This is a genomic window from Kitasatospora sp. NPDC028055, assembly GCF_040637885.1.
Taxonomy (GTDB): domain Bacteria; phylum Actinomycetota; class Actinomycetes; order Streptomycetales; family Streptomycetaceae; genus Kitasatospora.
This window is the reverse complement of the sequence record NZ_JBEZXE010000037.1, coordinates 1-91,005: the sequence shown is the minus strand read 5'-3', so window position 1 is coordinate 91,005 and position 91,005 is coordinate 1. Positions and strand designations below refer to the sequence as shown.

Annotated in this window: 79 protein-coding genes and 4 pseudogenes; 37 read left to right on the top strand and 46 right to left on the bottom strand. The window is 74.3% G+C overall.

The window, feature by feature from the left end; genetic code table 11:
- The 3 genes and pseudogenes from AB0F71_RS29440 to AB0F71_RS29430 all read left to right on the top strand — a co-directional run.
- Nucleotides 1–286: pseudogene (locus tag AB0F71_RS29440) on the top strand (hypothetical protein); the annotation flags it as partial.
- Between the two features lie 157 nt (nucleotides 287–443).
- A pseudogene (locus tag AB0F71_RS29435) lies at nucleotides 444–593 on the top strand (hypothetical protein); the annotation flags it as partial.
- Nucleotides 594–874: 281 nt separating this feature from the next.
- Nucleotides 875–1,666, top strand: coding sequence for an enoyl-CoA hydratase (locus tag AB0F71_RS29430; protein WP_360240361.1), 792 nt, complete (start codon nucleotides 875–877; stop codon nucleotides 1,664–1,666).
- A 149-nt stretch (nucleotides 1,667–1,815) separates the two neighbouring features.
- On the opposite strand, the gene AB0F71_RS29425 is transcribed toward AB0F71_RS29430, so the two are convergent.
- Nucleotides 1,816–3,732, bottom strand: coding sequence for an NAD-binding protein (locus tag AB0F71_RS29425; protein WP_360240358.1), 1,917 nt, complete (start codon nucleotides 3,730–3,732; stop codon nucleotides 1,816–1,818).
- 149 nt (nucleotides 3,733–3,881) lie between these two features.
- Here AB0F71_RS29425 and AB0F71_RS29420 point away from each other — a divergent pair, with 149 nt between their 5' ends.
- The gene (locus tag AB0F71_RS29420) at nucleotides 3,882–4,481 is read left to right on the top strand and encodes a DUF308 domain-containing protein (RefSeq protein WP_360240382.1); all 600 of its coding nucleotides are present in this window, start codon (nucleotides 3,882–3,884) and stop codon (nucleotides 4,479–4,481) included.
- A 32-nt stretch (nucleotides 4,482–4,513) separates the two neighbouring features.
- Here AB0F71_RS29420 and AB0F71_RS29415 read toward each other — a convergent pair whose 3' ends face one another.
- Both AB0F71_RS29415 and AB0F71_RS29410 read right to left on the bottom strand, forming a co-directional pair.
- The gene (locus AB0F71_RS29415; protein ID WP_360240355.1) at nucleotides 4,514–5,152 is read right to left on the bottom strand and encodes a DUF6461 domain-containing protein; all 639 of its coding nucleotides are present in this window, start codon (nucleotides 5,150–5,152) and stop codon (nucleotides 4,514–4,516) included.
- A 129-nt stretch (nucleotides 5,153–5,281) separates the two neighbouring features.
- Nucleotides 5,282–6,604, bottom strand: a complete 1,323-nt coding sequence (locus AB0F71_RS29410; protein WP_360240379.1) for a CoA transferase — start codon at nucleotides 6,602–6,604, stop codon at nucleotides 5,282–5,284.
- A gap of 535 nt (nucleotides 6,605–7,139) precedes the next feature.
- Here AB0F71_RS29410 and AB0F71_RS29405 point away from each other — a divergent pair.
- Nucleotides 7,140–7,835, top strand: a complete 696-nt coding sequence (locus AB0F71_RS29405; protein ID WP_360240352.1) for an N-acyl homoserine lactonase family protein — start codon at nucleotides 7,140–7,142, stop codon at nucleotides 7,833–7,835.
- Between the two features lie 66 nt (nucleotides 7,836–7,901).
- Here the strand turns inward: AB0F71_RS29405 and AB0F71_RS29400 are convergent, their stop codons facing one another.
- Complete coding sequence (locus AB0F71_RS29400; protein ID WP_360240349.1) at nucleotides 7,902–9,161, bottom strand: cytochrome P450; 1,260 nt, start codon at nucleotides 9,159–9,161, stop codon at nucleotides 7,902–7,904.
- Nucleotides 9,162–9,418: 257 nt separating this feature from the next.
- Here AB0F71_RS29400 and AB0F71_RS29395 point away from each other — a divergent pair, with 257 nt between their 5' ends.
- A complete protein-coding gene (locus tag AB0F71_RS29395) occupies nucleotides 9,419–10,390 on the top strand; it encodes a hypothetical protein (protein ID WP_360240346.1) in 972 nt (323 codons plus the stop codon).
- A gap of 308 nt (nucleotides 10,391–10,698) precedes the next feature.
- On the opposite strand, the gene AB0F71_RS29390 is transcribed toward AB0F71_RS29395, so the two are convergent.
- A complete protein-coding gene (locus AB0F71_RS29390) occupies nucleotides 10,699–10,965 on the bottom strand; it encodes a zf-HC2 domain-containing protein (RefSeq protein WP_360240343.1) in 267 nt (88 codons plus the stop codon).
- A gap of 97 nt (nucleotides 10,966–11,062) precedes the next feature.
- On the opposite strand from AB0F71_RS29390, the gene AB0F71_RS29385 reads away from it, so the two are divergent.
- From AB0F71_RS29385 to AB0F71_RS29370, 4 genes are all read left to right on the top strand, one after another.
- Nucleotides 11,063–11,626 (top strand): sigma-70 family RNA polymerase sigma factor, encoded by a 564-nt coding sequence (locus AB0F71_RS29385; protein WP_360240340.1) that lies wholly within the window; start codon nucleotides 11,063–11,065, stop codon nucleotides 11,624–11,626.
- Between the two features lie 316 nt (nucleotides 11,627–11,942).
- The gene (locus AB0F71_RS29380; protein WP_360240337.1) at nucleotides 11,943–13,262 is read left to right on the top strand and encodes an MFS transporter; all 1,320 of its coding nucleotides are present in this window, start codon (nucleotides 11,943–11,945) and stop codon (nucleotides 13,260–13,262) included.
- A 123-nt stretch (nucleotides 13,263–13,385) separates the two neighbouring features.
- Nucleotides 13,386–14,738, top strand: coding sequence for a cytochrome P450 (locus AB0F71_RS29375; RefSeq protein WP_360240334.1), 1,353 nt, complete (start codon nucleotides 13,386–13,388; stop codon nucleotides 14,736–14,738).
- A 94-nt stretch (nucleotides 14,739–14,832) separates the two neighbouring features.
- Nucleotides 14,833–15,804 carry an isocyanide synthase family protein gene (locus AB0F71_RS29370; protein WP_360240331.1) on the top strand — a complete coding sequence of 324 codons (972 nt, stop codon included), beginning with the start codon at nucleotides 14,833–14,835 and terminating at the stop codon, nucleotides 15,802–15,804.
- Here AB0F71_RS29370 and AB0F71_RS29365 read toward each other — a convergent pair.
- The 3 genes from AB0F71_RS29365 to AB0F71_RS29355 are packed head-to-tail and all read right to left on the bottom strand — an operon-like array spanning nucleotide 15,786 to nucleotide 18,818.
- Nucleotides 15,786–16,634: an ABC transporter ATP-binding protein gene (locus tag AB0F71_RS29365; protein ID WP_360240328.1), complete on the bottom strand. Its 849-nt coding sequence runs from the start codon at nucleotides 16,632–16,634 to the stop codon at nucleotides 15,786–15,788. The genes AB0F71_RS29370 and AB0F71_RS29365 overlap by 19 nt on opposite strands.
- Nucleotides 16,631–17,719, bottom strand: coding sequence for an iron ABC transporter permease (locus AB0F71_RS29360; RefSeq protein ID WP_360240325.1), 1,089 nt, complete (start codon nucleotides 17,717–17,719; stop codon nucleotides 16,631–16,633). The genes AB0F71_RS29365 and AB0F71_RS29360 overlap by 4 nt, the downstream gene beginning before the upstream one ends.
- 4 nt (nucleotides 17,720–17,723) lie before the next feature.
- Entirely contained in the window at nucleotides 17,724–18,818 is a 1,095-nt protein-coding gene (locus tag AB0F71_RS29355; RefSeq protein WP_360240322.1) for an ABC transporter substrate-binding protein, read from the bottom strand.
- Nucleotides 18,819–19,092: 274 nt separating this feature from the next.
- Here AB0F71_RS29355 and AB0F71_RS29350 point away from each other — a divergent pair, with 274 nt between their 5' ends.
- A complete protein-coding gene (locus tag AB0F71_RS29350; RefSeq protein WP_360240376.1) occupies nucleotides 19,093–19,845 on the top strand; it encodes a helical backbone metal receptor in 753 nt (250 codons plus the stop codon).
- A gap of 58 nt (nucleotides 19,846–19,903) precedes the next feature.
- Entirely contained in the window at nucleotides 19,904–20,932 is a 1,029-nt protein-coding gene (locus AB0F71_RS29345; protein ID WP_360240319.1) for a transglycosylase SLT domain-containing protein, read from the top strand.
- Between the two features lie 91 nt (nucleotides 20,933–21,023).
- Here AB0F71_RS29345 and AB0F71_RS29340 read toward each other — a convergent pair whose 3' ends face one another.
- The 3 genes from AB0F71_RS29340 to AB0F71_RS29330 all read right to left on the bottom strand — a co-directional run bounded on the left by AB0F71_RS29340 (nucleotide 21,024) and on the right by AB0F71_RS29330 (nucleotide 26,281).
- A complete protein-coding gene (locus tag AB0F71_RS29340) occupies nucleotides 21,024–23,111 on the bottom strand; it encodes a hypothetical protein (RefSeq protein ID WP_360240316.1) in 2,088 nt (695 codons plus the stop codon).
- A gap of 204 nt (nucleotides 23,112–23,315) precedes the next feature.
- Entirely contained in the window at nucleotides 23,316–24,890 is a 1,575-nt protein-coding gene (locus AB0F71_RS29335) for a lipase maturation factor family protein (RefSeq protein WP_360240373.1), read from the bottom strand.
- A gap of 314 nt (nucleotides 24,891–25,204) precedes the next feature.
- Nucleotides 25,205–26,281 carry a GAF domain-containing protein gene (locus AB0F71_RS29330; RefSeq protein ID WP_360240313.1) on the bottom strand — a complete coding sequence of 359 codons (1,077 nt, stop codon included), beginning with the start codon at nucleotides 26,279–26,281 and terminating at the stop codon, nucleotides 25,205–25,207.
- 449 nt (nucleotides 26,282–26,730) lie between these two features.
- Here AB0F71_RS29330 and AB0F71_RS29325 point away from each other — a divergent pair, with 449 nt between their 5' ends.
- From AB0F71_RS29325 to AB0F71_RS29305, 5 genes are all read left to right on the top strand, one after another.
- A complete protein-coding gene (locus AB0F71_RS29325; protein ID WP_360240370.1) occupies nucleotides 26,731–28,062 on the top strand; it encodes an acyl-CoA dehydrogenase family protein in 1,332 nt (443 codons plus the stop codon).
- A 454-nt stretch (nucleotides 28,063–28,516) separates the two neighbouring features.
- Nucleotides 28,517–30,682: an ATP-binding protein gene (locus AB0F71_RS29320; RefSeq protein WP_360240310.1), complete on the top strand. Its 2,166-nt coding sequence runs from the start codon at nucleotides 28,517–28,519 to the stop codon at nucleotides 30,680–30,682.
- Entirely contained in the window at nucleotides 30,682–31,113 is a 432-nt protein-coding gene (locus tag AB0F71_RS29315; RefSeq protein ID WP_360240307.1) for a roadblock/LC7 domain-containing protein, read from the top strand. Before AB0F71_RS29320 ends, AB0F71_RS29315 begins: the two co-directional genes overlap by 1 nt.
- On the top strand, nucleotides 31,110–31,493 hold the full coding sequence (locus AB0F71_RS29310; protein WP_207813170.1) for a DUF742 domain-containing protein: 384 nt from the start codon (nucleotides 31,110–31,112) through the stop codon (nucleotides 31,491–31,493). The genes AB0F71_RS29315 and AB0F71_RS29310 overlap by 4 nt, the downstream gene beginning before the upstream one ends.
- Nucleotides 31,494–31,544: 51 nt before the next feature.
- The gene (locus tag AB0F71_RS29305; protein ID WP_360240302.1) at nucleotides 31,545–32,120 is read left to right on the top strand and encodes an ATP/GTP-binding protein; all 576 of its coding nucleotides are present in this window, start codon (nucleotides 31,545–31,547) and stop codon (nucleotides 32,118–32,120) included.
- A 97-nt stretch (nucleotides 32,121–32,217) separates the two neighbouring features.
- Here the strand turns inward: AB0F71_RS29305 and AB0F71_RS29300 are convergent, their stop codons facing one another.
- From AB0F71_RS29300 to AB0F71_RS29290, 3 genes are all read right to left on the bottom strand, one after another.
- Entirely contained in the window at nucleotides 32,218–32,670 is a 453-nt protein-coding gene (locus AB0F71_RS29300; protein ID WP_360240299.1) for a MarR family transcriptional regulator, read from the bottom strand.
- Nucleotides 32,671–32,817: 147 nt separating this feature from the next.
- Nucleotides 32,818–33,600 carry an ABC transporter ATP-binding protein gene (locus AB0F71_RS29295; RefSeq protein WP_360240296.1) on the bottom strand — a complete coding sequence of 261 codons (783 nt, stop codon included), beginning with the start codon at nucleotides 33,598–33,600 and terminating at the stop codon, nucleotides 32,818–32,820.
- Between the two features lie 27 nt (nucleotides 33,601–33,627).
- Entirely contained in the window at nucleotides 33,628–34,656 is a 1,029-nt protein-coding gene (locus AB0F71_RS29290) for an iron-siderophore ABC transporter substrate-binding protein (protein ID WP_360240293.1), read from the bottom strand.
- A gap of 105 nt (nucleotides 34,657–34,761) precedes the next feature.
- Between AB0F71_RS29290 and fhuB the strand changes: the two genes are divergently transcribed.
- On the top strand, nucleotides 34,762–36,927 hold the full coding sequence (gene fhuB, locus AB0F71_RS29285) for a Fe(3+)-hydroxamate ABC transporter permease FhuB (RefSeq protein WP_360240291.1): 2,166 nt from the start codon (nucleotides 34,762–34,764) through the stop codon (nucleotides 36,925–36,927).
- Nucleotides 36,928–36,949: 22 nt separating this feature from the next.
- Nucleotides 36,950–38,116: an enterochelin esterase gene (gene fes, locus AB0F71_RS29280; RefSeq protein WP_360240288.1), complete on the top strand. Its 1,167-nt coding sequence runs from the start codon at nucleotides 36,950–36,952 to the stop codon at nucleotides 38,114–38,116.
- 80 nt (nucleotides 38,117–38,196) lie between these two features.
- Here fes and AB0F71_RS29275 read toward each other — a convergent pair whose 3' ends face one another.
- From AB0F71_RS29275 to AB0F71_RS29255, 5 genes are all read right to left on the bottom strand, one after another.
- Nucleotides 38,197–38,748: a YceI family protein gene (locus AB0F71_RS29275; RefSeq protein ID WP_360240285.1), complete on the bottom strand. Its 552-nt coding sequence runs from the start codon at nucleotides 38,746–38,748 to the stop codon at nucleotides 38,197–38,199.
- Between the two features lie 123 nt (nucleotides 38,749–38,871).
- The gene (locus AB0F71_RS29270) at nucleotides 38,872–39,333 is read right to left on the bottom strand and encodes a Uma2 family endonuclease (protein WP_360240282.1); all 462 of its coding nucleotides are present in this window, start codon (nucleotides 39,331–39,333) and stop codon (nucleotides 38,872–38,874) included.
- A gap of 179 nt (nucleotides 39,334–39,512) precedes the next feature.
- Nucleotides 39,513–40,850, bottom strand: coding sequence for a DHA2 family efflux MFS transporter permease subunit (locus tag AB0F71_RS29265; protein WP_360240279.1), 1,338 nt, complete (start codon nucleotides 40,848–40,850; stop codon nucleotides 39,513–39,515).
- 53 nt (nucleotides 40,851–40,903) lie between these two features.
- The gene (locus tag AB0F71_RS29260) at nucleotides 40,904–41,089 is read right to left on the bottom strand and encodes an MbtH family protein (RefSeq protein ID WP_360240276.1); all 186 of its coding nucleotides are present in this window, start codon (nucleotides 41,087–41,089) and stop codon (nucleotides 40,904–40,906) included.
- Nucleotides 41,082–48,401 (bottom strand): amino acid adenylation domain-containing protein, encoded by a 7,320-nt coding sequence (locus AB0F71_RS29255; protein WP_360240273.1) that lies wholly within the window; start codon nucleotides 48,399–48,401, stop codon nucleotides 41,082–41,084. Before AB0F71_RS29255 ends, AB0F71_RS29260 begins: the two co-directional genes overlap by 8 nt.
- 117 nt (nucleotides 48,402–48,518) lie before the next feature.
- On the opposite strand from AB0F71_RS29255, the gene AB0F71_RS29250 reads away from it, so the two are divergent.
- The gene (locus tag AB0F71_RS29250) at nucleotides 48,519–49,769 is read left to right on the top strand and encodes an amidohydrolase (protein ID WP_360240270.1); all 1,251 of its coding nucleotides are present in this window, start codon (nucleotides 48,519–48,521) and stop codon (nucleotides 49,767–49,769) included.
- Between the two features lie 86 nt (nucleotides 49,770–49,855).
- On the opposite strand, the gene AB0F71_RS29245 is transcribed toward AB0F71_RS29250, so the two are convergent.
- The 7 genes from AB0F71_RS29245 to AB0F71_RS29215 form a co-directional block, all read right to left on the bottom strand.
- Nucleotides 49,856–50,623 carry an AMP-binding protein gene (locus AB0F71_RS29245; protein WP_360240267.1) on the bottom strand — a complete coding sequence of 256 codons (768 nt, stop codon included), beginning with the start codon at nucleotides 50,621–50,623 and terminating at the stop codon, nucleotides 49,856–49,858.
- Nucleotides 50,623–50,871: a phosphopantetheine-binding protein gene (locus tag AB0F71_RS29240; protein WP_360240264.1), complete on the bottom strand. Its 249-nt coding sequence runs from the start codon at nucleotides 50,869–50,871 to the stop codon at nucleotides 50,623–50,625. Before AB0F71_RS29240 ends, AB0F71_RS29245 begins: the two co-directional genes overlap by 1 nt.
- 5 nt (nucleotides 50,872–50,876) lie before the next feature.
- Nucleotides 50,877–51,527 carry an isochorismatase family protein gene (locus AB0F71_RS29235; RefSeq protein ID WP_360240261.1) on the bottom strand — a complete coding sequence of 217 codons (651 nt, stop codon included), beginning with the start codon at nucleotides 51,525–51,527 and terminating at the stop codon, nucleotides 50,877–50,879.
- A 50-nt stretch (nucleotides 51,528–51,577) separates the two neighbouring features.
- A complete protein-coding gene (locus tag AB0F71_RS29230) occupies nucleotides 51,578–53,248 on the bottom strand; it encodes a (2,3-dihydroxybenzoyl)adenylate synthase (RefSeq protein ID WP_360240259.1) in 1,671 nt (556 codons plus the stop codon).
- Entirely contained in the window at nucleotides 53,245–54,396 is a 1,152-nt protein-coding gene (gene dhbC / locus AB0F71_RS29225) for an isochorismate synthase DhbC (protein WP_360240367.1), read from the bottom strand. Before dhbC ends, AB0F71_RS29230 begins: the two co-directional genes overlap by 4 nt.
- A gap of 122 nt (nucleotides 54,397–54,518) precedes the next feature.
- Nucleotides 54,519–55,298, bottom strand: a complete 780-nt coding sequence (locus tag AB0F71_RS29220; RefSeq protein ID WP_360240256.1) for a 2,3-dihydro-2,3-dihydroxybenzoate dehydrogenase — start codon at nucleotides 55,296–55,298, stop codon at nucleotides 54,519–54,521.
- 259 nt (nucleotides 55,299–55,557) lie between these two features.
- Complete coding sequence (locus tag AB0F71_RS29215; RefSeq protein ID WP_360240253.1) at nucleotides 55,558–56,697, bottom strand: CapA family protein; 1,140 nt, start codon at nucleotides 56,695–56,697, stop codon at nucleotides 55,558–55,560.
- 276 nt (nucleotides 56,698–56,973) lie between these two features.
- Between AB0F71_RS29215 and AB0F71_RS29210 the strand changes: the two genes are divergently transcribed.
- The 4 genes from AB0F71_RS29210 (at nucleotide 56,974) to AB0F71_RS29195 (ending at nucleotide 60,935) form a co-directional block, all read left to right on the top strand.
- On the top strand, nucleotides 56,974–57,789 hold the full coding sequence (locus tag AB0F71_RS29210; RefSeq protein ID WP_360240250.1) for a universal stress protein: 816 nt from the start codon (nucleotides 56,974–56,976) through the stop codon (nucleotides 57,787–57,789).
- Between the two features lie 104 nt (nucleotides 57,790–57,893).
- Nucleotides 57,894–59,180 (top strand): M48 family metalloprotease, encoded by a 1,287-nt coding sequence (locus tag AB0F71_RS29205; RefSeq protein ID WP_360240246.1) that lies wholly within the window; start codon nucleotides 57,894–57,896, stop codon nucleotides 59,178–59,180.
- A 43-nt stretch (nucleotides 59,181–59,223) separates the two neighbouring features.
- Nucleotides 59,224–59,646, top strand: coding sequence for a MarR family transcriptional regulator (locus AB0F71_RS29200; RefSeq protein ID WP_360240243.1), 423 nt, complete (start codon nucleotides 59,224–59,226; stop codon nucleotides 59,644–59,646).
- 191 nt (nucleotides 59,647–59,837) lie between these two features.
- Nucleotides 59,838–60,935, top strand: coding sequence for a PP2C family protein-serine/threonine phosphatase (locus AB0F71_RS29195; RefSeq protein WP_360240240.1), 1,098 nt, complete (start codon nucleotides 59,838–59,840; stop codon nucleotides 60,933–60,935).
- Between the two features lie 72 nt (nucleotides 60,936–61,007).
- On the opposite strand, the gene AB0F71_RS29190 is transcribed toward AB0F71_RS29195, so the two are convergent.
- The 3 genes from AB0F71_RS29190 to AB0F71_RS29180 all read right to left on the bottom strand — a co-directional run bounded on the left by AB0F71_RS29190 (nucleotide 61,008) and on the right by AB0F71_RS29180 (nucleotide 63,816).
- Nucleotides 61,008–61,784 (bottom strand): GNAT family N-acetyltransferase, encoded by a 777-nt coding sequence (locus AB0F71_RS29190; protein WP_360240237.1) that lies wholly within the window; start codon nucleotides 61,782–61,784, stop codon nucleotides 61,008–61,010.
- A gap of 165 nt (nucleotides 61,785–61,949) precedes the next feature.
- A complete protein-coding gene (locus AB0F71_RS29185; RefSeq protein ID WP_360240234.1) occupies nucleotides 61,950–62,726 on the bottom strand; it encodes an SDR family oxidoreductase in 777 nt (258 codons plus the stop codon).
- Nucleotides 62,727–62,889: 163 nt separating this feature from the next.
- Nucleotides 62,890–63,816 carry an NADP-dependent oxidoreductase gene (locus tag AB0F71_RS29180; protein ID WP_360240231.1) on the bottom strand — a complete coding sequence of 309 codons (927 nt, stop codon included), beginning with the start codon at nucleotides 63,814–63,816 and terminating at the stop codon, nucleotides 62,890–62,892.
- A gap of 217 nt (nucleotides 63,817–64,033) precedes the next feature.
- Here AB0F71_RS29180 and AB0F71_RS29175 point away from each other — a divergent pair, with 217 nt between their 5' ends.
- From AB0F71_RS29175 to AB0F71_RS29165, 3 genes are read left to right on the top strand one after another with little or no spacing between them, the layout of a single operon-like run.
- The gene (locus AB0F71_RS29175) at nucleotides 64,034–65,398 is read left to right on the top strand and encodes a LuxR C-terminal-related transcriptional regulator (protein WP_360240228.1); all 1,365 of its coding nucleotides are present in this window, start codon (nucleotides 64,034–64,036) and stop codon (nucleotides 65,396–65,398) included.
- Between the two features lie 37 nt (nucleotides 65,399–65,435).
- Complete coding sequence (locus AB0F71_RS29170) at nucleotides 65,436–66,275, top strand: SDR family NAD(P)-dependent oxidoreductase (protein ID WP_360240225.1); 840 nt, start codon at nucleotides 65,436–65,438, stop codon at nucleotides 66,273–66,275.
- Nucleotides 66,276–66,317: 42 nt separating this feature from the next.
- The gene (locus AB0F71_RS29165; RefSeq protein ID WP_360240222.1) at nucleotides 66,318–66,764 is read left to right on the top strand and encodes a protein phosphatase; all 447 of its coding nucleotides are present in this window, start codon (nucleotides 66,318–66,320) and stop codon (nucleotides 66,762–66,764) included.
- Between the two features lie 63 nt (nucleotides 66,765–66,827).
- Here the strand turns inward: AB0F71_RS29165 and AB0F71_RS29160 are convergent, their stop codons facing one another.
- The 10 genes from AB0F71_RS29160 to AB0F71_RS29115 form a co-directional block, all read right to left on the bottom strand.
- Entirely contained in the window at nucleotides 66,828–67,793 is a 966-nt protein-coding gene (locus tag AB0F71_RS29160; RefSeq protein ID WP_360240220.1) for an urease accessory protein UreD, read from the bottom strand.
- Nucleotides 67,790–68,410: an urease accessory protein UreG gene (gene ureG / locus AB0F71_RS29155; RefSeq protein WP_360240217.1), complete on the bottom strand. Its 621-nt coding sequence runs from the start codon at nucleotides 68,408–68,410 to the stop codon at nucleotides 67,790–67,792. Before ureG ends, AB0F71_RS29160 begins: the two co-directional genes overlap by 4 nt.
- Nucleotides 68,411–68,435: 25 nt before the next feature.
- Nucleotides 68,436–69,167: an urease accessory UreF family protein gene (locus AB0F71_RS29150; protein ID WP_360240214.1), complete on the bottom strand. Its 732-nt coding sequence runs from the start codon at nucleotides 69,165–69,167 to the stop codon at nucleotides 68,436–68,438.
- The gene (gene ureC, locus AB0F71_RS29145; protein WP_360240211.1) at nucleotides 69,164–70,888 is read right to left on the bottom strand and encodes an urease subunit alpha; all 1,725 of its coding nucleotides are present in this window, start codon (nucleotides 70,886–70,888) and stop codon (nucleotides 69,164–69,166) included. The genes AB0F71_RS29150 and ureC overlap by 4 nt, the downstream gene beginning before the upstream one ends.
- Nucleotides 70,888–71,331, bottom strand: coding sequence for an urease subunit beta (locus AB0F71_RS29140; RefSeq protein WP_360240208.1), 444 nt, complete (start codon nucleotides 71,329–71,331; stop codon nucleotides 70,888–70,890). Before AB0F71_RS29140 ends, ureC begins: the two co-directional genes overlap by 1 nt.
- Nucleotides 71,332–71,354: 23 nt before the next feature.
- A complete protein-coding gene (locus AB0F71_RS29135) occupies nucleotides 71,355–72,257 on the bottom strand; it encodes a cobalamin biosynthesis protein CbiX (protein WP_360240205.1) in 903 nt (300 codons plus the stop codon).
- Nucleotides 72,258–72,260: 3 nt separating this feature from the next.
- Nucleotides 72,261–72,566 carry an urease subunit gamma gene (locus tag AB0F71_RS29130; RefSeq protein ID WP_188310190.1) on the bottom strand — a complete coding sequence of 102 codons (306 nt, stop codon included), beginning with the start codon at nucleotides 72,564–72,566 and terminating at the stop codon, nucleotides 72,261–72,263.
- A gap of 98 nt (nucleotides 72,567–72,664) precedes the next feature.
- Nucleotides 72,665–73,561 (bottom strand): urea transporter, encoded by an 897-nt coding sequence (locus AB0F71_RS29125; RefSeq protein ID WP_360240364.1) that lies wholly within the window; start codon nucleotides 73,559–73,561, stop codon nucleotides 72,665–72,667.
- A gap of 477 nt (nucleotides 73,562–74,038) precedes the next feature.
- On the bottom strand, nucleotides 74,039–74,851 hold the full coding sequence (locus tag AB0F71_RS29120) for an alpha/beta hydrolase (protein ID WP_360240202.1): 813 nt from the start codon (nucleotides 74,849–74,851) through the stop codon (nucleotides 74,039–74,041).
- 109 nt (nucleotides 74,852–74,960) lie between these two features.
- Nucleotides 74,961–75,728, bottom strand: a complete 768-nt coding sequence (locus AB0F71_RS29115; protein ID WP_360240199.1) for an alpha/beta hydrolase — start codon at nucleotides 75,726–75,728, stop codon at nucleotides 74,961–74,963.
- A gap of 149 nt (nucleotides 75,729–75,877) precedes the next feature.
- On the opposite strand from AB0F71_RS29115, the pseudogene AB0F71_RS29110 reads away from it, so the two are divergent.
- Nucleotides 75,878–76,410 (top strand): annotated as a pseudogene (locus tag AB0F71_RS29110) (SigE family RNA polymerase sigma factor).
- Nucleotides 76,407–77,321 carry a hypothetical protein gene (locus tag AB0F71_RS29105; protein WP_360240196.1) on the top strand — a complete coding sequence of 305 codons (915 nt, stop codon included), beginning with the start codon at nucleotides 76,407–76,409 and terminating at the stop codon, nucleotides 77,319–77,321. The pseudogene AB0F71_RS29110 and the gene AB0F71_RS29105 overlap by 4 nt, the downstream one beginning before the upstream one ends.
- An 86-nt stretch (nucleotides 77,322–77,407) precedes the next feature.
- Here AB0F71_RS29105 and AB0F71_RS29100 read toward each other — a convergent pair whose 3' ends face one another.
- From AB0F71_RS29100 to AB0F71_RS29090, 3 genes are all read right to left on the bottom strand, one after another.
- Nucleotides 77,408–78,625: a glycosyltransferase gene (locus AB0F71_RS29100; RefSeq protein WP_360240193.1), complete on the bottom strand. Its 1,218-nt coding sequence runs from the start codon at nucleotides 78,623–78,625 to the stop codon at nucleotides 77,408–77,410.
- Between the two features lie 125 nt (nucleotides 78,626–78,750).
- Nucleotides 78,751–79,563, bottom strand: a complete 813-nt coding sequence (locus AB0F71_RS29095; protein ID WP_360240190.1) for a nucleotidyltransferase domain-containing protein — start codon at nucleotides 79,561–79,563, stop codon at nucleotides 78,751–78,753.
- Nucleotides 79,564–79,639: 76 nt separating this feature from the next.
- Nucleotides 79,640–80,359: an NAD(P)H-binding protein gene (locus AB0F71_RS29090; protein ID WP_360240187.1), complete on the bottom strand. Its 720-nt coding sequence runs from the start codon at nucleotides 80,357–80,359 to the stop codon at nucleotides 79,640–79,642.
- Between the two features lie 131 nt (nucleotides 80,360–80,490).
- On the opposite strand from AB0F71_RS29090, the gene AB0F71_RS29085 reads away from it, so the two are divergent.
- Together AB0F71_RS29085 and AB0F71_RS29080 are read left to right on the top strand one after the other, a co-directional pair.
- Nucleotides 80,491–81,201 carry a TetR/AcrR family transcriptional regulator gene (locus AB0F71_RS29085; RefSeq protein ID WP_360240184.1) on the top strand — a complete coding sequence of 237 codons (711 nt, stop codon included), beginning with the start codon at nucleotides 80,491–80,493 and terminating at the stop codon, nucleotides 81,199–81,201.
- Between the two features lie 3 nt (nucleotides 81,202–81,204).
- Nucleotides 81,205–81,800: pseudogene (locus tag AB0F71_RS29080) on the top strand (transposase); the annotation flags it as partial.
- A gap of 27 nt (nucleotides 81,801–81,827) precedes the next feature.
- Here the strand turns inward: AB0F71_RS29080 and AB0F71_RS29075 are convergent.
- Nucleotides 81,828–82,799 (bottom strand): LysR family transcriptional regulator, encoded by a 972-nt coding sequence (locus tag AB0F71_RS29075; protein WP_360240181.1) that lies wholly within the window; start codon nucleotides 82,797–82,799, stop codon nucleotides 81,828–81,830.
- A 164-nt stretch (nucleotides 82,800–82,963) separates the two neighbouring features.
- On the opposite strand from AB0F71_RS29075, the gene AB0F71_RS29070 reads away from it, so the two are divergent.
- From AB0F71_RS29070 to AB0F71_RS29060, 3 genes are all read left to right on the top strand, one after another.
- The gene (locus AB0F71_RS29070) at nucleotides 82,964–83,857 is read left to right on the top strand and encodes an NAD-dependent epimerase/dehydratase family protein (RefSeq protein ID WP_360240178.1); all 894 of its coding nucleotides are present in this window, start codon (nucleotides 82,964–82,966) and stop codon (nucleotides 83,855–83,857) included.
- Entirely contained in the window at nucleotides 83,854–84,750 is an 897-nt protein-coding gene (locus AB0F71_RS29065; RefSeq protein WP_360240174.1) for an aldo/keto reductase, read from the top strand. Before AB0F71_RS29070 ends, AB0F71_RS29065 begins: the two co-directional genes overlap by 4 nt.
- A gap of 95 nt (nucleotides 84,751–84,845) precedes the next feature.
- A complete protein-coding gene (locus tag AB0F71_RS29060; RefSeq protein WP_360240171.1) occupies nucleotides 84,846–85,409 on the top strand; it encodes a hypothetical protein in 564 nt (187 codons plus the stop codon).
- A gap of 35 nt (nucleotides 85,410–85,444) precedes the next feature.
- On the opposite strand, the gene AB0F71_RS29055 is transcribed toward AB0F71_RS29060, so the two are convergent.
- Nucleotides 85,445–85,846: a VOC family protein gene (locus tag AB0F71_RS29055; RefSeq protein WP_360240168.1), complete on the bottom strand. Its 402-nt coding sequence runs from the start codon at nucleotides 85,844–85,846 to the stop codon at nucleotides 85,445–85,447.
- Nucleotides 85,847–85,992: 146 nt separating this feature from the next.
- On the opposite strand from AB0F71_RS29055, the gene AB0F71_RS29050 reads away from it, so the two are divergent.
- Entirely contained in the window at nucleotides 85,993–87,198 is a 1,206-nt protein-coding gene (locus AB0F71_RS29050) for a PQQ-binding-like beta-propeller repeat protein (protein ID WP_360240165.1), read from the top strand.
- A gap of 107 nt (nucleotides 87,199–87,305) precedes the next feature.
- Here AB0F71_RS29050 and AB0F71_RS29045 read toward each other — a convergent pair whose 3' ends face one another.
- Nucleotides 87,306–88,496 carry a S8 family peptidase gene (locus tag AB0F71_RS29045; protein ID WP_360240162.1) on the bottom strand — a complete coding sequence of 397 codons (1,191 nt, stop codon included), beginning with the start codon at nucleotides 88,494–88,496 and terminating at the stop codon, nucleotides 87,306–87,308.
- An 878-nt stretch (nucleotides 88,497–89,374) separates the two neighbouring features.
- On the opposite strand from AB0F71_RS29045, the gene AB0F71_RS29040 reads away from it, so the two are divergent.
- Nucleotides 89,375–89,554 (top strand): DUF1918 domain-containing protein, encoded by a 180-nt coding sequence (locus tag AB0F71_RS29040; protein WP_360240159.1) that lies wholly within the window; start codon nucleotides 89,375–89,377, stop codon nucleotides 89,552–89,554.
- 404 nt (nucleotides 89,555–89,958) lie between these two features.
- A complete protein-coding gene (locus AB0F71_RS29035) occupies nucleotides 89,959–90,648 on the top strand; it encodes an alpha/beta hydrolase (protein ID WP_360240156.1) in 690 nt (229 codons plus the stop codon).
- A 100-nt stretch (nucleotides 90,649–90,748) separates the two neighbouring features.
- Here AB0F71_RS29035 and AB0F71_RS29030 read toward each other — a convergent pair.
- Nucleotides 90,749–91,005 (bottom strand): ATP-binding protein (locus AB0F71_RS29030; RefSeq protein WP_360240153.1); only part of this gene is annotated, 257 nt, incomplete at its 5' end.

Below are 91,005 nucleotides of genomic sequence, written 5' to 3'. Positions count from 1 at the left end.
CCCGGAGAACCGGGCGGCCATTCTCCAGGAGCCATCGAGGGCAACCACGCCATCAGCCACACCCGGTCCTCCCGGACCGACCAACATTCTTAAGGAACGCCATGACGCATCCGCTGCCGACGCGGGCGGCCACGGAGGTCTACCTGGTACGGGCGGCGCTGGGCCCGAGCTGCACGAGAACGCCGCCGACCACCTCCCGCTGATCGAGGCCTTCCGGCGGCAGGACCCGGAGGTCGGGCGGCTGCTCGCGGAGCACCTCCTGGAGTACGCCGACCGCTCCGGCTGAGCAGTTCCGGCCCTGCGCCGCCTCCGACGCCCGCTACATCCGCGAGCACCTCTTCCACGCCGACCCCCAACTTCCCTCCCTCCCCAATTACTTGGACGACTGGCGACTCTCCGAGCTCGTCGCCACCTCCCGCAGCGGCCACGAACCCCCGCAAGGTGTGACCGGCGAATGCCTGCAACACGCCGACGGACACTCCCCGCTGATCGCCTCCGCCAACCCGGCCGCACTCTCCTTCGACCCGGCCCTCGGCTACGAGGTCGCCGTGATCGTCCGCGAGGGACTGCGCCGGATGTACGGTCGCAGCGCAGGACTGGCCCTCTGTGTGCGCCGACGGCTTGGCCTCGGGGTGGACGCCGAGTCGGTCGCGGTGGCCGCGTCGGCCCGCCGGGGCGAGGTCAAGGCCGAGGCCGTACGGCCGGCCGCGGAACGGTACGGCGTCCGGCTCCGAACCCCGCCGCCCTGGTGACCGGCGTCTCGCATGTCAAGACTGGCGCGGGACGGGGCGCGTCGTAGATCGTTGGGTGGTCAGGGCGCGCCCCTACTGCGGCGAGCAGTGGAATGGCCGAGCAGCGGATTGGAAGTACGGCGATGACCGAGAGCGAGACCGAGACCTACGAGACGATCCTGGTCGAGCGCAAGGGCCGGGTCGGGCTGATCACGCTCAACCGGCCGAAGGCGCTGAACGCGCTGAACACCCAGCTGATGAACGAGGTCGTGGCCGCGGCCACCGCGTTCGACCGGGACCCGGAGATCGGCTGTCTGGTGATCACCGGCTCGGAGAAGGCCTTCGCGGCCGGCGCCGACATCAAGGAGATGCAGGGCAACCGGTTCCCGGACGTCTACCTCGACGACTGGCTGGGCCCGTGGGACCGCCTCGGCGCGCTGCGCAAGCCCGTGGTCGCGGCGGTCGCCGGGTTCGCACTGGGCGGCGGCTGCGAGCTGGCGATGATGTGCGACATCCTGCTGGCCGCGGACACCGCGAAGTTCGGCCAGCCGGAGATCAAGCTCGGCGTCCTCCCGGGCATCGGCGGCTCGCAGCGCCTCACCCGCGCCATCGGCAAGGCCAAGGCGATGGACCTCTGCCTCACCGGCCGGATGATGGGCGCCGAGGAGGCCGAGCGGGCCGGCCTGGTCGCCCGGATCGTCCCGGCCGACCAGCTGCTCACCGAGGCGCTGGCCACCGCCGAGACCGTCGCGGCGATGTCCACCCCGGCGGCGGTCATGCTCAAGGAGAGCGTCAACCGCTCCTTCGAGACGACGCTCGCCGAGGGCGTCCGCTTCGAGCGCCGACTGTTCCACTCGGTGTTCGCCACGGCGGACCAGAAGGAGGGCATGGCCGCCTTCGCCGAGAAGCGGGCGCCGAAGTTCGAGAACCGCTGACGACCGGCAGGCGGTCGACGACCGGCCACAGCTGACGGGTGACAGCGAGCGGATGACAGATGACAGATTTCAGCGAACAGATTTCATCATCTGAAATCTGTTCGCTGAAATCTGTTTGTTGTCAGCTGTTCGCTGTCACCTGTTCGCCGTCAGCCCTCCTCCACCAGCACGGTGTTCAGCCGCGCCAGCCCGCTGCGGGTGGCGGCGACCACGATGCGGTCGCCCGGGGTCAGTCGCCGGGTGCGGTCGGCGAAGCCCCAGTGCAGCTGGTTACTGCGGGTGAAGCGGACCGCGATGACCCGGACGCCGCCCGGGTCCTCCAGGTCGTGCCGGTTCAGGCCGATCAGCCCGCTGCCGTCCTCCACCGTCAGCTCGGCGATCAGCAGCGCGTGCCGGAACACCGAGAGCGTCCCGCGCACCTCACTGCCCATCAGCGCGGCGGCGAAGGCGGGCGCAGCCAGGTAGGAGACCGATCGGGAGGCCGCGTTGTCCAGCGTCTTGTAGAAGTGGCCGGCGAAGTTGTCGTCGAACAGCCGGACCACCACCCGGACCTCGGGGTTGCCGTGGCGCGCCTCCAGCGCTGCCTCCAGGTTGGTGGCGTCGTCCCCGCTGACCGCGACCACCGCCCGGCTGTGCTTCAACCGGGCCCGGCGCAGCTGCTCCTCGAACGGCCCGTCCCCCAGGACGACCGGAATGCCGAGCGCCCGGGCGGCGGCGATGCCTCGGGCCTGCGGGTCCCGCTCCAGGCAGACCACCGGCACCCCCATCTCGTGCAGCTGGGTCGCGACCCGGGTGCCGACGTTGCCGAGCCCGACGACGATCACATGGTCCCGGGTGCCGGCGCTCGGGTTGCGCGGCAGTCCGCGCCGTCCGGAGCCGAGCACCTCGACCACGATGGCGGTGGCGACCGGCGCGAAGGTGATCCCGCAGAGGGTGATCACCACCTGGGCAACTCGCTGCCAGGCCCCGCCCGTACCCGTCCCGGCGGCGATGTCGGCCTGCTGGTCGGGCTGGGCGGCGCCGGCCAGGTCGAGCAGGGAGATGTAGACCGTCCAGCCGAAGTCCCGGCTGAGGTACCAGAGCACGCTGAACGCCAGCAGCACGGCGGCGAGCGCGGTGAGCAGCACCAGCCGCATCCGGGCGCTGGTGAAGAAGCGCATGGTGTCGAGCACCCGCCAGCGCAGCCGCCGCGCCCAGCTGATCGGCTCCCCGGGCTCCATCCGCAGCGCCTGCAGGGCGGCGATCCCGCCCGGCGACTCCTCGGACGCGGACTCGGGCTCGGAGCCGGACTCGGGCTCGGGCTCGGAGCCGGACTCGCGCTCGGACTCGGGTTCAAGGCCACGGACCGGTCCCGGCTCAGGCGCCGGCTCAGGCCCCGGCGCCGCCTCTCGGCGGACCCCGCCGGGCCGGACCGGTCCGTCGTCACCGAACTCGGTGGCGAGCCGGACGAACTCGGCCGAGTCGCCCTCCTGTTCCGGTAGCAGTCGGATCTTGCTGAGGTCCTGCCGGTCGATGTGGTCAGCGACCACGCAGATCCGGTCCGAGGTGATGGCGTCGTCGAACGCGATGTGCAGGTAACGTCCGCCGATCTCCACCGAGTTGGGCCGGCCGAGCGCCGCGGCGGCGAAGGCCGGGGCGGCGGTGGCGGAGCCGGAGAGCGCGGCACCGTTCCTGAGCAGCCGTTCGATGTTCTCGCCGAGGCGCTGGTTGAACATCCGGAAGACGATCCGGATGTTCGGGTTGTGGCCCTGGGCGCTGAGCGCGGCGTGGATGTTCTCCTGGTCGCTCCCCTCGACCAGGGCCAGGCCGCGGGCGGTGTCGACGGAGACCGCACGCAGTGCTTCCTCGGTGATGTTCGGGTATTCGACGACGGCGGCGACGCCGGCGATCTCCTCGATCCGCGGTGCGTGGTCACGGGTGCGGTCGGTGACCAGGACGACGACCGGGACTTCGTAGTGCTCGACGAGTTCCAGGACCAGCCGGTGGGCCAGGGCGTTGCCCCCGCACACGATGTAGTGCTGGCTGATCGGCTCGACCGGAGGGGTCCCCCACCCTTCAGAAGTCATACCGCCGGATGGTATCGACGGCAGGTGACCGGCGGATGTCAATTCGGAGACTGCGGTGACTCGAACGGACGTACCCGGCGGGCGGTCCGGTGACGGCGCACGGAGGCTGGGGTTCGTTCTCCACCCCCGACCACGAGGAGTTCGCCGCCGTGGCCCCTCCGATCATCACCCCCGACGGAACCCCGGTCCAGGGCCCGCTCGGCCTGCTCGCCAAGGCCGCCTGGCAGGTGCTGCTGGCCGCGGGGGTGGCCTCGCTCGGACTGGGGATCGTCGTCTTCGTCTGGCCACGGGAGACGCTGCTGGTGGTGGGCGTGCTGTTCGGCCTCTACCTGCTGGTCCTCGGAGTCGTGCAACTGGTCGCCGCGTTCGGCACCCACGCCACCACCGCCCTGCGGGTGCTGGCCTTCATCAGCGGCGCGATCAGCGTGCTGCTCGGGCTGCTCTGCTTCCGCAGCGCGGTGCAGTCGCTGCTGCTGCTCGCCCTCTGGATCGGGATCGGCTGGCTGTTCCGCGGCATCACCCAGCTCGCCGCCGCGATCTCCGACCCGCTGATGCCCGCCCGCGGCTGGCAGGCCTTCGCGGGCGTGGCCAACACCCTGGCCGGCGTGCTGCTGATGGTCTGGCCGGTCGGCTCGATCGCCGCGCTGACCGTGCTGGCCGGGTGCTGGCTGGTGATCCTGGGCGTGGTCGAGATCGCGACCGCCGTCCAGGTGCGCGGCCGGGCCAAGCAGATCCCTTCCGGAGTCTGACCCGCCACCACCGCCGGGGGGAGGCCGCGGTCTTACGGTCGGCGTGCGTAGCCGAGCCGGAAGGTGGCGGCCTCCAGCCGTTCCGGGGTGAGCCGCACGTCGGTGAGCCGCTCGGCGAGCGCGAACGCGGCCTCGGTCTGCAGTTCGCCGCGCTCGCCGTCCAGCCGGAAGCCGCAGGCCGTCAGCAGTTCGGGGATGCCGGGGCCGTCGGCGTCGTTGCCGTGCCGCTGGTCCGGGAAGAGCGGCTCGAACTGCAGGCGGCAGTCGGCGCGTTCCCACCAGTTGAAGTGGTCCACCGCGTTGGCGTTGCGGAAGTGCGAGACCAGCCGGGTGCCCTCGGTGAGCCGGGAGATGACCTCGGGCAGGCTGCCGAGGTACCCGTACGGTTCGATCGCGAGGGCCCAGCCGTCGAGCTCGGTGACGGCGACGAGCAGCCGGTCCTCGTCCAGGTCGAAGAGTTGCTCGGCTTCCTCGTCCTCGCCGTCGTCGAAGGTCTCCCAGGCGGCGACGACCGCGTTCAGCCCGGTCACCTCCCGGCCGGTCAGGGCGTCGAAGCGGGGCAGCAGTTCCTCACCGGTCATCGCCTGGACGTGGGTGAGGCAGTAGGCCTCGCCCAGGACGGGGTAGCGCTGGTCGAACCAGGTGAAGTCGGTGGCGTGCGGAGCGGTCATGCGGTGATGCTGCCAGACCTCACCGACACCGCCCGACCCGCCCCTCCCCGCTCCGCCCCCTCCGCCCCAGCCGCCCCAGCCGGCTCCGCCGTTCCCGCTCCGCGCCACCCCGTCACCCGAGGGCCCCGCTCAGCGCCAGACCGGCGCGTCCGTCCCCCAACGCCCGGGCGGGACGGCCCAGTCCCTCGGAGCGCCGTCGTAGCCGATCGGCGGCAGGGCGTACCGCAGCCGCCCGTACGCCGAGTCGGTCTCGGTGAGCCAGCGCGCCGGGTCGTACGGCTCGGCGCCCGGGAGCCCCGGTTCGGTCGGGCCGGTCAGGCCGGCCGGTCCGGTCCGTTCGGCCGGGATGCCGTGCATCAGCCAGGAGGCCGAGCCGACGAAGGAAAAGCGCAGGTGGCGGCCGCCGGGGCGGTGGGTGCGCTGCTCGGTGAGGGAACGCAGGACGGCGGCGGCGAGGAGGTAGCCGGTGCCGTGGTCGAGTGCCTGGGCGGGCAGCACGCCGGGCCGGCCGTCGGGTCCTGCCTCGTGGGCGGCGATCCCGACACCGGCCTGGACCAGGCTGTCGAAGCCGCGCCGTCCGGCCCACGGGCCGGTCCAGCCCCAGGCGCTGATCTGGGCGAGGATCAGGTCGGGCCGGCGGGCGAACAGCGCCTCGGGGGCGAGGCCGTAGGCGTCGAGGGAGCCGGGCCGGTAGGCGTTGACGACGACGTCGGCGGTGTCGAGCAGGCCCTCGAACGTGGCGCGGTCGGCCGGGTCGGCGAGGTCGAGGCGGGTGGAGCGCTTGCCGAAGCCGGTGTCGGCGTGGGCGTCCTCGGCCTCGGGCAGCCGGGGCGAGTCGATCCGCAGCACATCGGCGCCGAGCAGGGCGAGGGTGCGGGTGGCGACCGGTCCGGAGATCACCCGGCTGAGGTCGAGGACGCGGATCCCGGCGGCGGGCCGGTCCACCGGGGCCGCGGCGAGCGGGCGCACGGGCGCGGCGCCGATCGCCCGGCACTCCACCAAGGGGTGCGCGGCCGTGCCCACCGGCGCGACCGCAACGGCGAGCGCCCCAGCCGCGTAGGCGCGCTCCTGCACCTGCTCGCCCGGCAGCTTGCCGAGCGTCTCGGCGAGCTGCTCGGGCCCGGCGTCCGGGGCGAGTCCCAGGACGGCGAGCAGCCGGTCCCGGTGGTGCGGGTAGTTGGCATGGGTGCGGATCCAGCCGTCGGCGGTGCGCCAGAAACCGGAGAGCGGGGCGAAGCCGACCGGCTTGCGGCCGTCGATCTCCAGGTGCCGCTCACTGACGAAGGAGGTGGCGACCGCCCCCTCGTCCACCCGGACCGCGGGGACGGGCCCACCGCTGCGGATCGCGGCGAGTTCGGCGGCGGCCAGCGAGCAGGCGGCCACCGTGGCCCGGGCGAACCGGCTCACCGGCAGGCCCGACGGCAGGCCGCCCTGCGGGCCGTGGAAGGCCACCCGGTCGAGGAGCTCGGCCGGCCCGCCGAGGGCGGCCCAGACCTCTGCGGTGGGGCGGTCGGCGGCGGGGCTGCCCGCGGGCCGGGGCTCGGGCCGGGCCCCGGGCTGCTGGGACCCGCGCCCGGGGGCCGACGCAAACTCGGGCGCAGACGCGGTCTCGGGCGTGGACGCGGGCTCGGGCGTGGACGCGGTCTCGGTCTCGGGCTCGGGCGTGGACGCAGACGCGGACTCGGACTCGGACTCGGACTCGGACTCGGACTCGGACTCAGGCGGTGTCGGACGATCGGTCATGCCGCGCATTGTGCTCCGTATCCGGATCGCCCGCCGTGACGCACGCCATCGCACCCACCGGCCACCGGGCCGGGTAACACCCCGGCGCCCACCCGGCCGTCCGCGCCGCCCCGCATTCCCGCTGGCCGGAGCAGGCCTGACGGACCAGCAGGCAGAGTCTGGCCAGCGGCGTCCGGACGCCGGGTAGGGTGCGAACAGCGGCCGCCACGGCCGACACACGGGGGCTGAGCGACAAGGGGGACGCATGCACACGATCCGCCGTCTGGACCTGGGCCACATCGTCCGGCCGGCCGCCGAGGTGGGCGGCCCCGAGCCGCGGGTGGAGCCGGTGCTCGCGTACCTGGTCCGCGGCCCGGGGTCGCTACTGCTGTTCGACACCGGGATCGGCGCGGGCTCGCCGGAGACCGAGGCGCACTACCGCCCGTCCCGCCGCCCGCTGCCGGAGGCGCTCGCGGCGGCCGGCGTCGCGGTCTCGGACATCGACCTGGTGGTCAACTGCCACCTGCACTTCGACCACTGCGGCGGCAATCCGCTGTTCGCCGGAACGCCGGTGCTCGTCCAGGCCGAGGAACTGGCCACCGCCCGGCGCGGCGACTACACCATCGACGCCCTGGTCGACTTCCCCGGCGCCGTCTATCACGAGCTCGACGGCGAGACCGAACTCTGGCCCGGCGTCCGGGTGCTGCCCACGCCCGGCCACACCGCGGGGCACCAGTCGCTGCTGGTCGAGCGCATGGACGGTTCCCGGGTGCTGCTGGCCGGGCAGGCGTACGACTTCGCCTCCGAGTACGGACAGGCGGTGCTGGCCCGGCAGGCCGCGCGCGACGGGGTGGCGGCGCCACTGCCCGGCTACCGGTCCTGGCTGGACGAGGTCGCGGAGCACCGGCCGTGCCACGCGATGTTCGCGCACGACCACGCGGTGTGGGCGTCGTCCGTCTGAGCGACGTGAAGCGGTGCGGGTTCAGGGGGTTCAGCAGGTTCAGGGGGTTAAGAGGGGTTAGAGGGTTCAGAAGGTGAAGCCCAGCGAGCGGACCCGGTGGTCGAAGCTGGACGGGACGAGCACCGGTTCGCCGACCGACCGCGCCCCGGGCAGCCGGGTGAACAGCTCGCGGAACAGTGCCGTCATCTCCTGCCGGGCCAGGTGCGCGCCCAGGCAGTAGTGCGGCCCGCCGCCGCCGTAGCCGAGGTGGGGGTTGGGGGTGCGGGTGATGTCGAAGGCCTCCGGATCGGGGAAGACCGTCTCGTCCCGGTTCGCCGAGCCGTAGTACAGCGTGACCTTCTCCCCCGCCCGCAGCAGCGGGCCGCCGGGGCCGCCGAGCTCGTGGTCGACCGCGACGGTCCGGCGGAACTGGACGATCGGAGTGGCGTGGCGGACCACCTCGTCCACCGCCCCGGGGAGCCGGCTGTCCAGGTCGGCGAGCAGCAGCGCGCGCTGTTCGGGGTGGACGGTGAGCAGGTGCAGTCCGTGGGCGAGCGCGTTGCGGGTGGTCTCGACCCCGGCGACCAGCAGCAGCGAGAAGAAGGCGCCCAGCTCGCGACCGGTGAGCCGGCGGCCGTCCACGTCGGCGGTGACCAGCGCGGAGATCAGGTCCTCGGCGGGACGGCGCCGGCGCTCGCGGCCGATCGCGGCCACGAGGCCCTGCATCCGGGCGAGCGCCGCCAGGCCGCGCCCGGGCACCCGGAGCCGTCGGCGCAGCGGCCGGGCCACGCCGACGTCCGCGGAGTTGCGGTCGACCAGGTCGAGGATGGTGCGGCGGGGCTGCTCGGGGATGCCCATCATGGTGCAGATCACCTGGAACGGGAGCTGGGCGGCGACCGGGCGGACGAAGTCCTCGGGCCGGTCGCGCTCGACCGCGTCCACCAGGGCGGTGGAGACGCGCCGGACGTCCTCCTCGACCCGGCCGAGCAGTCGCGGGGTGAAGGCCTGGGAGACGATCCGGCGCAGCTGGGCGTGCCGGGGGTCGTCGAGGTTGACCATCGAGTCGCCGAACAGCAGCCGGACCCAGCGGGCCGGTTCGGGGGTGGTCACGCCGGGGGCGGAGCGGAAGACGGCGGGGTTGCGGCTCGCCTCGACCACGTCGGCGTGCCGGACCAGGGCGTGGAAGCCCCGGCCGGTGGCGCGGTCGCCGAAGTAGACGGGGGCGGGGCGGCGGCGCAGCTCGGCGAAGGCTGCGGCGCGGGCGGGGGCGGGTAGCTGCCAGAAGCGGGGGTCGGTGAGGTCGGGGGTGTCTGCCGCCGGGGCGGGGACCTCCGTCGGGGTGTCCATGGCCGTGCCTCCTGCTTCCGGTCGGGTTCGCTCCGACTCGTGCCGCTCGGTCAGGGGTCATTCCGACACGCACGTTCCGTACCGGAGTGTGCACATTTAGTGAGCAGGGAGTGCGCGTGTCAAGCCGGTTGGACCGTGGCGTGAAACGGTGCTACAAGCGGGTGATCGGTCGACCTGACGGGCCGGGCATGGTCTCACGGGCCGGGAGCGGCCATCACCGGAGGGTGCGGTACGGGCGGGGCGGGGTGGGTGCGACGATGAGTGCCATCGTGATGACCGACCGGATCCGCCTGCTGCGCGCCGCGGTCTTCGCCGCGCTGTGCGTGGCGATGGCCGCCGCGGCGCACGTCGCCATGGCCGGGGCCGGGGTCTCGGCGCCGGTCCTGCTCGGCGCGTTCGGGGCGGTCCTCGGACTGACCTGGCTGCTGGCCGGGAAGCGGCGCGGGATCGGGGTCATCAGCGCCTGGATGCTCTCGGCGCAGGCCGCCCTGCACCTGTTCTTCGAACACGCCGCGACGCTCGGACGCGGGGGCGGCGGTCTGGGCCGGCTCGCCGGCACGGACTGGGCCGCCCTGCTGCTCTGCAACCCGGACCGGGCGGCCGACGGGCTCTCGCCCGCCGAGCTGGCCCGGATGGCGGGCATCGACCCGGACGTCCCCCCGACCGCGGGCAGCCTGCGGCCGATGGCGGGCATGCACCACGTGGCGATGACGGGGACCGGGGTCGGGCCCGGGGTCGGGCCCGCGAGCGGGGTCGGGACCGGGACGGCCGACGGGGCGGCCATGGACATGGGGATGCCGGGGATGCCCGGGATGACGGGCTCGCCGGGGACGGCGGGCATGCCCGGGACCGCGGACATGCCGGGGATGTCGCACGCGCTGCCGACTGGCCCGGCCCACGGGATGGCCCATGGGATGGCCCACGACATGGCGCACGGCATGTCTCCCGGGATGACCCTCGCCCACGTCCTGGCGGCGCTGGCCTGCGCCCTGCTGCTCTGGCGCGGTGACGCCGCGCTGGTCCGGGTGTTCGAGCTGCTCGCCGCCCTCGGGGCGGTCGTCGCCGGGGCGCTGCTGCTCCCGCTGCTGACGCTGCTCGCCCGCCCCTTCGGCTACCGGCCGCCGGTCGTCGCCCGGCCCGCCGACCGGCCGGACGGCCTGCCCCGGTCGGTGCTGCTCACGCATGCCGTCGTCCGGCGCGGTCCACCGGCGTTCGCCCTCGCCTGCTGACGCGCCCGACGCGCTCCTCCCCATCCGGCCGATGACCGGCCGGTGACCGGCCTGCTGCCGGAACCTCCGGGGCCTCGACGTCGGGCAGGTCGCCCCGCCGCTCCGCCGCGCCCCTGCGCGGTGCGTGCCGTCGGGGCCCGGGCCCGGATCCGCGACCGCCGACGCCTCCACGGGAGGTGCGGAGCGCCGCGCGGTCGGCCCATGGACGCCTGCGGCGCCGCTGTGCGCGGTGCCGCTCCCTGCCTTCCCCTCGGGACCTTCCCATGCCTCACTTCGACGGCGCTCCGGTTCGCACCGGCGCCACCGTCCTACCGTTCCGTGGCCTTCGGCGCCTCCGCCGCGGGGCCGACCGGGCCCTCCAGCCCCAGCCGGGCGGACAGTCCGGCCGCCCACTCCGGCGCCGGCCCGTCGGCGGCGGCCGCCCGCACCTGGGCGCGCAGTCGCTCGGCCCGGTCCAGCCAGTCCCGGCAGCCGGCGCAGCGCGCCAGGTGCTTGTCCAGCCGGGTGCCGGGCAGGCCGCTCGGTTCGCCGTCGAGCCGGGCGGACAGAGCGGTACGGAACTGCGCGCATCTCATATGACCATCGTCCCGCACGGCGCCCAGGGCGGTGCCAGCCGGGGCATCGCGGGCCGGGGCATCACGCGGGACATCGCGGGCCGGATCGGGGGCCGCCGTGGATGACGATCAGCTCACCGCACTCGCACTGGCCGCCCGCTCGGGCCGGGCGGCGGACGTCGAGGCCTTCGTCCGGGCGACCCAGCGGGACGTCTGGCGCTTCGTCGCCCACCTGACCGACGTGCAGTCCGCCGACGACCTCGCCCAGGAGACCTTCCTACGGGCCCTGCGCGGCCTGCCCGCCTTCGCCGGCCGCTCCTCGGCCCGCACCTGGCTGCTGTCGATCGCCCGGCGCACGGTCATCGACCGGTACCGGATGGCCGCCGCCCGGCCGCGCTGCGCGGCGCTGCCGGACTGGCAGGAGGCGGCGGAACGGCAGGGCGGCGCCCCGACGGCCGGGTTCGAGGACGGGATCGCCCTCGGGGACCTGCTCGAACGGGTACCCGCCCAGCGACGGGAGGCCTTCGTGCTGACCCAGGTGGTCGGCCTGAGCTATGCGGAGGCGGCCGAGGTCGCCGGATGCCCGGTCGGCACCGTCCGCTCCCGGGTCGCCCGGGCGCGGGAGGAACTGGTCGCGCGCCTGCGGGCCGCCGAGGCCGGGGAACTCGCGACGGCCTGCTGAGGGGCGGGCGGGCGGCGGCTGACGGCTGGCGGCGAACAGATAACAGCGAACAGATAACAGCGAACAGATAACGGATAACAGATGACAGATTTCGAAATCTGTCATCTGTTATCCGTCTGCTGTCATCTGTTCGCCGCCACCGGCCCCCGCCGAAAAATCCCCCAAGTGTTCGGAACTGGAGCCCTCCCGCCTCCGACTGCTGTACCGGACACCGCCGCCGAGGCGGTGCCGGTACGGCAGCGGGGAACGGAGGACCATCATGCGAGCGCAACACCCCTCGGCCACCAATGACCTGACGGATCGTCAGATTGAGCCGGTGGACCGATGGAGCCTGGTCGTGGCCGCAGGGATGCTCTCGTTCGTCGCGATGCTCGACATGAACGTGGTCAACCTGGCGCTCACCGACCTGGCTTCCGGTCTGCACGTCTCCGCCGGGGTCGCGCAGTGGGCCGCGCTCGGCTACCAACTCCCCCTCGTGGCGCTGCTGTTGCCGGCCGGGCGGTGGCTGGACCAGGTCGGCACCCGGTCCGCGCTGCTGCTCGCCGTCAGCTGCTTCGCGGCCTGTAGCGTGCTGGCCGCCCTTGCCCCGTGGGCGAGTTGGCTGATAGCCGCACGGCTGCTGCAAGGCTCTTTCGGGGCCGTCCTGTTCGTCCTGATGCCGGTCCTGGCCGCGACCTCCGTCCGGCCCGAGCTGCGCGGGCGGGCGATGAGCGTGCCCGCGACGCTGGGGCCGCTCGGCGCCGTCACCGGGCCGGTGGTCGGCGGCCTGCTGCTGGACCACTTCGGCTGGCGGGCGGTCTTCCTGGTGAAGCTGCCGGTCTGCCTGGCCGCCGTGCTGATCGTGCACCGCCACGCCCCGCGGCGCGGTGGGCTCCGTCTGCCCGACCGGGGCTCGCTCGGCGACGCCGCCCTGATCGGCGCGGCCGTGGCCGCCGTGCTGCTCGGGCTCACCCTGGCGCCGACGGCCCCGGCGTGGCTGCTGCTCGCGCTGCCCGCCGTCCCCCTGGTGCTGCGGTGGCTGCGCCGCCCGGGCGGGCGGCCGGTCGCCGAGGTGCTGCGGGCCGCCCGGACCACCGGGGTGAACGCCTCGGTGCTGGCACTCGCCGCCGGCTTCGCGGCCTGCCACTACCTGCTGGTCCAGCAGCTGCGCGGCCCCCGGGGTGAGAGCGCCACCGCCACCGCGCTGACCATGCTGGCCTTCCCGCTCGGCATGGTGCTGGCCGGCCGGGTCGGCGGACGCCTGGCCGACCGCTGGGGCGCCCGGCCGACGGCGCTCACCGGCGCCGTCGTCACCACCTGCGGCCTGGCCTCGCTCATTCCGGTGGGCAGCGACTGGTCCGCCCTCGACATCGCCGTCCGGCTGGCCGTCGCGGGAGCCGGCATGGGCCTCAACGGCGGCCCGACCCAGGCCCTGGTGATGACCGCCGCCCCGCCCGGGAAGCTCGCCACCGCCGGCTCCGCCGTCCAGCTCTCCCGCAGCCTGGGCTTCGCCCTCGGCCCGGCCCTGGCCACCGCCGCCGCCCTGGCGGGCGACCGCGCCACCACCGGCACCCACGCGGGCATCACCCTGGCCACCGTGGCCGCGGCCACCGCCGTACTGCTGCTCGCCCTGCACGGCCGCCGCCCGCGGCCGTAGGGCCAGGCGGAGACCGAACACCGGAACACCCAGACACCCGAACGCCGGAACCCCGGAACGCCCAGCACCGGAACGCCCAGCACCGGACACCGCACACATCCGCCCCTTCGAAGGAGCACACCCATGACCGACACCGTCCCCTCCCCCTCCCCCGCCCCCGCAGCGCCCGAGGCCCCGGCCGAACCCCCGCGCTGCCCGTACGGGCACGACCGGCTCCCCAGCCCCGTCCCGCTGTACGGCGAGGCCTACAAGACCGACCCGTACCCGCTCTACGCCCGGATGCGCGAGGCCGGGCCGGTGCACCGGGTGGAGTTCCCGAGCGGCATCCACGCCTGGCTGGTCACCGGCCACCAGGCGGCCCACGCGACCCTCAACGACCCCCGGCTCGGCAAGAACCACAGCCTGGGCAACGAGAACTGGCGCCGGCTGGCCTCGATCATGCCGGAGCCGCAGCACTCCCAGCTCCAGGTCCACCTGCTGCACCAGGACCCGCCCAAGCACACCGTGATGCGCCGCCTGGTGCTGGACGCCTTCGCCCCGCGCCGGGTGGAGTCGCTGCGCCCGCGGCTGCGGGAGCTCGCCGACACGTTGGTGGACGGGCTGCCCGCAACCGGCGGCGCCGACCTGGTGGCGGGCTTCGCGGCCCACTACCCCTTCCGGGTGCTGGCCGAAGTCATCGGCCTGCCGCCCGAGTTGGCGGAGCGCTTCGACCGCGACTGGGGCAAGGTGGTCCAGCCGGTCGGCCCGCAGGACCCTGGTCGACCGGCGTACGAGGCGCGGCTGCGCGGATTGCAGACGTACATCGCCGAGGTGGTCGCCCGCAAGCGCGCGGACTGCCGGGAGCCCGGCTGGACCGAGACCGAGGACCTGCTGGGCCGACTCGTCGCCGCCCACGACGCGGGCGAGTTGAGCCGCGAGGAGCTCGACTCGATCGTCTTCCAGCTGCTGGTCGCCGGCCAGGAGCCGGTCACCAACCAGATCACCACCATGCTGATCACCCTGCTGCGCCACCCCGAGCAGCTCACCGAGCTGCGCGCCCGCCTCGACGAACCCGGCCGACTGGCCCGGGCGGTGGAGGAACTGCTGCGCCACGACGCCGCGTTCGAGCTCACCACCTGGCGCTTCTTCGCCGAGGACAGTGACCTGTTCGGCACCACCGTGCCGGCCGGTGACTCGGTGATCGTCTCGCTCTGCGCCGCCAACCGGGACGACGCGCAGTTCCCGGAGGCCGACCGCCTCGACCTCGACCGCACGCCGAACGCCCACCTCGCCTTCGGCCACGGCATCCACTACTGCCCGGGTGCCGCCCTGGCCCGGGCCGAGCTCCAGATCGCCGTCCACACCCTGATCGGCCGACTGGACGGGCTGCGCCCGGCCGGTGCGCCCGGGGACGGCCTGGACGAACTCGCCTGGATCCCGGCCGTCCTGGCCCGTGGGGTGAACCGGCTGCCGGTCGCCTACGACCGGCGCCGCTGAGCACCCCGGCCCTCACCTGACACCCCGCCCCTCACCGCACCTCCCCACCACATCTACCCACCAGCCCTACCGCCGCCCCCGGAGGAGATCCATCATGCCGCCCGCCGGCACCGCCCCCCTCGTCACCAGCACCCCCGGGCAGCCGTCGACGGCGCAGCTCGCCGCCCGCGTCCTCGACCTGCTGCTGCCGCACCGTCGCGCCTCCGACCCGGAGTTCGACGCCCGGCCCGAGCACTTCCCCTTGCAGCTGGCGCAGTTGGCGGACTTCATCGCGGCCGGTGAGCCGATCGTGTTCACCCTCCCGGGCTTCCCCTGCAAATCGCCGAACCCGGCCAAGGTGCTCGGCCACCTGCCCGACGAGGGCGAGCGGCTGTCGCTGACCTTCCTGGACGAGCTCTGCGAGCGAATAGGCCGGATCCACCCGCCCGGTGCCCGGATCCTGATCTGCTCGGACGGCCACATCTTCGGCGACCTGATCGACGTCCCGGACGACCACATCGACGAGTACTCCGACGAGTTGACCGCGATGATCGAGCGCGAGGGCCTGCGCCACCTGGACACCTTCGACCTGCGGGCGGTGCTCGGCGACCTGCCGTACGACGAGAAGCGCGCCCGGGTGCACGAACGGTACGCACCGAGCGTCGAGGAGTTGCGCGAGCAGGTGCTGACCGAGCAGGAGACCCTGCGGCTCTACCGGGGCATCACCCGTTTCCTCACCGAGGACGCCGTGAACTTCCCCGGCACCAGGTCGGCCCTCCAGCGGGAGTGCCGTCGGCGCGCCTACGGGGTCATTCAACGCAGCCGGGCCTGGGGCGAGTTGATCGCCGAGCAGCACCCCCGGGCGGTGCGGCTGTCGATCCATCCACAGCCGGCCGGGGCGCCCAAGTTCGGCATCCGGCTGCTGGCCGCCGCCGACGCCTGGATGACGCCCTGGCACTCCGCGGTGCTCCACCGGCCGGACGGCGGCTGGGAGTTGCGGCGCAGCGAGGAGGCCGCACGGCTCGGCCGGCCGGTGCTGCGCAACGGCCGGCCGAGCCACTACGAGGGCTACCCGGACAGGCCCTGAGCCCCGTACCGCCCCGGCACGGTGGACCCGGCCGGGGCGGCTTCGGCCAGGGCGGACCCCGCCGGGGCACGGTGGTCGAAGGCGATCAACGGGTCCCCGGTGAGCGGGTGCTCGACCACCGCGGCCCGGACGCCGAAGACCTCCGCCAGCAGCTCCGGCGTCAGCACCTCGCGCGGCGCCCCGGAGGCCACCAGGGCGCCGCGGTGCAGCACGTGCAGCCGGTCGCAGACCGAGGCCGCGGCGTTGAGGTCGTGCAGCGCGACCAGCGTGGTGCGGCGCTGTTCCCGTAGCAGGGCGAGGAGTTCGACCTGGTGTCGGACGTCCAGGTGGTTGGTCGGCTCGTCCAGCACCAGGACGTCCGGCTGCTGGGCGAGCGCGCGGGCGAGCAGCACCCGCTGCCGTTCGCCGCCGGAGAGCTGGGCGAAGCGGCGGTCGGCGGCCTCCGCCATGCCGACGCGGAGGAGGGCCTCGGCGGTGATCCGGTGGTCCTCGGGGTCGTCGGCCGCGAAGGCCCGCTTGTACGGGGTGCGGCCCATCGCGACCACCTCCCGCACGCTCAACTCGAAGTCACCGCCGCGCTCCTGGGGCAGTGCCCCGATGTGCCGGGCGGACTCGGCGGGCCGCAGTCCGGCCAGGTCCCGCCCGGCCAGCAGAACCCGGCCGGCGCTGGGCCGCAGGTGCCGGTAGACGGTGCGCAGCAGGCTGGACTTGCCGCTGCCGTTGGGCCCGACCAGTCCGGCGATCTCGCCCTCCTCGGCGACCAGGTGGACCCCGGCCACCACGGTGCGCCCGGCCAGGGTGACGCTCAGGTCCTCGACAGCGATCCTCAACTGCGCTCCAGTCGTCGGTCCAGCAGGTAGAGCAGGGTGGGGGCGCCGAGCACGGCGGTGACCACGCCGATCGGCAGTTCCTGGCCGTCCAGGGCGGTGCGGGCCACGGTGTCGACGACGACCAGGAGCACCGCCCCGGTGAGGGCGGACAGCGGCAGCAGGCGCCGGTGGTCGCCGCCGACGAGCAGCCGGCAGACGTGCGGCACCATCAGCCCGACGAAGCCGATCGCCCCGGAGACGGCGACCAGTACCCCGGTGAGCACGCTGGTGACGACGAACACCTCGCGGCGCAGCCGGGTGACGTCCACGCCGAGTCCGGCGGCCGTCTCGTCACCCATCAGCATCGCGTTGAGCCCGCGGGCCCGCGCCTGGAGCAGGGCCAGGCCGAGTGCCACGGCGGCCACCGGGACGGCGAGTTGGGCCCAGACGGCGCCGCCGAGGCTGCCCATCAGCCAGAACAGCACGCCCCGGGTCTGCTGTTCGTCGCTGGTCTGCAGGACGAGGTAGCTGGTGATGCCGCCAAGGAACTGGGCGATGCCGATGCCGGCCAGCACCAGGCGCAGCGGGAAGAACCCGCCGCCGCGTCGGGCCATCAGCCAGACCAGGGAGAACGCGGCGAGCGCCCCGGCGAAGGCGGCGAGTGAGACGGTGAGTCCGAGCCCGCTGCCGAGGGAGAGTTCGAGTCCGAAGGCGGTGCCGAGGACGAGGGTGGCGACCGCCCCGAGGGAGGCGCCGGAGGAGATGCCGAGCAGGTAGGGGTCGGCGAGCGGGTTGCGGACCAGGGCCTGGACGGCGGTGCCGACCAGGCCGAGTCCAGCGCCCACCACGGCCGCCAACAGGGCACGTGGGACGCGCAGTTGCCAGACGATGAGGTCGCGGGTGCCGGGTTCCGGGGCGCGGCCGGTGAGGTGGTGGGCGACCACCGACCAGACCTCGCCAGGTGGGATGTCCACCGAGCCGAGTGAGACGGCGGCGGTCAGCGCGAGCACCAGGGCGACGGCGAGGGCGGCGGCCAGCGGCCCGGCCCGCAGGGTGCGGGCCGGGCGCCGGGTGTCCGGGGCCTCGGCGAGGTCGGCCGACGTCACGGCCCTACTGCCCGTTCTTGACGAGGTCCGGGTGGACGGTGGCGGCGATCTGCCGGACGGCGTCGGCGTTTCGCACGCCCGCGATGGTGGTCACCTCGGAGCCGAGCCGGACGAAGTGCCCCTCCTGGACGGCCTTGAGGCCCTGGGTCGCCGGGAAGCCGCGCAGGAACGCCTCGGCGTCGTCGAAGGCCTTGCGGGTGGCCTCCTCGCTGCCCCGGTTGCGCACGGCCAGCTGGATCCAGTCCGGGTTCTTGGCCACCACGTCCTCCCAGGAGCCGGGCTTGAAGTCGGCGTCGCAGTCGGCGAAGACGTTGCGGGCACCGGCCAGGGTGATGACGGCGTTGGCCACCTGCCGGCCGCAGACCGCGACCGGCTGCTTGGTCCCGGCGTCGAAGTCGAAGACGAAGTAGCTGGGCCGCTTGTCCTCCGGGACGGCGGCGAGCGCGGTGCGGACCCCGCCGATCTGCTTCTCCATCCCGGTGACGAGTTCCTCGGCCCGGGCACCGGTCCCGGTGACGGCGCCGAGGCGGCGGATGTCCTCCTCGATCCCGGCGAGGTCGGTGCGCGGCGCCTTGGCGGCCTTCGGGGTTCCGGCGCAGGCGGTGGAGAGCAGGTAGACGTGCTGGATGCCGGCCGCGGCGTACTCCGCCTCGCTGGGCCCGGTGGCGCCGCCGCCCATCATCGGCATCGCGCCGAAGGTGTCGACGTAGAGGTCGGCGCCGGAGCCGAGCAGCTTCTCCTTGGGGATGGTCTTGTCGCCGAGCACCGGTACCTTGGCGCCCTGCTCGGCGAGCGCGGGCGGCAGGGTGCCCTTGCCGGGCGGGAAGCCGGTGCCGATCACCCGGTCGCCCGCGCCGAGTTGGAGCAGCAGCTCCAGGCTGGCCGCGTTGCTGGTGACGATCTTCGTCGGGGCCTTGGCTATGGTCGTCTCCTTGCCCGCGCAGTCGGCGACCGTGACGGGGTAGGCGCCCCCGGCGGGGGCGGCCTGGGCGGTGGGAGCGGCGCTGCCGCCGCCACCGTTACCGCCACCGCCGCTTCCGCAGGCCGTGGCGAACAGGGCGACGGCGGCCGCGATACCGCAGACGACGCGAGGGCGCATGAGGACTCTCCTGGTCGGTGATCGTGCTGGGGGCCCGCGCTGCGGACCCGGACCAGGTAGTCGGGCGGGGCCCGCGCCGGGTTCCCGGGACTTCCGGAGCGTCCGGCGCTTCCGGAACGTCCGGTGCTTCCGGACGGCCACGGGCGCGGCGGCCCACGCGTAGGGTGGCCGGGTGGCAGACCCGACCAGCCCGCACGACGGCGACCCACGCGACGGCGACCCGCACGACGCCGACCCGCGCGACGACCTCGGCCTGCCCGTACGGCTCGGGCCGCTGCCGCCCCGCCGGGTGGTCTCGCTGGTGCCCTCGCTGACCGAGGCCGTCGCCGCCACCGCGCCCGCTCTGCTGGTCGGCGCCACCGACTGGTGCAGCCACCCCGCCGAACTCGCCGTCACCCGGATCGGCGGCACCAAGAACCCGGACCTGCCCGGCGTCCTCGCGCTCGCCCCGGACCTCGTGATCGCCAACGACGAGGAGAACCGCCGCCCCGACCTGGAAGCGCTGCGGGCCGCCGGGGTTCCGGTGTGGGTCACCGACATCCGCACCCTGGACGACGCCTTCCGCTCGCTGGACCGGCTGCTCACCGTCGCCTGCCGACTGCCGCGCCCGGCCTGGCTGGACGAGGCGGAGCAGGCGTGGCGGGACGTCCGGCCGAGTACCGCCCACGGCCCGCGCGCGGTCGTGCCGATCTGGCGCCGCCCGTGGATGGTGCTCGGCCGCGACACCTTCGCCGGGGACCTGCTGCGCCGCCTCGGCCTGCGGCTCGTCCACGCCGAACACCCCGAGCGCTACCCGGCCGTGCCGCTGCCCGACCTGCTCGCCGAGCGGCCGGACCTGGTGGTGCTGCCGGACGAGCCGTACCGCTTCACCGTCGAGGACGGCCCGGAGGCGTTCCCCGGCATCCCGGTCGCGCTGGTCAGCGGACGGCACCTGACCTGGTACGGACCCTCGCTGACGGAGGCCCCGGCCGTCCTCCGGCGGGCGATCGGGCACCCGTTCGTCCAGGGGGATACGACCGCACCATAGGATGACCGCCACTCGCCGGGATCACGGGATCCCCGGCGACGAGTGGGGGGAACCACAGATGAAGTTGCGCACCACCCGGCGGGCCACCGTCCTGGTGTCCGCCGTCGCCGTGTCGACCGCCGTCCTGGCGGGCTGCGGCACCGAGAGCGGGGACAAGCACCCGAGCGCCGGATCCAGCACCACCCTCACCGCGGCCTCCGCCACGCCGACCGACACGTCGAGCGCGAGCCCGTCCGCGAGCACCACCCCGACGCCGAGCGCCTCCGCCTCCGCGAGCCCCGCCGCCTCGCACAGCCCGAGTGCCGGCCCGAGCAAGGCCGCGAAGGCCTCGCCCACCGCCCAGAGCGGCAACGCCAAGGGCAGCGGCGGCACCGCGGCCGGCGCGCCCGCCACCCAGCCGCCGGTCGAGAAGCCCGCCATCCCGGCGCCCGTACCGACCTCCAAGCCCGGCGCCGTCGCCCTCCCCGCGCCGCCCGCGCCGCCCGCCGGCCACGTGCCCCCGGCACAGAGCGGCTGCCAGCCCAGCAAGCCCCAGCCGGACGAGCCCAAGCCGGCGGTCGCCGCGGCGCTCGCGGCGGCGGCCGGCCAGTCCCGGGTGCTCAACCTCAGCTCAGGCGGCACCGACAAGCTCCCGCCGCTGCCGGTCAACCTGGTCAAGGCGATCGCCTGGCAGGAGAGCGGCTGGCAGTCCGGCATCCTCGCCTGCGACGGCGGGATCGGCACCATGCAGGTCATGCCCAACACCGTCAGCTGGATGAACGGCAAGTACGGCACCACCTCGGACCCCAAGACGCTCACCGGGAACGTCCAGCTCGGCACCCAGCTGATCGACTGGCTGGTCGCCTACTACGGCGACTCCTCCTTCGGCGGCAAGTACGACCTCTCCGCCGACCCGGCCACCGGCAAGACGCCGCTGCTCGACCTGGTCATCTCCGCGTACAACGCGGGCGCGGGCAACGTGCACTACACCACCGTCACCGACCCCACCTCGGGCGAGGTCGTCGGCAGCCTCGACATACCGAACCCGAAGTACGTCGCCAACGTGAAGGCGCTGATGGCGAGCCAGCCCTGGAACAAGGCGGGCTGACCGCCCCTTCGCAGCAGGACCCGCACGGCACAGGGCCCGGGACGCGATCGCGTCCCGGGCCCTGTGGCGTGTCCGGCCGGCCGCCCGGATGTCAGCCGCGCGCGGCGGTGACGGCGGCGCCCAGCGCCTCCTTGATCCGGGGGCCGAGGCGGGCGAAGCCCAGCTCCTTCATGGCCGCACGGAGCAGCTCCTCATCACTTCGCCCGGTGCCGTCACCGTCGATCCAGCGGACGACGGCGAGCAGTTCGTCCGCCGAGTAGGCGGTCACGGGGCGGCCGGGGGTGAAGTCCGGCTTCGCGGGACGGCCGGTGGCCTCCTCGGCAACGGGCTCGGGCTCGGGCTCGACGGCGGGGGTCACCTCGGCAACGGCCTCGGGCTCCGGCTCCGGCTCCGGCTCGACGGTCGGCTCGGCCTCGACAACGGCCTCCGGCTCGGCAACGGGCTCCTCGACCGCCGCGACCTCGGCGACGGCCTCGGGCTCGACCTCGGCGGCGGGCGCCTCGGCAACAGCCGCAAGCTCCTCCTCCACCACGGCCGGAGCCTCCTCGACGGCGTCGACCTCGATCGGCGACTCCTCGACCTCGATGGCCTCGACCTCGGCAGCCTCGACCTCGGCAGTCTCGACCTCAACGGCCTCGGGCTCAACGGCCTCGGGCTCAGCCACCTCGACAGGTGCCTCCGCGATCGCCTCCGGCTCGACGGCGGGCTCGACCTCGACGACCTCAGCCTCGACCTCCACCTCGGCCTCGGCCTCTGCGGCAGGCTCCTCGACCTCGACCGACTCGGCCTTCGCCTCGTCCGCCTGCTCCGCGACCTCGTCCGCCGCTGCGGCCTCGGCCAGGGCGGCGGTGGCGGCAGCCACCAGGTCGTCAGCGGCCGGGGAGGGCGCCGGGAGGGAGACCACGGCGGCCGGAGCCTCCTCCTCCTTCTCCTCCTCCACCGCAGCAGGCTCGGCCTCGACGGAGTCCACGTCCGAGCCGGACGCCGTCTCGACGGCCTCGGCCTCGACGTCCGCCTCGGTCCGGAGCTCGTCCACGGCCTCCACCGAGACGTCGGTATCGGCGTCGGCGTCGGCGTCGGCGTCCGTGTCGGTGTCGGTGTCAGCCTCAACCGGGGCCTCAACCTCGGCCTCGGGCAGCCCGGTGACCGTCTCCTCGACGACCACCTCCACGGCAACCGGCTCCACGGCGACCGTCTCCTCGACGACCGGCGCCGCAGCCGCCGACCCCGCCAGCCCGTCCCGCTGCCCGCCCGCGAGTGCCTGCCGCGCCGCGTACGCGGCCTCGGCGGCGCGGCGGTCGGCCTTGGCAGCCGTGAGTTCGGCGAGCAGGTCGGCGAGGCCGGCCTCCTCCAGGGTGGCGCGCAGGCTGCGGATGGTGGGCAGGCGGTAGAGGGTGCCCTCGTCGGCGGCGAGGCGCTCGACCAGGTCGGCCAGTTCCACGAAGGCGAGCCCGTCGAGGTCGTGGTCGGGCAGCAGCCGGGCGAGGCCGCGCAGGCCGGTGTTGATCGGCTCGAAGGCCTGGGCGGTGCGCTCGACCAGGTCGCCGTCGGCGGGCACGCGCGGGAGGGTGCCCGCGGGGGCGACGGCGGCCCAGGCGCGGCGCTCGATCTCGGCGGAGGTGAGCGCCTCGTGCAGGTCCTCGCGGCGGACCTTGCGGTCGTGGGCGAGGGCGGCGGCCTGCTTGCGCAGCGAGCGGCCGCGCAGCCAGGACAGCTTGACGCCGTTCTCCCTGCGCCAGGTGCTGTCCGCGGTGGCGGCGGCGAGGGCGACGAGGTCGGCGTCGTACGCGGCGCCGGTGAGGGTGGCGGAGGTGCGGCGGACCCGCTGGAGCATCTCGACCAGCAGCGCGGTCTTGGCCACGGTGTCGGGCTCGTCCAGCTTGACCTCGGCGGCCATCGCGGTGACGGCTTCCCAGGTCTGCTGGAGGTCGCTGCCGCGGAGTTCGGCGAGCGCGGTGGAGGCGGCGCGGGCGTCCTCGGGGGTGGCGACGGTGTCGACGGCCGCGTACCAGGCGTGGGTGTCGGCGCTGAGTGTGAAGGCCCCGAGTTCGGCGTAACGGCCGAGGTCCTCGCGGAGGTCGGCCTCCGCAGCGGCGTCCTGGGGGTCCTTGACGTCTGCGGCGTCGGCGACGTCCGCCGGGTCGGCTGCGTCGGCGTTGCGCGAGTGAAGCACTGTCATGTGAGGTCCGGTTCTGGGCGACGGCGGCGGGGCTGACGGCGAGGGGGCGGCGGACCGGGTGCACGGGGCCCCTGGGGCGGGACCGGGGGGCGTGCGAGTCGGGCCGCCGGTTGTGGAGGCCCAGAATACGGGTGCCCGTTCGAGGCTTGCACGCACCCACCGCCGGACGGGCCGGTGTCGTATGCCGTACCGCCCGCCTGGCCGCTACTCGGGAGGGCCGTCCGGGTGGCCGGGTGCTGGTCCGGGCGGGTGGCCGGGGTGCTCCGTCCGGGGTGGACCCGACCGTCGGAGCCGGTCGAGCGGGACGGTACGGAGTCCTCGGCCGGGCCGGGCGGGCGGCGGGTGGTGGCCGGCCCGGCGGAGGGCGGCCAGGTCGACCGGCGCGAGGTAGGCGTGGAGCGCGGTGCGGTGCCACCAGGCGCCGGTTTCGCGCAGTTCGCGCCATCCGGTGAACCGGTAGAGGTAGAGGGTCGCCCGGACGTGGGTCGGCGGGGCGTCGGGGAAGGGGTTGTGGCGCAGCAGCCGCAGCGTCGCCCGGTCACCGGCCAGCAGGCGGGCGACGAAGGGCAGGAACCAGGGCCGGGCGTAGCTGGGCGAGATGCCGGCGAACCACATCAGCCAGTCCAGGCGCAGGTGGTAGGGGGCGTACTGACGCGGGAGGCGGCGCACGTCGCCGGGTTTGCCCTTGAAGCCGTACTCGCGCCAGACGGTGTGCGGGGTGACGACCTCCTCGTCGGTGCCCTCGACGACGACCTCCTGGCGCAGGCGGTTGACACTGCCGAAGGCGCCGTAGGTGTTGACGAGGTGCAGCCGGTTGAAGGAGCGGTTCATCACCTGGCCCCGGGAGAGCAGGTTGCGCACCGGCCAGTAGCTGAGGACGACGACGGCGGCGGTGACGGCCATGACCACCGCCTGGTACCAGACGGGGGCGCCGGGGGCGGTGTGGGTGCGGACGGGCAGGCCGAGGCGGGCCGGTTCGACGGCGGCGAGCGTGAGCACGACGGTCAGCCAGTTGAGCCAGGCGAAGTTGCCGGAGGCGATCAGCCACAGCTGGGTGGCGATCACGGCGCAGGCGGCGTAGCTCGCGACGGGCTGCGGGAGCAGCAGGCCGATCGGGACGAGGAGTTGGACGACGTGGTTGGCCGCCACCTCGATCCGGTGCAGCGGGTCGGGCAGGTGGTGGAAGAACCAGCTGAGCGGTCCGGGCATGGGCTGGGTCTCGTGGTGGTAGCGCAGGCAGGTCAGGTCGCGCCAGCAGGTGTCCCCGCGCAGTTTGATCAGCCCGGCGCCGAACTCGACCCGAAAGACCAGCCAGCGCATCAGCCAGAGCACGGGGGTGGGCGGGGCGGTGTCGGCGTTGCCGAGGAAGGCGGCGAGCGAGCCCGCTTCGAGCAGCAGCGACTCCCAGCCGAAGGAGTACCAGGTCTGCCCGACGTTGACGATGGAGAGGTAGAGGGCCCAGAGCACCGCCCAGACCGGGATCGAGGCCCCGAGCGGGAGGGCGTCGCCGAGGCCGGCCGCCACCGCGGCGGCGAGTGCGGCGCCGGTCAGGGCGACGGTGGCGAAGAAGCGGTCGCTGTAGTGGAGGTGGAAGAGGGCGGGCGAGCGGCGGAACGGGACCCGGGCGGTGAAGCGGGGCACCGGGAGCATGCCGTCGGTGCCGATGAGGGCGCGGAACTGCGCGGCCGCGTTGAGGAATCCGATCAGGTAGAGGCCGGCGAGCAGGCGTTGGACGAGCAGTCGGCTCAGCCAGTAGTCGGGGGCGGCGAACCAGTCCATCCAGTCCATGCGGCCCATGCCTACCACCGGCGGGGCGTCGGTGGACGGCGGCTCGCCCGGTGCGGCCCGGCCGTCGCGGCCCGGCCGGGAACGGCACTGTGGCGGGGAGCCTCTCCTCGGGGGTGAGAGGCGCCCCGCCACAGTGGTGGGCCGTGCGAGTGGTGCGATGGGCCGTGCTCGGTGGAACGGGTGGTACGGGCGGTGCGAGTGGTGCCAGTGGTACGGGCAGTGCGAGTGGTGCGGGCAGTACGGGTGGTGCGGTGGGCGGCTGCGCCCGGGCGCGGTGCTGCGGCGCACGAGCGGCGGTCGGCCGCTCAGCTCGGCAGGACGAGTCCGGTGCCGCCGGCGACGCCCGGTCGGCCGGTCGCGGTGGCCGCGCCGTTCTGCTGGAGCCGGTCGACCAGCAGGGCGGCCAGGGTGCCGAGTTCCTCCTCGGTGCGGGACTGGGCGGTGACGTCCATGCCGACGGTGAGGACGCCGTTGACCTGGCCGGTGCGCGCGGTCCGCAGCGGGGTGCAGGTGAAGCTGAAGATCTGCTGGATGCGCTGGGCCTCGGGACGGCCGGACTGGATCCGGACGTCGTTGAGGACCGTGGCCCGTCCGGTGTGGAAGGCCTCCGCGACGGCCTGCTGGAGGCCGGCCGCGCCGAGCTGGGGGTAGGCGGTGCCGATCGAGCCGTACGCCACCGGGGCGCCGAAGGTGTCGGCGTGCTGGGCGTTGGCGTAGCGGATCTCCTGGCCGGGGCCGTCGGTCAGCATGATGGGGAACGGGGAGCCGTCGAAGGCGGCGAACATCTCCTGCTGCTGGGCGAGCAGGTTGTCGCGCAGCCGGATCTCGGAGAGCAGCGCCTCGGCGAGGTGCTGGATGTCGCGCAGCCGCTCGCGTCCCCACTGCCGGGGTTCCCGGTCGAGGACGCAGACGGTGCCGATGACGGTGTTGGTGTCGTCCACCAGCGGGGCGCCGAGGTAGGCCCGGACGCCGAGTTCGTCCACGACCGGGTTACCGGCGAACCGGGGGTAGGCGAGGATGTCGTCCAGTGCGAGGGGCGAGCGCTGGGCGACCACGTGCGGGCAGAAACCGTGACTCAACGGCATCTGTCGGGTGGGAAGGTCGAAGGCGATGCCCCGATCCGCCCAGGACGCGCCTTCTTCAGCCGCCAGTTCGGAGGAATTTGGCGGAATGTAGAGCCCCCGGAACATCTGGCGCTCGTCGTTGATGAAGTTGACCATCGCGATGGGAGCGCGGGTGATGCTGGCTGCCAGGTGGGCGAAGCGGTCGAAGGCCTCGTCGGCGGAGGGTTCGTTGAGACCCAGGCTGCGCAGCCTGCGGGTCCGCTCGGATTCCCCGGCAGCACTCGGGAACTGGCCTTGAGTGCTCATCACATCAGTCATGGCGCACATGTAATCAGACATCCGGGCGCCGCGGTGCTACCGGTACCGGTCACCTGCCTTGCTGATGGACAGTCAAAGCAGCATGTGAGCGACCACCAGCGCTCCGCCTGAGGGGCAAGGTCAATCCCCTCCCGACCCGCTGGCAAAACCCGCCCCCAAGCGGACGGGCCGAATCCCGCCATTCCAAGATCCACTATGTGTGGATCCCAGGTGCACATATGACAATGAGCCCTGCCGAAGACACGGACGGTAGTTCCCCTGGCCCCACGGGAGCGCCGCCCCTGGGGCAGGGCACGCCCTGGGTCCGCATGCACCGATGGCTTGGAAGCGATCGGCACCGCCACACCTCCACACCCCCACCCGATCTCTCAGGGGGAGCGGCCGGAGCGGCATCTACGGCATGAACGGGAGGCACGACACCCACCGGAACGAGAGGACCAAGCATGGCGATGGACTACTTCACCGACGAACGACACGAGAGCCTCCGAGCCGAGGTGCGTGAGTTCGCGGAGAAGGAGGTGCGTCCTCAGGTGGCCAGAATGGAGGCCGACCGGGAGATCGAGTTCGAGCTCTCGCGCGAGATCGCCCGCCGCGGCTGGATCGGCGTCACGATCCCGCGCGCGTTCGGCGGCCTGGGCCTGGGACACCTCGCCAAGACCGTGATCGTCGAGGAGCTGGCGCGGGTCAGCGGTGCGATGGGCGCGATGGCGCAGGCCTCCCAGCTCGGCGTCGCCAAGGTCATCCACTTCGGTTCGGACGCCCAACGGCGCGAGTGGCTACCGAAGTTCGCCTCCGGGGAGTGCCTGCCGACGATCGCGGTCACCGAGCCGGAGTCCGGCGGCCACGTGCTCGGCATGGCCGGCACCGCCCGGCGCGAGGGCGACGAGTACGTGCTGAACGGCCGCAAGGTGTTCGTCGGCAACTCGCACATCGGCGACGTCCACGGCGTGGTCTTCCGTACCGACCGGGGCAGCAGGGGGCTGTCCGCCTTCCTGGTCGAGAGCGACCGGCCGGGCTTTCGCACCGGCACCATCGGCACCCAGGGCGGCCTGCACGGGTTCAGCTTCGGCGAGCTCGTGTTCGAGGACTGCCGCGTCCCGGTCGGCAACCGGCTCGCCGAGGAGGGCCAGGGCCTCGACGTCGCCTACTCCTCCTCCACCCTGTACGGCCGGCTGAACCTGGGCGCCGTCGCGCTCGGCATCCACGTCGCCGTGGTGGAGGACACGGTGCGCTACGCCGAGGAGCGGGTGCTCTACGGCAAGCCGATCAACCAGGTGAACAGCATCGCCCTCAAGCTCGGCGAGATGCAGTCCCGGCTGATGACGGCCAAGTTGGCCGCGTACCACGCCTCGTACCTGCTCGACCACGGCAAGGCCTGCGACGCCGAGCTGATGAACGCCAAGCTGATCAACACCGAGTACGCGATGGACTCGGCACGTCAGGCGATGGAGATCTTCGCGGCGCGCGGCACCCAGGAGGAGCACAACATCATCCGCTACCTGCGGGACGCCACCCACATCTACGCCCCGGCCGGCACCTCGGACGTGCAGAAGCTGCGGCTCGGACAGGTGGCGTCGGGCACGTACGGCAAGCAGTGGTCGGCCGAGCTGGCCGACCTGGCGAGCTGGGCGTGGACCGAGCTCAACGAGCTGGAGTCCGGGGCGACCGGGGCCGCCCGCGCCGTCGGGGCCTCCCCGGCGGAGGAGCTGTACGGGTACGGCCCGCGCGGCGTCCGGGGCGTCCGGGGCGGCCGCGTGGTGCCGCTCTCCGCGGCGGGCTGATCCGCGCGGCGGGCTGATCCGCGCGGCGGGTCGATCCGCGCGGGGATCCGGAACCGCCGCCGCCCGGATGGTGGCGAACTTTCGGTGTGACGACGATTTGACCTGTTCCTGACGGCTCCCCGAGCGGCCCACCGGCCTCCCGGGGAGCCGTTTCCGCTCCGCGCCGACCGCGCTGAGCTGCGGCGTTCCGTCGGCGAACGCTCCGACCGGGAATGGTCGTTCCTGCCATCACCGGTTCACATATCGTCAGTTGATGTTGCGATGAGGCCACCTGGGACTGATAGGTTTCCTGCCGTCGGCGGCCGAGCTGTACCCGCACGGACGGTGACACCGCGTCACCCCGTCCGGCGACCCCGGCCCTCGGCGCCCTGACGCCCGGTCCGGGCCGCTCGGGCCGACCCACCGTCCGGCCCCGAGACCCGGCCCGCAACTCGGCCCTGCGACAAGGAATCAGATGCCAGGCATATCGGCCCCCCGCACGGGCCACCGCGCCGGCCGGTCCGGCTCCCTCCGCAGCTCGCTCCTCGCTCTCGTGCTGGTCCCCAGCCTGGGCCTCGCCGCCGCCTGGGGCTACGCCGCCTACCTGCTGCGCGACACCGCGAACCGCACCGCGCTGCTGGCCGGCACCGCCGTCGTCGCCCTGGTGCTGCTGGTCAGCCTGGTCCGCGGCGTCCGGGTCGCCCGGTCACTGTCCGCCCGGCTCACCGGACTGCGCGGGGACACCTTCGCGCTCGCCCAGCACGAGATCCCCGAGATCGTCGGCCGGCTGCGCGCCGGGGAGCCGGTGCCCACCCCGCCCACCTGGGCGCCGTCCCGGCGGGTCGGCGACGAGGTCCAGCAGACCTTCGACGGCCTGGCCGCCGTCCGGCAGGCCGCCGTCGCCGCCATCGTCCACCAGGCCCAGGGCCGCGAGGGGACGAAGAAGGTCTTCCTCAACATCGCCCGCCGCACCCAGATCCTGATCCACCGGCAGATCAGCATGCTCGACGCGCTGGAGCGCGAGCACGAGGAACCCGAGCTGCTGCGCGAACTGTTCGCCGTCGACCACCTGGCCACCCGGATGCGGCGCAACGCCGAGAACCTGGTCATCCTCGGCGGCGCGCTGCCCGCCCGGCGCTGGCGCAACGCCGTGCCCGTGGTCAACGTGCTGCGCAGCGCCGTCTCCGAGACCGAGAACTACGCCCGGGTCGTCGTCCAGGGCGTGCCGCGCGCCTCGCTCAGCGGGCAGGCCGTCGCCGACGTGATCCACCTGATCGCCGAGCTGATCGAGAACGGCACCACCTTCTCCCCGCCGTACACCCAGGTGCAGGTCTCGGCCCAGGAGGTTCCCAAGGGCCTGGCGGTCGAGGTCGAGGACCGCGGCCTCGGCATGACCGCGGAGGAGTACGAGCGGCTCAACGAGTACCTGGCCAACCCGCCCGAGCTGGACGTCTCCGCGCTCGGCGACGACCTGCGGCTCGGCCTGTTCGTCGTCGCCCGGCTCGCCGCCCGGCACGACATCCAGGTCACCCTGCGGCCCTCGCCCTACGGCGGCACCCGGGCCGTGGTGCTGGTGCCCTCGGCGCTGCTGGAGCAGGCCGAGCAGCCGGCCGCGGTGCCCGGACTGCCCTCCGGCGCGCGGGTCACCCGCACCCCGGTACCCGAACCTCGGCCGTCCGACGGCGACTTCGGCGTGGTCGACGACGAGCTGTCCGGCGCGCTGGCGGGGGTGCTCAACGGGCTGACGAACGGCACGCCTGGCGCGGCCGGTGGAGTCGGTTCCCCGGTGCCGACGGAGCCGGCAGGCGGCGGGGCGGGCGGTGGGGCCGACGACGGGGTGATCGTCGGTGAGCTGCTCGCGCCGCAGGAGTTCGGCCAGCAGGAGTTCGGCCAGCAGGGCTTCGGGCCGCAGGAGTTCGCGCGGCCGGACGGTGAGGGCGGCGGGCCCGCCCTCGACAACGCCGGGCTGCCGGTCGGTGCCGAGATCCCCGGGCTGCCCGGGGCCGTGGTGGTCCCCCGGCCCGTGCTGCCGCGCCCGTACGACCTGCCGACCGGGCCGTCGGCGGAGCTCGCCGCGCAGCTCGACGCCGGAGCAGGCCCGGGAGCCGGCGCTGGAGCCGGGCCCGTGGACGGACCCCCCCTGGGCGGGGCCGCGCAGGCGGACCCCGCCGTCGTCAGCTCGGCGGCCGTGGACCCGGCGGGCGGCCTCGACGGGGTGCCCGCCGACCGGTCGACGCCCACCCACGAACGCCCGCAGGAGGACAGCGTGGAGCACGGCCCGGACGGCGAACTGCGCACCCCGCGCGTCCTGCCGCAGCGGGTCCGCAACGCCAGCCTCGCCGAGCAGCTCCGCGAGGCCAACGCGCCCGGCGCCATGCTGCCGCCGTCCACGCAGTCGGCGTCGTCGGCGCCGTACGGGGCCCACGCCGCCCCGGCCGGCCCCCGGTTCGGCGAGGCCGACGACCCCTCCCCGGCGCGGTCCCGCGCCACCATGGCCGCCATCCAGCGCGGCACCCGGAGCGCCCGCGCGACCGGTACCGGACCGGACGCGACCGCCACCGCCCCCCACCCGGCCGCACCTTCCGCCCCCGAGGGAGCCGCGGAAGCCCCCGCCGTTCAGGAAGCCAAGGAACAGCAGTGATGACGCAGCACACCGAGACCCAGCGCGACCTCAACTGGCTGCTGGACCAGCTGGTGGCGCGGGTCCCCGAGACCCAGCACGCCATCGTCCTCTCCGAGGACGGACTGCTGGTCGGCACCTCCCAGGGCCTCGACCGGGCCGACGCCGAGCACCTCTCGGCCGTCGCCTCCGGCCTGCAGAGCCTGGCCCGCGGCGCCGGGCACCGCTTCAACGGCGGACGGGTCCGGCAGACCGTGGTCGAGATGGACCAGCTGTTCCTGTTCGTCACCACCGCCGGACAGGGCGCCCGGCTCGCCGTGCTCACCAGCGAGCAGGTGGACGCCGGGCTGATGGCCTACGAGATCAACATGCTGGTCAAGCAGGTCGGCCAGTACCTCACCGCGGCGCCGCGCAGCGACGCGGGCGGGCCCGGCCCGGGTGGCGGTGCGTGACCAGCGCCGACGCCGACGAGGGCTGGTTCTACGACAAGGACGCCGGCCACCTGGTCCGCCCCTACGCGATCACCAACGGGCGCACCGGCCCGGTCCGTGACGGCTTCGCGCTGATCACCCTGGTGGTCACAGCCGACCCGCGCACCGACACCAGCCGGTTGACGCCCGAACCGGCCGCGATCCTCGACCTGTGCCGCGAACGCCCGCTGGCCGTGGCCGAGATCGCGGCCACCATGGACCTTCCGGTGAGCGTGGTCAAGGTGCTGCTGGACGACCTGGCGGAGGCCCGGCTGATCCTCACCCGGGCCCCGGTCCAGCTCGCCGAGGCACCGGACATCTCGCTGATCCAGGCCGTGATCGAGGGCGTCCGCAGACTCTGACCGGTTGCCGCGTCCGCCGCATCCCCACAGTTCCCCTCCAGGAGACCCGAATTGACGACCCAGAGCCTGGTGCCGGGCGCGGTCAAGATCCTCGTCGCCGGCGGCTTCGGCGTCGGGAAGACCACCATGGTCGGCTCGGTCAGCGAGATCGAACCGCTGCAGACCGAGGAGCGGATGACCCGCGCCAGCATCGGGGTCGACAGCCTCGAAGGCGTCCAGGGCAAGTCCACCACCACGGTGGCGATGGACTTCGGGCGGATCACCGTCCGCGAGGACCTGGTGCTCTACCTCTTCGGTACGCCCGGGCAGTTCCGGTTCTGGTTCATGTGGGACGACCTCGCCCTCGGCGCCCTCGGCGCGATCATCCTCGCCGACACCCGGCGGCTCGAATCCAGCTTCGCCGCCGTGGACTTCTTCGAGCAGCGCGGAATCCCCTTCGCCATCGGGGTCAACTGCTTCCACGGCCGCCGCGAGGCCACCCCGGAGGACGTCCGGCGCGCCCTCGACCTCGGGCCGGAGGTGCCGGTGGTGCTGTGCGACGTCCGGGAGCGGGCGTCCAGCAAGGAGCTGCTGCTCGCCCTGCTCGACCGGGTGCACCGGGACGCGCTGGCCGTCGGGCGCCGCTGAGGCGGCGAGGCGGCTGCGGCCGCCGGGGGGCAGGCCTGGGCCGGGGTCATGCCTGGGCCGGGGTCATGCCAGGCGCTGGGTCATGCCAGGGGCCGGGTCACACCTTCGTCGGGGTGAGCTCGGCGAGCGCGTCGACCAGCGGGGCCAGCTCGGGGAGTTCCGCGGCCTGGGCCAGGGTCGCCTCCAGGGTGGCGTCGTGCACCGGGCGGGCGGCCTCCAGCAGGGCGCGGCCCTCGGCGGTCAGCTCGGTGTAGATGCCACGCCGGTCGTCCGCGCAGAGGTAGCGGCTGAGCAGGCCCCGGTCCTCCAGGCGGCTCACCAGGCGGGTGGTGGCACTGCTGCTCAGTGCCGCCGCACGGGCCAGCTGCTGCATCCGCATGTGCCAGCCGTCCTGGCGGGAGAGCGCCTCCAGCACCGTGTACTCCACCACCGAGAGCTTGTGCTCCGCCTGGAGCGCCTTCTCCAGCGCGGCCTCGATCAGCCCGTGCAGGGCGGCGAGCGTCCGCCAGCCACCGGCCCGGACCTCGGCCGCGTCATCGCGGATGGCCATGGCTCGCCTTCCCTTCACGTTCACCTGGGCGTCCTGAGCTGTCCCCTCTCGTACAAGTATGCCATTCGGCGCCGATTATCGGTCTCTGCAAATAATTCGGCTCACAGCTCCGTCGCTCCGTCCTCAGGGCAGGCCGACCGCTGCCCCTCAGCCCGCCGGCGCCCGCGGGACGATGACCGGGGCGCCGTCGTCCGGGGCCGCCAGGACGTGGCTGTCGATGTCGTACAGCGCCCGCACCAGCGGTGCGTCCACCACCTCCCGGGGCGGCCCGCAGGCCACCACCGCGCCGTCCCGCAGGGCGACCAGCAGGTCGGCGTAGCGGGCGGCGGCCGCGAGGTCGTGCAGCACCATCACCACCGTGCGCCCGCCGGCCGCGACCGTGCGGACCAGTTCCAGCACCTCCACCGCGTGGCCGAGGTCGAGCGCGCTGGTCGGCTCGTCCAGCAGCACCACCGGGGCGTCCTGGGCGAGCACCATGGCGAGCCAGCAGCGCTGCCGCTGGCCGCCGGAGAGCTGGTCGAGGCGGCGGTCGGCGAGGGCGTCGACGCCGGTGGCGCGCAGGGCCTCGGCGGTGAGCCGCTCGTCGTCGGCCGACCACTGGCGGAACAGGCCCTGGTGCGGGTGGCGCCCGTAGCGGACCAGGCCGGCCACGGTGACCGCCTCGGGGGCCTGGGGGCTCTGCGGGAGCAGCGCGACCCGGTGGGCGGCCCGGCGCGGGCGCAACTGCCAGATGTCCTCGCCGCCGACCAGGATCCGCCCGCCGTCCGGCCTGTGCAGCCGGGCCACCGCCCGCAGCAGGGTGGACTTGCCGCAGCCGTTCGGGCCGACCACCGCCACCACCTGCCCGGCGGGCACGGTGAGGTCGATGCCGCCGAGCACCGGGCGGCCGGGGCGGTACCCGGCGGTGACGCCCTGGATCGTCAACTCCATGTCTCAGCCCCCCAGTTCGGATCGCGTTCAGGAACCGGACAGTGCCTTGCCGAGGTCGCCGATGACGACGTCGGCCGCCAGCGGGCCGCCGCGGGTGGACCAGACCGAACCGTCCACGGTGACGGCGTGGTTGTTCTTCACCGCGTTCAACTGCTGGTAGGCGGGCTTGGACTGGACGTCCTTGAGGGCGGCCCTGCCGTCGTCGGTGAGGGTGGACAGGAACAGCCAGTCGCCGTCGATCTCGGCGAGCTTCTCCAGGCTGAGCGCCGGGCTGTGGGCGTTGCCGTCCTTGTCCTGGGCGGCCGGGCGGGTGAGGCCCATGTCGAGGGCGACGCCGCCGGCGAACTGCTTCTTCTCCATCCAGCTGGGGCCGGTGGGGTTCCAGCGGACGATGGAGACGGCGGCGCCCTTGTTCCTGCCGAGGTCGGCACCGGCCTTGGTGGCCCTGGCCTGATAGTCGTCGATCACCTTGTTGGCCTGGTCGAGCTTGTTGACGGCGTTGCCGATGCCCCGGAAGGCGAGCTTCCAGTCGTCGGTGGGCGCCATGGTGACCAGGGTGGCGGGGGTGATCTCGCGCAGCTGCTTGAGCACCTGCTCGTCCTGCATGTCCCCGGCCAGGATGAGGTCGGGCTTGGCGGCGATCACCTTGTCCATCACCGGCTGGAGCAGGTTGCCGACCACCGGCACGCCCTGGACCTTGTCCTTGAGGTACGCGGGCGACTCGTTGAGCCCCTGGCCGTTGGTGATGCCGACCGGCTTGACGCCGAGGGCGAGCACCGCGTCGAGGTCCTCCTGGGTGAGGGTGACGATCCGCTTGGGCTCGGCGGGGACCTCGACGGCCTCGCCGGTGGCGTCCTTGACGGTGCGCTTGCCGCCGTTGGCCGCGTCCGCCGCGCTGCCCGGGGCGGCGGACGCGGAGTTGGAGGGGTCCGCGGACTGGGACGAGGACCCGGAGGAGCCGCACCCGGCGAGCAGGAGGGCGGCCGCCCCGGTGACGGCCAGCGCCCGGGCCGCGCGGCGGCGGGCGGGGCGGAGCGGGCTCTGGGCGTACGGCATGGGTGCCTCCGGGGCGGGGTGGTACGGGAGTTGGGCGGCGTCCGGGCAGCCCGGCACGACGGCGGTGCCGGCGGGACGCCCCGTTCATTAGGTTAGCCTTACCTTATGACATCGTCGCAAGTGGGCGCCCCCGAAGCGCCCGCCGTCACCGCGCCCGGCGCCCCTCCCCCACCGGCCCGCCCGCTCCGGGAGCGCGCCTGGCCGGTCGCTGTCGGGGCGGTCGCGGTGCTGCTCGCCCTCACCGCGCTCTCGCTCTCGGTCGGCGCCGGCGAGGTCGGGCCGGGACGGGTCCTGGACTACCTGCTCGACCGCGGCGGCGCCCGTGCCGACAGCCGACTCGCCCTCGTCGTCGGCGAGTTGCGGCTGCCCCGTACCCTCACCGCACTGCTGGTCGGCGCCGCCCTCGGCGTCGCCGGCGCCCAGCTCCAGTCCGTCACCCGCAACCCGCTGGCCGAGACCGGCCTGCTCGGCGTCAACGCTGGCGCCTCGCTCGGCGTCGTGCTCGGCATCGCCGTGCTCGGCGTGCAGACCTCCTACGGGTACCTCGCCCTCGCCTTCGGCGGCGCCGTCCTCGCCAGCACCCTGGTCCTGCTGATCGCCGGCAGCCGGGGCGGCGGCTCCCCCGTGCGCCTGGTCCTCGGCGGCTCCGCCGTCGGCGCGACCTTCGGCGGCATCACCGGCGTAATCATCGTCAACTCGCCCGAGACGTACGACCGTTACCGGATCTGGGTGCTCGGCTCACTGGCCGGGGTGGAAGGCTGGACGACCCTGGGCCAACTCGCCCCCGTCCTCGGCGCCGGCTTCCTGCTCGCCCTGCTCACCACCCGGCCGCTCACCGCCCTCGCCCTCGGCGACGACCTCGCCCGCGGCCTCGGCCACCGGCCCGGCGCCACCCGCGCGGCCGTCGCCGCCGCCGTCACCCTGCTCACCGCCTCGGCGGTCGCCCTGGCCGGGCCGATCTCCTTCCTCGGCCTGCTCGCCGGCTTCCTGGCCCGCGCCCTCGCCGGGCCCCGGATCGGCCGACTCACCCTGCTCGCCGGGCTGTTCGGCGCCGCCGTGCTCACCGGCGCCGACGTGCTCGCCCGGGTGATCGCCCGGCCCTTCGAGGCGCCGGTCTCGGTGATCGTCGCCCTGGTCGGCGCCCCCGCGCTGATCGCCATGGTCCGCTCCCGCCGCTCCGCCGCCCTGGCGCTCGGCGACCCCGCCGCCGAGGCCCCGCCCGTCCAGCGCGCCGAACCGCGCCCGGCACGGCCGGACCCGGCCCTCCGGTACGGCGCCTGGTCCCTGCTGGTACCGCGCCGGCCGCTGCTCGCCGGACTCGGCCTGGCCGCCGCCCTGCTGACCGCCGTGGTCGCCGCCGCGCACGCCGGACAGAGCGAACTCGGCCTCGGCAGGACCTTCCAGGCCGTGTTCGGCCACGGCGAGCGGCTGGACGTCCTGCTGGTGCAGAGGTTCCGCCTCGGCCGGATCGTCGCCGGACTCGCCGCCGGAGCCGCCCTCGGCCTCGCCGGCTGCCTCACCCAGACCCTGGCCCGCAACCGGCTCGCCACCCCCGAACTCCTCGGCGTCAACGACGGCGCCACCGCCGCCGTGCTGATCTCCGCCACCGCCTCCGGCACCTTCGGCGCCTGGTGGGCCGGGCCGCTCGGGGCGCTGGCCGCCGTCCTGGTCGTCAGCCTGGTCTCCGGCGGGCTCGGCGCCCGCGGCTACCGGGTGCTGGTCGTCGGACTCGCCATGTCGGCGCTCGCCTCGGCCGTCATCCAGGTCGCCCTCGCCCGGCGCTCGCTCAACTCCGCCGGCTCGCTGTACGTCTGGACCTCCGGCAGCCTCAACGGCCGGGACTACACCGTCGCCACGCCCGTGCTCGTCGGACTCGCCGTCCTGGTGCCGACCGCGCTGGTGGTGGCCCGGCGGCTGGCGGTGCTGCGCTTCGACGACAGCGTGGCCGCCTCGCTGGGCGTCGACCCCGGCAGGGTCCGGCTCGCCTGCCTGCTGCTCGCCGTCGCCCTCGCCGGGCTCGCCGTCGGGGTCTGCGGGCCGGTCGGCTTCGTCGCCCTCGCCGCGCCCGTGCTCGCCGCCCGGCTGGCCGGACCGACCCGGGTGCCGGTGCTCGGCTCCGCGCTCACCGGCGCGCTGCTCGTCGTCCTCGCCGACACCCTCGGACGGGTGCTGATCGGCGGGGTGGAGATCCCCGTCGGCATCGTCACCACCGTGCTCGGCGGCCCCTTCCTGCTCTGGGTGCTGCTCGGGCGCCGCCAGAGCGCCGCCTGAACCCACCCCGGAGCTGAGACCTTTGGCTGCCTTCCCCCTGATCGCCCCCGATCCGGACGACCCCGCCTACCGGCTGGTCACCTTCGTGCACGACGAGGACGACTGCGACGGCGTGCTCGCACTCCTCCACACCGTCACCGACAAGGACCGGCACGCCGGCGACCTGACCCCTCATCTGATGACCCGCCGCAACGACCGCTGGGAGATCACCTACCGGCTGCGCGCCGACCACCGCGCCTCCTACCAGTTGCACCCCTTCCACGGCGCGCCCCCCGGCACCACCCGGGCCGACTGGCTGCACGTCCTCGACCACGCCCGCCCCGACCGGCACGACACCCAACCCCGCCTCCCCGCCCGCGACGGCCGCCACCCCGCCTCGGTGCTCAGCCTGCCGCAGGCCCCCGCCCAGCCGTACGCCCGGCGGCGGGAGGACGTGCCGCGCGGGCGGACGCTCGCCCGTACGGTGGCCGGCCGGCGGGTGGACGTCCACCTCCCCGCCGGGCACGGGCACGGGCATGGGCACGGAGCTGGCCTCGGCCTCGGCCTCGGGCCGTACCCGGTGGCGGTGCTGCTCGACGGCGAGATGTGGGGCGAGGTGCTGTCCGTCGGCGACACCCTCGACAACCTCACGGCCGACGGCGCCATCCCGCCCACCGTCGCCCTGCTGGTGCACACCATGGGGCCGGGCCGCCCCGAGGAGCTGAGCTGCAACCCGGCCTTCGTCGACCACCTCGCCGACCGCCTCCTCCCCTGGGCCGCAGCGGAGTTCGGCACCACCGACGACCCGCGCCGGACCGTCATCGCCGGCCAGAGCGCGGGCGGCCTCACCGCCGCCTTCGCCGCCTACCGGCGCCCCGAGCGCTTCGGCAACGTGCTCTCCCAGTCCGGCTCCTTCTGGTGGCCGGACGAGACGGAGTTCGACGAGGGCAGCGAATGGCTGACCCGCCGCTTCGCCGCCGAACCGCGACGGGAGGCCCGCTTCTACGTCGAGGTCGGCCTCCAGGAGTGGATGCTGCTCACCCAGAACCGGCACCTGCGCGACGTGCTCACCGCCCGGGGGTACGAGGTCGAGTACCGCGAGTTCAACGGCGGCCACGACTACGCCTGTTGGCGCGGCGGCCTGGCCGACGGGCTGGCGCACCTGCTGGGCCGGGCGCCGACGAACGGCCCGTACCGGCCGAACGGCTGACGGCAGAGGGCTGACAGCAGACGGCTGACGGGCAGCACCGCGGTGCTGCCCGTCAGCCGGTTCGGACCCGCCGACCCTCGCTAGCCCTGCTTGATCGCGGAGATGTCGAACTCCAGCACCACCTTGTCGCCGACCAGCACGCCGCCGCCCTCCAGCGCCGCGTTCCAGGTCACCCCGAACTCCTTGCGGCTGATCGTCACCGAACCCTCCAGGCCCACCCGCAGGTTGCCGTACGGGTCCACCGCGTTGCCGGTGTACTCGAAGTCGATGGTGACCGGGCGGGTGGTGCCCTTGATGGTGAGGTCGCCGGTGACCCGGTAGTCGGTCTCGGAGACGACCTCGACCGAGGTCGAACGGAAGGTGATGTCAGGGAAGTTGGGGGCGTCCAGGAAGTCGTTGGTCCGCAGGTGCTGGTCGCGCTGCTCCACCCCGGAGTCGATGCTCTCCGCCTTGATCACCACCTGGCCGGACGACCGCGTGGGATCGGCCCCGTCCAGGTGCGCGGTGCCCTCGAACTGCCCGAACGAACCCCGCACCTTGGTCACCATGGCGTGCCGCGCGACGAAGCCGATCCGGGAGTGCGCGGGGTCGAGGACGTAGTCCCCGGTGAGCTCGGGAAGCGAAACGGTCATGAGGTACCTCCAAGAGTGGCCTGGATCCGGGCGTCAGCCTGCAAGGTGTCAGGCCAATGCAGTACCCGCCCGCCCGCCGCGCGGCACCACCCCGCCAAGTTCCCGCCAGCGGGTGAAGCCGCCTCAGTCCCGGTACGGGACCAGCCTCGCCAGGTCCAGCTCGAAGCCGAACGGCTCGGGGATCCGGATCGTCTCGCCGAACTCCCGCTCGGTACGGGTGTGGTAGCGGTCGCGGTTCGGCTCCGAGAACAGGGTGACGGTCTTCTGGCGTGGGTCGATGATCAGATAGAGCGGGAAGCCCATCCGGGGGTAGTCACGGACCTTCCCCGTCCAGTCGTTGTCGGGGTTGGACGGGGAGACGACCTCGACCGCGATCAGCGCGAGCTCCGCCGGGATGTTGTGCCCGGCCAGGTCGATGACGTCCTCCGGCAGGTAGGTGAGGTCCGGATTCCGGACAGCGCCGACTTCGGGCGACGAGAGATCGCTGTTCCCGCTCGTGAAGTAGCCCGCCGGGCAGTACGCGTCGAACTGGCGCTGCACGATCGACAGGTTCAGCTGGTGGATCGAGGACGGCGGCGCCTGCATGACGATGAGCTCGCCGGACAGCTCGACCTTGAAACCGTCCGGAAGGCTCCGTCGGGCCGCTTCGAGAAGGCGGTAGCGCTCGGGATTCGTGCGGTCTCCTCCGGTGCTCCTGTCACCGTACGGTAGTCGGGGCGGACGGGATGTCCTCCCGCCCGCCCCGATCGCGTCCTCCTCAGTCCTCAGCCCGCCGGGGGCGGGGGCGGGCCCTGGGCCGGGAGGCGGCGGGCGAGGAGGGCTCCAGCGGCGACCAGAGTGGCGGTGAGAGCCAGGGCGACCCGGTACGGGGTGGGGTCGGCGCCGTCGCCGAGGGCGCCGATCAGGGCGGCGGTGGCGGCGATGCCGAGGGCGCCGCCGAGGGTGCGCAGGATGGTGAACAGGGCCATCGCCCGGCCCATCGCGGACGGTGGCACGTCGGCGAAGCCGGCGATCTGGACGGTGAGCACGGCGGTGCCCAGCACCAGTCCGACGGCGAACATCAACACCCGTACGGCCCAGGGGTTCTCGGCCACGCCGAGGGCGGCGAGGACCGCCGCGGCCAGCAGCAGGGCGGGCAGCGCGAGGCGGCGCGGGCCGAGCCTGGGCAGCAGCCGGTCGACCACCTGGGAGGCGGCCATCAGGCCGATCGCCTCCGGGAAGACGCTGAGCCCGGCGTCCAGGGCGGTGGCGCCGCGGGCGGCCTGGTAGAGCAGGGGCAGCACGAACAGGGCGCCCATCAGCCCGGCCGAGGTGAGCAGGGCCAGCCAGCTCGCCGCGCCGTAGCAGCGGTCGGCGAGCAGCCGCAGGTCCACCAGCGGCTCGGGCGAGCGCAGCTGGTCCCGTACCGCGAGTCCCAGCAGGGCGGCCCCGGCGAGGCCGCCGAGCCAGACCGCCGGTGCCGTCCAGCCGTGGGCCGGGCCGAAGCCCAGGGCGTAGGTGAGCAGGCCGAGGCCGGGGGTGGCGAGCAGGAAGCCGCGGGTGTCGAAGCGGCCGGCCGGGGGTTCCGGTTCGGTCCGCAGGGTGGTCAGGCCGAGCGCCACGGCGGCGATGCCGACCGGCAGGTTGACCAGGAACAGCCAGTGCCAGGAGAGGTGTTCGGTGAGGAAGCCGCCGAGGGGCGGTCCGAGGGCGGGCATCAGGGCGGTCGGCACGATCAGGATCCGGCCGAGGCGCGGGCGCTCCTGCGGCGTGAAGGCGCGGAACAGCAGGGTCATGCCGACCGGGGTGAGCAGCCCGCCGGCCACGCCCTGGACGGCCCGGGCGGCGGCCAGGGTGCCGAGGCCGGGGGCGGCGGCGCAGAGCGCGGAGGCCAGGGTGAAGACGGCGAGCGCGCCGAGGAAGACCCGCTTGACGCCGTACCGGTCGCCGAGCCAGCCGGCCACCGGCAGGCCGAGGGCCAGGCCGACCAGGAAGGCGGTCTCGATGGAGTTGGCGGCCGGGACGGGCCGGCCGAAGTCCTCGGCGATCCGGTACAGCGCGGGGTTGACGATGGTCGAGTCGAGGCCGTTCATGCACATCGCGGCGGTGTACACGACGACCACGGCGGCGCGCCCCGCGAGCAGGGGGCGCGCCGGGGACGCTACGGCGGGAGGGGTCACAGGTCGGTCCAGTGCGCGGTGATCCAGGCCAGGGCGTCGGGGCGGGCGCAGGGGCCGTGGGCGACGCTCCAGCCGGCCGGGACGGCGGCGAAGGCGGGCCACAGGGAGTGCTGGCCCTGGTCGTTGACGAGGGCCAGGAACGCGCCGTCGGCGTCGAAGGGGTTGACGGGGGCGTCACTCATGGTCGGAGTTCTCCAGGTGGTCGGCGATCACGCTCGCGATGTGCGCGATCGGGGCGGGCAGGGTCATGTCCTTGTGCGAGCAGGCCACGTCGGTGTTGTCGATCCGGCCGGTCACGTAGGGGGCCCAGAGTTCGGGCACCAGGGTCTCGTCGATGGTGTCGACGGTGGCCCGGAAGAACCGGACGTCGCCGTGGAAGGGCCGGTGGTCGTAGCCCCGCACCAGGTGGTTGGTGTTGAGGTAGATCGCGTTGAGTGCCGTGACGGTGGCCCGGTCCAGCCCGGCCAGCGGGCTGCCCTCGCGGCCCAGCAGTTCGATCACGGCGTCGAGTTCGAGCGGCTGCCCGGCGAGGTCGTCCGGTCCGAAGCCGCCCATGGTGAGCAGTGCCTCCAGGGCTTCGGCCTGGTCCGGGACGGGCAGTTCGCGGAAGCCCTCGGCCGGGTAGGCGTCCAGGATCGCCAGCAGCTCGACCTGCCGGCCCAGTTCCTGGAGCCGGACGGCGACGGCGTGGGCGATGATCCCGCCGGTGGACCAGCCGAGCAGCCGGTACGGCCCCTCGGGCTGGACCTCGCGCAGCCGGTCGGCATAGTGCGCGGCCAGCTCCTCCATGGTCTCGGGCAGCGGTTCGCCGACGGTGGCGGTGCCGACGCCCTGGGCCTGGAGGCCGTAGAGGGGGACGTCGGCCGGGAGGTGGCGGATCAGGCCGGTGTAGCACCAGCTGAGGCCGCCGGCCGGGTGGATCGCGAACAGCGGGGCGCGGCGGCCGGGGGCGGTGGGCCGCAGCGGGAGCAGGACGTCCAGGGCGTCGGCGCCGGGGGTGCCCTCGGACAGGGCGGCGTCGAGCGCGGCCACGCTGGAGGCCTGGAACAGCGCGCCGATGCCGACCTCCAGGCCGAGCACCTCGCGGATCCGGCCGGCCAGCCGGACCACCAAGAGGGAGTGGCCGCCGAGCGCGAAGAAGTCGTCCTCGACCCCGACCGTCTCCAGGCCCAGGACTTCGGCGAAGAGTTGGCAGAGCTGCTGCTCGCGCGGGCTGCGGGGCGGGCGGCCGGCTCCGGCGGCGGGGGCCTCGGGGGCGGGCAGGGCGCGGCGGTCGAGCTTGCCGTTGGCGGTCAGCGGCAGTCGGTCGAGCAGCACCACGGCGGAGGGCACCATGTGGGCGGGCAGCTCGGCGGCGGCGTGGGCGCGCAGGGCCTCGGGTGCGGCGGTGCCCACGGCGTAGCCGACCAGGCGCTGGTCGCCGGGGGTGTCCTCGCGGACCACCACGGCGGCGTCGGCGACGGCCGGGTGAGCGGCCAGCACGGCCTCGATCTCGCCGAGTTCGATCCGGAAGCCGCGCAGCTTGACCTGCTGGTCGGCGCGGCCGAAGTACTCCAGTACGCCGTCCGCGCGGCGGCGGGCGAGGTCGCCGGAGCGGTACATCCGGGTGCCCCGCTCGCCGAACAGCTCGGCGTGCGGGTCGGCGACGAAGCGGGTGGCGGTGAGTTCGGGGCGGCCGAGGTAGCCGCGGGCCAGGCCGGCCCCGGCGACGTACAGCTCGCCGGTGACGCCGGGCGGGACGGGCTGGAGGTGCTGGTCCAGGACGTAGACCCGCAGGTCGGGGATGTTGACGCCGATGGTGCTGCTGCTGGTCGCGGCGGCGCTCGCCCGGTCGAGGGCGATGTACGAGACGTGCACGGTGGTCTCGGTGATGCCGTACATGTTGACCAGGGTCGGGGCGTCCTGCGGGTGCCGGGAGTACCAGTCGTCGAGGCGGCCGAGTTCGAGCGCCTCGCCGCCGAACACCACGTAGCGCAGGGCGAGTTCGCTGCCGGGGCAGTCCCGGTCGGCGGCGCTGAGCTGGTAGAAGGCGGACGGGGTCTGGTTGAGCACGGTGACGCGCTCGCGGGCGATCAGGTCGAGGAAGGCCGCCGGGTCGCGGCTGACCAGGTGCGGGACGACGACCAGCCGGCCGCCGTACAGCAGCGCGCCCCACAGCTCCCAGACCGAGAAGTCGAAGGCGTAGGAGTGGAAGAGCGTCCAGACGTCCTGGTCGTCGAAGCCGAACCAGTGGTCGGTGGAGCTGAACAGCCGGGCGACGTTGCGGTGGGTGACGGGCACGCCCTTGGGCCGGCCGGTGGAGCCGGAGGTGTAGATGACGTACGCGGTGTCCTCGGCGCGCAGCGGCCGGGTGCGTTCGTGCTGGGCCAGCGGGGTGGCCGGGTACCGCGCGGGCTCAGGCCCGTCGACCAGGAGTCGGGGGACGGCGTGGGCGGGCAGTCGGGGGGCGGTGGCCCGGTCGGTGAGCAGGGCGGCGGGGGTGGCGTCGGCCAGCATGTAGGCGAGGCGGTCGGCCGGGTAGTCGGGGTCGAGCGGGAGGTAGGCGGCGCCGGACTTGGCGACCGCGAGCAGGGCGACGACCAGGTCGACCGAGCGGGGCAGGGCGAGGGCGACGATGGTGCCGGGGCCGATGCCCCGGTCGGCCAGCAGGCGGGCCAGGCGGTCGGCGCGGGCGGCGAGTTCGGTGTAGTCGAGCCGTTCGTCGCCGTAACTGACCGCGATGGAGCGGGGGTTGGCGGCGGCCGCGGCCTCGAACAGCTCGGGCAGGGGGGCATCCGGCGGGGCAGGGAGTACGGCGGTGCCGTTCCACTCGACCAGGGTGCGGTGCCGCTCCGGCTCGCTGATCAGCGGCAGCCGGCCGATCGGGGTGTCCGGGTCGGCGGCGGCCGCGGTGAGCAGTCGGGCGAGGCGCTCGGCGAGGGCGGTCGCGGTGGCGGGCTCGAAGAGGTCGGTGCGGTACTCCAGGAAGCCGCCGATGCCGCCGCCGGGCCGCTCCCCCGCGTTGAGGGTGAGGTCGAACTTGGCGGTGCCACTGGGGATCGCGGCGATCTCGGCGGTCAGGCCGCCGCCGAGCACGACGGGTTCGTCGGCGCGGCTCTGCCAGGCGAGCATCACCTGGAACAGCGGGTGGCGGGCGAGCGAGCGGGCCGGGTTGAGCTCCTCGACCAGCCGGTCGAAGGGCAGGTCGGCGTGCTCGTGCGCGGCCAGCACGGTGGCGCGCACGCGCCGGAGCAGCTCCCGGAAGGACGGGTCGCCGGCGGTGTCGGTGCGTAGTACGGCGGAGTTGACGAAGTAGCCGACCAGGGCGGCGGTCCGCTCGTCCTCGCGCCCGGCGAGCGGGGTGCCGACGGGGATGTCGGTGCCGCAGCCGTGCCGGGTGAGCAGCGCGGCGAGGCCGGCCTGGACGGCCATGAACACGGTGCCGCCGGTGGAGCGGGCGAGCGCGGCGAGGGCGGTGTGCGCCTCGGCGCCGAGGGTGAAGGGGACGGTGGCGCCGTCGTGGCCGGCCACCGGCGGGCGGGGGCGGTCGGTGGGAAGGTCGAGCTGGTCGGGCAGGCCGGCCAGGGCGGTGCGCCAGTGCTCGGCCTGCCGTACGGCGAGCGGGGTGGGCGCGTCCACGGTACCGAGCAGCTGGCGCTGCCAGGCGGCGTGGTCGGCGAACTGGACGGCCAGTGGGGCGAGTTCGGGTGCGTGTCCGGCCTGCCGGGCGGTGTAGGCGGTGGCGAGGTCGTGCAGCAGCGGGGTGGTGGAGGCGCCGTCGCCCGCGATGTGGTGGAGCAGCAGGAGCAGGGTGTGCCGCTCGGGGGCGTGGCCGAACAGCGTGGCGCGCAGCGGGGGTTCGGCGGTGAGGTCGAAGGCGTAGCGGACGGCGTCGGCCATCTGTTCGGTGCCGTTGCCGTCGCGGCCGTCGATCGCGCCGTCGCCGTCGTGGAGTTCGACCGGGGCGGGCGCCAGGATCCGCTGGTACGGCGTGCCGTCCGGCTCCTCGCCGTAGACGGTGCGCAGGACTTCGTGCCGGGCGGTGAGGTCGCCGAGGGCGAGGGTGAGGGCGGCGCGGTCGAGCGGGCCGGTGAGGGTGAGGGCGAGCGGGATGTTGTAGGTGGGGCTGGGGCCTTCGAGCCGGTGCAGGAACCAGAGGCCGCGCTGGGCGGGCGAGAGCGGCATCCGGTCGGTGCGCGGCACAGGCACCAGGGCGGGGCGCGGCTCGGGCCCGGCCCCAGGGCGCCCGTCCTGTGGTTCGGGCCGGAGCAGGGCGGCGAGGGCGGCCGGGGTCGGGTGGCGGAAGACGTCGGCGAAGGCGACCGGTGCGGCGAAGGTCTCGCGCAGCCGGGCGGCCAGGCGACCGGCGAGCAGGGAGTGGCCGCCGAGGTCGAAGAAGGAGTCCTCCCGGCCGGGTGCGGCGGGCAGGCCGAGGACGTCGGCGAACAGCCCGCAGACCAGTTCCTCCTGCGGGGTGGCGGCGGCCGCGCCGGGGGTGGCGGCGGCGGGGGGCTCGGGGAGGGCTCGGTGGTCCAGCTTGTCGTGGGCGGTGCGCGGCAGTTCGTCCAGCAGCAGGACGGCCGCCGGGACCATGTGGGCGGGCAGCCGGGCGGCGAGCGCGGCACGCAGGGCCTCGGGGTCGGGGAGCTCGGCGGCCTCGGGACCTGAACCGGTGGCGGGGAGCCCACTGGCGGCGGGAACGACGTAGCCGAGCAGTCGCTTGCCCTGCGGCCCGGGGCGGGCGATCACCACGGCCTGGGCCACGCCGGGCAGTTGGGCGAGGACGGCGGCGATCTCGCCGGGTTCGATCCGGAAGCCGCGGATCTTCACCTGGTCGTCGGCGCGGCCGAGGAACTCCAGGGTGTTGTCGGGCCGCCGACGGGCGAGGTCGCCGGTGCGGTACATCCGGTCGCCGGGCGGACCGAAGGGGTCGGCGAGGAAGCGTTCGGCGGTGAGGTCGGGGCGGCCGAGGTAGCCGCGGGCCAGGCAGGCACCGGCCACGTACAGTTCGCCGGTCACGCCGTCGGGCGCGGGGCGCAGCGAGCCGTCCAGGACGTAGGCGCGGGAGCCGCGCACCACCCGGCCGGTCGGGGCGCCGTCCGGGCCCGGGGTCCAGGCGTAGGCGTCGACGGTGGTCTCGGTGGGTCCGTAGAGGTCGATCGGGTGCAGACCGGGGACGGCGGCCAGCCGCTGCCAGAGGGCGGGCGGGGTGGCCTCGCCGCCGACCGCGAGCACCGACGGGCGGTGCTGGTCCTCGTCCAGCACGCCTTCGGCCAGGAGGACTTCGAGGTAGGAGGGGGTGAGGTCGAGGTAGTCGATGCGCTCGCGGTGGAGGTGGGCGGCGAGGGCGGCCGGATCGCGGTAGGTGGCGTCGTCCAGCAGGTGGAGCTCGTGGCCGTGGACCATCCACAGCACCGGGTCCCAGGAGGCGTCGAAGGCGAAGGAGGCGCTGTGGGCGATGCGCAGGCGCTCGCGACCGGTGCGGCGGACGGCGGGGGCGATGTGGTCCTCGCCGTGGCCGGCGTGCAGGTTGGCGAGCGAGGCATGGGTGACGACCACGCCCTTGGGGCGGCCGGTGGAGCCGGAGGTGTGCAGCACGTAGGCGGCGTCGTGGAGGTGCGGGGCCGGCAGGGGTGCCTCGGCGGTCTCCGGCGCGTCCTGCGTGCGCTGCGTGCGCTGCGTCGATGCCTCGGCGTCGGACGCCCGTACGGTGGGCAGGCCGGGCGGCAGGTCGAGGTCGGCGAGCGCCTCGGGGGTGCCGACCGCGCAGACCGGGCGGGCGTCGGCCAGTACCGCGGCGAGCCGCTGCCGGGGGTGGGCCAGGTCGAGGCTGACGCAGGCGCCGCCGGCCTTGAGCACGGCGAGCATCGCGACCAGGGTGTTCGCGCTGCGCGGCAGGGCGAGGGCGACGGGCGCGCCGCCGTGCACGCCGAGGCCGCGCAGGCGGTGGGCGAGCCGGTCGGAACGGCGCTCCAACTCGCCGAAGGTGAGGGAGGTTTCACCGCAGCGGACGGCGACGGCCTCCGGGGTGCGGGCGGCCTGGGCGGAGAACAGCTCGGGCACGGTCCGCTCGACCGGTGGTTCGGTACGGCCTTCGGTGGCGCGGCGCAGGGCGTCGGCGTCCAGCAGGTCGATCCGGGCGATCGGCGTCGTCGGGTCGGTGAGCAGCAGTTCGGCGAGACCGTCGAGGTAGCGCAGCAGGCCGTCGCGGTGGGCGGCCAGCGAATCGGCGCCGTGGCGGGCCGGGTCGGCGTCGAGGACCAGGCGCAGGGCGCCGTCGGGGCCGGGCGAGACGTTCACGGCGAGGTCGTCGACCGGCCCGGCGGCGAGGTTGCGGACCACGCCCGGCAGGCCGGCCAGGTCGAGGTCGGTCTCGAAGGCCTTGATGTTGACCATCGGGCCGAAAAGGGCGCGGCGTTGGCCGGTGCGGCCGAGGTCGCGGCGCAGGTCCTCCAGCGGGTAGCGCTGGTGGCGGCGGGCGGTGCGCAGGGCGCGGACCACCTGGCGCAGCAGGTCCTCGGCGGTGTCGGCGGGGCGGACGGCGAGGCGTAGCGGCAGGACGTTGGCGGCGGCGACGGGCGTGCGCAGGGCGGCGGGGCCACGGCGGTTGGCGAGCGGGAGGCCGAGCAGGACGTCCTCGGCGCCGGTCAGGCGGTGCAGGTAGCCGGCGGTGGCGGCGAGGAGGAGTTCGGCCCAGGTGGCCCGGGCCGTGGCGGCGGCGTGCTCCAGGCGCTCCCGGGTGCCGGCGGAGAGGGTGGCGGTCAGCCGCAGCGGGGCCGGTGCGGACCCGGGGTGCCCGGCGGGGGTGCCCGGCAGCACGGCCGGCAGCACGGCCGGGGCGTCGGTGTCGGCGAGGTGGGCGGACCAGTGGGCGCGGTCGGTGCGGTAGTCCTCGCCCGCGCGGTAGGCGGCCTCCTCGGCGGCGGCCTCGGCGAGGCGGGCGAAGGGGCTGGGGCCGGGGTCGGTCCCGGTGGTGCGGGCGGTGTAGTGGGCGGCGACGCGGTCGCCGAGGAGGGTCAACGCGTAGGCGTCGACGGCGAGGTGGTGGATCCGGCGGTACCAGATCCGGTGGTCGTCGGCGAGCCGGATGAGGGCCTGGGTGAACAGCGGGCCGGTGGTGAGGTCGGCCGGGCGGGCGAGGTCGGCGCGCATCCAGGCCTCGGCCTCGGCGGACGGGTCCTCGGCGGCGCGCAGGTCGAGGCGGTGCAGCGGCCAGCGGTGACCGGGGTTCAGGCGCTGGTGCGGGGTGCCGTCCGGGCCGGTGACGACGACCGCGCCGAGGACCTCGGCCTCGTCCACCGTCTGCCGCAGGGCCGCTTCGAAGGACTCCTCGTCGAGCGGTCCGGTGATCTCGACGGCGTCGCCGGTGTTGTAGACCGGGCTGGCGGGGTCGAGCGACTGGGCGTACCAGACGGCGGCCTGGGCGGCGAGCAGCGGGACGTCGGCGGGCCGGGCCCCCGTGGGCTCCTGATCGACGGGCTGCTGATCGACGGGCTGCGTTTCGACGGCGGGCATGGTGCGGAGAGCTCCTCGGGGGATCCGGAACGCCTTACTTAGGTTAGCCTAATCTAACTTCATACGATCTGGTCAACGGCCCGTTGCGGCCGCGCCCCTGACATCCCGGAGACGCCCATGGCCCAGCCCGAGAACCAGCCTCAGAACCAGCCCCGGGAGCAGCCTCAGAACCGGTCACGGAAGCAGCCCCGGAACCAGCCCCGGGAGCAGTCCCGGGACCGGGTGCCGAGCGCGGCCAAGCAGGCCGTCCGCGAACGCGTCCACGCGCACGGGGCGGAACTGCTGGCGCTCAGCCACCGCATCCACGCCCACCCCGAGACCGCCTTCGAGGAACACCGGGCGGCCGCCTGGTGCGCCCAACTGCTGCGCTCCCACGGCTACTCGGTCACCGCACCCGCCCACGGCCTGGCCACCGCGTTCACCGCGAGCCTCGGCAGCGGGCCGGTCACCGTCGCACTGGTCTGCGAGTACGACGCCCTCCCCGGCCTCGGGCACGCCTGCGGGCACAACCTGATCGCCGCCGCCGGCGTCGGCGCGGCGCTCGGCCTCGCCCCGTACGCGGACCAACTCGGGCTCACCGTTCGGGTGATCGGCGCGCCGGCCGAGGAGCGCGGGGCCGGCAAGGCACTGCTGCTGGAGGCGGGGGCCTTCGACGGGGTGGACGCGGCGATGATGGTGCACCCCTGCCCGGTCGAGGTCGCCGACTTCCGCTCCTTCGCGCTCGGCACCCTGTCCGTCCGCTACACCGGGCGCGCCGCCCACCCCAGCCTTAACCCGCACGAGGGCCGCAACGCCGCCGACGCGCTCACCGTCGCCCAGGTCGCGCTCGGGCTGCTGCGGCAGCAACTCCCGCCCCAGTGGCGGGTGCACGGCATCACCACGGCGGCCGGCTCCGCCCCGAACCTGATCCCCGACAGCGCGAGCGCCGAGTACGAGATCCGCGCCTCGGCGGCCGAGGACCTCGCACAATTGCGGGCCCGGGTCGAGGACTGCTTCCGGGCCGGGGCACTGGCCACCGGCTGCGAGGTGGAGCTGACCAGGCCCGAGCCGGACTACCTGGACATGCGCTCCGACCCCGCGCTGCTCGCGCACTGGCGCGCCAACGCGGCGGCGCTGGGCCGGCCGGAGCCGGTCGAGCGCGGGCCGTTCGCCTGCACGGACATGGGGAACGTCTCCCACGTGGTGCCCGCCATCCATCCGGTCCTGGACATCACCGGGGGCTCCTGCGCGCCGCACGAGGCGGCCTTCGCCGAGGCGGCGGTCGGGGCGGAGGCCGAACGGGCCCTGCTGGACGGCGCAGTGGCGATGGCGTGGACGGCGATGGACCTGGCGGGGGCGGTGGCTGACGCGATGACAGCTGACGGGTGACAGATAACAGGTGACAACTTTCAGCGAACAGATTTCAACTTTCATCATCTGTTCGCTGAAAGTTGTTCGCTGTCAGCTGTCAACCGTCAGCCGCCGCCCCCCAGCACCACCGCTGCGCCCGTCCGCAGCGGCCAGAGAAAGCCCCAGTGCGGCAGCCGCACTTGCAGCACCCGGTCGCCCGGGCCGATCGGGTGGGCGGCCTGGAGCTCACGGATCCGCCGGTCCGCCTCGGCGTGGGTCAGCCGGACGGCGGCCGGGCGCCCGCCCGGGCCGTACCCGACGCTGAGCAGGTGCTGCGGGGTGAGCGCGCGCGGCGGGTCGGTGTCCAGCTCGCCGGTGGTGTCGAGGCCGCCCGGCGCACCCGGCGTCCCCTCCCCCAGCACGCAGACCAGCTCGTTCTCGGCGCGCAGCCAGTCCCGCCGCCCGGGCGGGTCCGCCGGGTCCAGCGAAAGCCACGCCGCACCGGACTTGGCCACCGCGAGCACCGCCGTCAGCTGCTCCTCCGGACGGCCGACGGGCGCCAGCCCGACCACCGTGCCCGGCCGGGCACCGCGCCGGGCCAGGGCCCGGGCCAGCCGGTTGGCCGAGGCGTTCAGCTCCCGGTACGTCACCACCCCGCCGTCCGCGAGCACCAGCGCCGGGGCCCGTGGCGTCCGGGCCGCCTGGGCCTCGACCGGGCCGACCACGGTGGTGGCCGGGTACTCGACCGCCGGACCGGACCGCAGCGGTTCCGACAGGACCAGCCCCTCCGCCGCCAGCAGCCCGGCCGGGCCCTCCCCCGCGAAAGAACCGTCCGCCGAAGGACCCGCCGCGCCCGCCGGACCCGCGCCCGCCTCCCGTACGACCGCCTCCATCAGGCCACGCCCAGCAGTTCGGCCCAGGCCTCCACGGACGGCCGCTCCGCGAGCCGTACGAACTCCACCTCGGCACCCTCGGCCCGCCAGCGCTCGGCCAGGGTCATCAGGCGGATCGAGTCCAGCCCCCAGTCGGCCAGGTTCTCGTCCAGCGGGATGCCCGCCGGGTCCTCGCCGAGCAGGTCGGCGACCTCGGCCCGGATCCGCTCCACCGTGAAACCGGTTGCGTCGAAACCGGTTGCTTCCACGCCCGTCACTTCCCGTCCGTCCCTTCCAGCGCTGCGCGTACGACGTCCGCGGTGGTGACCACCCCGCACCGCCCGGCGATCCACTCCAGTGCGGCGCGGTGCTCGTCCGGTCCCAAGTCGGCGACCGCGTCGGCCACCACGAAGGCCCGGACGTCCCGCATCCAGGCGTCGCAGGCGGTGGCCTGCACGCCGATGTGGGCGTACACCCCGGTGATCACCAGCTGGTCGCGGCCCTGGTCGCGCAGCAGCTGCGCCAACCCGGTGCGCACGAAGGCGCTGTACTTCCACTTGGTGAGGACGGTGTCGCCCCCGGCCGGGGCGACGGCGTCGGCGACCGCGGTGGCACGCGGGTCGTCGGGGATGCCGGGGCCCCAGAAGTCCTGCTGGAGTCCGCGTTCGGCCGGGCTCTGCCCGCCGCGCTGCGCCGAGTAGACGACCGGCACCCCGCTCGCGCGGGCCGCGGCGGTCAACGCGGCCACATTGTCGAGGAGTTCGGGCACGGGGGCGGCGTCGGCCGGGAACGCGTCCAGAAAGTGGTTCTGCAGGTCGTGCACCAGCAGCACGGCGCGGGCCGGGTCCACCGTCCAGGAGACCCGGTTGGCGGGCAGCTCCCCGGCGGCGGGCAGCGGATAGGAGGGAATGCGGGGCAGGCCCACGATGGTCGAACTCCTTGAATTCACAGGGGTGATGGTGAGTACCGGGGCTGTCACAAAGCTGGGAAAGAGGCCGCGACGGCGGCCCGCAGGTCCTTCTTGCTGACCTTGCCGATCCCGGTGGCGGGGAACGCGTCGACGAACTCCACCCGGTCCGGCACCTTGTACTCGGCCAGTCCGCGCCCGCGCACGAAGCGCTTCAACTCGACGCCCTTCGGCGGCTGTTCACGGTGCTCGGCGCGGAGCACGACGTACGCGCAGGTGCGTTCGCCGAGGTACGGGTCGGGCATCGACACCACCGCCGCGTCGTGCACGGCCGGGTGGGCGAGCAGGTGGTTCTCGATCTCCTCGGCGGCGACCTTCTCGCCGCCCCGGTTGATCTGGTCCTTGGCCCGGCCCTCGACCACCAGGTGGCCGCCGGGGAGCCGGCGGACCAGGTCACCGGTGCGGTAGAAGCCGTCCGCGGTGAAGGAGGCGGCGTTGTGCCCGGGGGCGTTCCAGTAGCCGCGGATGGTGTACGGGCCGCGGGTGAGCAGGTGCCCGGTGGTGCCGTCGGGCAGGTCGCGGTCCTGGTCGTCGACCACCCGGACCTCGTCGTCGGCGGAGATCGGCCGGCCCTGGGTGGTGGCGATCAGCTCCTCCGGGTCGTCCAGCCGGGTGTAGTTGACCAGGCCCTCGGCCATCCCGAACACCTGCTGGAGCGTGCAGCCCAGCACCGGGCGCACCCGCCGGGCCGCCTCCTCGCTGAACTTGGCACCGCCGACCAGCAGCACCTCCAGGCTCTCGTAGCCGCGGGCGCCGCGCTCGGCGGCGTCCAGCCACAGCAGCGCGAGCGGCGGGACGAGCCCGGTGACGGTCACGCCCTCGCGCGCCATCAGCGGGAAGGCCGTCTCGGGGTTGGGCTGCGGGCAGAGCACCACCCGGCCGCCCGCGTACAGCGTGCCGAGCGAACCGGGCGAGCTGAGCGGGAAGTTGTGGGCGGCGGGCAGCACGCACAGGTAGACGCTGCGCCCGTCCAGCGCGCACAGCTCGACCGAGCCGCGCAGTGAGTAGATGTAGTCGTCGTGGGTGCGCGGGATCAGCTTCGGCACCCCGGTGCTGCCGCCCGAGAGCTGGAGGAACGCGACGTCCCCGGGCTCGGGTTCGCGCGCGGGGCCGGGCCCGTCGCAGGGCACGTCCGCCAGCCGCAGGTGCTCGCCCGGATCCTCGCCGGCCACCAGCACCAGGCGCAGGCCCGGGTTCTCCGCCCGTACCCGGGTGGCGAGTTCACGGTGGTCGAAGCCGCCCTCGACGCCCGGGACGATGTACGCCACGGCGCGCGTGAACGAGCAGAAGTGCGAGATCTCCGTGTAGCGGTGCGCGGGCAGCGCGAAGACCGGCAGCGCGCCGATCCGGAACAGGGCGAAGACCACCTCGAAGAACTCGGCGGCGTTGGGCAGTTGGACCACCACCCGGTCCCCGGGCCGGATCCCGCGGGCGAGCAGCCCGGCGGCCATCCGGTCGGCCCGGCGGTCGAGTTCGGCGTACGTCCAGCGCCGCTCGCCCGCCGCCACCGAGTGGCCGCCCGGGTCGACGACGGCGATCCGGTCGCCGTGTGCGGCGGCGCGTTCGCGCAGCATCCGCCCGAAGGTCTCGCCGCGCCAGTGGCCGGCCGCCCGGTAGCGCTCGGCGAACTCGGCCGGGTACGGGGTGAATCCGCCCAGCACCTCGTCCAGGGGCGTCACAGCGCCACCCCCGCGGCCTCCAGGAAGGTGCGGAACTTGGCGCTGGTCTCGGCGAGTTCGGCCTCCGGCCGGGACTGCTCCACCACCCCGGCGCCCGCGTACACCCGCAGCGTGCGGTCCTGCGCCTGCGCGCAGCGGATGGTCACCACCCACTCGCCGTCGCCGCTCTCGTCGCCCCAGCCGACCATGCCGGCGTACAGGCCCCGCTCGAAGGGCTCGATCTCGCCGATCACCCGGCGGGCGACCTCCGTCGGCGTGCCGCAGACCGCCGGGGTCGGGTGCAGCGCGCAGGCCAGCTCCAGGGCGGAGACGGCCGGATCGGCCAGCTCACCGCTGATCGTGGTGGCCAGGTGCCACATCGCGGCCGTCCGCACCAGGGTGGGCCGCTCCGGCACGTCCAGGCTGCGGCAGTACGGCGCCAGCGCCGCGCGGATCGCGTCCACCACCACGGCGTGCTCGTGCAGGTCCTTGGGCGACTCCAGCAGCGCGGCGGCGCGCCGGACGTCCTCGCCGAGGTCCTCGCTGCGCGGCACCGAGCCGGCCAGCGGGTTGGCCAGCACGGCCGTACCCCGCCGGGAGAGCAGGAGTTCGGGGCTGGCGCCGATCAGGGTGCGGCCGGGGCCGGCCGGGACGGCGAAGGTGTGGCCGCCGGGGTCGCGCCGGGCCAGGCGCTGCAGCACGGCCGGCAGGTCGAGCGGCCGGTCGCTGGTGAGCTCCAGCGTGCGGGCCAGCACCACCTTGCTCAACTCCCCGCCGCGCAGCCGCTCGACGGCCGCCGCGACGCCCGCACCGTACGCCTCCGGCTCCGGGACCGGGCGGATCCGCCAGCCGGCCGGCGCGACCGGCGGTGCGGGCAGCGCGATCAGCGGGTCGTCCCGCAGCGCCCCGGCGGACCGGACCCGGGCGGGGACGGCGAGTTCGTCCCGGCCGTCGTGGTCGAAGGCCACCGCGCCGACCACCAGGGGCCGTTCGAGCCCGGCGCGGCGCGCCACGGCCAGCGTCTCGGCGACCCGGACGGGCAGCGGACGGGCGTCCCGCGGCACCCGGGCGTGCACGCCGGCGGTGAGCAGGGTGCGGGTCGGCGAGGCGAAGAACGCCTCGTCGTCGTCGGCCCGGTACTGGCCGAGCAGGCCGCTGGCCGCGCCGATGGCGGTCCGGTCGGGGCCGCCGTCGGTGGGGGTCGGCGGGGCGTGGTGCACCGTGGTCACGGCGGTCTCTCCAGTCTGGGACGGGTCTACGGTCTGCGGTCGGCGGATGACCGGAGGGTGCCTCAGGCGCGCAGGGTCGCGCCGCCGTCGACGTACAGGTCGTGCATGGTGATGTGCCGGGCCCGGTCGGAGGCCAGGAAGAGCACGGCCTCCGCGATGTCGGCGGGCGCGGCGATCCGCCCGAGCGGGATGCCGACCCGCCAGGCCTCCAAGTCGCCCTCGATCACCCGGCGTTCGGCCGCCTCGGTGTCCTCGCCCCACAGCCCGCGCTGCATCCGGGTGTCGGTCGACCCGGGCGAGACGACGTTGCAGCGCACCCCGGAGCGGGCCAGCTCCAGGCCGAGGCAGCGGGTGAACATGGTGGCCGCCGCCTTGGACGCCGCGTAGGCGGCCATCCCGGCCCGCGGCACCCCGGCGGCGTTGGAGCCCACCGTGACGACGGCGCCCCGCCCCCGCTCGGCCATCCGGCGGCCGACCGCCCGACCGGTGTGGAACACCCCGGTGGTGTTGACGGCGAAGGTCTCCGCCCAGTCGGCGTCGGACAGTTCGAGGACCGGCCCGGGGCGCAGCACACCGGCGACGTTCACCAGCACGCCGATCGGGCCAAGTTGACGCTCAATCAACTCGACTGCGGCATCGACTTCTTGGGCGTCGGAGACGTCCAGGGCGTACGGGTGCACCGCCTCGGACTCCGCCGCGACGACGGCGAGCGGGCCGGCCTCCCGGTCCACCGCCGCGACGACGGCCCCCTCGGCGACCAGCGCCCGGCCCACGGCCGCGCCGATGCCCTGCCCGGCCCCGGTGACCATCGCGACGACACCGGCGAATTCGGACCGTTCCACAGGACTTCCCCTTCGACCAGCGATGTTAGGCAAGCCTAACCTAACACAATTGTTCGCCTACGCCGATGGTCCGTTCGACAGGTTCCGATACCTGGGCACCCGTCAATCCGCCGATCCACCCGGCCCCCAGATCCGCCCGGGCATGCGAAAGAGGCCGCCCATCCCGGCGACGGGACGAGCGGCCTCAGGGCCTCCCTCAGGGGAGATCAGGCAGGGGACGTGGACGGCGGGCCGGGTGACGACGACACGGACCGTCGTCTCAGTGGGCGGCCGGGGGCGGGGTGAGTCCGGCGCAGCCGCGCAGGCCGTCGCGGCGCTTGAGGGCGGCCTCGGCGGCGGCGCCGGAGACCGGCTGGGGGATGCCCTTGTCGTCGATGGTGGCCGGGGCGAAGGCCTCGCCCTTGACCTTGCCGTCGGCGGCGAGGGTGAGGGTGGTGACGCCGGTCTCGTTGGAGAAGGCGTAGTTGGAGGTGCCGTACCAGAGGAAGTTGCCGAAGCCGTACCCGATGTAGGTGTTGCCGAGCATCCCCGAGCCGACCATGGTGTGGGCGTGGGTGCCGACCACCGCGGAGGCGCCGACGGCGGCGAGCTTCTTGGCGACGGCGGTCTGGGCGGCGGTCGGGCAGGCCTTGCCCTCCTCGCCCCAGTGCAGGTAGACGAGGACGACCGGGGCCTGCTGCTTGGCCGCCTGCACCGCCGCGACCAGCGCGGGGACGTCCAGGGCGGAGGCGATGCCGGGCTTGTTGGCCCCGGCCCGCCACTTCTGGTTGGTGATGTCCTCGACCTGGCTGGCGGCGACCACCGCGACCTTCACCCCGCGCACGGTGGTCAGGTACGGGGCGTACGCCTCCTTGGCGTTGTGCCCGACGCCGATCACCGGGATGGGCGAGGAGTCCTTGGCGGCCAGGGTGTCGGTGAGGCCGTCGGCGCCGAAGTCGACGGCGTGGTTGTTGGCCATCGAGACGACGTCCACGCCGGAGTCCTTGAGCACGGACAGCGCCTTGGGCGCGGTGCGGAAGGTGTACGTCTTCGGTTCGGGTGCGCCGCGGCCGGTGATCGCGGTCTCCAGGTTGAGCACGGAGAGGTCGGCATCGGCGAGGGTGCGGGAGATCGGGCCGAGGGCCTGCTCGGGCGGCTGGACGGACAGCCGGGGCTGGGTGCGGCCCTCGAAGTGGACGTCCCCGGCGAAGGCGACGGTGATGGTGCCGTCCGGGCGGGGCGCGCCGCCCTTAGTGGGGGCGGCGGCGGGGGCCGTACCGGTGGCCGCGGCGGCGGGGGCCGACGGTGCCGCGGCTGGCGGGGCGGTCGACGCCGAGCCGGGCGCCGGGTCGTCCGGCCCGCAGGCGGTGGCGACGGTCAGACCGACGAGCACGGCGACGGCAGCCGCAGCACGGCGCATGAGTGGTTCCCCCCGAGGTCGATGCAAACGGTCAGCCTACGCCACCGAATCAGCACCACTTGCGCCAGCATCCGCAACATTCCGGACACAGAAGGACACCAGCGGCCCCACCGGGCCCGCCCGTCCCAATCCCCCGCCCCACCCGGCCACCGTGTCCCTGGCGCCCGCGCCGCACCGCGCGCAGCGTGGAAGGGGAAGTGGAAGGGGAGGGCGAGGGGGGAAGCCGCGGGCAGGAGAGCCGCCGACCGGATGGCGGCTCGGTCGAGGAGGTCGGTGATGGCCAGCAATCGGTCGGCCCCCACCGGGGAGCACCGGATCGTGGTCGGGATCGACGGTTCGGAGCCGTCGAAGTCGGCGCTGCGCTGGGCGGTCGGCCAGGCGGTCCTCACCGGGGCGTCCGTGCACGCCGTGGCGGCCTGGGAGTACCCGTCGCTGTACGGGTGGTTCACGCCGATGGTGGACGAGGGCTTCGAGCAGGCCGCGCGCCGCACGCTGACCGCCGAGGTCAACGAGGTGATCGGGGCGGAGCGCCCGGTGGAGATCCGGGAGAGCCTGGTGCTCGGGCATGCCGCCGAGGTGTTGCTGGAGGCGGCCGAGGGCGCGGACCTGCTGGTGCTCGGCAGCAGCGGCCGGGGCGCCTTCGCCCGTACGCTGCTCGGCTCGGTGTCCACCCGCTGCGCGGTACACGGCGCCTGCCCGGTGGTGATCGTCCGGGCGGACGGCACGGCCTCCGCACCACGGCAGCCGGAGGCCGTCCCGGCGGCCGCAACAGCCACCACCGCCGCGGCCACAGCCACGGCCACGACCACGGCCACGACCGACGAGCGAACCCCGGCGACCACCCGCACCAAGGACTGGCAGCTCAGCCTGCACGTGGTCGAGGACCGCGACACCACCCGGGTGCACGCCGTGCTCGACGCCGACGGCACGGTCCTGCACAGCGACGCCCTGGCCCGCCGCAACCCCCGCGACCCACCGGCCCCGGCGATCGGCGACGAGTTCGCGGTCGGCCGCGCCCTGGTCGACCTCGGCCACCAGTTGCTGCGGGCCGGCGTCCACGGCGCCACCGGCCCGGCCGAGACGGAGGAGTGAGCCGTCGCGGCAGGCGCCCGCCGCCTGCGGTAGGACATGCTGGACCCGCCCTGCCCCTGCCCCTACCTCTGCCGCCCTCACCCCCCGCCGGAGCCACCCCGCCGATGACGACGCCCGAGCCCGCCCCCGCCCCCAACGCCGCCCCCACCGAGCACGCCCCCGACTTCACCCCCGCCGAGCGCGCCCGCGGCCGCGCGCTGCGCCGCGCCCAGCTGCCGTGGGCACTCGGCGGCCGCCTGGCGGGCCTGGCGCTGACCCTGGTGCTGGGCCTGACCCCGGCCGGTGCCGCGCTGGTGACCGCCACCGGCCGTTGGTTCGGCGGCTCCCGGACGGCCGAGGTGCTGGCCGGTGCGGCCGCCCTGGTGGTGCTGGGCCAGGCACTGCAGCTGCCGTTCGGGGCGGGGGTGCGGGCCGTACGGTCCCGGTTCGGGCTGGTGACCCAGGGCTGGGCGGGCTGGGCGCTGGACGCCGTGCGCTCGCTCGGGCTGACCCTGCTGCTGGTCCTGCCGCTGGTGCTCGGGCTGTTCGCGCTGACCGGGTGGTCGCCCCGGCACTGGTGGCTCCCGGCGGCGGGGGCGGCGGCGCTGCTGACGGCCGCGCTGTCCTTCCTCCACCCGCTGCTGATCGAGCCGGTGTTCAACCGCTTCACCCCGATGCCGCCGGGCGAGCTGCGGACGGCGCTGCTGGCGCTGGCCGAGCGGGACGGCGTACGGGTGCGGGACGTCCTGGTGGCGGACGCCTCCCGGCGGACCACCGCGCTGAACGCGTACGTCTCCGGGTTCGGCGCGACCCGCCGGATCGTCGCGTACGACACCCTGCTGGCGGCCGCCGAGCCGCGCGAGGTGGAGCTGGTGGTGGCGCACGAGCTGGGGCACGTCAAGCACCGGGACGTGCCGGTCGGCACGGCGCTCGGGGCGGTGGGTGCCGCGTTGGCGGTGGTGCTGCTGGGCCTGCTGGCGGACTGGCACCCGCTGCCGGCGGCGGCCGGGGCCGCGGACGCGGCGGATCCCCGGGCGCTGCCGCTGCTGGCCGCGCTGGCGGCGCTGATCGGCGCGCTGTCGGGGCCGGTGCAGGGCGCGGTGAGCCGCCGGATCGAGGCCAGGGCGGACCGGCATGCCCTCGAACTGACCGGGGACGCCGAGCAGTTCGTGGCGATGCAGCGCAGACTGGCGGTGGTGAACGTCTCGGATGTCGACCCGCCGCGGCTGCTTGAGCTACTGTTCGCCACTCACCCGAGTGCGGCCCGCCGGATCGCGGCAGCCCGCGCCTGGCAGGCCGGGCAGGGTCCGGCAGCCGGCCCGGCGGACCCGTCGAGCCCGGCACACCCCGCCGACCCCGCGGACCCCGCGAACGGCGGTCCGGCCGCGGAGACCCGCACGACCCCGGGGTGAATCCGTTGTATAGTGCAACAAATCCCGAGGAGGTAGGAACGCCGTGCCCGGCCGCGAGTCGTCCATCGACACCATCCAGCGCGAGCTGACCGCCTTCGCCCGCCGTGCCCGGCACAAGGCCTCCCAGCTGCACCCCGACCTCTCCCTGGTCACGTACAGCATCCTCGACCTGATCACCGAGCGCGGCGGCTGCCGGGCCGCCGACGTGGCCGCGCACTTCATGCTCGACAAGTCCACCGTCAGCCGCCAGGTCACCGCGCTGGAGAAGCTCGGCCTGCTGCGCCGCGAGACCGACCCGGACGACCAGCGCGGCCAGATCCTGCGCGCCACCGAGGGCGGGCTCACCCTGCTGCGGGACGCCAACGAGCAGCGCCGGACGGCCTTCACCGCCCGCTTCACCGAATGGTCCGACGAGGACGTCGCCCGCTTCGCCGCGTACCTGGCCCGCTACGGCCAGGAGGACTGACCGGGCCGGCACCCGCGACCCCGGCCCTCCTCGGCACCACCTCCACCCCTGGCCCCGGCCGGCCACCCCCCGGCCCCGGGGTGCGCCCCACCGCCCCCACGGTGTACAGAGGAGAGGTGCCCCTCCGGCAGCGTCCCGATGACCCCCGTCCGCGCGCCCGCCGCCGCTCCTGGCGGCCCGACCGACGAGTGATGACGGCGCTGCCGCTCGCACTGATCGTCGTGATCACCGTCGTCGACATCCTCTCCCCGCCGGGGATCCACCTCGGCCCGCTGCTGATCGTCGCCCCGGCCCTCACCGCCTCCATCGCCGGCCCGCGGGCCACCGCCGGGGTCGCCCTGCTGGCCCTCGCCGCGCTCACCGTCATCGGCTCCGTCCGGGACGGCCTGACCAGCGCCAACATCGAGACCCAGCTGAGCGCGCAGGTGGTCGTCTCGGCGCTGATCGTCGGCCTGCGGGTGCTGCGCAACCGGCACGAACGCGAGCTCGCCCGGGTGCGCTCGGTCTCCGAGGCCGCCCAGCGGGTACTGCTGCGCCCGCTGCCGGAGCGGATCGGACCGCTGCACCTGGCCTCCTTCTACCTGGCCGCCGAGGCCGAGGCCCAGGTCGGCGGCGACCTGTACGCGGCCGCCCGGACCACCAACGGCACCCGGCTGCTGGTCGGCGACGTCCGCGGCAAGGGGCTGTCCTCGCTCGGCGACGCGGCCCTGCTGCTCGGCGCCTTCCGCGCCGCCGCCCACCTGCACGCCGACCTGCCGGACCTGGCCGAGTACCTGGACGGCAGCGTCTGCTGGGACCTCGCCCAGCTCGCCGAGGCCCGGCGGGCCGAACGTTCCCGGCACCAGCAGCGCCCGGCCGAGGAGGCGCCGGACGAGGGCGGCGAGTCCTTCATCACCGCCGTGCTGATCGACATCCCCGACGACGGCTCGCCCGTCCAGCTGATCGACTGCGGCCACCCGCCCCCGCTGCTGCTGCGCCCCGACGGAGTCACCACGCTCACCAGCCGCAACCCCGCGCCGCCGCTCGGGCTCGGCGAGCTCGCCCCGGTCTCGTACGAGGTGCAGACCTTCCCGTTCCGCCCCGGCGACCGGCTGCTGATCTACACCGACGGGGTGATCGAGGCCCGGGACACCCAGCGCCGCTTCTACCCGCTGACCGAGCGGGTCACCGCCTGGCAGGCCGATCGCCCCGGCGTCCTGCTGAGCCGCCTGCGCCGCGACCTGCTGGCGCACGTCGGCCGCCGGCTGGACGACGACGCGGCGATGGTGATGGTCGAGCGGCTCCCGTAGGCCCGGTCCGACGATCCCCGGAACCCGAGGGCGGTCACGGCCGGGCCCGACCCGCTACGGCGCCCCGAGCCGCTACGGCTGGTACACGTACGGCGTGGTGGTGCTGAGCTGGGCGAAGCCGAGCCGCTCCAGGATGGGGCGGCTCTGGTCGCTCGCGTCGACCTGGAGGTACTCGTAGCCGAGTTCGGCGGCGAGGCGGGCGCGATGGGCGACCAGGGCGCGGTAGATGCCGCGGCCGCGCCAGCCGGGGACGGTGCCGCCGCCCCACAGGCCGGCGAAGCCGGTGCCCGGGGTGAGCTCCATCCGGGCGGAACTCACCGGCTGGTCGCCGGCCATCGCGACGACCATGAGCAGCGTCTCCGAGTTGTTCCGGAGGTGGTCGAGCAGGCGCTCGCGCAGGGCCGGGAACTCCTTCTCGAAGGCCAGCTCGTGGGCGGCCACCATGAGGTCCACCCCGGCCTCGTCGGTCACCGGCTCCAGCCGGACGCCCTCGGGCAGTGCCGCGTCGGCGGGCAGGTCCGCGATCCGGGCGATCATCAGCGCCTCGTCGGGTTCGGCGGTGAACCCGGCCGCGAGCAGCCGCCGGCCGAGGTCGGCGGGGCGGTCGTGGGCGTAGGTCTTCCACTCGAACTCCAGGCCCAGCCCGGTGAAGTGGGCGACCTGGGCGGCGATCGCGGCGTCCGCCCCGGCCTCGTCCAGACCGGACCAGACGATGCAGTTCCAGGCGTGCTCGCCGCCCACCACGCGCACCACGGCGCCGTCGCGCTCCACGCGGACGCCGGGGCCGTCCGGCCGCGCGTCGCGCCGGATCCGCTGGTCGAACAGGGCGAGTACGTGATCATGATCCATCCGACCACCCCAGCACGACGCAACGCACGGGCGCCACCCCTTTTACGATTCGCCCACGAACGCCCCCGTAGGCACGGGGCAGGACGGAGGGCTCCCGCCCCTCCCTGTCCGGGTCCGGGACGTCGGAACGGCGAACGACGACTGATCGGCCGTACGCCCCGCCCGTTACTGCGCCAGGTAGCCGCCGTCGACCGGCAGGACGGCCCCGGTGATGAAGGAGGCCTCCTCGGAGGCGAGGAAGAGGACGGCGGCGGCGACTTCGGCCGGGTCGCCGAGGCGGCCCATCGGGTGCAGCTTCTCGATCGCCGCCAGGTACTCGGGCCCGCCGGGCTCGTCCCGCAGCCGGGCGACCCGTTCGGTGCCGATGGTGCCGGGGGCGACGGCGTTGACCCGGATGCCGCGGTCCGCCCATTCGACGGCGAGGTGCTTGGTCAGCCCGGAGGCGACGAACTTGGCGGGCCCGTACACCGCCTGGCCGCGCTGGCCGGCCTCGCCCGAGATGGAGGACAGGCAGACGATCGAGCCGCCGGGCCGTTCCTGGGCGAGCATCGCCTCGATCGCGTACTTGCAGGTGAGGAACATGCCACGGCCGTCGACGGCCATCACCCGGTCCCAGTCCTCGGCGCTCGCCTCGGTGATCTCCATCAGCGGGATCACCCCGGCGTTGGCCACCAGCACGTCGATCCGCCCGTGCCGTTCGACGGCCGCCGCCACCATCCGGCGGGCGTCCCCGTCGACGGACACGTCACCGACCACCGTGCTGACGGCCTCCGGGAACCGCCCGGCCAACCGGCCCAGCCCCTCGGCGTCCAGGTCGGTGGCCACCACCGACGCGCCCTCCCGGACGAAGCGTTCCGCGACGGCCCGGCCGATGCCGCTGGCCGCGCCGGTCACCACGCAGGAACGGCCGGCCAGCCGCCCCGCCGCGTTCAGAGTCACCATGGCGGGACTCTACCGAGCGCGGCGGCGCGGGGCCGGGCTTCCGCCCGACGGGTCCTGACGCGTCGGTCCGGGACCGGACGGACCGGCAAGGACGGACCGGGGAGGACGGACCGGCCCTGCGCGGGCGGCCCTGCGAAAACGGCCCGGAACGGCCCCGCAGCGCTCAGACCGTGAGGACGATCTTCCCCCGCACGTGCCCGCCCTCGCTGATCCGGTGCGCCTGCGCCGCCTCCGCCAGCGGGAGCACCCGGTGCAGCGGCAGCCGCAGGGTGCCCGCCCGGTGCAGGGCGAGGGCACTCGCGAAGGCGCGCCCGTAGTACGACTCGCCGTCCTCGGCGCCGCCGGAGAAGCGGACGCCGTGCTCCTGCGAGCCCGCCATGTCGGCGATCGTCAGCACCCGCTCGGCGCTGCCCACCAGCTCGACGGAGAGCGGCAGCACCCCCTTCCCGGCCGCGTCCAGCACCCGGTCGATCCCGCCCGGCGCCGCCGCCCGCACCCGCTCGGCCAGGCCCTCGCCGTAGGTCACCGGGACGGCGCCCAGCTCGCGCAGGTACGCGTGGTTGGCCTCGCTCGCGGTGCCGACCACGGTGATGCCGCGGGCCCGGGCGAACTGGAGCAGCAGGGTGCCGACCCCGCCCGCCGCGCCGTGCACCAGCAGCGTCTCGCCGGGCCGCACGCCCAGCACGCCGAGGGCCCGCTCGGAGGTCTCGGCGGCGACCGGGATCGCCGCGGCCTCCTCCCAGCTCAGCGTGGCTGGCTTGAGCGCCAGTTGGTCGGCGTCGAGCAGCGCGTGCTCGGCGTAGCCGCCGCCCATCAGGGCGCCGAACACCTCGTCACCGGGGGCGAAGCCGGTCACCTCCGCGCCGACCGCCTCCACCACCCCGGCGACCTCGTAACCGGGCACGGCGGGGAAGCTGACCGGGAAGAAGCCGTCCAGCGCGCCGCTGCGCACCTTGTGGTCCAGCGGGTTGACGCCCGCCGCGCGGACCGCGACCCGCACCTGGCCGGGCCCGGGGGCGGGCAGTTCGAGCTCGATCGGGCGCAGCACGTCCGTGCCGCCGTACCGGGGGAAAGCGATGGCCTTGGTCATGGAAGATCCTCGGTTCGTCCGGGCGTTGTCCGTCCGGGAGTTGTTCGTTCCGACGGATCCATCCTGCGGCGCCGGCCGCAGGGCTCCGGCCGGCCGTTCGGACAGTTCGACCTGGCCGAACGGAGGGGCGGCCGAGGGCGGCCCCGGAACTAGGGTGAAGGGCATGGACGCAGGCATGGACCCGCACGAAGGCGTGGACGCAGGGATGCACTCAGGGATGCACGCAGGCACGGGCACGGTGGACGCCCCCGGCCCCGCCGAGGCCTGGCGGGAGCACTGGGGCCGCCCCGAGGACGCGCTGGCGCGGGCCGTCGAAGTGCTGCGCGCGCCCCGGCCCGAGGTGGTGCCGCGGCTGTCGGAGGTGGTCCGCACGCTCGTCCCGCACACCGCGATCGCCCACCTCAGCAGCGTCTGCACCTACTCCCCCGCCAACGCCCACGGCCCGCGCGAGCTGGTCGGCAGCCTCTCCGGGCTTGAGCTGGCCCGGCTCGCCGAGCGGGCCGCCGGGAGCACCTCGGCCGGCCGTCCCTGGCAGGGCGAGGCCGAACTGGCGGGCCGGACCAGGCCGGTGGTGGTGGTCGCCGCACCGGCCGACGACAAGGAGGTGCTGCTGGTCCTGGTCCGGAGCGACGCCGCGCCGGTGCCGGCCGGCGCGCTCGCCGTCCTCCAGCAGGTGTGCGAGCTGGTGATCGCCCACTCCGAGCACCGCGCCACCGACGCCGCGCCCAGCCAGGCGGCGATCTCCCGTACCGCAGCCGCCACCCGGGCCCGGACCATCGCCGAGTTCACCGGCACCCACAGCGCCGCCCTGACCGCAGTCCTGGCGCCGCTGCGCTCGGCCGACCTGGACGATCGCGCCGCCCGCCGGGCCGCCACCGACCTGGCCGTTACCGCCCTGCTCGACCTGCGCCGGGCCGCCGACCTGGACCGCGTGCTCAGCGAGGAGCCCGCCGACGCCGCCTTCGCCCGGCTCGCCCGCGAACTGCGCCCGCTGCTGCGGCACACCGGGGTCCGGCTCGACCTCGCGCCGCCGTCCGACGCCACCCGGTCCATCCCCGCGGACACCGCCCGGGCCGCCCGGGCCGCCGTGCAGTGCGCCGTCATGCTGATGGTGGAGCAGGAGAAGCCCGGTCGGCTGCACCTGAGTTGGCAGTTCACGGCGGACGGCGCGCTGCGCGCCGTGGTACGCGACGACGGCCTCGGGCTGCTCGCCGCCGACGCCCTCACCGTCCACCGCACCGCCGACCGGATCACCGCCCTCGGCGGCCGCTACCAGGTCGAGTCCGTCCCCAACTGGGGCACCACCGTGACGGTCGAGCTGCCGCTCGGCCTGCCCTCGCCGACCGCCGTCACCGACCCGCTGGACGGGCTCCAGCCGCGCGAACTGGAGGTGCTCGACCAGCTCGCCCAGGGCCGCCGCAACCGGGACATCGCCGCGGAGCTGCACATCAGCGAGTCCACGGTGAAGTTCCACGTCGCCAACATCCTGGCCAAGTTGGGCGTCGGCTCGCGCGGCGAGGCGGCCGCCCTCGCCCACCGCGCCGGGATGCCCGGCGGCGCGCGGCTGCACGTGGCATCCTGAACCGGATCCGCCGCCACACCCGTTGACAGGAGTCCCGATGACCACGCCCACCCCGCCGCGGACCGTCCTCATCACCGGCTCCACCGACGGGCTCGGCCGCGCCCTGGCCCACCGCCTGGCCGCCGAGGGCGCCACCCTCCTGCTGCACGGCCGCGACCGGGACCGGCTCGACCGCACCGCCCGGGAGGTGGCCGAGGCCCACGGGACCGCCCGCCCGGCCACCCTGCTCGCCGACCTCGCCGAGCTGGACCAGGTCCGCGCCCTCGCGGCCGAGGTCCGTGCCACCACCGGCCGGCTGCACGTCCTCGTCAACAACGCGGGCATCGGCGCCGGCGAACCCGACGGCCGCACCCGCCGCACCAGCGCCGACGGCCACGAACTGCGCTTCGCCGTGAACCACTTGGCCGGCTTCCTGCTCAGCCTCGAACTGCTGCCGCTGCTGCGCGCCAGTGCCCCGGCCCGGATCGTCAACGTCGCCTCCGCCGGACAGCAGGAGATCGACTTCGACGACCTCATGCTGGAGCGCGGCTACAACGGCACCAGCGCGTACTGCCGCAGCAAGCTCGCCCAGATCGCCTGCGGCATGGAGCTCGCCGCCCGGGTGCCGGCCGCCGAGGTGACCGTCAACAGCCTCCACCCGTCGACGTACATGCCCACCAAGATGGTGCTCCGGGAGATCGGCCACAGCATCGACAGCCTGGAGGACGGCGTGACCGCCACCCACCGGCTGGTCACCGACCCGGCCCTGGCCGGCATCACCGGCCGCTACTACGACCGGCTGCGCGAGGCCCGCGCCAACCGCCAGGCGTACGACCTGCGGGCCCGGGCCGAGCTGTGGGAGCGCTGCCTGGAGCTCGTCGGGCACGCCGACGTCTGAAAGGCCATCGCGAGGCCCCGGCTGAAAGGCGACACCAGCGACATGACCGAGCACCCACACACGAGTTGGGCCCACGACGCCCCGGGCGTGCTGCGCCTGCCCTCCGGGCGGCTGCTGCGCGGGCGCGGCGTCCGCAACCCGCTGCCGCCCGGCCCGCACCCCGACTTCGGGATCTACCTCCTCGGGCGCGAACCGAAGCCGCTCCCCTGGGAGAGCCGCTGGGTGCGCTGGCCCGACTTCCGGCTGCCCGCCGACCGCGCGGACGCCGCCGACGCCTTCCGGGAGGCCTGGGAGCGCTGCACCGGCGAGCGGGTCGAACTCGCCTGCGCGGGCGGCCGCGGGCGCACCGGCACGGCCCTGGCCTGCATCGCCGTCCTGGACGGCGTGCCGGCGGCGGAGGCGGTCGGGTACGTGCGGGAGCACTACAGCCGGCACGCCGTGGAGACGCCCTGGCAGCGGAAGTTCGTGGAGCGCTGGGCCCGGCCCTAGACCGACTGAGCGGCCCTCAGGTGCGCGGGCCCCGCCAGGACCCCCTCAGGACTCCCGACCCCGTCAGGTCTTCCGCAGCTCCGGTGCCGGCACCCCGATCAGCAGCCGCCGGACGGCGTCCCACGAGGCCCGCAGCGCGGCGGCGCAGGCGCGGGTGTCGGAGTCGAGCAGCCGCAGCCAGGCCCCGCTGTCCTGCGGCAGCACGCTGACCCCGTACAGCAGGCCGCGGTCGGCCAGGGCCTCGTGCAGCGCGTCGGCGATCCGGGCGGCGGGCGCGAGCGGGCTGAGCACGTAGAGGCTGGACATCACGTCGTGGCCGCCGAGTACGGCGGGGCCGGTGACACCGGCCCCGGCGGGCTCCAGCCGGACGGTGTCCAGGGCCACCAACTCGCCGTCGGGGCGCCGCACTTCGAGGTCGGAGGCGAAGACCTGGTAGGCGTTGCGCTCGCCCCGGGCGAGGCGGCCGGCGAGGACGGTCTCCCCGGCCAGGACGGTCGCCCCCGGGTCCACGGTGAGCACCGTGCGCTGGTAGAGGCGCGAGTCGACGAAGGGGATCACCGGCTCGGGCAGGTACTCCACGTAGGCGCCGGGCCCGGCCTCCAGATTGACCAGCTGCGTCGCGTAGTCGTACTCCATCCGGTAGACCTTGGTGGCCGCCTGGGTGGTCAGGTGGACCGCCGTGTCGGCCCCGCAGCGGATGTCGGTGCGCAGCCGGTCGGCCTGGAGGATGCCGCCGCCGGTGGACATCAGCAGGGTGACGGCGAGGTCGGGGCGGGCCGGGTCGAAGTACAGCGGGCGCATGATCTGCAGCGGCGACTTCTGGTAGTGGCCGGTGAGTTCGGTGCGCCCGCCGATCCGCTCGAAGGCCAGCTCCAGCAGCCCGACCTTGCCGGGGCGCCCGACCGCGAGGGTGTCGGGCGTCCCGGCGTGCCGCCGGACCAGGTGCGGGACCCGGGCCGGCTCGTAGTGCCGGGGGTCGAGCCGGGGCACCGGCCGTTCCCCCTCGGGCGCGCGCGCAGCCACCGTCATGCCGGGACCTTGCGGAAGGTCTCCAGGAAGGTCGCGATCTCCTCCAGCCCCTCCCCCGTCAGGCAGTTGGTGAGCACCACCGGCCCGCCCTCGCGGACCCGCCGGGCGTCGGACTCCATGACGCCGAGGTCGGCGCGCACGTACTGGGCGATGTCGATCTTGTTGATGACCAGCAGCTCCGACTCGGTGATGCCCGGGCCGCGCTTGCGGGGCATCTTCTCGCCCTCGGCGGTGTCGAGGACGAACAGGAAGAGGTCGACCAGCACCGGGCTGAACGTCAGGGTCAGGTTGTCGCCGCCGGACTCGTACAGCAGGGTGTCGACGTCGGGGAAGCGCTCCAGCATCTCGGCCCCGGCGGCCAGGTTCATGGTCGGGTCGTCGCGCACGGCGGTGTGCGGGCAGGCGCCGGTCTCGACGCCGACCACCCGCTCCGGGTCGAGCACTCCGGCGAGGGTGCGACGGACGTGCTGGGCGTCCTCCTGGGTGTAGATGTCGTTGGTGATGACCGCCGGGCGGTGGCCGCGCTCGATCAGCACCGGCACCAGCGCCTCGATGAGCGCCGTCTTGCCGGAGCCGACCGGGCCGCCGATGCCCACCCGGAGCACGTTCTCGGTCATGGTGTCCCTCCGTTCGTAGGTGTGTTCAGCTCGCGAAGAGCCGGGCCTCGGCCCGTTCGTGCCGTCCGGACATCGCGTCCGCGACCGGCACGCAGCCGCCGAGGTCCGCCAACTCCCGTACCAGCGCGTCCGCCACCACCTCGCGGATGACCGGGGCGGCGGACCGCAGCACCACCTGCGCCTTGCGGTGGTCGGTCAGCCGCAGCCGCAGCGCGGCGCCGACGAAGCTGGTGCAGAAGGCGAACAGGTCGCTGGCGACGGCCTGGTGGACCGGGACGGCGGCCGAGGCGTGGGCGACCCCGGCGGCCACCGCCTGGCAGCCGGGGGCACGCTTGTCGGCCACCAGGGCGGCGTACCGCTCCAGCGGCTCGCCGCCCACCGACTCCCGTGCGATGTCCAGGAGTTGGCGCCCGGTGCGGGTCGCGGCCAGCCGCAGCTCGCGGTTGAGCTTGGTGGCGTGCAGCCGCCGGTCGATCTCGGCGAGCAGCTCCCAGTCCCCGGCGGTGGCGGCCCGGTGGGCCAGGGCGAGCGCCGTGGCGTCGGCCGGTCCGACGCTGTGCCGCAGCAGGTCGGTGAGCAGCCCGGGCATGGTGTCGGCGGTGACGGCCTTGGCCTGGGCGTAGCCCTCCAGTCCGTGCGAGAGGGTGTAGAAGCCGCTGGGGAAGGCGGAGTCGGTCAGCTGGAGGCTGACCAGCAGGGCGTCCAGCCCCGCGTCGGCAGGGCCCGCGTCGGCGGGCCCTGGATCGGTGCCGCTCACGCGAGGTAGAACAGGTGGTTGAGCGGCAGTTCGCGGGCCGGCTCGATGGTCGCGGGCTCGCCGTCCAGGGTGACCTTGTACGTCTCCGGGTCGACCGCGATCTTCGGCAGCGCGTCGTTGCGCACCATGTGCTGCTTGCCGACCGAGCGGCAGTGCCGCACCGGCAGTACCCGGCTGTCCAGCCCCAGCCGGGCCGGCACCCCGAGGTCGACGGCGGCCTGGGACATGAAGGTGATCCGGGTGGCCTGCTTGGCCCGCCCGAACGCCCCGTACATGGGCCGGTAGTAGACCGGCTGCGGGGTGGGCAGCGAGGCGTTGGGGTCGCCCATCAGCGCCCAGTTGATGAGGCCGCCCTTGATGACCAGCTTGGGCTTGGCACCGAAGGAGTTGATCGGCCACAGCACGATGTCGGCGAGCTTGCCGGGCTCCAGCGAACCGATGTGCTCGGCGGTGCCGGAGGCGATGGCCGGGTTGATGGTGAGCTTGGCGAGGTAGCGCAGCACCCGGAAGTTGTCGTTGCGCTCGCTGTCGCCGGCCAGCTTGCCGCGCTGCGCCTTGCAGTGGTGGGCGGTCTGGAAGGCGCGGGTGAAGGACTCCCCGATCCGGCCCATGGCCTGCGAGTCGGAGGAGAAGATCGAGATGACGCCCTCGTCGTGCAGCACGGTCTCGGCGGCGATGGTCTCGGCGCGCACCCGGGAGTCGGCGAAGGAGACGTCCTCGGGGATGTCGTGGCTGAGGTGGTGGCAGACCATCACCATGTCGAGCAGCTCGTCCACCGAGTTGACGGTGTAGGGCAGGGTCGGGTTGGTGGAGGACGGCAGCACGTTGGGCTCGCCGGCGATCCGCATGATGTCGGGGGCGTGGCCGCCGCCCGCGCCCTCGGTGTGGAAGGTGTGGATGGTGCGGCCGTCGATCGCGGACAGGGTGTCCTCGAAGAAGCCGGACTCGTTGAGGGTGTCGGTGTGGATGGCCACCTGCACGTCGTACTCGTCGGCGACGCGCAGCGCGCTGTCGATGGCCGCCGGGGTGCTGCCCCAGTCCTCGTGCACCTTGAGCCCGCACACCCCGGCCTCGACCTGCTCGCGCAGCGCGCCCGGCAGCGAGCCGTTGCCCTTGCCGAGCAGGCCGACGTTGACCGGGAGGTCCTCGACCGCCTGGTACATCCGCCCGATGTTCCACGGGCCGGGGGTACAGGTGGTGCCGTTGGTGCCGTCGGAGGGGCCGGTGCCGCCGCCGATCAGGGTGGTGATGCCGTTGCTCAGCGCCTCCTGGGCCTGCTGCGGGGCGATGAAGTGGATGTGGGTGTCGACGCCGCCGGCGGTGGCGATCAGGTGCTCGCCGGAGATCACCTCGGTGCCGGGGCCGATCACCAGCTTGGGGTGCACCCCGCTCTGGGTGTGCGGGTTGCCGGCCTTGCCGACGGCGGTGATGAAGCCGTCCTTGACGCCGATGTCGCCCTTGACCACGCCGAGCACCGGGTCCAGCACGACGACGTTGGTGATCACCAGGTCGAGCGCGCCCTGCACCGAGGTGGCGGCCGGGTCCTGGGCCATGCCGTCGCGGATGCCCTTGCCGCCGCCGTAGACGGCCTCGTCGCCGTAGTGGCCCTGGTTGAAGTCCTGTTCGACCTCGACCACGAGGTTGGTGTCGGCCAGGTGGAAGCGGTCACCGACGGTGGGGCCGAAGAGGTCGGTGTACTGCTTGCGGGACAGCATGGCCATCAGCGGTCGCCCTCCGAGTGGGTCCGGGTGTGGAAGTCCCTGCCGTGCAGGTCGTCGTCCTTGAGGTCGAGGGTGGTGCCCTTGAAGCCGCGGGCGATGGCCCGGTCGATGGCCCGGGCACGGGTGTCGCGCGCGGTGGTGCCGCCGTCCACCAGGTTGCTGAAACCGACCAGTCGGCGGTGCCCGCCGAACTCGGCCAGGGTGACGTCCTTGGTGTCGCCCGGCTCGAAGCGGACGGCGGTGCCGGACGGGATGTCGAGGTGCTTGCCGAAGGCGGCGTTGCGGTCGAAGTCGAGGGCGCGGTTGGCCTCGAAGAAGTGGTAGTGGGAACCGACCTGGATCGCGCGGTCGCCCGTGTTGCTGACCGTGATCGTGGCCTTGGCTCGGCCGGCGTTGATCTCCACCGGGTCGTCGCCGTACAGGTATGCGGCGCCACCGGACATGGCTGGCCTTCCTCTCTGCCCGTTCAGTGGGGGGTGTGTGCAGGTGCAGATGCTGGTGCGTGGGGGTGGGGGTGGTGCCCGTGGTCGTGGTGCCCGTGGTCGTGGTGCGGGCCGCCCGGGCCGTGGCTGTGGGCGTAGCCGTGTCCGTGCTCGGCGTCGAGGCCGGCCAGGATGCCGTCCTCGCCGTGGCCCAGCAGGTGCAGCGCCGCCGCCGTGCGGGCCGCGACCACGCCGGCGATCGCGGACGGGCGCAGCAGCGGGCCGCCGTCCCGGACGTCCTCCCCGGTCAGGGCGGGGATCGGGCCGACGGGCAGGGCCGGTCCGAAGGAGGCCGGGACGGCCGTGACCCGCGCGGCGCCGAGCAGCCGGCAGCGTTCGACGCCCTCGGCCGGGTCGGGGTCGCCGCCCGTGAAGGCGACCTCGACCCGGTGGTGGCGCCCGTACTGGCGGACCAGCCGGGCGATCCGGAACAGTTCGGCGTCCTCGAAGGGCCCGGCCGCCGGGGCGGTGACCAGGACGGCGTCCCCGTCGTCGGCCGCGCCCGCGGCGGCGCGCAGCCAGCCGATCAGGTGCTCGGCGGCGCCGAAGGGTGGGGTGAGCGCGAGCCGTCCGCGGCCCTCGCCGGCGGCGAGCCAGCGCAGGGCGCGGGCGGTGTCGGCGATCAGCTTCGGGTCGCGGCCGAGGGTCATCGGGACGACGCACACCGGCCCGTCCCCGGCCGCCAGGGCGGACCGGACGGCTTCGGCGAGTGGACGCCCGGCGGCGGCCGCCGCGTGCACGGCGTACCCGTGTACGGCGTACCCGTGCGCGGGGTGGCCCTGCCCGCTATGGCCCTGCCCGTGCCCGACCAGGGCGGCCAGGTCGCGGCCGCCGTCGCTCTCGTGCCCGCCCGCGAGGACGACCGTGGCGGGCTGTGGTGCGGTCATGGGTCAGGCACCGACCGGGTCGTGACAGGAGACCAGCTTGGTGCCGTCCAGGAAGGCGGCCTCGACCTGGAGCAGCGGCAGCATCTCGCGGACGCCGGGCATGACCTCGGCGTTGCTGACGACCTGCTTGCCGATCTCCATGCACTCGGCGACGGTACGGCCGTCCCGGGCCCCCTCCATGATGGCCTCGCTGATCAGCGCGCAGGCCTCGCTGTAGTTGAGCTTGACGCCGCGGTCGCGGCGTTTGCGGGCCAGATCGGCCACGACGTAGATGTAGAGCTTGTCCATCTCACGCGGGGAGAGGTTCATCGGAACCACTTCTCCTTTCCGAGAATCCGACGAAATGCAAGTCATGGGAATTGCAGGGGAGTTGGCCGACGGAATATCAGGTTAGGGCGACTACGGGTTCAGATCCGACGCAGCCGGGGAATCGCCGGCACCGCCGCCAGGAACAGCAGGGTGGTCAGGACGAACGGCCACGTTAAGGCGTGGCCGCCGAACGGCGCGGTGACCGCGTCGAGCGCCGGGGTCAGGACGGTGGCGGCCGCCGCGCCGAGCGCGGCGTAGGCCGCGCTCCAGCCGTCCGGGGCGACGAACACCCCGCACAGCGCCAGTGCCACCAGCACGCCGCTGTAGCCGAGCAGCCCCTGCCCGACGGCCCTGGCCGGCGCCCCTGACGCCCAGGCGGTGAGCAGTCCGGTGGCGCTGCCGACGCAGGCCATCAGCCCGGCGAGCCGGCCGGCCGCGAACAGCCCGGCCAGGAACAGCAGGCCGACGTACCACTGGGGCATGAGGAAGACCTGGCCGATGTTGGCGAAGAACCCCTGCCAGAGCTGTTCCCAGCTCAGACCGGTGCCGTCGGTGGCCGGTACGGGCGGCGCGGCCGGGCCGCCACCCTCCGGCCGCAGCCGCCGGAACCTGGGCGCGGCCACCGTGACGGCGGTCGCGACCAGGCAGAACGGCGCAGTCAGCGCGGGCAGTCCGCGCCCCTCCAGCAGCGCCCCGAGCCCGGCGGTCACCACTACGGCGACCACCGCACCGAGCACCGCGACCACGACCGTGGCCGGGTGGCCCGGGTCGAGGAACACCGCGCAGGCGAGCGCCACCAGGCACCCGTTGTACCCGGCCAGTCCCGCCTCGACGGTGTCCCGCCGCAGCCGGAGGCCGTACCCGGCGGCGGTGGAGACGGCGCTGCCCAGCAGGCCGTAGAGGCCGTACTGCCGGCCCGCGGCGAACAGTGCGACGACGAAGAGGAGTCCGCACACGGCGGACGGCATGAAATTGACCTGGGCGACACCGCGCAGGACTTCGACGACAAACTTGACGGATATCGGACGGACAGCCGGCCGAGCCCCTTCCGGGACTCCTTCCCCACCCTTCTGCAGACCCATACGGCGCACCAATTCCCCGGTACGGCCGAGGGGGCTCGGGAGATTGCTCGGGAGCCCGTTCGGCGATTCGTTGGGGAACCGTACTCCTGCGGATTGCGGAGCGGGATGGGCGCAATGGGTCACGCCAAGTCGACGGTGGGTGACGACAGGGCCGCTGAGCTGCAACATTCTGTTGAAATCAACGCCCGGCGGAGTGGCCGGAGGGCGCAATTCTTTGCGAAGTTTTACTCGCCCTCGACAAACACCAGAATATGACCATGCCAAGTAGTTCTTGACAAATTCTGCTGATCCCGGCAATACGGACAGCGAAAACTGTGAGAATGCTGTGAAACGCCGGGCGGATGTGACGGAAGTGTGGTCGGATCGGGGCGTCGGCGCACACGGTTCCGATCAGGCCGTCGCCGGTGCCCCGCCGCCGAGGTGGCGCAGCAGGAAGCCCTCCGAGGCCGCCGCCTCGAACCCGGGCACCGCCAGATGGCCCCCGGGATTGGCGTACAGCGTCTTCTCCCGCGAACCCAGCGCCCCGTACAACGCCAACGCGCCCTCGCGCGGCTGGAGTTCGTCGTCCCACTGGAGGACGAACTCCACCGGCACGGTCACCCGCCCGGCCGCCTCCGCCAGCGCGGCGTTCCCCGCCAGGCCGAACACCGCGGCCACGATGCGGGGTTCGGCCGCCGCGAGCGGGACACCGATCACCGTGCCGAGCGACAACCCCCAGTAGCCGACCGGCCCCAGGCCCTCCCCCGCCGCGCCCGCCAGGGCGTCCAGCACCGCCCGCCACTCCGGCACGGCCCGCTCCGCGAGCGCCGCCGTGTGCCGCGCCACCCACGCGCTGACCGGACGCCCGGCCGCCAGCAACTGCCCGATCTCGGTGGCGAACCGCTCGTCCTGCGCGGTGCGCGCCCGCTCGCCGTGCCCGGGCGCGTCGATCGCCACCGACGCCCACCCGTACCGCCGCGCGCAGCGCAGCGCCCGCTCCCGCGGCCCCCACCGGTCCTGCCCGCCCCCGTGCCCGAGCAGCACCAGCGGTCGCCCGCCGGGGCCGGACGGGCCGTCGTGGCCGGGCGGGCCGTCGGGGCCGCCCCGGCCGGGCGGGCCGTCGGGACCGGAGCCGTCCGGCTGCCAGAGCACGCCGGGCACGCCGTCGAGGACGAAACGGCGTTCCAGGACGCCGTCCGAGCTGGTCTCCGAGGTGAAGTGCACCTGTCCATGATGGCCCCCGACACCCGTTCGAGTCCGGCCTTTCCGCCCCCTGGCCGATACTCACCGGAGCCGCCCCGGCCCTCACCGCCGCACACGCACGACCGCGCCGCTACCGACCCGTCGAGGCCTCCCGCAGGAAGTCCGTCAGCAGTGCCGTCACCTCCGCCGGGCGCTCCAGGCTCGGCAGGTGGCCGGCCCAGGGCAGTTCGAGGTGGCGGACGTACCGGGAGTTCGGCAGCAGGCCGGGCAGCTCGGCGGCTATCGCACGGTAGTCCGGCAGGTCGTGGGCGCCCGCGACGGCCAGGGTCGGGGCGGTGATCCGGGCGAGGTCGGTCTCCTCCTGCTCCGGCCCGCCCGTCGCCTCCCACTGCACCTCGAAGTTGTGGCGCTGCATCCGGCGGACGAACGCGCGGGTCTCCTCGTCGGCCTCCGGGCCCAGCCAGGTACGGACGTTGAGCTCGACGGCGCCGTCGATGTCGTCCGCCTCCACCAGCGCCTCCTCCTCGGCCCCGAAGGCCCGCAGGGCCTCGGAGGGCTGGTGGCCCGGCCGGCCCGCGCCGAGCAGGGCCAGGGCCGTGACCGCCTGCGGGCGCAGCGCCGCCACCGTCAGTGCCGTCCGCCCGCCGTACGAGGCGCCGACCACCGCGGTGGACTCGATGCCCAGGTGGTCGAGCAGGGCGAGCACGTCGGCGGCGGCGGCGTACGGCCCGTCGGCGAGCGGGGTGTCGCCGAAGCCGCGGAAGTCGCAGCGGACGACACGGTGGCCGGCGTCGAGCAGGGCCTGCCACTGCCCGTCCCACATCCGCCGGTCGCACACCGCGGAGTGCAGCAGCAGAACGGCCGGTCCGGCACCTGAATCGTCGTGAGAGAGGATCATGCGGCGGATGGTAGCCGTGGGAAGGGTGGGCCGCGAACCGTTTCTCCGGCGAACCGTTTCTCCGGCGAACCGTTTCTCCGGGGAACCGTTTCGCCGGGGAGTAAGCGCTTCCGACCCCGCGTGGGCTCTTGGTGGGTGAGGAGGTGCTCATGGGAGAACCGAAGAGCGCACGGGACGAGGAGTTCCAGACGTTCGTCGTCGCGGCCTGGCCACGGCTGGTGCGGACGGCGTTTCTGCTGGCCGCGAGCAGTACGCGGCCGAGGACCTGGTGCAGTCGGCGGCGGAACAGGCCTGCGCGGCCTGGTCGAAGGTGCGCCGGGCCGACGATCCGTACGCCTACGTGCGGCGGATCCTGGTGAACCAGCACGCCCGTCGCTGGCGCCGCCGGCCGCCGGAGCTGCTGGTCGACGCGGTGCCGGACGCGGCGGGACGGGAGGACGGCTTCGCCCGCTCCGACCAGCGCGGCGCGCTGCTGGCCGCGCTCGCCACCCTACCGCCGCGCCAGCGCGAGGCGGTGGTGCTGCGCTACTGGGAGGACCTGAGCGACAGCCAGACGGCACTGGCGATGGGCTGCTCGGTGGGCGCGGTGCGCAGCCACGCGGCGAAGGGCATCGGGAAGCTGCGGCAGGTCCCGGCGCTGGTGGAACCGATGGACAGGACTGAGATCGGAGGGGCGGTATGACCATGGAGAACCCGGGAGCGGGCAAGGACGCCGATCTGTGGGTCGGGCTGGGCCTGGCCGAGGCGGCCTCGACCGCGCGGATCGGACCGGTGCCGGTGGCGGACATCGTGGCGGGCGGTCGGCGGATCCGGCGCCGCCGCCGGACGGCGGTCGGCGCCGTGGCACTGGCCTCGGCGGTGCTGCTGGCGGGCGGGGCGATCAGCCAGCTGCGGCCGGCCCCGGCCGCCTCCCAGCCGCTGGTCGCCGCGGGTACCGGCCACGGCACCGGCACCGGCGGCCCGCCGACCCCCACGGCGGGCACGCCCACCACCCCGGCCGCACGGGACCCGTTCACCCCGCTCCGGGTGGTGATCGGGCAGGGCACCACGGCGGACGGCAAGGAGTGGAAGCTGTGGCGGGCGGTGTGGCCGACGGCGCCCAAGGACCGGGCGTACGAGCAGGCCCTCGCCGTGTGGCAGGAGCGCAGCCCGTACGACACGGCGGTGAGCAAGCCCACCCCGGAGTACGTCGACCGGTACTACAACGCCGACTCCGACGTCATCAACACCTACTTCACGGTCGACGGGGTCCGGCAGAGCCACGACTCCGAAGGCATCACCCCCGCCCCCGGCAAGCTCGACCCCCGCGACGGCAGGTACATCGGCGGCGGCCTGCAGGGCGCCCGCGGCAAGGGCGACACCGTGGCGCCGGGCGACATCGTCGCGCTTGGCCTCGGCCCGGACATCGCCCGGGTGAAGGTCACCTGGAAGGACGGGAGCGTCACCGAGCCGACCATCGTCACCGTGGGTGACCTGCCGCTGCGCGAGGTCGTGGTGGCCCGGCCGGCGGGCAAGACGGCCAAGCTGTGGGAGTACTTCGACCGGAACGGCGCCAAGGTCCCGGACTCGGGGTCGCAGTTCCTGACCTCCTGAGTCGTGGCGTCCTGCCGTCCCGGCGTCCTTCCGTCCCGGCGTCCTGAACTCCCGGCGTCCTGAACTCCTGGTCCCGCCCGGCGTCGTCAGGCCAGCAGCAGCTTCGCCGCCACCTCGGCCCCGTCCGTGCGGACCTCGCGTGCGAGCGCCGTCGCCCGTGCGGCGACCTTCGGGGCCAGCGCCGCCCGGAGCGCGTCGGTCAGCGAATCGACGGTGGGGACGGCGCCCTCGTGGGCCACGCCGATCCCCAACTCGGCGACGCGGCCCGCCCAGTAGGGCTGGTCGACCATCTGCGGGACCACCACCTGCGGGGCCCCGGCCAGGGCGGCCGCAGTGGTGGTGCCCGCGCCACCGTGGTGGACGGCGGCGGCGATCCGGGGGAACAGCGCCTGCTGGTTGACCTCGCCGACGGCGAAGCAGTCGCCCCCGCCGTCGGCGAGGGCCAGCTCCGCCCAGCCCCGGGCGAGCACCACCCGCCGCCCCAGGGCCCGCGCGGCCGTCACCGCGTCGCGTGCCGCGTCGGGGGCGCCGCCCATGGGCATGCTGCCGAAGCCCACGTACACCGGGGCCTCGCCGGCGTCCAGGAAGGCGGCCAGCCCGGCGGGCAGCGGGCGGTGGTCGGGCAGCAGCCAGGCCCCTGTCCGGACGACCGTGCTCCCGGCGAACTCCGGCCACGGGCCCAGGAGTTGGTCGGTGGCCAGCCAGGGGCTGTCGGTGAGGACGTGGTCGCGCACATTGTCCACGGCGGGCAGGCCCACCGAGGCACGATGGGCGTTGACCGGCTCACGGAACAGCGCGTTCATGGTGCGGATGTTGTCCTGCCACAGCTCCCGGTTGTCCGTCACCCCCGGCAGGTACGGGTGGCCCGGGTACTCGAACGGCGGGTGGTGCGGGGAGGGCAGCATGGTCGGCTGGAGGGCGACGTAGCGGAAGCGGGCGCCGACCGTCTCGGCCGCCGCCTGGGCGCCGGCCACCGCCGGGAAGAGCCCGGTGGCCACAACCGTGTCCCCCGGCCCGGCGGTCGCCGCGACGGCCTCATGGAACTGCCCGACCATCGTGGCCACCCGGCGGGGGAAGTCCCCGGGCGCGGGCGGCGCCCCCTTCACGGCCGCCCGCACGGCCGCCTTCACGGCCGGCCCGACCGGCACCAGCTCGACCCCGTCGACGGCCAGCCGCCGGGCGAACTCCTCGTCCGGCGGCGCGCACACCCGCACCGGCACGCCGAGTTCCCGCAGTTTCACCGCGAGTCCCGCCAGCGGCTGGACGTCACCGCGCGAACCATAGGTGGACAGCACCACTCGCATCCTGACATGCCTCCCGTTCTCCCCAGGGGCCCCGCCCTGGAGTTGGAGATTCTGCGGCACGACCGGGGCCTTGCGGCAAGGCCCCTCGTGCGCTATAGGTTGAAAGTGGCGGGGAGCGCGTGCGGTCATCCGCGCAGGACCCCCACCACCTCCCCGACCAACTGCCGCGCCCGCTCCACCGTCGCGGTCAGTGCCGCTGGGGTCTCCCCGGCGGAGCCGAGCAGTTGACGCACCCGTGCGTCGAAGTCCGCTGGCACACCGTCGAGTTGACCGGCGACGGCCAGCGCGCCCTTCTCGTTGAGGCACCAGCGGCGGTCCCGCGCGTACAGCGCCTGCACCAGCACGCCGACCGCCCGGGAGAGGCAGAGCGAGACGTACAGCACGTCGCCCCGCTCCGCTCCCTTCGCCGCCGCGCCGACCAGGAACTCCGCCTCCCAGGCCCCGGCCGTCAGGGCCGCGCGCAGCGGCTCGGGATAGTCCGCGGCCTGGGCCCGGAGGCCGGCCAACTCCCCTGTCGGGTCGGCGAGTACGCGACCGAGCGCAAGCTCCCCGACGTAGCAGGGCGACCAGAACCCGAGCGGGTGCCCGGCCTGCACGCCGACCTCGTAGCGGCCCGCGCGACAGTCGGCCCACACCCGCTCGACCCGGTCGAGGTCCCGCAGGATCCAGTCCACGGCGACCCCGTCGACCCGCAGCCACGCCCCGCCGTTCACCCACGGCCCCCAGCCGCCGGGCCCGGCGACCTCGACCCCTGGGCCCGCCAGCTCCCCCAGGGCCGCGAGGTCGAGGTCGCCGCGGTAGTAGACGCCGAGGTCCCAGTCGGACTCCGGTCGGTGCTCCCCGCGCGCCCGGCTGCCGCCGAGCATCACCCCCACCACGCCCGGGACTTCGGCCAGTCGGGCCGCCATGTGCGCGATGTGCTCGGTGATCGGCTGCATGGCGGGAATTCTCGCGCATCCACGGCGGCCGGGCCGGCGCATTTCGGGCCCGGCGCGGCCTCTCCCCTAGGCCTCCTCAGTACCCGACGGTGAACCGCCGCTGGACGAAGCGCGGCAGTTCCGCCTCGTCCACCAGCGCGACGGCGGCGTCCTCCGCCGAGATCCGGCTCATCCCGTCCGCGTCCAGCACCGGCTGGTCGCCGCCGACCCGGAACCGGCCGGTGCGCTCACCAGGGCCGATCTGCTCGGCGGGGCTGAAATACGTCCAGAGCCGGTTCGATGCGCGCAGGACGTCCAGCGCCTCGCGGTGGCCGCGCACGGCTGCCGCGTACTCGCGCGGGAGGCCGAGTTCGTCGAGGGAGGCGTGGACGAGCTCGTCGCGGTCGGCGCGGACGACGCCCGGTTCGAGCTCCAGGCTGCCGGCGCCGCCGATGACGATCAGCCGGGTGCGCGGGTGGCTCTCCAGGGCCTTGAGCAGGGCCCTGGCGGCAGCGGCGTAGACGGTCGGGTCGGCGATGGAGCGCCGGACGGTGTCCGCAAAGTCCTTCGAGGCGTTGCCCGGCTGGTAGCCGCTGATCAGGACGTCCATACCGGGCAGGACGGCGGCGATGCCCGCCGGGTCGAGGACGTCGAGGCTCGACCAGGTCAGGTGCTCGCGCCGGTCGGTGATCGCCGCCGCATCGCGACTGAACGCCGTGACGCGGTGTCCGCGCCCGAGGGCCTCGGTGACGACCCGACTGCCGATGGTCCCGGTGGCTCCGATGACGCCGATGTGCATGGTTCTCCCCTGGTTCATGCGTGGTCATGGTGGCTGGACGGCGCGGGAAACCCCAGGGATCCTCACGCCGTGCGAAAACTATACGGCGTGAAGTTTCTGAACGGCAATCAGGAAGGTGACGGCGTAGAGCCGCACGGTAGAGTGAGCCCGTGGCAGCCACCCGAAGCACCGGACGACGCGAGCGACTGCGGGCCGAGACGACCGCCGAGATCAAGCTCACCGCCCTGGACCTGATGCGCTCCGGCGGCCCGGACGCGATCACCCTGCGGGCCATCGCCCGCGAGATGGGCATGACCGCCAACGCCATCTACGGCTACTTCGCCACCCGCGACGACCTGGTCACCGCCCTCATCGCGGACGTCTACACCGCGCTCGCCGACGCCGTCGACACCGCCTGGGCCGACTCGGCCCGCCGGGCCCCTGCCGAACGCATCACGGCCTGGGCGCACGCCTTCCGCGACTGGGCGCTCACCAACCCCGAGGGCTTCCGACTCATCTACGGCGACCCCGTCCCCGGCTACCAGGCCCCGGCGGGCGGCCCCGCACCGGACGCCGCCCGACGGGTCTGCGTCGGCATCGCCGCGCTCGCGGACGCGGCCCGGGCCGGCACCGAACCGGCCCCCGACGAGTCCGGGTTCACCTGGGACGACTTCGACCCGGGCCTGCTCCACAAGGTCCGCCCGGCCTTCCCCGACCTACCCCCCGCCGGAGTCGCCCTGGCCCTGCGGATCTGGGGCCACCTGCACGGCCTGATCACCCTGGAGGTCTACGGCCACCTGCGCGCCCAGACCTTCGCGCCGGACAAGCTGTTCCGCTCCGAACTCGACCAGCTGGTACGGACCTTGAACCTCGGCCGCTAGGACGGGATCCAGTGGGAGTGGTTGCCGAAGGAGCTCGGCTTCGGCTCCGGCATGACCTGCTGGCGCCGGCTCCGAGACTGGCACGAGATCGACGGCTCGCACCGCCGGGCCCGTCGCGGCGGCCCAGAACGGGACCGGGCCCGGTCGACCGGTCTCGGCCGGGCTCGAAACACCACGTGATCACGGACGGTCGCGGCGCGCCGCCGGCGATCACCCTGACCGGCGGCAACCGCCACGACGTGACCCAACTGCCGCCACTGCTGGACGCGATCCCCCGCATCCACGAAAAGACCGGTCGGCCACGTCATCGGCCGAGGCAGTTGTTCGCCGACTGGGGCTACGACTTCGACAAGCTTCGACAAGACCGCCGCCTGCTCTGGAAGCGGGGTATCAAGCCGGTGATCGCCCGCCGGGGAGTGCCGCACGGCTCCGGCCTCGGAGCCGTGCGGTGGGTCGAGCGAACCAATGCCTGGTTGCACGGCTTCCGACGCCTACGGATCCGCCGGGACATCCGCGACGACATCCACGAGGCCTTCCGCAAACTGGCCCGACCTCCGACTGTCCGGCCGTCAGGCCCGGACGGTCGGGCCCGGCCGTGAACACGGCGGCGGGGAAGGCCCGTCGCGTCAGGAGGCGGCCGTTGTGCGAGCGGCGGACGCTCCCGCCCCGCCCCCGGCCAGGCGGGCGGCCACGCCCCCGGCCAGGCGGGCGGCCAGGTCCTCGGCCAGGCGGGCGGGGTGGCCCCGGCGGCGGCGGGAGAGGGCGAGGCCGAGGTGGCGGCGGGGGCCGGGTTCGGCGAGGGGGAGAGCGACCAGGTCGGGGTGCGGGGCGAGGCCGATCTCGGGGATGAGGGCGATGCCGATCCCGCCGCGGACGAGGGACTGGGCGAACTCGTAGTCGGTGGCGGTGCAGGAGATCCGCAGCTCGACGCCGGCCAGGGCGGCGTGGTGGGCGAGCTGGCCGGCGGACTTGCGGCAGCCCAGGATCCAGCGCTGGTCGGCGAGTTCGGCCAGGTGCGGCGGTTCGGGACGGTCCCGGTAGCGGATCGCGGCGGGGTGCCGGACGGGCAGGACGACCCGGAGCGGGTCCGCGCCGAGCGGGGTCCAGTCCAGGCCGGAGCGGTCGCCGGGGCGGCTGGGCGGCGGCCCGTCGAGGTGGTAGGCGAGGGCGAGGTCGGCTCGGCCTTCGCGGACGGCGGGCAGGCTCTCCTCCGGTTCGGCCTCCAGGACGGTGAGTTCCACCTCGGGGTGGTCGGCGGCGAAGGCGGCGAGTGCCGCGGGCAGCAGGCGGCGGCCGCCGCTGGCGAAGGTGGCGATGGTCAGGGCGGTCCGTTCGGCGGTCAGCCGGTCGATCCGCTGCCGGGTGTCGGCGAGTTCGGCGGCGATCGCGTCGGCGGCCTCGACCAGCAGGCGGCCCGCGTCGGTGAGGGTGACGCCCCGGGTGGAGCGCTCCACGACGGGCGCGCCGAGGCCGCGCTCCAGTGCGGCGACCTGCTGGGAGACGGCCGAGGGCGTGCAGTGCAGGGTCTGCGCCGCCTGGTTGAAGCTGCCGCGGCGGGCGACCTCGCGCAGTACGGCCAGCCGCTGGACGTCGATCAACAGTTCTCCTTATGACGAGGGCTCCAGGTCGACACTACTGCTGTCGTCCGGCTCACGGCAGGCTGACCACCGGAGCCGGCCCGCAGAGGTGCGGGGCGGCGCGGCACAGGGACGGCACGGGGACGGCACGGTACGAACCGGGCCCGGCAGAGGGGATCGAGACGGTGGACGTGTGCGTGATCGGCGGGAGCCGGTACTTCGGGAGGCAGTTGATCGAGGAGCTCCGCGACGCGGGCGCGGCGGTGACGGTGGTCAACCGCGGCTCGGCCCCCGCCCCGTACGGCGTGACCCACCTGCGCGCCGACCGCGACGACGAGGCCGCGCTGAACGCCGCGCTCGGCGACCGGCGCTTCGACGCCGTGGTGGACCAGGTCTGCTACACGCCCGTCCAGGCGGCCGCCGCCGCGCGGGTGTTCGCCGACCGCACCCCGCGCTACCTGCTCACCTCCACCGTCGAGGTCTACGCCCACCTCGGCCGCCCCGGCGGCGCACCGCTGCCGGAGCCCGCGCTCGACCTGTCGGCCGAGCGGGTGGACCTGCAACTTCCCTGGTCCGAGCCGGGGTTCCTGGCGGCCCACTACGCCGAGGGCAAGCGCCAGGCGGAGGCCCTGCTCACCCGGCTGGCACCCTTCGAGCTGGTCACCGTCCGCACCGCGCACGTCCTCGGCGGCGCCGACTTCACCGGGCGGCTGGCGCACTACGTGGAGCGGATCGGACGCGGCCTGCCGGTGGCCGTGCACCCGTCGCCGCAGCGCGCGTCCTTCGTCCACGCGCCGGAGATCGCCCGGTTCCTGGCCTGGGCCGCGCGGGCGGACTTCACCGGTCCGGTCAACGCGGCCTCCCCGGAGGCCCTGGACGTACGGGAGTTGTGCGAGGTCGTCGGCCAGGTGGTCGGCCTGGAGCCGGAGTTGACCGTCGCCGACGCGGGCGGGCACCACTCTCCGTTCTCCTTCGACCGCTGCTACGCGATGGACACCGGCCGGTCGGCCCACCAGGGCTTCCGCTTCTCCCCCGTCACCGACTGGCTGCCCCAGGCCGTCAAGGAGGCCCGCGCATGACCACGATCCCCGCAACTCCCGCCACCCGCCGGGTCGGTGGCATCAGCGTCGGCGCGATCGGCCTCGGCGCGATGCCACTGTCGGTCGAGGGGCGCCCGGCCGACGAGCATGCCGTCGCCACCGTGCACGCCGCCCTGGACGCGGGCGTGACGCTGATCGACACCGCCGACTCCTACCACTGGCACGCGGACGAGGTCGGCCACAACGAGCGCCTGGTCGCCCGCGCCCTCGCCGCGTACGGCGGCGGCACGGACGACGTCCTGGTGGCGACCAAGGGCGGGCGGGGGCGCCCCGGCGACGGCAGCTGGACGGTCGACGGCGACCCGCGCCACCTGCGCCGGGCCGCCCGGGCCTCGGCCGCACGGCTGGGCGTAGAGGCCATCGGCCTCTACCAGCTGCACAAGCCGGACCCGGCGGTGCCCTTCGCCGAGTCGGTCGGCGCGCTGCGCGAGCTGGTGGACGCGGGGACGATCCGGCTGGTCGGCGTCTCCAACGTGGACTGTGCGCAGATCCGCACCGCCCGGGACATCCTCGGCCCGCACCTGGTCTCCGTGCAGAACCGTTTCTCCCCGGCGTACACCGCCACCCGCGACACCCTCGACCTGTGCACCGAACTCGGCCTGGCCTTCCTCCCCTGGAGCCCCCTCGGCGGCATCTCCGCCAGCGCCGTCGACGATCCGGGGGCCGCCGCACCGGCGACCGACACCCCGTTCCAAACCCTCGCCCGCGCCCGGGGCGTCAGCCCCCAGCAGGTCTGCCTGGCCTGGCACCTCGCCCAGTCCCCCGCCGTCCTGCCGATCCCCGGCGCCCGCCGCCCCGCCTCCATCCGCGACTCCGCCGCCGCGGCCGGGCTCGTGCTGACGGCCGAGGAACTGGCGACACTGCACCTGTAGTCGCACACACTGCAGCCGTAGTGCCGGACGGGAGGTCGTCCGGGCGCGAAATATCCGCTGGTGATCCACGATCGCGCCCGGTAGGACTGGGCGGCATGTCGCACAACCTCGTCTTCCCGCTGCTCCGGACCCCCGACCTCGACGCCGTCTTCGACCTCGCCGACCGGCTCCTCGCACTCGGCGCCGTCGCCGAATCCGAGCGGATCGACGGAACCGAGCTCTGGGCCAGAGTCCCGACCAGGACGGCACTCAAGCAACTGCTGGAAGCCGTCCCGGAGGCCCGCGTCCACGAGGGGATCCGGAAGTCCGCGGAGACGCCGGAGGACGCCCCCGTACCGCCCGAGGACGACTACGGCGCCTATCTCGAACTCCCCACCCCCCAGCACGCCCGCGCTGCCACCCACGCGGCACTGCGCGTCCACGACCGCCTCCAGGTCCACTGGAACGACCTCTGCTGGCCGGCCGTGCCCGCACTCGGGCTGTCGTGGACCCGGAGACACGCCCACCTCCAGGTCAACACCCATCACGAGGCCGAGGGCCTCGACCACCCGTGGACGCCGCACCACATGCTCTACCTCCACGCGGGCGACGACCGCCACGCCGAGTGGCTGGCAGCCCAGGTCGGCGCGACCCTCATCGGCGAGCCGTACATCCACTGACCCCGACCAGCCACGGGCCCCGGCGGGTCAGGCGCTCAGGCCTCCGCCTCCGCCTCCGACTCCATGGCGGCCCGCTCGGCCGCGCTGCGGAGCACGCAGAACTCGTTGCCCTCGGGGTCGGCGAGCACGGCCCACCCGGCACCGTCCGGCTCGCGGCGGTCGGCGACGAGGGTGGCGCCGAGTGCCAGCAGCCGTGCCACCTCCTGGTCGCGCGGGCCCTCCGGGCGCAGGCACAGGTGGAGGCGGTTCTTGACCGTCTTGGGCTCGGGCACCTGGCTGAAATACAGCACCGGCCCCTCCGTGAGCATCACCGCCACCTCCTCGTCCCCGGGCTTGTCCTCCGGGCCGAGCGGTCGGCCCGTCACCTCGCTCCAGAAGCGGGCCAGCTCATAGGCGTTGGCGCAGTCGATCGCCACGTTCTGCAATACCGAGACCATGCGCCCGAGCCTCCCCGATTCCCGCACCGGCCGCCACCGGGTTCCCGCGATGCTCCGCACACCCGGCGACGGCCCCCGGGGCGCACCCGGGGCGGCCACGGGGCGGCCACGGGAACCATCCGGCCGGGTACCAGGTCCTGTACGGAGTGACTCCAGAAGCAGCAGCCCAGAACCCGCCGGCCCGCCCCCACGCCAACCACGCCAACCAGGCCAACCACGCCAACCAGGCCAACCAGATCAACCGCAGGCGGCTGCTGTTGAGCGCCGCGGGCGGCATCGGCGCGCTGGCCGTCGCGGGCGGGGCCCGCTGGTGGGCGGGCCGGGACGCCGAGCACGGCCCCCGGCTCTGGAGCACGACCGCCGCGACCGGGCGGGTCCTGCTGGCCGACGGCCCGCGGCAGGGCCTCTACGTCTCCGGGTACGACGGCACCCTGCACGCACTCGACCCGCGCACCGGCGCCGTCCGCTGGAGCCGGGTGGTCGACTCGCCCACCCCGGACACCGACGGCATGGGCGGCCGTCCGTCGGCGACGGGCGACGGCGCGGTGTACACGGCCGCCTCGACCGGACTGCGGGCGCTGGACGCCGCCACCGGTGAGGTCCGCTGGCAGGTGCCGGTGCCGGAGTGGGCCGAGCTGCCCGTCGGGCAGGAGCCGCTCGCCGCCGGTGGCGGCGGCGTGTTCGCGGTCCACGGGGGTGCGCTCCACGCCTACGACCCGGCCACCGGCACGGAGCGCTGGAGCACGACGTCGGGCGCCGGGGGCTTCCTGGCCGCGGACGGCGACGCCGTGTACACCGGCGGGGCAGCGGCCCGCGCCTTCGACGCGCGCACCGGCGAGCAGCGTTGGGTGCAGGAGACCGTCCCCGGCGTCAACAGCACCCCCGTCGTCCACCGGGGCGCCGTTCTGCTCACGTACCCCGGCGGGACCGCGACCACCACGTGGGTCTGCTCCCTGGAGGCGGCCACCGGCCGGGTGCGCTGGCAGCGCATGCAGCGCGGCGCGAGCGACCGCCCGCTGTCGGCCGCGGACGGAACGGTCTGCTTCCTCAGCGGGACGCAGCTGGTCGGGATGGACACAGAGAGCGGCGAGCCGCGCTGGACGGCCACCGTGACGTTGGGCCTGGGCCGCGGGCAGAGCTCGATGCTCGCCGCGAACGGCACCGCGTACGTCGGCACCAACGACGACCGGCTGTTCGCCTTCGACCTCGCCACCGGCAGCCCGCGCTGGCAGGACGCCCCGGACAACCTCCGCTCCGACACCGGGTACACCCGTGTCTCGCTGGCCGCCGCCGGTTCCACCGTCTACCGCAGCAGCCGCACCGGCCTCCACGCCCTGGGCACCCTGACCTGAGGCGCCCCCGGCACGTCGTGGCGATCGACCTCCATGACGCCTCGTCACATCGACCGCGCACCGGACGCGCCCCCAAGGGGTGTCTGGAACCGGGTGTAGTGGTCTGGTCAGAGGCCGTTGGTGAACAGCAGTTTGTTCGGGCTGTTGCTGCTCAGGTTCCGGACGATGTCCTTGGTGGACACGTCGTCCAGGAAGTCGGTGACCTCGGCCGGGAGCGCGTCGGGGTGCTTGGACTTGTAAAGGGCGGCGACTCCGGCGACGTGCGCTGCGGCCATCGAGGTGCCGTCGAGTGCGATGCTGCCGCCGCCGAGCTTCGCGGAGACGATGTCCTTCCCGGGGGCGTAGAGGTCGAGGCAGTCGCCCCAGTTGGAGAAGTCGGTCTCCTCGTCGAAGCGGTTGGTGGCGCCGACCGTGAACACCCGGGCGGCGGAGGCGGGTGAGACGCCGCAGGCGTCCCTGTTGTCGTTGCCGGCCTCGACGATCGGCAGGACGCCCCGGTCGGACACGGCCGTGGCGGCGGCATTGAGCGACTCCAGTCGGTCGCCGCTGAGGGAAGCGTTCAGGACAGCCGGCTGTTTGGCGTTGCGGGCCACCCAGTCGAAGCCCGCGATGACGCCCGACCAGGCGCCGCGTGAGTCGCAGTCCAGGACCCGAACGCTGACCAGGTTCACCTTCCGTGCGACGCCAGAGGCTGTACCGCCGACCGTACCGGCGACGTGTGTGCCGTGGCCGTTGCAGTCCGCGCCGTTGCGGCCGTCACCGATCGCGTCGAAACCCGCCCGCGCGCGGCCTCCGAAATCGGGGTGCTTGAAGTCGATGCCGGTGTCGACGATGTAGGCGGTCACGCCCTGAGCGCTGGCGCGCGCGGAGAAGTCGTTGTCGAGCGGCAGGAAGCGTTGGTCGATCCGGTCCAGTCCCCAGGACTGGGCCGGTGACCTCTGCAGGCTCCCGGGCGAGGAGACGGACCTGCCGGTCGCCCAGCCGTCTTCCTGCACCGATTCCACTCCGGGGGCCTTCCGGACGGCTTCGAGCTGCGTCGGGGTAAGGGCCGCGGCGAACCCGTTGACCGCGGAGGTGTAGGTGAACGTCGGCCTCAGCCCCATAAGCCCGGTGAGCTTCCTCGAATCGAGGGACTTGCCGAGGGTGACGATGTACCGGCCGGGAATGGCGTCCGCGGACCTCAGCAGCGGAGCCGGGGACGGTGCAGGTGCTGATGCCGCTGCGGAGCCGGCTGCCACGGGGATCAGGGCGAGAGCGGCGGCAGCAGTCAACTGCGCGGCCATGACGAACAGACGCAAGGAGATCTCCCTGGATTGGAACGGAGGGACGGGCTGAGCAGCGACCGGAACCGGTGGCCCCAGGCCACGGCCCTTGCACTGCATCGGACCGGCCACCGAAACGACTTGAGCCATCTGCCGCCGCGTGGCCCAGGTCATGGATCAGGACCACTCCCGCTGCGGAAACGATCACTCCCACCGGCACCATGCGCAGCACCCCAGCACGGCCGCCGCCGCGAAATCACCCGTACGCCTGACTCCCACGGCACTCTGCTGCCCGGACCGCATTCGAACAGGCCGGGAGACGGACGCCTCCCGACGTCAGGTTCTGGCTCAACTTCCGTGAGATGGCGCCGCACACGGCTGCGGCAGGCCCGGGAGCAGGCCGCTGACCTGCTGGTCGGCTGGCGCTGGCGAGACTGGCCGCTGGACCACCACGGAAGTTGGGCATGCCGACCGTTGACCCGTCCCCGGAGGCCGACCCGACTACTTGCTGAGCGGGCCCGCCGGCCAGGAGTGTGCGCGGTGGCCTGTGAGGACGGAGCGCGGAGCCGCCGCGGGGGGAGGCAAGGACGACGGCGCAGTGTGGGTGTCGCAGCAGGGACCGCAGGGCCTGGTCGAGCGGATGGAACACCACCAGGACGCGATCTACCTGGCGGCGATGGCCGCCGGCGGGCTGCGCACGATCTGACGCGGATGTTCCTCATCCCCTCGGTCGTGTACCTGGGTCAGGACGAGGAGGCAGACGGCACGGCGTAAGCAGCCGACGGGACTTCTTGGTGGAGCTTCCGGCTGATGTCACCCGACCGGGTGAACGGTGTGGATCTTGCCTCGTCTCGTCGGGGTCGGGCGGACAGGGTGGGGGGCACGTAGTCCAGGTTGAAGAGGAAGGACATCGAATGAAGGCCAACGTCGGCGACACGATCCTGCTCCCGAGCAGGATCCCGGGCCAGACCGATAACAGCGCCGAGATCATCGAGGTGCGTGGCGAGGACGGCGCACCTCCCTACCTGGTCCGCTACCCCAACGGGCACACCGCGTTGGTCATGCCGGGACCGGACGCCGTGATCGCCAGCTGAGCAGGCTCCCCGCCCCTCGAGATCCTCGAGATCCTCGACCGGCAGGATCGCGTGGTGAAGTTCCGGGCGACCAAGCACCCGGATGAGAACGGGTGCTGGAACCCGATGGCTGTCACCAACGTCGCGGGGCTGTCGGAGGACGGCCCGCACGGCCGCGGGCCTCGACCGTGCGGGGCCGACAGCATGCCCGGGACTGTGGCCGTCGGCCGGTCTTACGGTGGCAGTAGCCCTCCGGCCGCCCGCCCCCGCAGCAGTTATCGCGTTCCGGCACAGTCCGGGTGCTCCGCCGGGCGGCCCTTGACGGTTGCGACGCGCGTCGGCGCGGGCCGGTCCTCGAAGCGCCGGAGTAGGTTCCGCCGGAGGCGAGCGATGTCCGGAGCGACGAACGACGGAGGTTGGGCACGGTGGCGACGTACGTACTGATCCACGGCGCGGCGGCGGACTCCTGGTACTGGGGGCCACTGGCCGCCGAGTTGCGCGACCGGGGCCATGACGTGATCGCGCCGGACCTGCCGTGCGAGGACGAGTCCGCCGGGCTCGCCGAGTACGCGGACGCGGTGGTCGGGGCAATCGGCGACCTGACCGAACTCGTCGTCGTGGCGCACTCGTTCGGCGGTTTCACCGGGCCGCTAGTGTGCGCGCGGGTCCCGGTGGATCTGCTGGTCATGCTCCAGGCCCAGATCCCGGCCCCCGGCGAGACGCCCGGCGCATGGTGGGACAACACCGGGTACGGAGCGGCCCGGCAGGAGGCCGACCGGCGGCGGGGCGTTCCCGAGGGCACCGAGGAGGACCCGGTCACCCTCTACCTGCACGACACCCCGGCGCCCCTCGCGGCCGAACTGATGGCGGAGCATCAGCGGACCCAGGCGGCGCAGCCGTTCGGCGAACCGTGGCCGCTGGATGCCTGGCCGCAGGTGCCGACCAAGGCCCTGCTGTCCGCCGGTGACCGCTTCTTCCCGGTGGAGTTCATGCGGCGGGTGACGGTCGAGCGGCTCGGCATCGAGCCGGACGAGCTGCCCGGCGACCACATGCCGATGCTCGGCCACCCGAAGGAACTGGCCGAGCGCTTGGAGGCATACCGCGCCGCGCGGTAGCAGCCCTGGCGCGCGGGAGGAGTGGGAAGTCGGTGGGGCCGACTTCCCACTCCTCGTGGTTCACGGGCGCGAGGTGCCGGAGGTCCGGCTATGGCGGGGTTCAGTTGGCATCGGGGGCGGCATCGGCATCGGTGAGGTCGAGTTCGGCCCAGACGGTCTTGGCGTTGGGGTGACGGGGGATGGTGCCCCAGCGGTCGCTGAGGGCGTTGATGAGGAGCAGGCCCCGGCCGGACTGGGCGTGCGGCGTGGGGATGACGGGGAGGACGGGGAGGACGGGGGGCCTGTCGCCCCTGGGGTCGCTGATCTCGATGCGAAGGGTGGTGCCCCGGCGCGCGGTGGTGGTGAGGGAGAGGTGCA

What these genes read in the sequence shown, in the direction of transcription:
- AB0F71_RS29430 (WP_360240361.1), top strand. Translation starts at nt 875, where the DNA reads ATGACCGAGAGCGAGACCGAGACCTACGAGACGATCCTGGTCGAGCGC.
- AB0F71_RS29425 (WP_360240358.1), bottom strand. Translation starts at nt 3,732, where the DNA reads ATGACTTCTGAAGGGTGGGGGACCCCTCCGGTCGAGCCGATCAGCCAG.
- AB0F71_RS29415 (WP_360240355.1), bottom strand. Translation starts at nt 5,152, where the DNA reads ATGACCGCTCCGCACGCCACCGACTTCACCTGGTTCGACCAGCGCTAC.
- AB0F71_RS29405 (WP_360240352.1), top strand. Translation starts at nt 7,140, where the DNA reads ATGCACACGATCCGCCGTCTGGACCTGGGCCACATCGTCCGGCCGGCC.
- AB0F71_RS29400 (WP_360240349.1), bottom strand. Translation starts at nt 9,161, where the DNA reads ATGGACACCCCGACGGAGGTCCCCGCCCCGGCGGCAGACACCCCCGAC.
- AB0F71_RS29395 (WP_360240346.1), top strand. Translation starts at nt 9,419, where the DNA reads ATGAGTGCCATCGTGATGACCGACCGGATCCGCCTGCTGCGCGCCGCG.
- AB0F71_RS29390 (WP_360240343.1), bottom strand. Translation starts at nt 10,965, where the DNA reads ATGAGATGCGCGCAGTTCCGTACCGCTCTGTCCGCCCGGCTCGACGGC.
- AB0F71_RS29375 (WP_360240334.1), top strand. Translation starts at nt 13,386, where the DNA reads ATGACCGACACCGTCCCCTCCCCCTCCCCCGCCCCCGCAGCGCCCGAG.
- AB0F71_RS29370 (WP_360240331.1), top strand. Translation starts at nt 14,833, where the DNA reads ATGCCGCCCGCCGGCACCGCCCCCCTCGTCACCAGCACCCCCGGGCAG.
- AB0F71_RS29355 (WP_360240322.1), bottom strand. Translation starts at nt 18,818, where the DNA reads ATGCGCCCTCGCGTCGTCTGCGGTATCGCGGCCGCCGTCGCCCTGTTC.
- AB0F71_RS29345 (WP_360240319.1), top strand. Translation starts at nt 19,904, where the DNA reads ATGAAGTTGCGCACCACCCGGCGGGCCACCGTCCTGGTGTCCGCCGTC.
- AB0F71_RS29340 (WP_360240316.1), bottom strand. Translation starts at nt 23,111, where the DNA reads ATGACAGTGCTTCACTCGCGCAACGCCGACGCAGCCGACCCGGCGGAC.
- AB0F71_RS29335 (WP_360240373.1), bottom strand. Translation starts at nt 24,890, where the DNA reads ATGGACTGGTTCGCCGCCCCCGACTACTGGCTGAGCCGACTGCTCGTC.
- AB0F71_RS29330 (WP_360240313.1), bottom strand. Translation starts at nt 26,281, where the DNA reads ATGACTGATGTGATGAGCACTCAAGGCCAGTTCCCGAGTGCTGCCGGG.
- AB0F71_RS29325 (WP_360240370.1), top strand. Translation starts at nt 26,731, where the DNA reads ATGGACTACTTCACCGACGAACGACACGAGAGCCTCCGAGCCGAGGTG.
- AB0F71_RS29320 (WP_360240310.1), top strand. Translation starts at nt 28,517, where the DNA reads ATGCCAGGCATATCGGCCCCCCGCACGGGCCACCGCGCCGGCCGGTCC.
- AB0F71_RS29315 (WP_360240307.1), top strand. Translation starts at nt 30,682, where the DNA reads ATGACGCAGCACACCGAGACCCAGCGCGACCTCAACTGGCTGCTGGAC.
- AB0F71_RS29300 (WP_360240299.1), bottom strand. Translation starts at nt 32,670, where the DNA reads ATGGCCATCCGCGATGACGCGGCCGAGGTCCGGGCCGGTGGCTGGCGG.
- AB0F71_RS29295 (WP_360240296.1), bottom strand. Translation starts at nt 33,600, where the DNA reads ATGGAGTTGACGATCCAGGGCGTCACCGCCGGGTACCGCCCCGGCCGC.
- AB0F71_RS29290 (WP_360240293.1), bottom strand. Translation starts at nt 34,656, where the DNA reads ATGCCGTACGCCCAGAGCCCGCTCCGCCCCGCCCGCCGCCGCGCGGCC.
- fhuB (WP_360240291.1), top strand. Translation starts at nt 34,762, where the DNA reads ATGACATCGTCGCAAGTGGGCGCCCCCGAAGCGCCCGCCGTCACCGCG.
- AB0F71_RS29275 (WP_360240285.1), bottom strand. Translation starts at nt 38,748, where the DNA reads ATGACCGTTTCGCTTCCCGAGCTCACCGGGGACTACGTCCTCGACCCC.
- AB0F71_RS29270 (WP_360240282.1), bottom strand. Translation starts at nt 39,333, where the DNA reads ATGCAGGCGCCGCCGTCCTCGATCCACCAGCTGAACCTGTCGATCGTG.
- AB0F71_RS29260 (WP_360240276.1), bottom strand. Translation starts at nt 41,089, where the DNA reads ATGAGTGACGCCCCCGTCAACCCCTTCGACGCCGACGGCGCGTTCCTG.
- AB0F71_RS29255 (WP_360240273.1), bottom strand. Translation starts at nt 48,401, where the DNA reads ATGCCCGCCGTCGAAACGCAGCCCGTCGATCAGCAGCCCGTCGATCAG.
- AB0F71_RS29250 (WP_360240270.1), top strand. Translation starts at nt 48,519, where the DNA reads ATGGCCCAGCCCGAGAACCAGCCTCAGAACCAGCCCCGGGAGCAGCCT.
- AB0F71_RS29245 (WP_360240267.1), bottom strand. Translation starts at nt 50,623, where the DNA reads ATGGAGGCGGTCGTACGGGAGGCGGGCGCGGGTCCGGCGGGCGCGGCG.
- AB0F71_RS29215 (WP_360240253.1), bottom strand. Translation starts at nt 56,697, where the DNA reads ATGCGCCGTGCTGCGGCTGCCGTCGCCGTGCTCGTCGGTCTGACCGTC.
- AB0F71_RS29210 (WP_360240250.1), top strand. Translation starts at nt 56,974, where the DNA reads ATGGCCAGCAATCGGTCGGCCCCCACCGGGGAGCACCGGATCGTGGTC.
- AB0F71_RS29205 (WP_360240246.1), top strand. Translation starts at nt 57,894, where the DNA reads ATGACGACGCCCGAGCCCGCCCCCGCCCCCAACGCCGCCCCCACCGAG.
- AB0F71_RS29195 (WP_360240240.1), top strand. Translation starts at nt 59,838, where the DNA reads ATGACGGCGCTGCCGCTCGCACTGATCGTCGTGATCACCGTCGTCGAC.
- AB0F71_RS29190 (WP_360240237.1), bottom strand. Translation starts at nt 61,784, where the DNA reads ATGGATCATGATCACGTACTCGCCCTGTTCGACCAGCGGATCCGGCGC.
- AB0F71_RS29185 (WP_360240234.1), bottom strand. Translation starts at nt 62,726, where the DNA reads ATGGTGACTCTGAACGCGGCGGGGCGGCTGGCCGGCCGTTCCTGCGTG.
- AB0F71_RS29180 (WP_360240231.1), bottom strand. Translation starts at nt 63,816, where the DNA reads ATGACCAAGGCCATCGCTTTCCCCCGGTACGGCGGCACGGACGTGCTG.
- AB0F71_RS29175 (WP_360240228.1), top strand. Translation starts at nt 64,034, where the DNA reads ATGCACGCAGGCACGGGCACGGTGGACGCCCCCGGCCCCGCCGAGGCC.
- AB0F71_RS29170 (WP_360240225.1), top strand. Translation starts at nt 65,436, where the DNA reads ATGACCACGCCCACCCCGCCGCGGACCGTCCTCATCACCGGCTCCACC.
- AB0F71_RS29165 (WP_360240222.1), top strand. Translation starts at nt 66,318, where the DNA reads ATGACCGAGCACCCACACACGAGTTGGGCCCACGACGCCCCGGGCGTG.
- AB0F71_RS29160 (WP_360240220.1), bottom strand. Translation starts at nt 67,793, where the DNA reads ATGACGGTGGCTGCGCGCGCGCCCGAGGGGGAACGGCCGGTGCCCCGG.
- ureG (WP_360240217.1), bottom strand. Translation starts at nt 68,410, where the DNA reads ATGACCGAGAACGTGCTCCGGGTGGGCATCGGCGGCCCGGTCGGCTCC.
- ureC (WP_360240211.1), bottom strand. Translation starts at nt 70,888, where the DNA reads ATGGCCATGCTGTCCCGCAAGCAGTACACCGACCTCTTCGGCCCCACC.
- AB0F71_RS29140 (WP_360240208.1), bottom strand. Translation starts at nt 71,331, where the DNA reads ATGTCCGGTGGCGCCGCATACCTGTACGGCGACGACCCGGTGGAGATC.
- AB0F71_RS29135 (WP_360240205.1), bottom strand. Translation starts at nt 72,257, where the DNA reads ATGACCGCACCACAGCCCGCCACGGTCGTCCTCGCGGGCGGGCACGAG.
- AB0F71_RS29130 (WP_188310190.1), bottom strand. Translation starts at nt 72,566, where the DNA reads ATGAACCTCTCCCCGCGTGAGATGGACAAGCTCTACATCTACGTCGTG.
- AB0F71_RS29115 (WP_360240199.1), bottom strand. Translation starts at nt 75,728, where the DNA reads ATGATCCTCTCTCACGACGATTCAGGTGCCGGACCGGCCGTTCTGCTG.
- AB0F71_RS29105 (WP_360240196.1), top strand. Translation starts at nt 76,407, where the DNA reads ATGACCATGGAGAACCCGGGAGCGGGCAAGGACGCCGATCTGTGGGTC.
- AB0F71_RS29100 (WP_360240193.1), bottom strand. Translation starts at nt 78,625, where the DNA reads ATGCGAGTGGTGCTGTCCACCTATGGTTCGCGCGGTGACGTCCAGCCG.
- AB0F71_RS29095 (WP_360240190.1), bottom strand. Translation starts at nt 79,563, where the DNA reads ATGCAGCCGATCACCGAGCACATCGCGCACATGGCGGCCCGACTGGCC.
- AB0F71_RS29090 (WP_360240187.1), bottom strand. Translation starts at nt 80,359, where the DNA reads ATGAACCAGGGGAGAACCATGCACATCGGCGTCATCGGAGCCACCGGG.
- AB0F71_RS29065 (WP_360240174.1), top strand. Translation starts at nt 83,854, where the DNA reads ATGACCACGATCCCCGCAACTCCCGCCACCCGCCGGGTCGGTGGCATC.
- AB0F71_RS29060 (WP_360240171.1), top strand. Translation starts at nt 84,846, where the DNA reads ATGTCGCACAACCTCGTCTTCCCGCTGCTCCGGACCCCCGACCTCGAC.
- AB0F71_RS29055 (WP_360240168.1), bottom strand. Translation starts at nt 85,846, where the DNA reads ATGGTCTCGGTATTGCAGAACGTGGCGATCGACTGCGCCAACGCCTAT.
- AB0F71_RS29040 (WP_360240159.1), top strand. Translation starts at nt 89,375, where the DNA reads ATGAAGGCCAACGTCGGCGACACGATCCTGCTCCCGAGCAGGATCCCG.